The 98,322-nt window shown below is 73.6% G+C and carries 96 protein-coding genes and 1 riboswitch; of the genes, 31 read left to right on the top strand and 65 right to left on the bottom strand.

Annotation, left to right across the window (positions count from 1 at the left end; genetic code table 11):
• Positions 1-102: 102 nt before the first annotated feature.
• From dusB to EV374_RS29230, 4 genes are all read right to left on the bottom strand, one after another.
• Complete coding sequence (gene dusB / locus EV374_RS29215; RefSeq protein WP_132240382.1) at positions 103-1,275, bottom strand: tRNA dihydrouridine synthase DusB; 1,173 nt, start codon at positions 1,273-1,275, stop codon at positions 103-105.
• A 64-nt stretch (positions 1,276-1,339) separates the two neighbouring features.
• Entirely contained in the window at positions 1,340-2,719 is a 1,380-nt protein-coding gene (locus tag EV374_RS29220; RefSeq protein ID WP_132240383.1) for a glycine--tRNA ligase, read from the bottom strand.
• A gap of 114 nt (positions 2,720-2,833) precedes the next feature.
• On the bottom strand, positions 2,834-3,307 hold the full coding sequence (locus EV374_RS29225; RefSeq protein ID WP_132240457.1) for an Rv0361 family membrane protein: 474 nt from the start codon (positions 3,305-3,307) through the stop codon (positions 2,834-2,836).
• A gap of 126 nt (positions 3,308-3,433) precedes the next feature.
• Positions 3,434-3,775 (bottom strand): antibiotic biosynthesis monooxygenase family protein, encoded by a 342-nt coding sequence (locus EV374_RS29230; RefSeq protein WP_132240384.1) that lies wholly within the window; start codon positions 3,773-3,775, stop codon positions 3,434-3,436.
• Positions 3,776-3,802: 27 nt separating this feature from the next.
• Here EV374_RS29230 and EV374_RS29235 point away from each other — a divergent pair, with 27 nt between their 5' ends.
• The 7 genes from EV374_RS29235 (at position 3,803) to EV374_RS29265 (ending at position 8,342) form a co-directional block, all read left to right on the top strand.
• Positions 3,803-4,060, top strand: a complete 258-nt coding sequence (locus EV374_RS29235; protein WP_132240385.1) for a hypothetical protein — start codon at positions 3,803-3,805, stop codon at positions 4,058-4,060.
• Between the two features lie 54 nt (positions 4,061-4,114).
• Positions 4,115-5,101 (top strand): metal ABC transporter substrate-binding protein, encoded by a 987-nt coding sequence (locus EV374_RS29240; protein WP_132240386.1) that lies wholly within the window; start codon positions 4,115-4,117, stop codon positions 5,099-5,101.
• The gene (locus tag EV374_RS29245) at positions 5,098-5,859 is read left to right on the top strand and encodes a metal ABC transporter ATP-binding protein (protein WP_132240387.1); all 762 of its coding nucleotides are present in this window, start codon (positions 5,098-5,100) and stop codon (positions 5,857-5,859) included. Before EV374_RS29240 ends, EV374_RS29245 begins: the two co-directional genes overlap by 4 nt.
• Position 5,860: 1 nt before the next feature.
• Positions 5,861-6,727 (top strand): metal ABC transporter permease, encoded by an 867-nt coding sequence (locus tag EV374_RS29250; RefSeq protein ID WP_132240388.1) that lies wholly within the window; start codon positions 5,861-5,863, stop codon positions 6,725-6,727.
• 43 nt (positions 6,728-6,770) lie between these two features.
• Positions 6,771-7,070 carry an ArsR/SmtB family transcription factor gene (locus tag EV374_RS29255; protein ID WP_088998913.1) on the top strand — a complete coding sequence of 100 codons (300 nt, stop codon included), beginning with the start codon at positions 6,771-6,773 and terminating at the stop codon, positions 7,068-7,070.
• Between the two features lie 2 nt (positions 7,071-7,072).
• Positions 7,073-7,465 carry a Fur family transcriptional regulator gene (locus tag EV374_RS29260; protein ID WP_165947938.1) on the top strand — a complete coding sequence of 131 codons (393 nt, stop codon included), beginning with the start codon at positions 7,073-7,075 and terminating at the stop codon, positions 7,463-7,465.
• Between the two features lie 271 nt (positions 7,466-7,736).
• Positions 7,737-8,342: a hypothetical protein gene (locus EV374_RS29265; RefSeq protein WP_132240390.1), complete on the top strand. Its 606-nt coding sequence runs from the start codon at positions 7,737-7,739 to the stop codon at positions 8,340-8,342.
• Between the two features lie 187 nt (positions 8,343-8,529).
• Here the strand turns inward: EV374_RS29265 and EV374_RS29270 are convergent, their stop codons facing one another.
• The 6 genes from EV374_RS29270 to EV374_RS29295 all read right to left on the bottom strand — a co-directional run bounded on the left by EV374_RS29270 (position 8,530) and on the right by EV374_RS29295 (position 14,927).
• Positions 8,530-10,608 carry an acyl-CoA dehydrogenase family protein gene (locus EV374_RS29270; protein WP_486486026.1) on the bottom strand — a complete coding sequence of 693 codons (2,079 nt, stop codon included), beginning with the start codon at positions 10,606-10,608 and terminating at the stop codon, positions 8,530-8,532.
• Between the two features lie 115 nt (positions 10,609-10,723).
• Positions 10,724-11,230: a DUF6328 family protein gene (locus tag EV374_RS29275; protein ID WP_132240391.1), complete on the bottom strand. Its 507-nt coding sequence runs from the start codon at positions 11,228-11,230 to the stop codon at positions 10,724-10,726.
• A gap of 152 nt (positions 11,231-11,382) precedes the next feature.
• Positions 11,383-12,147, bottom strand: a complete 765-nt coding sequence (locus tag EV374_RS29280) for a sugar isomerase domain-containing protein (protein WP_132240392.1) — start codon at positions 12,145-12,147, stop codon at positions 11,383-11,385.
• A gap of 56 nt (positions 12,148-12,203) precedes the next feature.
• The gene (locus EV374_RS29285; RefSeq protein ID WP_132240393.1) at positions 12,204-13,034 is read right to left on the bottom strand and encodes an alpha/beta fold hydrolase; all 831 of its coding nucleotides are present in this window, start codon (positions 13,032-13,034) and stop codon (positions 12,204-12,206) included.
• A gap of 55 nt (positions 13,035-13,089) precedes the next feature.
• Positions 13,090-13,923: a TIGR03943 family putative permease subunit gene (locus EV374_RS29290; protein WP_132240394.1), complete on the bottom strand. Its 834-nt coding sequence runs from the start codon at positions 13,921-13,923 to the stop codon at positions 13,090-13,092.
• Positions 13,920-14,927: a permease gene (locus tag EV374_RS29295; protein WP_132240459.1), complete on the bottom strand. Its 1,008-nt coding sequence runs from the start codon at positions 14,925-14,927 to the stop codon at positions 13,920-13,922. The genes EV374_RS29290 and EV374_RS29295 overlap by 4 nt, the downstream gene beginning before the upstream one ends.
• 194 nt (positions 14,928-15,121) lie before the next feature.
• Positions 15,122-15,227, top strand: a riboswitch (TPP riboswitch).
• A gap of 72 nt (positions 15,228-15,299) precedes the next feature.
• On the opposite strand from EV374_RS29295, the gene EV374_RS29300 reads away from it, so the two are divergent.
• The 4 genes from EV374_RS29300 to EV374_RS29310 all read left to right on the top strand — a co-directional run bounded on the left by EV374_RS29300 (position 15,300) and on the right by EV374_RS29310 (position 18,385).
• Complete coding sequence (locus EV374_RS29300) at positions 15,300-15,893, top strand: ECF transporter S component (RefSeq protein WP_132240395.1); 594 nt, start codon at positions 15,300-15,302, stop codon at positions 15,891-15,893.
• Between the two features lie 151 nt (positions 15,894-16,044).
• Entirely contained in the window at positions 16,045-17,460 is a 1,416-nt protein-coding gene (locus EV374_RS29305; RefSeq protein WP_132240396.1) for an ABC transporter ATP-binding protein, read from the top strand.
• Positions 17,457-17,588 (top strand): hypothetical protein, encoded by a 132-nt coding sequence (locus tag EV374_RS33655; RefSeq protein ID WP_486486027.1) that lies wholly within the window; start codon positions 17,457-17,459, stop codon positions 17,586-17,588. The genes EV374_RS29305 and EV374_RS33655 overlap by 4 nt, the downstream gene beginning before the upstream one ends.
• The gene (locus tag EV374_RS29310) at positions 17,585-18,385 is read left to right on the top strand and encodes a CbiQ family ECF transporter T component (protein ID WP_132240397.1); all 801 of its coding nucleotides are present in this window, start codon (positions 17,585-17,587) and stop codon (positions 18,383-18,385) included. The genes EV374_RS33655 and EV374_RS29310 overlap by 4 nt, the downstream gene beginning before the upstream one ends.
• A 157-nt stretch (positions 18,386-18,542) precedes the next feature.
• Here EV374_RS29310 and EV374_RS29315 read toward each other — a convergent pair whose 3' ends face one another.
• Positions 18,543-18,788: a hypothetical protein gene (locus tag EV374_RS29315; protein WP_132240398.1), complete on the bottom strand. Its 246-nt coding sequence runs from the start codon at positions 18,786-18,788 to the stop codon at positions 18,543-18,545.
• Between the two features lie 464 nt (positions 18,789-19,252).
• Between EV374_RS29315 and gndA the strand changes: the two genes are divergently transcribed.
• A complete protein-coding gene (gene gndA, locus EV374_RS29320) occupies positions 19,253-20,695 on the top strand; it encodes an NADP-dependent phosphogluconate dehydrogenase (RefSeq protein WP_132240460.1) in 1,443 nt (480 codons plus the stop codon).
• A 148-nt stretch (positions 20,696-20,843) separates the two neighbouring features.
• On the opposite strand, the gene EV374_RS29325 is transcribed toward gndA, so the two are convergent.
• From EV374_RS29325 to recO, 3 genes are all read right to left on the bottom strand, one after another.
• Positions 20,844-21,029, bottom strand: a complete 186-nt coding sequence (locus EV374_RS29325; RefSeq protein WP_132240399.1) for a hypothetical protein — start codon at positions 21,027-21,029, stop codon at positions 20,844-20,846.
• 64 nt (positions 21,030-21,093) lie between these two features.
• Positions 21,094-21,897: an isoprenyl transferase gene (locus EV374_RS29330; RefSeq protein ID WP_132240461.1), complete on the bottom strand. Its 804-nt coding sequence runs from the start codon at positions 21,895-21,897 to the stop codon at positions 21,094-21,096.
• 8 nt (positions 21,898-21,905) lie between these two features.
• Positions 21,906-22,748 carry a DNA repair protein RecO gene (gene recO / locus EV374_RS29335; protein ID WP_132240400.1) on the bottom strand — a complete coding sequence of 281 codons (843 nt, stop codon included), beginning with the start codon at positions 22,746-22,748 and terminating at the stop codon, positions 21,906-21,908.
• A gap of 100 nt (positions 22,749-22,848) precedes the next feature.
• Here recO and EV374_RS29340 point away from each other — a divergent pair, with 100 nt between their 5' ends.
• Positions 22,849-23,679 (top strand): DUF4097 family beta strand repeat-containing protein, encoded by an 831-nt coding sequence (locus tag EV374_RS29340; RefSeq protein ID WP_132240401.1) that lies wholly within the window; start codon positions 22,849-22,851, stop codon positions 23,677-23,679.
• Here EV374_RS29340 and EV374_RS29345 read toward each other — a convergent pair.
• From EV374_RS29345 to EV374_RS29380, 8 genes are all read right to left on the bottom strand, one after another.
• Positions 23,666-24,919 carry an acyltransferase family protein gene (locus EV374_RS29345; RefSeq protein WP_132240402.1) on the bottom strand — a complete coding sequence of 418 codons (1,254 nt, stop codon included), beginning with the start codon at positions 24,917-24,919 and terminating at the stop codon, positions 23,666-23,668. The genes EV374_RS29340 and EV374_RS29345 overlap by 14 nt on opposite strands.
• Positions 24,920-25,094: 175 nt before the next feature.
• Complete coding sequence (era, locus tag EV374_RS29350) at positions 25,095-25,991, bottom strand: GTPase Era (protein WP_132240403.1); 897 nt, start codon at positions 25,989-25,991, stop codon at positions 25,095-25,097.
• On the bottom strand, positions 25,988-26,374 hold the full coding sequence (locus EV374_RS29355; RefSeq protein ID WP_132240404.1) for a cytidine deaminase: 387 nt from the start codon (positions 26,372-26,374) through the stop codon (positions 25,988-25,990). Before EV374_RS29355 ends, era begins: the two co-directional genes overlap by 4 nt.
• Positions 26,367-27,779: a hemolysin family protein gene (locus EV374_RS29360; RefSeq protein ID WP_132240462.1), complete on the bottom strand. Its 1,413-nt coding sequence runs from the start codon at positions 27,777-27,779 to the stop codon at positions 26,367-26,369. The genes EV374_RS29355 and EV374_RS29360 overlap by 8 nt, the downstream gene beginning before the upstream one ends.
• Positions 27,755-28,228 (bottom strand): rRNA maturation RNase YbeY, encoded by a 474-nt coding sequence (gene ybeY / locus EV374_RS29365; RefSeq protein WP_132240405.1) that lies wholly within the window; start codon positions 28,226-28,228, stop codon positions 27,755-27,757. The genes EV374_RS29360 and ybeY overlap by 25 nt, the downstream gene beginning before the upstream one ends.
• 14 nt (positions 28,229-28,242) lie before the next feature.
• Positions 28,243-29,298 (bottom strand): PhoH family protein, encoded by a 1,056-nt coding sequence (locus EV374_RS29370; RefSeq protein ID WP_132240406.1) that lies wholly within the window; start codon positions 29,296-29,298, stop codon positions 28,243-28,245.
• 207 nt (positions 29,299-29,505) lie between these two features.
• Positions 29,506-30,882 carry a serine hydrolase domain-containing protein gene (locus EV374_RS29375; protein WP_132240407.1) on the bottom strand — a complete coding sequence of 459 codons (1,377 nt, stop codon included), beginning with the start codon at positions 30,880-30,882 and terminating at the stop codon, positions 29,506-29,508.
• Positions 30,879-31,238, bottom strand: coding sequence for a histidine triad nucleotide-binding protein (locus EV374_RS29380; RefSeq protein ID WP_132240408.1), 360 nt, complete (start codon positions 31,236-31,238; stop codon positions 30,879-30,881). Before EV374_RS29380 ends, EV374_RS29375 begins: the two co-directional genes overlap by 4 nt.
• 93 nt (positions 31,239-31,331) lie before the next feature.
• Here EV374_RS29380 and EV374_RS29385 point away from each other — a divergent pair, with 93 nt between their 5' ends.
• Complete coding sequence (locus EV374_RS29385; RefSeq protein ID WP_121400873.1) at positions 31,332-32,093, top strand: SDR family NAD(P)-dependent oxidoreductase; 762 nt, start codon at positions 31,332-31,334, stop codon at positions 32,091-32,093.
• Between the two features lie 74 nt (positions 32,094-32,167).
• Positions 32,168-33,076, top strand: a complete 909-nt coding sequence (ppk2, locus tag EV374_RS29390) for a polyphosphate kinase 2 (RefSeq protein WP_132240409.1) — start codon at positions 32,168-32,170, stop codon at positions 33,074-33,076.
• 111 nt (positions 33,077-33,187) lie between these two features.
• Here the strand turns inward: ppk2 and EV374_RS29395 are convergent, their stop codons facing one another.
• From EV374_RS29395 to hrcA, 3 genes are all read right to left on the bottom strand, one after another.
• Positions 33,188-33,922, bottom strand: a complete 735-nt coding sequence (locus tag EV374_RS29395) for a 16S rRNA (uracil(1498)-N(3))-methyltransferase (protein ID WP_132240410.1) — start codon at positions 33,920-33,922, stop codon at positions 33,188-33,190.
• A gap of 47 nt (positions 33,923-33,969) precedes the next feature.
• Entirely contained in the window at positions 33,970-35,115 is a 1,146-nt protein-coding gene (gene dnaJ, locus EV374_RS29400; protein ID WP_192581261.1) for a molecular chaperone DnaJ, read from the bottom strand.
• Between the two features lie 73 nt (positions 35,116-35,188).
• Entirely contained in the window at positions 35,189-36,211 is a 1,023-nt protein-coding gene (gene hrcA, locus EV374_RS29405; protein WP_132240411.1) for a heat-inducible transcriptional repressor HrcA, read from the bottom strand.
• 244 nt (positions 36,212-36,455) lie between these two features.
• Here hrcA and EV374_RS29410 point away from each other — a divergent pair, with 244 nt between their 5' ends.
• Entirely contained in the window at positions 36,456-37,172 is a 717-nt protein-coding gene (locus tag EV374_RS29410) for a DUF4870 domain-containing protein (protein WP_132240412.1), read from the top strand.
• 40 nt (positions 37,173-37,212) lie between these two features.
• Here EV374_RS29410 and hemW read toward each other — a convergent pair whose 3' ends face one another.
• Positions 37,213-38,436: a radical SAM family heme chaperone HemW gene (gene hemW, locus EV374_RS29415; RefSeq protein ID WP_132240413.1), complete on the bottom strand. Its 1,224-nt coding sequence runs from the start codon at positions 38,434-38,436 to the stop codon at positions 37,213-37,215.
• Between the two features lie 20 nt (positions 38,437-38,456).
• Between hemW and EV374_RS29420 the strand changes: the two genes are divergently transcribed.
• The 3 genes from EV374_RS29420 to EV374_RS29430 all read left to right on the top strand — a co-directional run bounded on the left by EV374_RS29420 (position 38,457) and on the right by EV374_RS29430 (position 41,423).
• Positions 38,457-39,260, top strand: coding sequence for an enoyl-CoA hydratase-related protein (locus tag EV374_RS29420; RefSeq protein WP_132240414.1), 804 nt, complete (start codon positions 38,457-38,459; stop codon positions 39,258-39,260).
• A gap of 178 nt (positions 39,261-39,438) precedes the next feature.
• Complete coding sequence (locus tag EV374_RS29425; RefSeq protein ID WP_132240415.1) at positions 39,439-40,299, top strand: hypothetical protein; 861 nt, start codon at positions 39,439-39,441, stop codon at positions 40,297-40,299.
• A 188-nt stretch (positions 40,300-40,487) separates the two neighbouring features.
• Complete coding sequence (locus EV374_RS29430; RefSeq protein WP_132240463.1) at positions 40,488-41,423, top strand: phytanoyl-CoA dioxygenase family protein; 936 nt, start codon at positions 40,488-40,490, stop codon at positions 41,421-41,423.
• Positions 41,424-41,509: 86 nt separating this feature from the next.
• Here EV374_RS29430 and EV374_RS29435 read toward each other — a convergent pair whose 3' ends face one another.
• The 8 genes from EV374_RS29435 to EV374_RS29470 all read right to left on the bottom strand — a co-directional run bounded on the left by EV374_RS29435 (position 41,510) and on the right by EV374_RS29470 (position 49,265).
• Positions 41,510-42,151 carry an MOSC domain-containing protein gene (locus tag EV374_RS29435; RefSeq protein WP_132240416.1) on the bottom strand — a complete coding sequence of 214 codons (642 nt, stop codon included), beginning with the start codon at positions 42,149-42,151 and terminating at the stop codon, positions 41,510-41,512.
• Positions 42,152-42,199: 48 nt separating this feature from the next.
• Positions 42,200-43,057 (bottom strand): carbohydrate ABC transporter permease, encoded by an 858-nt coding sequence (locus EV374_RS29440; protein ID WP_132240417.1) that lies wholly within the window; start codon positions 43,055-43,057, stop codon positions 42,200-42,202.
• A complete protein-coding gene (locus EV374_RS29445) occupies positions 43,054-44,040 on the bottom strand; it encodes a carbohydrate ABC transporter permease (RefSeq protein WP_132240418.1) in 987 nt (328 codons plus the stop codon). The genes EV374_RS29440 and EV374_RS29445 overlap by 4 nt, the downstream gene beginning before the upstream one ends.
• The gene (locus tag EV374_RS29450) at positions 44,037-45,326 is read right to left on the bottom strand and encodes a sugar ABC transporter substrate-binding protein (protein WP_132240419.1); all 1,290 of its coding nucleotides are present in this window, start codon (positions 45,324-45,326) and stop codon (positions 44,037-44,039) included. The genes EV374_RS29445 and EV374_RS29450 overlap by 4 nt, the downstream gene beginning before the upstream one ends.
• Positions 45,327-45,554: 228 nt before the next feature.
• A complete protein-coding gene (locus tag EV374_RS29455; RefSeq protein ID WP_132240420.1) occupies positions 45,555-45,842 on the bottom strand; it encodes a GlsB/YeaQ/YmgE family stress response membrane protein in 288 nt (95 codons plus the stop codon).
• Between the two features lie 257 nt (positions 45,843-46,099).
• Positions 46,100-46,387, bottom strand: a complete 288-nt coding sequence (locus EV374_RS29460) for a GlsB/YeaQ/YmgE family stress response membrane protein (protein WP_121400214.1) — start codon at positions 46,385-46,387, stop codon at positions 46,100-46,102.
• Positions 46,388-46,722: 335 nt separating this feature from the next.
• Positions 46,723-48,600, bottom strand: a complete 1,878-nt coding sequence (gene lepA / locus EV374_RS29465; RefSeq protein ID WP_132240421.1) for a translation elongation factor 4 — start codon at positions 48,598-48,600, stop codon at positions 46,723-46,725.
• Between the two features lie 128 nt (positions 48,601-48,728).
• Positions 48,729-49,265, bottom strand: a complete 537-nt coding sequence (locus EV374_RS29470) for a DUF4240 domain-containing protein (RefSeq protein ID WP_132240422.1) — start codon at positions 49,263-49,265, stop codon at positions 48,729-48,731.
• A 132-nt stretch (positions 49,266-49,397) separates the two neighbouring features.
• Here EV374_RS29470 and EV374_RS29475 point away from each other — a divergent pair, with 132 nt between their 5' ends.
• Both EV374_RS29475 and rpsT read left to right on the top strand, forming a co-directional pair.
• Positions 49,398-50,447, top strand: a complete 1,050-nt coding sequence (locus EV374_RS29475) for a phosphotransferase (protein WP_132240423.1) — start codon at positions 49,398-49,400, stop codon at positions 50,445-50,447.
• Positions 50,448-50,958: 511 nt separating this feature from the next.
• On the top strand, positions 50,959-51,225 hold the full coding sequence (rpsT, locus tag EV374_RS29485; protein WP_132240425.1) for a 30S ribosomal protein S20: 267 nt from the start codon (positions 50,959-50,961) through the stop codon (positions 51,223-51,225).
• Positions 51,226-51,736: 511 nt separating this feature from the next.
• Here the strand turns inward: rpsT and EV374_RS29490 are convergent.
• From EV374_RS29490 to pepN, 10 genes are all read right to left on the bottom strand, one after another.
• Positions 51,737-52,258 (bottom strand): hypothetical protein, encoded by a 522-nt coding sequence (locus EV374_RS29490; protein WP_486486028.1) that lies wholly within the window; start codon positions 52,256-52,258, stop codon positions 51,737-51,739.
• Entirely contained in the window at positions 52,255-53,235 is a 981-nt protein-coding gene (gene holA, locus EV374_RS29495; RefSeq protein ID WP_132240426.1) for a DNA polymerase III subunit delta, read from the bottom strand. The genes EV374_RS29490 and holA overlap by 4 nt, the downstream gene beginning before the upstream one ends.
• Before the next feature lie 123 nt (positions 53,236-53,358).
• Positions 53,359-55,830, bottom strand: coding sequence for a ComEC/Rec2 family competence protein (locus EV374_RS29500; protein WP_486486029.1), 2,472 nt, complete (start codon positions 55,828-55,830; stop codon positions 53,359-53,361).
• A complete protein-coding gene (locus EV374_RS29505) occupies positions 55,827-56,657 on the bottom strand; it encodes a ComEA family DNA-binding protein (protein ID WP_486486032.1) in 831 nt (276 codons plus the stop codon). Before EV374_RS29505 ends, EV374_RS29500 begins: the two co-directional genes overlap by 4 nt.
• 319 nt (positions 56,658-56,976) lie before the next feature.
• Positions 56,977-57,546, bottom strand: a complete 570-nt coding sequence (locus EV374_RS29510) for a DinB family protein (RefSeq protein WP_132240427.1) — start codon at positions 57,544-57,546, stop codon at positions 56,977-56,979.
• Between the two features lie 56 nt (positions 57,547-57,602).
• A complete protein-coding gene (locus EV374_RS29515; RefSeq protein WP_132240428.1) occupies positions 57,603-58,484 on the bottom strand; it encodes a DegV family protein in 882 nt (293 codons plus the stop codon).
• 39 nt (positions 58,485-58,523) lie between these two features.
• Positions 58,524-59,150, bottom strand: coding sequence for a histidine phosphatase family protein (locus tag EV374_RS29520; protein WP_132240429.1), 627 nt, complete (start codon positions 59,148-59,150; stop codon positions 58,524-58,526).
• Complete coding sequence (rsfS, locus tag EV374_RS29525; protein ID WP_132240430.1) at positions 59,147-59,557, bottom strand: ribosome silencing factor; 411 nt, start codon at positions 59,555-59,557, stop codon at positions 59,147-59,149. Before rsfS ends, EV374_RS29520 begins: the two co-directional genes overlap by 4 nt.
• A 110-nt stretch (positions 59,558-59,667) precedes the next feature.
• Positions 59,668-60,264 carry a nicotinate-nucleotide adenylyltransferase gene (nadD, locus tag EV374_RS29530; RefSeq protein WP_132240431.1) on the bottom strand — a complete coding sequence of 199 codons (597 nt, stop codon included), beginning with the start codon at positions 60,262-60,264 and terminating at the stop codon, positions 59,668-59,670.
• 114 nt (positions 60,265-60,378) lie between these two features.
• On the bottom strand, positions 60,379-62,895 hold the full coding sequence (gene pepN / locus EV374_RS29535) for an aminopeptidase N (RefSeq protein WP_132240432.1): 2,517 nt from the start codon (positions 62,893-62,895) through the stop codon (positions 60,379-60,381).
• Positions 62,896-62,965: 70 nt separating this feature from the next.
• Here pepN and EV374_RS29540 point away from each other — a divergent pair, with 70 nt between their 5' ends.
• Positions 62,966-63,184 carry a DUF397 domain-containing protein gene (locus EV374_RS29540; protein ID WP_088992395.1) on the top strand — a complete coding sequence of 73 codons (219 nt, stop codon included), beginning with the start codon at positions 62,966-62,968 and terminating at the stop codon, positions 63,182-63,184.
• A gap of 70 nt (positions 63,185-63,254) precedes the next feature.
• Here the strand turns inward: EV374_RS29540 and EV374_RS29545 are convergent, their stop codons facing one another.
• On the bottom strand, positions 63,255-64,625 hold the full coding sequence (locus EV374_RS29545) for a cellulase family glycosylhydrolase (protein ID WP_132240433.1): 1,371 nt from the start codon (positions 64,623-64,625) through the stop codon (positions 63,255-63,257).
• A gap of 278 nt (positions 64,626-64,903) precedes the next feature.
• Positions 64,904-65,296 carry a hypothetical protein gene (locus EV374_RS29550; RefSeq protein ID WP_132240434.1) on the bottom strand — a complete coding sequence of 131 codons (393 nt, stop codon included), beginning with the start codon at positions 65,294-65,296 and terminating at the stop codon, positions 64,904-64,906.
• A 304-nt stretch (positions 65,297-65,600) separates the two neighbouring features.
• On the opposite strand from EV374_RS29550, the gene EV374_RS29555 reads away from it, so the two are divergent.
• Positions 65,601-66,848 carry a cytochrome P450 gene (locus tag EV374_RS29555; protein WP_132240435.1) on the top strand — a complete coding sequence of 416 codons (1,248 nt, stop codon included), beginning with the start codon at positions 65,601-65,603 and terminating at the stop codon, positions 66,846-66,848.
• Positions 66,849-66,906: 58 nt separating this feature from the next.
• Here the strand turns inward: EV374_RS29555 and EV374_RS29560 are convergent, their stop codons facing one another.
• Together EV374_RS29560 and EV374_RS29565 are read right to left on the bottom strand one after the other, a co-directional pair.
• Entirely contained in the window at positions 66,907-68,079 is a 1,173-nt protein-coding gene (locus EV374_RS29560; RefSeq protein ID WP_132240436.1) for a zinc-dependent alcohol dehydrogenase, read from the bottom strand.
• Positions 68,076-68,711, bottom strand: a complete 636-nt coding sequence (locus tag EV374_RS29565) for an SRPBCC family protein (protein ID WP_132240437.1) — start codon at positions 68,709-68,711, stop codon at positions 68,076-68,078. Before EV374_RS29565 ends, EV374_RS29560 begins: the two co-directional genes overlap by 4 nt.
• 144 nt (positions 68,712-68,855) lie before the next feature.
• On the opposite strand from EV374_RS29565, the gene EV374_RS29570 reads away from it, so the two are divergent.
• Together EV374_RS29570 and EV374_RS29575 are read left to right on the top strand one after the other, a co-directional pair.
• On the top strand, positions 68,856-69,593 hold the full coding sequence (locus EV374_RS29570) for a class I SAM-dependent methyltransferase (RefSeq protein WP_132240438.1): 738 nt from the start codon (positions 68,856-68,858) through the stop codon (positions 69,591-69,593).
• Positions 69,590-70,639: a glycosyltransferase family 2 protein gene (locus EV374_RS29575; protein WP_486486030.1), complete on the top strand. Its 1,050-nt coding sequence runs from the start codon at positions 69,590-69,592 to the stop codon at positions 70,637-70,639. Before EV374_RS29570 ends, EV374_RS29575 begins: the two co-directional genes overlap by 4 nt.
• 106 nt (positions 70,640-70,745) lie before the next feature.
• Here the strand turns inward: EV374_RS29575 and EV374_RS29580 are convergent, their stop codons facing one another.
• Genes EV374_RS29580 through EV374_RS29590 form a run of 3 tightly spaced genes read right to left on the bottom strand, consistent with a single transcriptional unit; the run spans position 70,746 to position 72,689 of the window.
• Positions 70,746-71,429, bottom strand: coding sequence for a DUF3618 domain-containing protein (locus tag EV374_RS29580; RefSeq protein WP_132240439.1), 684 nt, complete (start codon positions 71,427-71,429; stop codon positions 70,746-70,748).
• Entirely contained in the window at positions 71,426-71,878 is a 453-nt protein-coding gene (locus EV374_RS29585) for a phage holin family protein (RefSeq protein WP_132240440.1), read from the bottom strand. The genes EV374_RS29580 and EV374_RS29585 overlap by 4 nt, the downstream gene beginning before the upstream one ends.
• A gap of 31 nt (positions 71,879-71,909) precedes the next feature.
• Positions 71,910-72,689, bottom strand: a complete 780-nt coding sequence (locus tag EV374_RS29590) for a F0F1 ATP synthase subunit B family protein (RefSeq protein ID WP_132240441.1) — start codon at positions 72,687-72,689, stop codon at positions 71,910-71,912.
• Positions 72,690-72,949: 260 nt separating this feature from the next.
• Here EV374_RS29590 and EV374_RS29595 point away from each other — a divergent pair, with 260 nt between their 5' ends.
• Complete coding sequence (locus tag EV374_RS29595; protein WP_132240442.1) at positions 72,950-73,429, top strand: DUF4383 domain-containing protein; 480 nt, start codon at positions 72,950-72,952, stop codon at positions 73,427-73,429.
• Between the two features lie 77 nt (positions 73,430-73,506).
• Entirely contained in the window at positions 73,507-74,166 is a 660-nt protein-coding gene (locus tag EV374_RS29600) for a DUF6766 family protein (protein WP_132240443.1), read from the top strand.
• Positions 74,167-74,179: 13 nt separating this feature from the next.
• Here EV374_RS29600 and EV374_RS29605 read toward each other — a convergent pair whose 3' ends face one another.
• From EV374_RS29605 to EV374_RS29640, 8 genes are all read right to left on the bottom strand, one after another.
• Positions 74,180-74,629, bottom strand: coding sequence for a GNAT family N-acetyltransferase (locus EV374_RS29605; RefSeq protein ID WP_132240444.1), 450 nt, complete (start codon positions 74,627-74,629; stop codon positions 74,180-74,182).
• A gap of 97 nt (positions 74,630-74,726) precedes the next feature.
• Complete coding sequence (obgE, locus tag EV374_RS29610) at positions 74,727-76,295, bottom strand: GTPase Obg (RefSeq protein WP_486486031.1); 1,569 nt, start codon at positions 76,293-76,295, stop codon at positions 74,727-74,729.
• A 91-nt stretch (positions 76,296-76,386) separates the two neighbouring features.
• Entirely contained in the window at positions 76,387-76,641 is a 255-nt protein-coding gene (rpmA, locus tag EV374_RS29615) for a 50S ribosomal protein L27 (RefSeq protein WP_013288010.1), read from the bottom strand.
• 11 nt (positions 76,642-76,652) lie between these two features.
• Positions 76,653-76,967: a 50S ribosomal protein L21 gene (gene rplU / locus EV374_RS29620; RefSeq protein WP_088975625.1), complete on the bottom strand. Its 315-nt coding sequence runs from the start codon at positions 76,965-76,967 to the stop codon at positions 76,653-76,655.
• Between the two features lie 190 nt (positions 76,968-77,157).
• Positions 77,158-77,673 (bottom strand): hypothetical protein, encoded by a 516-nt coding sequence (locus EV374_RS29625; RefSeq protein WP_132240445.1) that lies wholly within the window; start codon positions 77,671-77,673, stop codon positions 77,158-77,160.
• Positions 77,674-77,790: 117 nt separating this feature from the next.
• The gene (locus EV374_RS29630; protein ID WP_132240446.1) at positions 77,791-80,928 is read right to left on the bottom strand and encodes an Rne/Rng family ribonuclease; all 3,138 of its coding nucleotides are present in this window, start codon (positions 80,926-80,928) and stop codon (positions 77,791-77,793) included.
• Between the two features lie 131 nt (positions 80,929-81,059).
• On the bottom strand, positions 81,060-81,794 hold the full coding sequence (locus EV374_RS29635; protein ID WP_207914652.1) for a TIGR03936 family radical SAM-associated protein: 735 nt from the start codon (positions 81,792-81,794) through the stop codon (positions 81,060-81,062).
• Between the two features lie 163 nt (positions 81,795-81,957).
• Positions 81,958-83,943 (bottom strand): TIGR03960 family B12-binding radical SAM protein, encoded by a 1,986-nt coding sequence (locus tag EV374_RS29640; RefSeq protein ID WP_132240447.1) that lies wholly within the window; start codon positions 83,941-83,943, stop codon positions 81,958-81,960.
• Between the two features lie 685 nt (positions 83,944-84,628).
• Here EV374_RS29640 and EV374_RS33660 point away from each other — a divergent pair.
• Positions 84,629-85,849 (top strand): hypothetical protein, encoded by a 1,221-nt coding sequence (locus EV374_RS33660; protein WP_486486033.1) that lies wholly within the window; start codon positions 84,629-84,631, stop codon positions 85,847-85,849.
• A 107-nt stretch (positions 85,850-85,956) separates the two neighbouring features.
• Here the strand turns inward: EV374_RS33660 and EV374_RS29650 are convergent, their stop codons facing one another.
• Together EV374_RS29650 and ileS are read right to left on the bottom strand one after the other, a co-directional pair.
• The gene (locus EV374_RS29650) at positions 85,957-86,652 is read right to left on the bottom strand and encodes a lysophospholipid acyltransferase family protein (protein ID WP_132240448.1); all 696 of its coding nucleotides are present in this window, start codon (positions 86,650-86,652) and stop codon (positions 85,957-85,959) included.
• A gap of 161 nt (positions 86,653-86,813) precedes the next feature.
• Complete coding sequence (ileS, locus tag EV374_RS29655; RefSeq protein ID WP_132240449.1) at positions 86,814-90,005, bottom strand: isoleucine--tRNA ligase; 3,192 nt, start codon at positions 90,003-90,005, stop codon at positions 86,814-86,816.
• A 457-nt stretch (positions 90,006-90,462) separates the two neighbouring features.
• On the opposite strand from ileS, the gene EV374_RS29660 reads away from it, so the two are divergent.
• Positions 90,463-90,903: a carboxymuconolactone decarboxylase family protein gene (locus tag EV374_RS29660; RefSeq protein WP_132240450.1), complete on the top strand. Its 441-nt coding sequence runs from the start codon at positions 90,463-90,465 to the stop codon at positions 90,901-90,903.
• A 66-nt stretch (positions 90,904-90,969) separates the two neighbouring features.
• Here EV374_RS29660 and ndk read toward each other — a convergent pair whose 3' ends face one another.
• Positions 90,970-91,395 carry a nucleoside-diphosphate kinase gene (ndk, locus tag EV374_RS29665; protein ID WP_132240451.1) on the bottom strand — a complete coding sequence of 142 codons (426 nt, stop codon included), beginning with the start codon at positions 91,393-91,395 and terminating at the stop codon, positions 90,970-90,972.
• 143 nt (positions 91,396-91,538) lie between these two features.
• On the opposite strand from ndk, the gene EV374_RS29670 reads away from it, so the two are divergent.
• Positions 91,539-92,927 (top strand): VOC family protein, encoded by a 1,389-nt coding sequence (locus tag EV374_RS29670; protein WP_132240452.1) that lies wholly within the window; start codon positions 91,539-91,541, stop codon positions 92,925-92,927.
• Positions 92,928-92,931: 4 nt separating this feature from the next.
• Here the strand turns inward: EV374_RS29670 and EV374_RS29675 are convergent, their stop codons facing one another.
• From EV374_RS29675 to EV374_RS29685, 3 genes are read right to left on the bottom strand one after another with little or no spacing between them, the layout of a single operon-like run.
• Entirely contained in the window at positions 92,932-93,411 is a 480-nt protein-coding gene (locus EV374_RS29675; protein WP_132240453.1) for a DUF4233 domain-containing protein, read from the bottom strand.
• Complete coding sequence (locus tag EV374_RS29680) at positions 93,408-94,742, bottom strand: bifunctional folylpolyglutamate synthase/dihydrofolate synthase (RefSeq protein WP_132240454.1); 1,335 nt, start codon at positions 94,740-94,742, stop codon at positions 93,408-93,410. The genes EV374_RS29675 and EV374_RS29680 overlap by 4 nt, the downstream gene beginning before the upstream one ends.
• Positions 94,739-97,357 (bottom strand): valine--tRNA ligase, encoded by a 2,619-nt coding sequence (locus tag EV374_RS29685; RefSeq protein WP_132240455.1) that lies wholly within the window; start codon positions 97,355-97,357, stop codon positions 94,739-94,741. The genes EV374_RS29680 and EV374_RS29685 overlap by 4 nt, the downstream gene beginning before the upstream one ends.
• 69 nt (positions 97,358-97,426) lie before the next feature.
• On the opposite strand from EV374_RS29685, the gene EV374_RS29690 reads away from it, so the two are divergent.
• Positions 97,427-98,110 carry a hypothetical protein gene (locus EV374_RS29690; protein WP_132240456.1) on the top strand — a complete coding sequence of 228 codons (684 nt, stop codon included), beginning with the start codon at positions 97,427-97,429 and terminating at the stop codon, positions 98,108-98,110.
• The last annotated feature ends 212 nt before the right edge of the window (positions 98,111-98,322 follow it).

Genomic DNA, 98,322 nt, shown 5'->3' on the forward strand with positions numbered 1-98,322 from the left:
GGGCCGGGGGCCGGGGGCCGGGGGCCGGGGGCCGGGGGCCGGGGGCCGGGGGCCGGGGGCCGGGGGCCGGGGGCCGGGGGCCGGGGGCCGGGGGCCGGGGGCTCAGCCACCCGAGTCGGCCAGCTCGGCGCCCTCCGGGACGGTGTCGTCGTCGCGGCTGGCCAGCCAGCCGTCCGGCAGGAAGACCTTACCGGGCGAGTTGGTGCGGCCGCGCGGCTGGCCCAACGTGGCCACGGGGAAGGGCTCGGTCGGGTCCAGCTTGGCGAGCAGGTCGTCGAGCTGGGCCAGGCTCTCGATCATCGCCAGCTCGCGGCGCAGCTCGCCGCCGACCGGGAAGCCCTTGAGGTACCAGGCGACGTGCTTGCGGAAGTCGGTGCAGCCGTCCCGCTCGCCCCGGGCAGGGCTACGGGAGCCGGCGGTGAACTGGTCGACCAGCAGTTCGGCGTGGCGGCGCATCGTCAGCGCCACCTCGCCGAGGGTGGGCAGGCGGCGCTCCGGGCGGCCGTCGAACGCGGCCTCCAAATCGGCGAAGAGCCACGGGCGGCCCAGGCAGCCCCGGCCGATCACCACCCCGTCGACGCCCGTGTGCGCCACCATCCGTAGCGCGTCGTCGGCCTCCCAGATGTCGCCGTTGCCGAGCACCGGCACGTCGAGGGCCTGCTTGAGCGTCGCGATGGCGTCCCAGTCCGCCGTGCCGGAGTAGCGCTGTGCGGCCGTACGCCCGTGCAGGGCGACCGACGCCACGCCCGCGTCCTGGGCGGCGAGGCCCGCTTCGACGTACGTCAGGTGGTCGTCGTCGATGCCCTTGCGCATCTTGACCGTGACCGGCACCCCGGCGGGTGACGCGGCGTCCACCGCGGCCCTGACCAGCCGCGCGAAGAGCCGGCGGCGCCACGGCAGCGCCGAGCCGCCGCCCTTGCGGGTGACCTTGGGGACCGGGCAACCGAAGTTGAGGTCGATGTGGTCGGCGAGGTCCTTCTCCACCACGATCCGCACGGCGGCGGCGGTGATCTCGGGGTCGGTGCCGTAGAGCTGGAGGCTGCGGGGCCGCTCGTCGTCGCCGAACGCGATCATGCGCAGCGTCTTGGGGTTCCGCTCGACCAGCGCGACGGTGGTGATCATCTCGCAGACGTAGATGCCGCCGCCCTGTTCCCGGCAGAGCTGCCGGAAGCCGACGTTGGTGATGCCGGCCATCGGCGCGAGCACCACCGGCGGCCACACCTCGTGCCGCCCGAGGGTCAGCGGGCGCAGTGCGGGAACGGTCGTCGCGGTCACCGGACAAGTGTACGGAGGTCTGGCCGGCGCGTTTCCCCGCCGGCCAGACCCCCGTAGTCGCCGCTCAGCAGCCGGGGAGGCGCTCGATCAGGTAGCGCTCGACCTGGTCCAGCGCGATGCGCTCCTGGGCCATGGTGTCCCGGTTCCGGACGGTCACCGCGTTGTCGTCCAGGGTGTCGAAGTCGACAGTCACGCAGAACGGGGTGCCGATCTCGTCCTGGCGGCGGTAGCGGCGGCCGATCGCCTGCGAGTCGTCGAACTCCACCACCCAGCGCTTGCGCAGGTCGGCGGCGAGGCCCTTCGCCTTTGGCGAGAGCGCCTCGTTGCGCGACAGCGGCAGCACGGCCACCTTGACCGGGGCCAGCCGCGGGTCGAAGCGCATCACCGTGCGCTTGTCCACGCCGCCCTTGGTGTTCGGCGCCTCGTCCTCGTCGTACGCCTCCAGCAGGAACGCGAGCACCGCGCGGGTGAGGCCGGCGGCCGGCTCGATGACGTACGGCATCCAGCGCTCGCCCTTGGCCTGGTCGAAGTAGGACAGGTCGACGCCGGAGTGCTTGCTGTGCGTGGAGAGGTCGAAGTCGGTGCGGTTGGCGATGCCCTCCAGCTCCGCGAACTCGGTCCCGCCGAACTGGAAGCGGTACTCGATGTCGACGGTGCGCTTCGAGTAGTGGGAGAGCTTCTCCTTCGGGTGCTCGTAGAAGCGCAGGTTGCTCTCCGACAGGCCCAGGTCGAGGTACCAGTTCCAGCGCTCGGAGAGCCAGTACTCGTGCCACTGCTCGTCCGAGCCCGGCTCGACGAAGAACTCCATCTCCATCTGCTCGAACTCGCGGGTGCGGAAGATGAAGTTGCCCGGGGTGATCTCGTTGCGGAACGACTTGCCGGTCTGGGCGATGCCGAACGGCGGCTTCTTGCGGGCGACCGTCTCGACGTTCTTGTAGTTGACGAAGATGCCCTGGGCGGTCTCGGGCCGCAGGTAGTGCATGCCCTCCTCGCTCTCGACCGGGCCGAGGAAGGTCTTCATCAGGCCGTTGAACATCTTCGGCTCGGTGAAGGTGCCCTTGTTGCCGCAGTTCGGGCAGTTCAGCTCGGTCAGCGAGGCCGGCGGCTTGCCGTGCTTGGCCTCGTACGCCTCCTCGAGGTGGTCGGCCCGGAACCGCTTGTGGCACGACTGGCACTCGGTCAGCGGGTCGACGAAGGCGTCCAGGTGGCCGGAGGCGGCCCAGACGTCGCGGGCCAGGATCACGGCGGAGTCGAGGCCGACCACGTCGTCGCGCTGCTGGACCATCGTCTTCCACCACTGCCGGCGGACGTTCTCCTTGAGCTCCACGCCGAGCGGACCGTAGTCCCACGCCGACCGGGTGCCTCCGTAGATCTCGCTGGAGGGGAAGACGAAGCCTCGGCGCTTGGCGAGGCTGACGACGGCGTCGATACGGTCGGCTGGCATGTTTCCTCCTACGCCGACTGGCGGTCGGCGGGGACGCGGTAAGGACGGAAGGAACAGTTCGGGACAACGGTACGACCCGTGCCGTCCCGGGCCCAGCAGAATACCGGGGGCGGGTCAGCTCACCCCGCACACCTCCATGCCGCCGGTCTGCTGGTCCTGCCCGAGGGTGACCTCCTGCCGGTCCTGCCGGCCGCCCGTGTAGGTGACGTCGACGGGCACGGTGAGGGAGACGGCGTCCACGTCGCCCACCCGGAAGGTCGCGATCTGCGGCTCGGCGGCCACCCGACGCTCGAACTCGCGGCGTGACTCGCGCCGCTGCGCGTCGTCGCAGAGCTGGTCGTAGGCCGCGCCGTACTTCCGCTCGACGAGCGCGCGGTAGTAGTCGGTGGAGACGGTGCGGCCCTGCTCGCGCACGGCCTGCACCCCGGTCACGGCCAGCCCCACCACGGCCGCGCCGCCACCGCCGCAGCAGAGCAGCACGGCGAGCGCCCCGGCGCCCAGCCCGAGCCAGAGCCGGGTGTTGCGCCCCTCGGTGGGCGGCGCCGCGAACGGCGGGGTGACCCCTGGCCCGGCTGGCGGGGCGGGCACACCCGGGTCCGCCGGCGGGCCGGGCACGGCGGGCGGCTGCGCCCCCTGCTGGCCGGGCGACGGAGGGTACGCCGGCGGGGTCGCCGGTCCGGGAGCGGTCATGCAAGCAATGTAGTGCCCACGGGCTCAGCGGTAAGGACCAGCGGCCCGATCGCTGGCGGCCGGGACGACGTCCCCGCCCGGGGCGGCGGCGGCGAGCGCCTCGTACGCCGACGGTTCGTCGAGCGACTCGGCGAGCAGCGGCACAGCGGTGATCTTGACGTCGAAGCCGCCCAGGGCCCGCCGGTAGGTGCCGACCGACTCCCACTCGGTGACCAGGCACCAGTGCCGGGGGTCGTCCAGCGCACGCACCAGTTGGCCGCGCAGGTAACCGGGGCGGGCCGCGAGCGCGGCGAGGGCGGCGTGCGCCCGCTCGGTGAACTCGTCGGCGACATCAACGTCCACCACGAACCGGTTCGTCACCAGCACGGGGTTCCTCCTCGTAGAGTCTGTGGGATGCAGCGTACGCAGAGCCGGATGCCGGCCCGGTTGGCCCGGGCGAACCCGACGACGGTGTTCCTGGTCACCCTCGTGCTGGTGCTTGTCGCGTTCTTCACCCCCGGCGTGGTCGGCGGGCTGTTGACCCTGCTGCTCGCCGCGGCCGTGGCCGCGCTGCTGGTCACCACCTGGTCGGTGCAGACGGTGCCGACCCGGGTGATCCGGCTGGTGGCGCTCACCCTGCTGGTCACCGCGGGCCTGGTGAAGCTGCTCTGACATGCAAGCATGCGTTTTTGACAATCATTATCGTTGTCGCGGACAGTTCACGACATGAACATCCGCTCCGCCCCGCGCACCCTGGCCGTCGCCACCACCGCCCTGCTCGCCCTGGGTGGCGTCACGGCCTGTTCCGACGACGGCACGTCCGGCGCCGACCCGCAGCGGGTCGACGTGGTGGCCGCCTTCTACCCGTTGCAGTTCCTCGCCGAGCGCATCGGCGGCGACGCGGTGAAGGTGAGCAACCTGGTCAAGCCCGGGGCGGAGCCGCACGACCTGGAGCTGAACCCGGGCCAGGTCGGCCAGGTCGCCGAGGCGGAGCTGGTCGTGCTCCTCAAGGGCTTCCAGCCGGCGCTGGACGAGGCCGTCGAGCAGAACGCCAGGGACCGCGCGTTCGACGTGTCGACCGTGCAGCCGCTGCTGGACGCCGCCGCGGGCGGCCACGACCACGAGCACGAGGGCGAGGAGCACGCCCACCCCGAGGAGTCGGGCAAGGCCGAGGAACCCGGCCACGACGAGGGCGGCACCAAGGACCCGCACCTCTGGCTGGACCCGACCCGCCTCGCCACGGTCGGCGACAAGCTCGCCGAGCGGCTCGGCCGGGCCGACCCGGACCGCGCCGCCGACTACACGGCCCGCGCCAAGACGCTGCGCGTCGAGCTGGAGAAGCTGGACGCCGAGTTCACGGCCGGGCTGAAGACCTGCCAGCGGCGGGAGATCGTGGTGAGCCACACCGCCTTCGGCTACCTGACCGGGCGCTACCAGCTGGAGCAGATCGGCATCACCGGGCTCAGCCCCGACAACGAGCCGTCCCCGCAGCGCCTGGCCGAGGTCGCCCAGGAGGCCCGGGAGCACAAGGCCACCACGATCTTCTTCGAGACGCTGGTCAGCCCGAAGGTGGCCGAGACCATCGCCGCCGAGGTCGGCGCGAAGACCGCGGTGCTGGACCCCCTGGAGGGGCTGTCCCCCGGCGGCGGCGACTACCTTTCGGTGATGCGTACCAACCTTGCGACCCTGAGGACGGCGTTGAGCTGCCAGTGACATCCCCAGTCATCACCGTCGCGCACGGGGTGGTCGGCTACGACGGCCGCCCCGTGCTGCGCGACGTCTCGCTGACCGTGACCGCCGGCGAGGTGGTCGCGGTGCTCGGCGCCAACGGCTCCGGCAAGTCCACCCTGATCCGCGCCGCGCTCGGCCTGGTGCCGCTCAGCTCCGGGTCGGTCACCCTCTTCGACCGCCCGTTGCGCCGCTTCCGGCAGTGGCACCGCATCGGGTACGTCCCGCAGCGCCTCGGCGCCGGCAGCGGCGTACCGGCCACCGTCCGCGAGGTGGTGGCCTCCGGCCGGCTCGCCCGGCGCGGGGTGCTGCGCCCGGCCGGCGCGGCGGACCGGGCGGCGGTGACCGCCGCGCTGGAGGCGGTCGGGCTCGCCGACCGGGCCCGCGATCCCGTGGCCACCCTCTCCGGCGGGCAGCAGCAGCGCACCCTGATCGCCCGGGCGCTGGCCGGTGAGCCGGAGCTGCTCGTCCTCGACGAGCCGACCGCCGGGGTCGACGCCGCCAGCCAGGAGGCGTTCGCCGAGGCGCTGCACGGCTTCGTGGCCGGCGGCGGCACGGTGCTGCTGGTGGCCCACGAACTCGGGCCGCTGCGGCCGCTGATCAGCCGGGCGGTCGTCGTACACCAGGGTGGGATCTGCCACGACGGCGCGGTGCCCGAGCCCGCCGGCCACCACGCGGAGCCCGACCACGACCACGTGCACCCGCACGGTCCCGACGAGCCCGCCGGGCTGTGGAGCAGCTGAGATGGAACTCTTCCAGTACCCCTACATGCAGCGGGCCCTGATCGGCGCGCTGATCATCGGCCTGGCCGCCCCGGCGCTCGGCATCTACCTGGTGCAGCGGAAGCTCGCCCTGATCGGCGACGGGGTCGGGCACGTGGCGCTCACCGGCGTCGGCGCGGGCCTGCTGCTCAACCGCTCCCCCGTGCTCGTCGCGGTGGCCGTGGCGACCGCCGGCGCGATCACCATCGAGCTGGTCCGCGCCCGCGGGCGCACCTCCGGCGACCTGGCTCTGGCCCTGCTCTTCTACGGCGGCATCGCCGGCGGCGTGACGCTGGTCGGGCTCTCCGACAGCACCAGCGCCAACCTCAACGCCTACCTGTTCGGGTCGCTGACCACGATCTCCCCGCAGGACCTGACCACCATCGCGGTGCTCGGCGTCGCGATCGGGGTGACCATGCTGGCGCTGCGCCCGGCCCTGTTCGCGGTCTGCCACGACGAGGAGTACGCCCGCGTCTCCGGCCTGCCGGTACGCACGCTCAACCTGCTGCTCGCCGTGGCCACCGCCGTCACGGTGACGATCGCCATGCGGGCCGTCGGGGTGCTGCTGATCAGCGCGCTGATGGTGGTGCCGGTGGCCACCGCGCAGCAGGTGACCCGGGGGTTCCGCAGCACGATGGCGGCGGCGATGGCGCTCGGGCTCTTCGCCGCCGGCTCCGGGGTCTGGGTGGCCGCGAACGCCGACACCGCCCCGGGCGCCTCGGTGGTGCTGATGGCGATCGCCTCGTTCGGGGTGGTCGCGGTCCTCGGCGCGGCGTGGCGGACGCTGCGCAGGCGGCGCACCCCCGCCGCCGCGCCCGCGCCGGAGCCGCACGAGGTCGTACTTCACTGATCCTGGTCAGCGCCGTGCCGGTGGGATTGGTTACCGTTACAGGGTGACCGACGGATCAGGCTACGACGCCTTCGAGGGCGCGAGCGAGCTGTTGCGTGCCCTCTCGGCACCGATCCGGCTGGCCATCGTCAGCGAGCTCGCCGAGGGCGAGCGCTGCGTGCACGAGCTGGTCGACAAGCTCGGCGCCGCCCAGCCGCTGGTCTCCCAGCACCTGCGGGTGCTGCGGGGCGCCGGCGTGGTGCGCGGCTCCCGGCGGGGTCGCGAGATCGCGTACGCGCTGGTCGACGAGCACGTCGCACACATCGTGGCCGACGCGGTGAGCCACGCCGGGGAGGGATCATGATCATGGCGGGTTCCACTGTCCGCAACACCCGGCAGCGCTCGGCGGTGAGCGCACTGCTCGGCGAGCTGGAGGGCTTCCACAGCGCGCAGGAGCTGCACGCGATGCTGCGCGAGCGCGGCGAGCGGGTCGGGCTGACCACCGTCTACCGCACGCTCCAGGGGCTCGCCGACACGGGCGATATCGACGTGATGCGCCCGCCGGGCGGCGAGCACCTCTACCGCCGGTGCAGCGAGGGCCACCACCACCACCTGGTCTGCCGGACCTGCGGCCGCACCGTGGAGGTGGCGGGGCCGACGGTGGAGAGCTGGGCCGAGCGGGTGGCGGCCAAGCACGGCTACGCCGACGTCAGCCACACCCTGGAGATCTTCGGCACCTGCCCGGCCTGCGCGAGCTGACCCCGCCCCTAGCGCCGTCCGCCGGGTCCCGTTGCGTCGGCGCCCCGCCGTCCGCCGGGTCCGCCCGTGGCGCTGGCCACCGCCCGCCCGCCTCGTCGGGCGCGGGTCCGCCCGTTGTGCCGTCCGCGTCCGCCGGCCACCGTTGCGTCCGGTGCCCGCCGTCCGTTGGACGGTGTGCAGCCGTCCGCCGGGTGGTGTGCCGTCGTTCGCCGGGCGGTGTGCCGTCGTTCGCGCCGTGCCAGGGGCCCTCGCACGTGGCACGCTGTCCGGCGTGAAGATCTACGCCGATCGTTTCCCGACCGCCGTCCGACAGTTGATCACCGACCTGCTCGTCGTCGCCTGGGTGTACGGCGCGATCCGTGGCGCGCTGTGGCTGCACGACCTGGTCCAGAAGCTCGCCGTACCCGGGCAGAAGCTGGAGGGCGCCGGCAGCGGCCTGGCCGACAACCTGGCCGACGCCGGCGGCAAGGTCGGCCGGGTGCCGCTGGTCGGCGACGAGCTGACCGCGCCGTTCGAGCGGGCCGCCACCGCCGCCCGCTCGCTGGCCGAGGCGGGGCGCGACCAGCAGGAGCTGGTCGACCAGCTCGCCCTCGCGCTGGCCGTCGCCGTGCTGATCTTCCCGCTCGGCCTGGTGCTCTTCGGTTGGCTGCCGCTGCGGGTGCGCTGGATGCGCCGGGCCGGCTCGGCCGCGAAGCTGGCCGCCGCGCCCGCCGGCCGGGACCTGCTCGCCCTGCGTGCGCTGGCCACCCAGCCGCTGGGGCGGCTGACCCGGATCGCCCCCGACGTGGCCGAGTCGTGGCGACGCGGCGACGACGCCACCGTCGACGCCCTCGCCGCCCTGGAACTACGCCACCTGGGCCTACGCGCCAACCGCTGACCCCACCCACCCGCCCGGCCCGTGCCCGCCCCGCCCCGGCCCGTGCCCGCGCCGCCCCGGCTCGGCTCGGCCCGGCGATCATGCAGTTGTGGTGCCCGGAACGGCCACTTTCGCGCCTTTCGTGGGACGCCACAACTGCATGATCGACGCCGAGGGCGGGGGGCGGGGGCGGGGCGGGGAGGAATGGTCAGGAGGAGGGTGGGGGCGGGGGTGGGATGCGGCGGCGGGTGTCGGCGGCGGTGGACGGGCCCGGCGACCAAGGGGCCACCCAGGGGAGGTCGTCGGCGGGGGTGATCACGCCGTCCTCCAGGGCGGCGTAGCGCCCGGCCAGGATCCGCTTCGCGGCGGTCGTGTCGACGGAGTCGGTGTTGTCCCACAGGGCGGCGAAGAGCGCGTCGACGCGTACCCGGGCCTGCCGGCAGAACAGGTCGGCCAGCTCGACGTTCTCGGGGCGGGTGTCCCGCTCGGCGTAGGCGCGTACGCAGACCGCAGACATCGCGAACAGCTCCGCGCCGATGTCCACCACCCGGCCGAGGAACGCCTGCTTGCGCTCCATCTTGCCCTGCCAGCGGGACATCGCGTAGAACGTCGAGCGGGCCAGCTTGCGCGAGGCGCGCTCCACCTGCCGCAGGTGCCCGGCGAGGGGACCGAACTCGGCGTACGCCGAGGGGCGCTGTCCCCGGCCGACGGCGAGGGTGGGCAGCCACTTCGCGTAGAAGGCGCCGGCCCGCGCACCGGCCTTCGCCTTGCGGCCGAGCCCGGCGTCCGGGTCGATGATGTCCCCGGCGACCGACAGGTGCGCGTCGACCGCCTCCCGGGCGATGAGCAGGTGCATGATCTCGGTGGAGCCCTCGAAGATGCGGTTGATCCGCAGGTCGCGCAGCAACTGCTCGACGGCGGCCGGTCGCTCGCCCCGCGCGGCGAGGGAGTCGGCCGTCTCGTAGCCGCGTCCGCCCCGGATCTGCACCAGCTCGTCGGCGATCTTCCAGGCCATCTCGCTGGCGTAGAGCTTGACCAGCGCCGCCTCGATCCGGATGTCGTTACGGTCGTCGTCGGCGAGCAGGCAGCAGAGGTCCAGCATGGTCTCCATGCCGTACGTCGTCGCGGCGATGAAGGACAGCTTCTGGGCCACCGCCTCGTGCTCGCCCACGGGCCGCCCCCACTGCACCCGGTCGACGGCCCACTCCCGGGCCACGTTCAACGCCCACTTGCCGGCGCCGACACACATCGCCGGCAGCGACAGTCGCCCGGTGTTCAGGGTGGTCAGCGCGATCTTCAGGCCCTTGCCCTCACCACCGATGACGTTCTCCTTCGGTACGAAGACGTCGTGGAAGCGGGTCAGGCTGTTCTCCAGGCCACGCAGGCCGATGAAGGCGTTGCGCCGTTCGACCGTGATGCCCTCGGTGTCGCCCTCGACGACGAAGGCGGTGATCCCGCCGCGCCGCCCCTCGGTGGCGGGCACCCGGGCCATCACCACGAGCAGGGAGGCGACGGTGCCGTTGGTGGCCCACAGCTTCACGCCGTTGAGGCGGTAGCCGGTGCCGTCGGGCGTGGGCTCGGCGGTGGTGGCCAGTCGGGCCGGGTCGGAGCCGACGTCCGGTTCGGTGAGCAGGAACGCGGAGACCTCACCGGCGGCGAGCCGGGGCAGGAAGCGCTGCTTCTGCTCGGCGGTGCCGAACATCTTCAGCGGCTGCGGCACCCCGATCGACTGATGCGCCGAGAGCAGCGCGCCGATCGCCGGGCTGACCGAGCCGGCCAGCATGAGCGCCCGGCAGTAGTGCAGGTTGCTGAGCCCGAGCCCGCCGTACGACCGGTCGATCTTCATGCCGAAGGCGCCGAGCCGGGCCAGGCCCTGGAACACCTCGTCCGGAATGGACGCGTCCCGCTCGATCGCGGCACCGTCCACCTCGGAGGCGAGGAACTCGCGGAACCGGCCGAGGAACTCGTCGGCGCGGGCGACGTCCGCCGGGTCGGAGCGCGGCCAGGGGTTGATCAGGTCGAGCCGGAACCGGCCGAGGAAGAGTTCCTTGCCGAAGCTGGGACGGTCCCAGGAGGACTCCCGGGCCGCCTCGGCGACCTGTCGGGCCTCCTTCTCGGAGACCTGGCCGGCCTCGGTCGGCAGGGGCCCGGCCGCGCCGGCCGGGGGCGGGTTGTCGGCGGCGGCAGGCGGTTTGTCGGCGGCGGCGGGCGGGGCGTCGGCCGACGGCGGCGGCTGGTCGGCGCCTGATCCGTCGGGCGCGGGTCGGCTGTTGTGTGTCGCGGTCACGGCGGCCCCCTCGAACCTCGGTCCGGATGCGTCAACGTGCTCGACGAACAGCACGCTACCCCCGGGTGTTACCCAGGGGTAGCGATTGGTAAATATCGAGTTGTGTCGACCTTCGTCAGTCGCTGAGGGACCGTGGCTCGTTCTCGTTCTCGTCGTCGTCGGTGTCGTCGTCGCCCCAGTTGCGGCGGGAGAACGGCAGGAACACCCAGAAGGTGAGGAACCAGAGGCCGGTGAGGCCGCTGAGCACCAGGGCCACGCTCCGGTCCAGCACGAAGTCGGTGATCAGCAGCACCGCGCTGACCATCGAGATCAGCATGAAGGCGAGCCCGCCGCTGGCCATCCGGTGGGCGAACCGGACCAGCTCCGGCTTGCGGCCCTGCCGGAACAGCGCGCGGTGGAACGCCACCGGGGAGATGATCATCGCGGTGGCCGCGGCCGCGGCCAGCAACGCGACGATGTAGACGTCCTTCTGGAAGCCACTCGTACGGGTGAAGCCGTTGCTGAACGGCAGGGTGAGCAGGAACGCGAAGAGGATCTGCACGCCGGTCTGGGCGACCCGAAGCTCCTGGAGCAGGTCGGCGAAGTTGCGCTGCCAGCGCTGCTTCTCGGTTTCCTTGGACACGCGCTACCTCCGGTCAGACGGTACTGCCGGCGGGGGCGGCCGGCGGCAGCATCGCTGATGCCCCACCCGCCGACGCGCGAAACCGACTCACGTCACTGTCTGACGCGCCGGTTCGGGTCGATCGTCATGCGGCCGCCCGCAGCCGCAAGGCGTCAGGAGCCGCGGCGGATCCGGCCCGCGTACCGGGCCTCAAGGGCGTTGTTGTGCTCGTCGCCCCCGGCGATGTTGGCCGACAGGTAGACGGGGGGCCGCTCCCCCGCCGCCAGCAGTCGCGCCACCACCTCGACCGTGATCTGCTGCGCCAGCAGCGCCGCGGTGATCGACGAGACCGCGCCGACCGCGCCCCCGCCGGGCAGTGGCAGCGTCGCGTCGCCGTACGGGGCGCCGTTGTCGAGCACCACGTCGGCGAAGTCGGCGAGCTTGCGTCCCGACGGGTGGCGCGAGGTCATCTGCCCGGAGTGCTGCGCCGAGGTGATCGCGACCAGCCCGTGGCCCTTCTCCCTGACCAGCGACGCGAACTCCACCATCGCGCCGTTCACGCCCGAGTTGGAGGCGAGCACGAAGACGTCCCGGGGGCCGACGGGGGCCAGTTCGTAGAGGCGGTGCGCCACCGCCGGGTCGCGCTCCAGCAGCGGCCCGAGCACGTCGACCGGGGCGCCGCCGAGCAGCACCAGGTCCCGCAGGGCGATGCGGTTCGTCGGGACCAGCCCGCCGGCCCGCCCGGCGATCTCCATGGCCAGCGCCTCGGAGTGGCCGGTGCCGAACGCGTGGACCACGCCGTCGGCGCGTACCGCCTCGGCGATCAGGTCGGCGGCCCGCCCCACCGCCTCGCGCTGGCTCTCGGCGACCCGGTGCATCGTGTCGGTCACCACGGCCAGGAAGTCCTCGGCCTTCACCGTCGTGTCTGCTCGGTCCATGTCGTACCTCCGTCAGGGGTGGGCCCGGCGTCCGCCGGCCGGTGTCGCGGGGAAGGTCAGACCGGGTCGTGCACCCGGGCCAGGATCGCCTCGGCCAGCGCGGCGGGCGCCTCGTCGGGGATCCAGTGGCTCACCCGGGGCAGCTCGACGAAGCGGTAGTCGGCGGTCACGTGCTCGGCGCACGCCTCGGCGGCGGTCCGGCCGATCGCGATGTCGCGACCGCTCCACACGTACGTGGTCGGCACCGCCACCGGCCCGGTGGCGGCCAGGTCCCGGCGGGACATCGCGCGGTACCAGTTCAGGGCGGCGGTGAGCGCGCCCGGCTCGCGCATCGGGTCCGCGTACGCGGCCACCCGCGCGTCGTCGCCGACCCCGTGCAGCATCCGGCGCAGCCCGGTCGCGCCCAGCACCAGCAGCGCCTTCTCCGCCGTGCCCGGCTTGCGGAACACCGTCATGTACGCCGAGCGCGCCTTCTGCCCCGCGTCCTCGGCCAGCGCCCACGCCATGGCGGCGGGGTGCGGCACGGAGACCGCGGTCAGCGTGCGGACCCGGTCGGGATGGTGGGCCGCGACGGCCCAGGCCACGGCCGCGCCCCAGTCGTGCCCCACCAGGTGCGCCGCGTCGACGCCCAGCGCGTCGAGTACGCCGAGCACGTCGGCGACCAGCTCCGGCAGCCGGTACGCCTCGACCGCCTCGGGCCGGGCGCCCGGCGAGTAGCCGCGCTGGTCCGGCGCGTACGTGCGCAGTCCCGCGGCGTGCAGCGCGGGCACCACGTCGTCGAACTCCCCGCCGTGCTGGGGGAAGCCGTGCAGCAGCAGGACGGGCGTGCCGCCCTCCGGTCCGCCGACGCGGACGTCGAACGTGAAACCCCGGGCCTCGATCCGCATGATCGTGAGCCTACCCAGCGCCGCACCTGGCCGCCCGGGACTGCCGGCCCACCTGTCACTCGTACTGTTGCCGGGGGACGGGTACCTGCCGCCAGGACTCCACGTCCAGGTAGGGAATCTCGGCGTCGTTGACCGGGTCGCGGGCGATACGGTCGCTGTAGCGGCCCGTCACCTCGATCCAGGTGTCGTCGGCGAGCCCGTCGGGGGCCGCGCCGGTCAGGCCCAGCTTGACCGGCCGCCCGTCAGCGGCGCAGCAGGAGAGCACCATCCGGGCCAGCAGCGGCCGGCCGTCGGGGCCGGTGGTGACGAAGCCGGTCAGCTGGACCCGGCGCTCGCCGATCGAGGTGCCCCGGTCGAACAGGGCCCGGGAGGCGTAGTCGAGCACGGTCACCCGCACCGGGTCGCCGGCGGGCAGCGGCGGGTAGTCGGACGGCTGCTGCCGGGTGGTGACGGCGGTGCCGGCCTGCCCGGCCGCGTACGAGCCCAGGGCCGGCGGGGCGACCAGCAGCAGGCCCAGCACGGGCAGGATCAGCAGCCAGCCGACCCGCGGCTCGCGGTGTCCGTGCCCGTCATGCCCGTCGTCGTCGCCGTGCCCGCCGTCGCCCTCGTGCCCGTCGTCGCCATCGCCGGGAGCGTCGGGGCCGGGTGTGCGCCGGGACCGCCACCCACCGGCCGGGTCGTCGGGGTGGCCGGCGGGCGTGCGCCGCAGGAGCGGGCGCAGCTCGTAGAAGAGGGTCATGACCGCGGCGGCCACCAGCAGCAGGCCGGCGGCGATCAGGAAGGGCCGCAGCCCCTCCTTGACGTAGCGCAGGTGCAGGTCGGTGAGGCTGGCCCGGACCACCGCGCCGCCGAGCAGCAGCAGGACGACCGCCTGCGCCTGCCGGTTCACAGCAGCACCGCCCCGGTCGCGGCGGCCACCGCGACGGCCACCGCGAAGGTGGTCGGGGCGAACCGCAGCGCGAACCGCCGGCCGAAGACTCCGGCCTGCATCGAGATGAGCTTGAGGTCGACCATCGGCCCCACCACCAGGAAGACCAGTCGGGAGGTCAGCGAGAACTGCGACAGCGAGGCGGCGACGAAGGCGTCCGCCTCGGAGCAGAGGGAGAGCAGCACGGCGAGCACGGCCAGCGCGAGCACCGACAGCACCGGCTCGTCGGCGAGGGTCTGCAACCAGCGCTCCGGCACCACGACGTTGATCGTGGCGGCGGCAGCCGCGCCGATGACCAGGAACCCGCCGGCGTGCGTGACGTCGTGCCGGACCGCACCCCAGAACGCCCGGCCGCGCGGGCCGCCGTCCAGCTCCGGCCGGCGCGGCAGCCGGATCCAGTCGGCCCGGCCGAGGCGCAGCCACAGCCAGCCCATGACCATCGCCACGAGCAGGCTCGCGACGGCCCGGCCGAGGACCATCGCCGGGTCGTCGGGGAAGGCCACGGCGGTGGCGGTCAGCACGATCGGGTTGATCGCCGGGGCGGCGAGCAGGAACGCCAGCGCGGCGGCCGGGGTGACCCCGCGCCGGATCAGCGACCCGGCGATCGGCACCGCCCCGCACTCGCACCCGGGCAGCACCACGCCGGCCGCGCTGGCCACCGGCACCGCGAGCGCGGGGTGCCGCGGCAGCGCCCGGGCCCAGAACGACCGGGGCACGAAGACGGCGATCACCGCGGAGAGCAGCACCCCGAAGACCAGGAACGGCACCGCCTGCACCATGACCGAGACGAAGACGGTGGTCCAGGTCTGCAACCGGGGCGCGGAGAGGGCCCGGGCGAGCGGCTCGCGGAGGACGACCAGCAGGATCAGCAGGCCGGCGAGGACCTCCACCGACCCGACCCGCCGGTCCGGGCCGCGGGGCGCCGCCGGCTTCTCCTCGCGTACGCCCGGAGGGGCCACACCCATCGCGCCCGGGTGCGACCCGTCCGGCGCGCGGCGGTCAGCCTCGGATGTCACGTACGTGTCCCTCTGCCGGATTTCCAGTGGCCGCCCGAGAGTACCGGGCCGGAACGGACGGCGTCGATCGACCGCGCTGATGAGCTGCGGAAAGATCACTTTGCCCGATGATCTTCAAAGGTGTTAGCGTCAGGCCACAACTTCACATCCGACAGGGGAGCGCACAGCGCTGAGAGTGCGGGCACCGCCCGCAGACCCTCGAACCTGATCTGGGTAATGCCAGCGCAGGGAGTTCGGTCGACCTCCAGCCGCGTCGACGTCCGGCATTTCCGGGCGCGGCGTGCGTCTTCTCCTGGTTCTCGTTCGGGACTGGGAGCAATCATGCGAGACAACAACACCGCCACCCGGTGGCGTACCGTCGACGTCGTCGTCGCGGCCGTGATCGCGGTGGCCTTCGGCGTCATCTTCTGGGCCTGGGGCCTGCTGTGGCGGGCCGTCGACCCGGCGTTCGCGTTCTTCCCCGCCAGCCAGGCGATCATGTACGGCGTGTGGCTGGTCCCGGCCGTCCTCGGCGGTCTGGTGATCCGCAAGCCCGGCGCGGCGCTCTTCTGCGAGGCGGTGGCGGCGACGGTCTCCGCGCTGCTCGGCTCGGAGTGGGGCGGCGTCACCATCGTCCAGGGCCTGATCCAGGGGCTCGGCGCCGAACTGGCCTTCGCCGCGTTCCGGTACCGCTCGTTCCGGCTGCCCACCGCGCTGATCGCGGGCGCGCTGACCGGCCTCGGCGCGGCCCTGTTCGACTTCTTCGTCTGGAACAGCGAGTACGCCCTGGGCAGCTACCGGATCCCCTACGCCCTGCTCACCATCGTCAGCGCCACGATCGTCGCGGGTGCCGGCGGCTGGGCCCTGACCCGCGCCCTGGCCACCACGGGCGCCCTGGACCGCTTCCCCGCCGCCCGAGACCGCACCCCAATCTGACCAACCCCCTCTCCCCCCTCTCCCCCTCCCCCACCCACCCACCCCCACGACCCGGCGCGTTGATCATGAAGTTGTTGCCACGACACGCCGTGCCGAACGACAACAACCTCATGATCAACGCCCACGGACGGGCAGGAAGGAAGGGGGCGGCGTGGGGGCGGTGACGTTGCGGGGGTTCGGGTGGCGGCATGCCGGGCGGCGGGCCTGGGCGGTGCGCGGGGTCGATCTGCGCGTCGAGGTTGGCGAGCGGATGCTGCTGCTGGGGCCCTCCGGGGCCGGCAAGAGCACGCTGCTCGCCGCGCTGGCCGGGCTGCTGCCCGAGGACTCGGGCGAGCAGGAGGGCACCGTCGAGATCGACGGGCTCGACCCCCGCAAGGGCCGGGAGCGGGTCGGCATCGTCTTCCAGGACCCGCAGACCCAGCTCGTCATGGCCCGCAGCGGCGACGACGTGGCGTTCGGGCTGGAGAACCGCGGCACCCCCGCCGGGGAGATCTGGCCCCGCGTCGACGAGGCGCTGGCCCGGGTCGGCTTCCCGTACCCTCGGGACCGCCCCACCGCCGCCCTCTCCGGTGGGGAGCAGCAGCGGCTTGCCCTGGCCGGCGTGCTGGCCCTGCGCCCCGGCCTGCTGCTGCTCGACGAGCCGACCGCCAACCTCGACCCGACCGGCGCGGCGCTGATCCGGGCGGCGGTGGCCGGCGCGCTCGACGCCGACACCACGCTGATCCTGGTCGAACACCGCGTCGCCGAGGCGTTGCCCCTGGTCGACCGGGTGGTCGTGCTCGAACCCGGCGGCGGCGTCCGCGCCGACGGCACGCCCGAGGCCGTCTTCGGTACGCACGGTGACGCGCTCGCCGACGAGGGCGTCTGGGTGCCCGGCCGCCCGGTACCGCCCCGCCACGCGACCGCGCCGCCCGGCGACGTGCTGCTCGCCGCCGACCGGCTCGGCCTGCCGCCCCGGCTGGCCCCCGTCGACCTGGCCGTACGCGCCGGCGAGGCGCTCGCCGTCGTCGGGCCCAACGGGGCCGGCAAGTCGACCCTCGCCCTGCTGCTGGGCGGTCTGCTCACGCCCGGGGCCGGCCGGATCGCGGCGACGACGGCACTGGCCGGTGGCGACGCCCGCACTCCCCCGCACCGCTGGCGCGCCCCGGCACTGGCCCGCCGGATCGGTTCGGTCTTCCAGGACCCGGAGCACCAGTTCGTCACCAACACCGTCTTCGACGAGCTGGCGCTCGGCCCGCGCCGCACCGGCCAGCCCGAGGCGGCGGTCCGGACCACCGTCGACACCCTGCTGTCCCGGCTGCGGTTGACGAAACTCGCCGCCGCCAACCCGTACACCCTCTCCGGCGGGGAGGCGCGGCGGCTGAGCGCGGCGACCGCCCTGGCCACCGCGCCCCGCCTGCTCGTCTGCGACGAACCGACCTTCGGCCAGGACCGGCGGACCTGGCTGGAGCTGGTGGACCTCTTCGCCGAGCTGCGCGACGCCGGGCACGGCCTGGTCGCCGTCACCCACGACCCGGAGTTCGTCGCCGCCCTGGCGGATCGCCGCCTCACCCTGGAGCGCCCGTGACCAGCCCGAACGCGGCACCGGTCACCCACCCGGACCGCCACCCCGCCCTGGGAGCGGACGTGACCAGCGACCGAACCGCCGCACCGGTCACCCACCCGGACCGCCGCCTCACCCTGGGGCGGGCGTGATCAGTTTCGAGCCGGTCGCCGCGCCGGAGGCGTTGCTGGCCCGGCGCAACCCGGTGGCCAAGCTCGCCGCGGCGCTGGTGTTCTCGTTCATCCTGATCGCCACCCTGGACCCGGTGGCGCCGGCCATCGCGATCGCCGTCGAGTTGGCCCTGCTGCCGCTGTTCGGGGTCCGTTTCCGGGTGTTGGCGCGGCGGGCCTGGCCGCTGCTGGTCGGCGCGGTCGGCGTGGTGGTGACGCTGGTGCTCTTCGCCGCCGAGCGATCCGGCCGGGTGCTGTTCGAGGCCGGCCCGGTGGTGGTCACCTCCGGGGTGCTGCTCACCGCGCTCGGCCTGGTGCTGCGGATGTTCGCGGTGGCGCTGCCCGGCGTGATCGTCTTCGCCACCACCGACCCGACCGACCTGGCGGACGCGCTGATCCAGAACGCGAAGGCGCCGGCCCGGTTCGCCATCGGGGCGCTTGCCGCGTTCCGGCTCGTGCCGCTGCTCGGGCAGGAGTGGCAGATGATCTCCATGGCGCGTCGCGCCCGGGGGGTCGAGGCCGGTCGCAACCCGCTGGCGAAGCTGCGGCTGTTCGGGTCGACGGCCTTCGCGCTGCTCGTCGGGGCGATCCGCCGGGGCACCCGGCTGGCCGTGGCGATGGACGCCCGGGGCTTCGACGCCGGGGTCCCGCGCACCGTCGCCCGGCGACAGCGCTTCGTCGCCGCCGACGGCCTGCTGATCGCCGGCGCGGCGGTGCTCGCCGGGGCCGCGCTGACCGTCAGCGTGCTGCTCGGCACCTTCCGCCCGCTGATCGGCTGACGCCGCCCGTTGGTCGGTCGACGGACCGGGCGAAGGCGCCGACCGGGCTGGGCAGACGGCGGGCGGGCCGGGTGCAGGCGCCTGCCCGGGTGGTCGGGCGACGGGCGGGCCGGGTGGAGTCGCCGGTGACGACGGCTCCACCCCGGCCCTGGCACCGTCAGCTGCGCCGGAAGGCGTACCGGCGGGCCTGCCCGGCCTTCTGGTCGCGCAGCGGGCCGGAGCGGCCGACGCCGGAGACCGGCGGACCGGCCTTCGGCGCGGCGGGCCGGTCGACCGGCAGTGCCGGCACGACCGGCGAGACCGACGCAACCGCCACCTCGTCGAGGTTGACGGGCGTCAGGTCCGCGACGGACGGCGTGGGGACGGTGGTACGGGACTTCTTCGGGTTGCGCCTGGCGGGCATCCGGTGCCTCCTCGGTCTGCGGGCCCTGTCACACCGGAGCAACGTCCGGTGACCGGGGCCCGTCTCGTTCGGCGACCGTCGCGCGACGGTCGGGCGGGATCGGGACAGCTGCCCGGGATCGACCACGAGGAGCACCGCCGTTCGACGGCCGGTGCGGGATGCGGACGCCCGGGAGCACGCGGACCCGCGGCGATGCGGCGGCGGGTCGGCTCGGCAGTGGGGCGTCAGTTGCGCATGCCCACACGCTAGCCGCCCCACCGGTCGCGCGCACCCGAATTACCGGCGGAGTCCGCGACCGGCCGGTCGCGTCCCGGGGAGGCCGCCCGGTGGAGGATCGTCGGCCGGCCCCCGCGCCCTTCGGGGCGACCGCCACGTGGCGGTGACGGAGTGGTCGACACGCCTCCGGGGCGCTCCGCCCGGCGGTACGGTCGCACCGGCGGGTGTCGACGGCGGAGGGCGGACGGATGGCCGGGCGGGCGACGGCACAGATCGGCGTGACCGGGCTGGCGGTGATGGGCCGGAACCTGGCCCGCAACCTGGCCCGCAACGGTTTCGCCGTGGCGGTGCACAACCGGTCGCCGGAGCGCACCCGCAGCCTCGTCGCGGAGCACGGGGACGAGGGGACGTTCCTGCCCGCCGAGTCGATGGCCGGCTTCGTCGCGTCGCTGGAGCGGCCCCGCGCGGTCATCGTGATGGTCAAGGCGGGCGGCCCCACCGACGCCGTGGTCGACGAGCTGGTCCCGCTGCTCGACGCGGGCGACATCGTCGTGGACTGCGGCAACGCGCACTTCGCCGACACCCGCCGGCGGGAGGAGGCGTTACGGGCCCACGGCCTGCACTTCGTCGGCACCGGCGTCTCGGGTGGCGAGGAGGGTGCCCTGCGCGGCCCGAGCATCATGCCGGGCGGATCCGCGGAGTCGTACCGCACGCTCGGGCCGATCTTCGAGCGCATCGCCGCCCAGGTGGACGGGGTGCCGTGCTGCCGGCACATCGGGCCGGACGGCGCCGGGCACTTCGTCAAGATGGTGCACAACGGCATCGAGTACGCCGACATGCAGCTCATCGCGGAGGCGTACGACCTGCTGCGGGCCGGACTGGGCGCGCAGCCTGCGCAGATCGCGGAGATCTTCCGTGGCTGGAACTCCGGCGAGCTGGAGTCCTTCCTGATCGAGATCACCGCCGACGTGCTGGCGCACACCGACGCGGCCACCGGGCGGGCGTTCGTGGACGTCGTGCTGGACCGCGCCGAGCAGAAGGGCACCGGCCGCTGGACGGTGCAGAGCGCGCTCGACCTGGGCATCCCCATCACCGGCATCGCCGAGGCGACCTTCGCCCGCTCGCTGTCCGGGCACGCCGACCAGCGCGAGGCGGCCCGCCGGGCGTTCCCGGACGCGGGCGCGACCTGGCGGGTCGAGGACCCCGACGCCTTCGTCGAGGACGTCCGCCGCGCCCTGCTCGCCTCGAAGATCGTCGCGTACGCGCAAGGCTTCGACCACATCCGCGCCGGCTCCCGCGAGTACGACTGGGGCATCGACCTGGGCGGCACCGCCACCATCTGGCGGGGCGGCTGCATCATCCGGGCGCGCTTCCTCGACCGCATCCGCCAGGCGTACGACGAGCGGCCCGACCTGCCGACGCTGCTGGTGGCGCCGTGGTTCGCGGACACCGTGAACGACGGCGTGCCGAGCTGGCGGCGGGTGGTGGCCGACGCGGCGCGGGCGGGCGTGCCGGCTCCGGCGTTCGCCTCGTCGCTGGCGTACTTCGACGCGCTGCGCGCCCAGCGGCTGCCGGCCGCCCTGATCCAGGCGCTGCGGGACAACTTCGGGGCGCACACCTACCAGCGCGTGGACCGCGAGGGCACCTTCCACACCCGCTGGCCCACCGACCGCACCGAAGCCAGAACCTGACCCCCGAACTCCGAAACCCCCGACCCGCGCGCCGATCATGCACTTCCGGTGGCCGGAACGCCCCGTTACGGGGCTTTCGCGGGGCACCACGACTGCATGATCGACGGACGGGTCGGGGGTGCGGGTGCGGGTTTGCGGGTGGGTGGGGTCAGAAGAAGCGGCGGCGCTTCGCCTTCTGGGGGCGGAGCATGTCGGCGCCCTTGTTGAGCAGGCGGCTCACCCCGGTCGGGCCGCGGCGGGCCTCCAGCGTGTGGCTGAGCCGGCGCGCGCCCGCCGCCGCCAACGGCACGGCGACGGCCATCATCGCCCACTGGGCAATACGCTTCTGGATCATGTGGGTTCACCTCCGTCGGTGGCTGCTGACCACCGTGGTACCCCGTACGACGGGGCGGTAAGCCTCAGGCGGGCGGCGGGGCGACCGGGTTGGGCAGCGCGCCGCCGAAGCGACGGTCCCGCTGCGCGTACAGCTCGCAGGCGTACCAGAGGTGGCGGCGGTCGAAGTCGGGCCAGAGCGTGTCGAGGAAGATCAGCTCGGCGTACGCGGTCTGCCAGAGCAGGAAGTTCGAGATCCGCTCCTCGCCGGAGGGCCGCAGGAACAGGTCCACCTCGGGGATCTCCGGGTGGTAGAGGTACTTCGCGACGGTCTTCTCGTTGACCTTCCCGGGGTCCAGCCGGCCCGCCGCCACGTCGCGGGCGATGGCGGCGGCGGCGTCGGCGATCTCGGCCTGACCGCCGTAGTTGACGCAGAACTGGAGGGTCAGCGTCGAGTTGCCCCGGGACATCTCCTCCGCCGTCTGCAACTCGGAGATGACGCTCTTCCAGAGCCGGCCGGCCCGGCCGGACCAGACCACCCGCACCCCCAGGTCGACCAGCTGGTCACGGCGGCGGCGGATGACGTCGCGGTTGAAGCCCATCAGGAACCGGACCTCGTCCGGCGAGCGCCGCCAGTTCTCCGTGGAGAAGGCGTACGCCGACAGGTAGGGGATGCCCATCTCGATGGCGCCCTCGACCGTGTCGAAGAGGGAGAACTCCCCCGCCTCGTGGCCCTTGGTGCGGGGCAGCCCGCGATCCTTGGCCCACCGGCCGTTGCCGTCCATCACCACGGCGACGTGCTTCGGCACCGCGTCGGCGGGCAGCGCCGGCGGTCGGGCGCCCGACGGGTGCGGAGTCGGCGGCACCGGCTCGCGACGCCCGGCCCTCATCGATCGGATCACTCGGTTCTCCCCCTGTTCACGCCGTCCGCACCGGACCCGACGCCGGGCGGCGGCGGGACCGGGCCGGCCCCCGGGGCGCCCCGGTCGACCAGCGGCAGCGAGCGTAGCGCGCGCTCCAGGTGCCACTGCAGGTGTGCCGCGACCAGGCCGCTGCACTCCCGGCGTACGCCGGTCTCGGTGGCGTCGGCGACCCGCCAGTCGCCGCTGGTCAGCGCGGACATCAGGTCGATGGTGGCCGGGGCCGGATGGGCCGCGCCCGGCGGCCGGCAGTCCGGGCAGACCGCGCCCCCGGCCGGTACGGAGAACGCCCGGTGCCGCCCCGGCGTGCCGCAGACGGCGCAGGCGGTCAGCGCCGGCGCCCAGCCGGCGAGCGTCATGCCCCGCAGCAGGTACGCGTCGAGCACCAGGGTGGTGGCGTGGTTGCCCTCGGCGAGCGCCCGCAGCGCGCCCAGGGTGAGCTGGAACAGCCGCAGCGACGGCTCCCGTTCGACGGGGGTGAGCCGCTCGGCGGTCTCGGCGATCGCGCTGGCCGCCGTGTAGCGGGGATAGTCGCCGAGGAACCGCTTGCCGTAGAGGTCGATGCCCTCGACCTGGCTGACCGTGTGCAGGGAGCTGCCGTGGTTGCCCTTCGGGTCGCCGGCGAGCTGGAGGTCGACGTGACCGAACGGCTCCAGCCGGGCGCCGAACTTGCTGGTGGTGCGGCGGATCCCCCGGGCCACCGCGCGGAGCCGGCCGTGCCGGCGGGTGAGCAGGGTGATGATCCGGTCGGACTCGCCGAGCTTCTGCACGCGCAGGACCACCGCGTCGTCGCGGTAGAGCTGTCGGCGGTACCCGGCCATCGGACCATTCTCTCTCGGGGTGCGGAATCAGGGTCAGCTCGGGGTGTCCGCGCGCGGAACCCCGATGCGCGGGGGCCGTCACGCCTCGTAGCGTGCTCGCATGGCTCTGCACCGCACCGCCGCCGCGCTCGCTGCGGCCACCACCCTGATCGTCGCCGCCGGGTGCGACAACCTGTCCTTCCGCCGGCTCGACTACGACAACACCGAGGCGGTCCGGATCAGCAGCATCCGGGTGCTCCCGGGGGCCGGCGACGTGACCGTCCGCGCCATCGGCGCGCAGGACGAGGTGCGGATCAAGCGGGTGGTGCGCTACCAGGGCGGTCAGCCCGACGCGACGTACGAGGTCAAGGGCGGCGAGCTGGTGCTGGACACCGACTGCGGTTCCCGGTGCAGCATCTCCTACGAGGTCACCGCCCCGGACGGGGTGAGCGTGAAGGGCGAGACCGGCTCCGGTGACGTCGACCTGAGCAGGGTGGGCCCGGTGGAGATGCGGCTCGGCTCGGGCAACATCCGGGTGACCGCCTCCAGCGGCCCCGTACGCGCGGAGACCGGTTCCGGCAACATCCAGGTGGCCGGCGCCGGCGGGCCCGTACGCGCCCAGACCGGCTCCGGCAACGTCGAGGTCGACGAGGTCGCCGCCGCGGTCACGCTGCGTACCTCGTCGGGCGACATCACCGGGCACCGCCTCGGCGGCGGGGTGGACGCGGAGACGGGCTCCGGGGACATCCTCGTCGACCTCACGACGCCGGCCTCGGCGCGGGTGCACGCCTCCAGCGGGAGCGTCGAGCTGGTCGTGCCGGCGGGCCGCTACCGGGTCCGCTCCAACACCGACGGCGGCGACGCCGACCTGGGCGTCACCGACGACCCGTCCGCCACGCTGGTGCTCGACCTCTCCACCGGCAGCGGCGACATCACGGTCACCCAGCGTTGATATCGACGGTCTCCGGCTCCCGCGCGGCCCGGGGCGCCGGCACCACCGCCCGCCCGCTGACCGGCCCGCCGGCCCTACCGTCGACCCCGTGCCGGGTGGCCGGTCCGCCGGCCCGGTTGTTGTCGACCCCGTGCCGGGTGGCGGCTCCGCCGGTCCTGCCGTCGGCGGCCACGCCGACGGGGGCCGGGCCGGGGCGGGCCGGGCCGGGGCGGGCCGGGCCGGGGCGGGCCGGGCCGGGGCGGGCCCGGCCGGGGACCAGCTCCGGCGGCCTGCGGGCGGCCACGTCCTCCACCCAGCCGACGAGGGCGGTCACCGCCGCGACCAGCGCGAAGACCAGCGCCACCCGGATCGCCAGGCCGAGCGGGTCCTGGTGCGACCAGCCCACCACGTCGACCAGCGGGGTGAGCGCCACAACGAACGGCATGTGCCACAGGTAGACGGTGAGCGCCCGCCGGTTGAAGATGGTCACCACCCGGCCGAACGCGGCGCTGCGGTCCACCCAGGGTGCGCTCGCCGGCCCCCGACCGAGCAGCACGAGGACGAAGGCCGCCGACCAGAGGGCGTTGCCCAGGGGGTTGTCGTTCAGGTCGTACCCGCGCGGTCCGGGGTGGGTGACGATCCAGGCGGCCCCGGCGGCGGCGAGGGCCAGCGCGACCGGGACCAGCACCCGGTTGGCCAGGCGGCGCAGCATGCCGGCCTGGTGGGCGAAGCCGAGCAGCCAGGCCCCGAAGTAGAGCCCGAACTGGTGCAGCGCCACCGGCAGCGCCGGGAGCAGGCCCAGTTCGGCCGCCGCGAGCAGGGCGTACGGGGCGACCAGGGTGGGCACCGGAGCGCGCCGGAACAGCCAGAGGGCCACCGGCGAGGCGAGCACGAACCAGAGGTAGTCGCGCAGGTACCAGATCACGCTGAGCGCGATCGCGCCCCAGCCGTTGGCCGGCGGGTCGGCGATGGGGAAGAGCCAGAGCAGCACCTTCGGGCTCAGCGGCAACCCGGTGAGCAGCATGGCCGGCACGAAGACGGCGGCGAGCACCCACAGCGACGGCAGTAGGCGCCGCAGCCGACGCACGACCGCCCCCGGCCCCCACCGGTGCAGTGAGGCCGCCATCAGCGAGCCGGCCAGCGCGAACATCACCGACATGGCCGGGAAGACGAGGGTCAGCGTGGCCCAACCGGTGACGTGGTAGACGACGACTCGAACGATGGCCAGGAAACGGAGCAGGTCCAGGTATCGGTTTCGCATCAGCCTGCATCTATGTCCGGGGATACGGGGGGTGTCCTACCCCCTACCCTCCGGGCCGAGCATGCCAAACAGAAGGGAACCCACCAGAAGGTGACATCTTCCATACATCCGACCGATACCGATCACGTGTCGGACGGGCTCCGGGCCGGGACGCGGCGCGTCCCGGCCCATGTCGTCAGAAGCCCAACTTGCGCAGCTGCTTCGGATCCCGCTGCCAGTCCTTCGCCACCCGGACGTGCAGGTCGAGGTAGACCCGGGTGCCGAGCAGCTCCTCGATCTGCCGGCGCGCGGTGGTGCCCACATGCTTGAGCCGGCTCGCCCGGTGGCCGATCACGATCGCCTTCTGGCTGGGTCGCTCGACGTAGACGTCGGCATAGATCTTCATGAGCCGGCCCTCGGGGACCATCTCCTCGACGACCACCGCGATGGAGTGCGGCAGCTCGTCGCGGACGCCCTCCAGGGCGGCCTCCCGGATCAGCTCGGCGACCAGCACCTGCTCCGGGTCGTCGGTGAGCATGTCGTCGGGATAGAGCTGCGGCGACTCGGGCAGGTAGCCGGTCATCACGTCGACCAGGGTGTCCACCTGGTGCCCGGAGACCGCGCTGACCGGCACCACCTCGGCGAACTCGCCCAGCTCGCTGACCGCGATCAGTTGCTCGGCCAGCCGCTTGCGGTCCACCAGGTCGGTCTTCGTGACCACCGCCAGCACGGTGGCCTTCAACTCGGCCAGCTCGCCGGTGATGAACCGGTCGCCCCGCCCGATCGGCTCGTCCGCCGGGATGCAGAGGCCGATCACGTCGACCTCGCTCCAGGTCTGCCGGACCAGGTCGTTGAGGCGCTCGCCGAGCAGCGTACGGGGGCGGTGCAGGCCCGGGGTGTCGACCAGCACGAGCTGGGACTCCGGGCGGTGCAGGACGGCCCGGATGATGTGCCTGGTCGTCTGCGGCTTGTTCGAGGTGATGGCGATCTTCTGCCCGACGATCGCGTTGGTCAGCGTCGACTTGCCGGCGTTCGGCCGGCCGACGAAACAGGCGAACCCGGCCCGGTAGGGGCGCGGCTGGAGATCGCTCACTCGACCACCGTGCCGAGGACGGACCCGTCCGGGGCGGCCACGTGGACCGGCGCGTCCGCGGCGAGGTCGCGTACCGCCGCGTGCCCCGCGCCGTCCAGCGTCGACGCCTCGGTGACCACCACGGCGGCCTCCAGCCGGGTCGCGCCGGCCGCCACCGCGGACGCCACCGCGAGCTGGAGCGCGGTGATCGTCAACGAGGGCAGCGACACGCTGGCCGCGGCGTACGTCCGACCGTCCTGGTCGCGGACCGCCGCGCCCTCCACGGCGCCCACCCGGCCACGCGCGCCACGCGCCAGGACGACCAGCTTGCCGTCCTCGGCGCTCAGCTCGACCGGGTCGGACGGGGTGGGCCGGGCGGCCGGTACGGCGGGTGACTCAGGCATCGGCGGGTTGCCTCTCCTCGGATCGGTTCGTGTCGTCCCGGGGCTCGGCGTGCTCGCCACGCCCCGGGCCGTTCTGCGTGTCGGTCGACTCCGCCCGGCTCACCAGCACGGTGTCGATCCGGTTGCGTCGGCCGGTGGTGCCCTCGGCGACCAACTGGAGCCCGGCGACCTCGACCTGCGCCCCGGGGATCGGGACCCGGCCCAGGGACTGGGCCAGCAGGCCGCCGACGGTCTCCACCTCGTCGGTGGGGAGGTCGGTGTCGAACAGCTCGCCCAGATCCTCCACCGGGAGCCGCGCGGTGACCCGCACCGCCCCGTCGTCGAGGTGCTCGACCGGCGGGCGCTCGACATCGTACTCGTCGGTGATCTCACCGACGATCTCCTCCAGGATGTCCTCGATGGTGACCAGCCCGCCGGTGCCGCCGTACTCGTCGACGACGATGACCAGGTGGTTGCGGGCGGCCTGCATCTCCGAGAGCAGGTCGTCGACCGGCTTGGACTCGGGCACGAAGGTGGCGGGGCGCATCAGCTCGGCGACCGGGAGCTGCCGGTCCTCCGGGGCACCGCCCTGGGTCCGCCGGATCAGGTCCTTGAGGTAGAGCACGCCGAGCACGTCGTCGACGCTCTCGCCGATCACCGGGATGCGGGAGAAACCGGAGCGCAGAAAGAGCGCCAACGCCTGGGAGAGCGTCTTGCGTTCCTCTATCCACACCATCTCGGTACGCGGCACCATCACCTCCCGGGCGATGGTGTCGCCGAGCGCGAAGACCGAGTGGATCATCTGCCGCTCGCCGTGCTCCACGACACCGCGCTGCTCGGCCAGGTCGACCAGCTCGCGCAGCTCCACCTGGGTGGCGAACGGCCCCTCCCGGAAGCCCCGGCCCGGCGTGACCGCGTTGCCGATCAGGATCAGCAGCGAGGCGAGCGGGTTGAGCGCCCGGCCCAGCCAGCGGACCAACGGCGCCACGGACCGCCCGACCACGTACGCGTGCTGCCGACCGATGGTCCGGGGGCCGACCCCGACCACCACGAAGCTGATCACGGTCATCGCGCCGGCGGTGACCAGCGCCGCGCGCCAGCCCGCGCCGAAGGTGTCGACCGCGACCAGCGCCACCAGGGTGGTGGCGGTCAGCTCGGCGAGCAGCCGCAGCAGGAGCAGGAGGTTGAGGTGGCGGACCACGTCCCCGGCGACGGCCTGGAGCGTCCGTGCGCCCCGCGCGCCGTCGCGGGCCAGCTCGGCGGCGCGGGCGGGCGAGACCGCGGCGAGGGCCGCTTCGGTCATGGCGATGAGGCCGGCCAGCACCACCAGGCCGGCCGCGAAGACCAACAGTTGCAGGTCGGGCAGGCCGGTGGCGGCGGCCGCCAGTGTCGGGGTGGCCATCACCGGGACCGGGTCGACCGCCAGCTCGCCAGCAGCCGGGCCTGGAGGGCGAACATCTCCCGTTCCTCCTCCGGCTCGGCGTGGTCGTAGCCGAGCAGGTGCAGCACCCCGTGCACGGTGAGCAGGTGCAGCTCGTCGGCGGCGGCGTGCCCGGCGGTGGCCGCCTGCTTGGCCGCCACCTCCGGGCAGAGCACGATGTCGCCGAGCAGCGCGGGCTCGCCGCCGGCGGCGGACGTCTCGCCGGGCCCGTGGTCGACGCTGCCCTCGTCCATGGGGAAGGCGAGCACGTCGGTCGGGCCGTCGCCGCCCATCCACCGGTGGTTGAGCTCGGTCATGTAGTCGATGTCGACCAGCAGCACGGACAGCTCGGCGAGGGGGTTGACCCCCATCTCGTCGAGGGCGTGCCGGGCCACGGCGAGCACGGCGTCGGTGTCGACGTCGACACCCGACTCGTTGGCGATCTCGATGGACACAGTCTTCCCTCGGTCTAGCGGCGCCGGCCGGCCCGGCCGCCCTGGGCGGACCGCCCCGGCACGGCGTGCACGCTCTGCGCCTGCTGGTTCTCCCGCTCGTCCCAGCGGGCGTACGCGTCGACGATCTCCCCGACCAGCCGGTGGCGGACCACGTCGGAGCTGGAGAGCTCGGCGAAGTGCACGTCCTCCACGTTCTCCAGGATCTCCCGGACCACCCGCAGGCCGCTGGTCGTGCCGCCGGGGAGGTCCACCTGGGTGACGTCACCGGTGACGACGATCTTGGAATTGAAGCCGAGCCGGGTGAGGAACATCTTCATCTGCTCGGGCGTGGTGTTCTGCGCCTCGTCGAGGATGATGAAGGCGTCGTTGAGGGTCCTGCCCCGCATGTACGCCAGCGGCGCGACCTCGATCGTGCCCGCCGCCATCAGCTTGGGGATGGAATCCGGGTCGAGCATGTCATGCAGCGCGTCGTAGAGCGGGCGCAGGTAGGGGTCGATCTTCTCGTTGAGCGTGCCGGGCAGGAACCCGAGCCGCTCCCCCGCCTCGACCGCCGGCCGGGTCAGGATGATCCGGTTGACCTGCTTGGCCTGCAACGCCTGGACGGCCTTCGCCATCGCCAGATAGGTCTTGCCGGTGCCGGCGGGGCCGATGCCGAAGACGATGGTGTGCGCGTCGATCGCGTCGACGTAGCGCTTCTGCCCCAGCGTCTTGGGACGGATGGTGCGGCCGCGCCGGGAGAGGATGTTGAGCGTCAGGACCTCGGCGGGCCGCTCGGCGCCGCCCTGCTCGAGCATGCCGACGGTACGCCGGACGGCGTCAGTGGTCAGGGTCTCGCCTTTCTCGATGAGTTCCAGCAGCTCGCTGAAGATCCGCTCGGCGAGGGCGTTGTCGGCGGGGGCGCCGGTGATGGTGATCTCGTTGCCCCGGACGTGCACGTCGCTGTTGACCGAGCGCTCGACCAGTCGCAGGATCTCGTCACCCGCGCCGAGCAGGTTGACCATGATCTTGGAATCCGGGACGGTGATCCTGGTCTGCACCCGGGGCGGGCCGGGAGGTGGGGTGCCGGTCATAGGTCGGGCCGAGGGGCCCTGCGCACCTGCTCTCGATCTCGGCGCCGGCCTGCTGGCGCGGCGCGCTGACGTTCCTGCCATCTTATCTTTCCAACAGCGGTGGCACCCTGCCCATTTCCGCGCGTGAAGCACGGGCGGACCGGTCACCTCGTCCGCGGCCGGGGCGGACCGGACGGGGCGGGTCCTCGGCCCGTCCGGTCGCGCGCGTCAGGAGCCGGCCCGGAAGTCGTACCGCTCGAAGGTCTCCTGGTGCCGGGTGAACCGGTAGGTCGCCCAGTGCATCCGGACCACCGTGCCGTGCTCGTCCCGGGTCAGCCGGAGCAGCTCCCCCGCCTCCCGGCCGGAGACCGTGCGGAACACGTCCGGCCGGTCCGGCAGCGCGACGAAGACCGACGGCGGCTTGCCCGCCGGATCGTCGGCGCCCCGGGCCCGCAGCTCGCCGTCGTGCCAGGAGAAGACGTACTCGAAACCCTCCCCCCACCAGCGGCCGAGCAGCCCGCGTACGCCCTCGGGGGCGGGCGGGCCCGGCTGCCACGGCGTGACGTCGGCGGGGTCGTGCTCGACCGCGGCGGCGAGCAGCCGGTGCGGCAGGTCGAGGACCTCGCCGGCGGTGCCGGAGGAGCCCAGCACCGCGACGCCCATCGCGCCGGGGGTGCCCTTCCCGCCCCGCCGTCCGTAGACGCTGGCCAGGAAGCCGGGCATCGCGCCGTAGTGCCCGACGTGCATGATCCGTTCGCCCTGCGGCACCAGGATCAGGCCGAGCCCGAAGCCGTCGGCCCAGAGCGTCTCGTCGGTGACCGTCGCCGGCCAGCACATCTCGTCGAGCGTGGCCGGGGCCAGCACGGCGCCGGCCGGGTCCAGCGCCGCCGGGTCGGCGAGGAAGGCCGCCCAGCGGGCCATGTCGGAGGCGGTGCTCCAGAGCTGCGCCGCCGGACCGAGCGCCCCGAAGTCGGTCGGCGGCTCGGGGCGCGCCTCGTCGGAGTAGGCGTCGACCAGGAACCCCGTCGCGGCGTGCGGTCCGGGTTCCGTCGAGGTCCCGGCCAACCCCAGCGGGGTCAGCACCCGCTCGGCGAGCGCCTCCGCCCAGGTGCCGCCCCGCAGGTGGCCGACGAGCCGGCCGAGCAGCGCCATGCCGAGGTTCGAGTAGTGGTAGCGGCGGCCCGGGGGCAGCACCCGCTCGGCCCGGGCCAGGTCGGCGACCAGCCCGTCGGCGTCCGGCGTGCGCAGGGTGTCCCAGACGTCGCCGTACGGCTCGCGTTGCAGGCCGGCGGTGTGCGACAGCAGCCGGCGCACCGTCAGCTCGCCGTGGGCCGGCAGGTCCAGGTGCCGGTCCAGCGGGTCGTCCAGGTCGAGCAGGCCGTCGTCGCGGCACTGGAGGGTCAGCACGGCGGTGAACGTCTTCGTGACCGACCCGATCCGGAACCGGGTGCCCGGCCCCAGCTCGGTGTCGTTGCCGGTCCCGCCGACGGCGCACGTCCAGAGCGGGCGGTCCGCCCGGTGCAGGGCCGCCGACACCGCCGGCACCCGGGCCTGCGCCTGGACCGTCCGGACCATCCGCGACAGGCGGTCGTCGACCACCGTCACGCGAGGTTCCGGGCCAGCATCGGGCCCAGCGGCGCCCCGCCGAGCACGTGCGCGTGCACGTGGAAGACCTCCTGGCCGCCGTACGCGCCGGTGTTGAACATCAGCCGGAAGCCGTCGCCGAGCAGTCCCTCGTCCTCGGCCACGGTGGCGGCCGTGGCGAGCACCTCCCCGGCCAGCGCCGGATCGCCCTGGGCGAGCGCCGCCACGTCGGCGTAGTGCTCCTTCGGAATGACCAGCACGTGCACCGGCGCCTTCGGGTCGATGTCGCGGAAGGCGAGCGTGGTGGCGGTTTCCCGGACGATCGTGGCCGGAATCTCACCGGCGACGATGCGGCAGAAGAGGCAGTCGGTTCCCATGCGGGGCAGTGTAAGGAAGGGCACCTTGTCAACGCCTTCGGTAGAGGAAGGGCCCCTTCCTTGCACCCGGGGTGGGCAGGCATGATGGCCGGCGTGACTTCACGGGCGGTACTGGTGACGGGGGCCTCGCGCGGCATCGGGCGGGCGGTGGCGACCGCGTTCGCGGCGGGCGGCGACCGGGTGGCGATCCACCACCGGGACTCGGCGGAGCTGGCCGAGCGGCTACGCGCCGAACTGCCCGGTGAGGGGCACGTCGTGGTCCGCGCCGACCTCACCGACCCGGACGCAGTACGGGCCATGGTCGACGAGGCGGCCGGCCTGCTCGGCGGGCTCGACGTGCTGGTCAACAACGCCGGGGTGTACGGCGAGCGGGACGCCCCGCACCCGGTCTTCGGCGCCTCCTACGAGCAGTGGCGCGCGCAGTGGCGGCAGGTGCTGGAGACCAACCTGACCGGCGCGGGCAACGTCATCTGGTGCGCCGCGCAGCACATGCGCGACCGGGGCGGCCGGATCGTCAACGTCTCCTCCCGCGGGGCGTTCCGGGGCGAGCCGGAGCAGCCGGCGTACGGGGCGAGCAAGGCGGGGCTGAACGCGCTGGGGCAGTCGTTGGCGGTGGCCCTCGCCCCGTACGGCATCACGATCGCGACGGTCGCCCCTGGCTTCGTGGAGACCGACATGACCACCGGACACCTGAGCGGGGAACGGGGCGCCGCGATCCGGGCGCAGAGCCCGTTCAACCGGGTGGCCCGTCCCGAGGAGATCGCCGCCGCCGTGCACTGGCTCGCCTCCCCGCAGGCGGAGTGGGCCTCCGGCACCATCGTCGACCTCAACGGCGCCTCCTACCTGCGCAGCTGACCGGCTTCGTTCCTCAGCGAACTCCCAGCGTGGCGGGGGTGACGGTGGGTACTGCCGGGGTAAGGGTTGCCGGCATGACGGACAGCGTGCTGGACCTCACCGACGACTACCAGGTGGTCGACGGTCACGACGACGATCCCGTACTGCTGCGCCCGGACGGCAGCCCGGTGGACACCTGGCGGGAGGACTACCCGCACGACGAGCGCATGGAGCGCACGGAGTACGACCACCACAAGCGGCTGCTCCAGATCGAGCTGCTGAAGCTCCAGGACTGGATCCGGGAGTCCGGCGAGCGTCTCGTGATCCTCTTCGAGGGGCGCGACGCGGCCGGCAAGGGCGGAACGATCAAGCGCTTCATGGAACACCTCAATCCGCGCGGCGCGTCCGTGGTTGCCCTGGCCAAGCCGAACGAGCGGGAGTCCACCCAGTGGTACTTCCAGCGGTGGCTCGGGCACCTGCCGGCGGCCGGCGAGATCGTGCTGTTCGACCGGTCCTGGTACAACCGCGCCGGGGTGGAGCGGGTGATGGGCTTCTGCACCCGCAAGGAGTACCTCGAGTTCCTCCGCCAGGCCCCCGAACTGGAGAGGATGCTGGTGCGCTCGGGCATCCGCCTGGTCAAGTTCTGGTTCTCGGTGTCCCAGAACGAACAACGCACCCGGTTCGCCGTCCGCCAGGTCGACCCGGTGCGGCAGTGGAAGCTCTCCGACATGGACATCGCCTCGCTCGACAAGTGGGACGAGTACACCGAGGCCAAGGAGGCGATGTTCTTCTACACGGACACCGCCGACGCACCGTGGACGGTGTTGAAGAGCAACGACAAGAAGCGGGCCCGGATCGAGGCGATGCGCCACGTGCTGAGCCGCTTCGACTACACCGACAAGGACCACGAGGTGGTCGGCGTACCGGACCCGCTGATCATCGGCCCGGCCGGGCTGGACCTGGACCCGGAGGAGCAGACGGTGCACGTCTTTCCCAGGCTCTGACCTCCGCCGGACGCGCGCCCCGACCAGGCGGGACGCGACACGCCGGCGACGGTCGCCGACCAGGCTGGTACCGCTCGTGACCGACCCCGTCGGGTCGGGTGCCGCCGGCGGTCACCAGTGGCCGAGGCGGGCGGCCAGGACACTGAGGGCAGCCACCCCGGCGGTCGACGTACGCAGCACCGAGGGCCCCAGCCGCACCGGCCGGGCGCCGGCCTCGGTGAAGGCGGTCAGCTCGGCCGGGGCGATGCCGCCCTCCGGGCCGACGACCAGCACGATCTCACCGGCGGCGGGCAGCTCGACGGTGGTCAGCCGCTCCCGCGCCTCCTCGTGCAGGACGAACGTCGCGGCGGCGCCCGCGATCCGGCGGGCCACCGTCGCGGTGGACTCGTCGGGGGCGCCGGCCACCACCGGCAGCCACGACCGGCGGGCCTGCTTCGCCGCCTCCCGGGCCGTCGCCACCCACTTCTCCCGGGCCCGGGCGCCCCGGTCGCCGCGCCACTGCGCCACCGAGCGGGACGCCGCCCAGGGCACGATCTCGTCCACCCCGACCTCGGTCATCGCCTGCACGGCCAGCTCGCCCCGGTCGCCCTTGGCGATGCCCTGCACCACGACGAGCCGGGGGACGGCCGCGTCGACGTACCCCCGGGAGACGACGTCGAGTTCGAGGCTGCCCCGGCCGACGGCCGTGACCACCGCGGACGCGGTGCCGCCCCGGCCGTCGGCGAGCAGGAGTTCCTCGCCGACGCGCAGCCGTTGCACCGTGGCGGCGTGGTGCCCCTCGGGGCCGCCCAGGGTGAGCTGGTCGGCGGTGGGCAGCGACTCGACCAGGAACAGCGGCGCGGACACGACGATCAGGCTAGCCGCCCCGGCGGACGCCGGGGCGGTCAGGCCGCTCAGGCGTGGCCGTTGAAGGCGTCGCGCATCCGGGAGAAGAAGCCGCCCTGCTTGGTCAGCTCGGCGACCTCCTCGCCCCGGGTCTTGGCGAAGTCGCGCAGCATCTTCTCCTGGTCGGCGTCGAGCTTGGTGGGGGTGCGCACGTCGAGATGGACGTAGAGGTCACCCCGGCCGGTGCCACGCAGGTGCGGCACGCCCCGGGCGCGCAGCCGCAGCGTGCTGCCCGGCTGGGTGCCGGCCTTGACGTCGACCGTCTCCTCGCTGTCCAGCGTCTTGATGGTCAGCCGGGTGCCGAGGGCCGCCGCGGTCATCGGCACCGTGACGCGGCAGTGCAGGTCGTCGCCCTTGCGGGAGTAGACGTCGTGGGGCCGCTCGTGGATCTCCACGTAGAGGTCGCCGGCCGTGCCGCCGCCCGGACCGACCTCACCCTGCTGGGCGAGGCGGATGCGCATGCCGTCCTCGACGCCGGCCGGGATCTTGACGGTCAGCGAACGCCGGGTGCGGACGCGGCCGTCGCCGGCGCAGGTCGGGCACGGGTGCGGGATGGTGGTGCCGTATCCCTGGCAGACCGTGCACGGCCGGGCGGAGACCACCTGGCCGAGGAAGGTGCGCTGCACGGACTGCACCTCGCCCCGGCCGGCGCACGCCTCACAGGTGGCCAGGTGGGTGCCGGCCGCCGTGCCGGCGCCGGAGCAGGTGGTGCAGAGCACAGCGGTGTCGACGGTGATCGGCGCCTCGACGCCGAACGCGGTCTCGTGCAGGTCCAACTCCAGCCGCAGGATCGCGTCGGCGCCGGGCCGGGTCCGCGGTCGCGGACCCCGCGAACCGCCGGCCGCGCCGCCGAAGAACGCGTCCATGATGTCCTGGAAACCGACGAACGGGCCGGCGCCGCCCGGGCCGCCCGGGCCGCCCGCTCCCCCGCCGCCGGGGGCGAGCGGGTCACCGCCCAGGTCGACGATCTGCCGTTTCCGGTCGTCCGAGAGGACCTCGTACGCGGCGTTGATGTCCTTGAACTTCTCCTGGGCCTCCGGATCCGGATTCACGTCCGGGTGGAACTGCCGCGCCAACTTGCGGTAGGCGCGCTTGATCTCGTCGTCGGAGGCTTCCCGGCTCACGCCGAGAATGCCGTAGTAGTCCCTGGCCACTGCGTTCCGTGTCCTCATGTTCGTCTCGCGTTGCGCCGGTCGGCGGCCGGAGCCGGCCGTCGGCCCTGACTGGTCAGTTCTGGGCCAGCAGCTCGCCCACGTAGCGTGCCACGGCCCGCACCGTGGCGATGGTGCCGGGGTAGTCCATCCGGGTCGGCCCCAGCACGCCGAGGCCGCCGACGCTGGTCGCGCCCGGCCCGTAGCCGGTGCTGACCACCGAGGCGGCGCGCAGGTTGTCGATCTCGTTCTCGTCGCCGATCAGCACCCGCGTCGTGCTCGGCTCCGCCTCGCCGATGAGCTTGAGCATGACGACCTCCTCCTCCAGCGCCTCCAGGATGGGGCGCAGGGAGCCCTGGAAGTCGAGCAGCCCGCCGCGGGTGAGGTTGGCCGTCCCGGCCAGCGCGATCCGCTCCTCGTGCCGCTCGATCAGCGTCTCCAGCAGCACGGTGGAGAGGGTGGTCATGGCCGGGCGCAGGTGCGGCACCGACTCCTCGACGAGCGCCTGCACCAGCGGCGGGGTCTCCGACAGCCGGGTGCCGACCAGCTTCTCGTTGACCAGCCGGCGCAGGTCCGTGACGTCGTCGGCGCGGATCGGCGCGGGCAGCTCGACCAGCCGCTGCTCGACCCGGCCGGTGTCGGCGATCATGACCAGCATCAGCCGGGTGGTGGAGATCGGCACCAGCTCCAGGTGGCGCACCGAGGAACGGGCCAGGCTCGGGTACTGCACGACGGCGACCTGCCGGGTGAGTTGCGCCAGCAGCCGGACGGTGCGGTGCACCACGTCGTCGAGGTCGACGGCGCCGACCAGGAAACGCTCGATCGCCCGCCTTTCGGCCGGGCTGAGCGGCTTCACCCGAGACAGCCGGTCCACGAAGAGCCGGTAGCCCCGGTCGGTGGGCACCCGGCCGGCGCTGGTGTGCGGCTGGCGGATGTAGCCCTCCTCCTCCAGCACGGCCATGTCGTTGCGGACGGTCGCCGGTGAGACCCCCAGCTGGTGCCGCTCGACCAGCGCCTTGCTGCCGACGGGCTCCTGCGTGGCGACGTAGTCCTCGACGATCGCGCGCAGCACGGCGAGCTTGCGGTCGTCGAGACCCATCCTCCCCACCTCCTGTCGCACGTCGGCCCCGGCACGCGGGGGGCCGGGGCGGGCTGCTGGCACTCGACTGTAGCGAGTGCCAGTCTACGTCGGCGGGGCCGCCGACGCGATGATCGACCTGGGGTGATCAGTCCGATCGGCGACCGCGCGGGCCCGCCCGGCGCCCCCGTGGGGCCGGTGTTCCGGGCGTCCCGGCCGGTGTCGCGCTGGTGCCGCCTTGCCGGCTGCCCCTACCGTGACCTTCATGACTGAACCACCTCGCCCTCCCGGCGCGGGGGACCCCGGCTTCCCGCCGGACCCGACCGCCCCGTCGGGGGTTCCCGGCCCCGCCGGCTCCGGCGACCCCACCGCACCACTGTCCGGGGCACCGGGCCCGGGCAGCCATCCTCCACCCGGTGGCTATCCGCCGCCCACCGGTGACCAGCCGCCGTCGGGCGGCTACGGACCGCCCGGCGACTACCCGCCGCCCGGCGGCTACGGACCGCCCGGCGACCACCCACCGTCCGGCGGCTACGGACCGCCCGGAGGCTTCCCCCCGCCCGGCGGCTACGGAGCGCCGGGGGCCGGCTATCCGGCCGGTGGCGGCTACGGACCGCCGACGGGCGGCTACGCCAGCAACGAGGACAAGACCTGGGCCCTGATCGCCCACTTCGGCGGGCCGGTCGGCGTGATCGTCGGCGGCGGCATGCTCGGCTGGCTGGCACCGCTCATCGCGCTGATGGTCCGGGGGCAGCAGTCGCCGACCGCCCGGGCGCACGCCGCCGCGGCGCTGAACTTCCAGCTCACCTGGACGATCGTCGGGGTGCTGAGCTGGGTGGTCACGCTGATCACCTGCGGGGTGCTGTTCTTCGTCCCCATGCTCGTCTGGCTGGTGCCGCTGATCTTCGGCGTCATCGGCGGGCTCAAGGCCAACGAGGGCGTGCTCTACCGCTACCCGCTGACCTACACCTTCACCAAGTGACCCGGGTCGGCCGCTCCCCCGGCCGGCCCCGGCACGCGGTTCAGGGCAGCAGGTCACGCACGACCGCGTCGGCGAGCAGCCGGCCGCGCAGGGTCAGCACGGCCCGCCCGGCCGCGTGCTCGTCGGCGGCCAGCAGCCCGGCGCCGAGGGCCCGCGCGGCACCGGCCCGACCGGCGTCGTCGAGGGCGTCCAGGGGCAGCCCGGAGGCGAGGCGCAGCCGGAGCATGACGTCCTCCATGTGCGCCTCGTCGGCCGTGAGCACCTCGCGGGCCAGGCCGGGCGAGCCGCCCGCCGCCAGCCGCTTCGCGTACGTCGTGGGGTGCTTGACGTTCCACCAGCGCACGCCGCCGACGTGGCTGTGCGCCCCCGGGCCGAGGCCCCACCAGTCGGCCCCGGTCCAGTAGAGCAGGTTGTGCCGGCACCGGGCCGCCTCGTCGCGGGCCCAGTTCGACACCTCGTACCAGGAGAGGCCGGCCGCGCCGAGGGCGGCGTCCGCGGCGAGGTAGCGGTCCGCGGCGACGTCGTCGGAGGGGTACGGCAGCTCGCCGCGCCGCATCCGGGCGGCCAGCCGGGTGCCGTCCTCCACGATCAGGGCGTACGCGCTGACATGGTCCACCCCGGCGGCGACGACCTGGTCGAGGGAGGCGGCGAAGTCGGCCTCGGTCTCTCCCGGCGTGCCGTAGATCAGGTCCAGGTTGACGTGGTCGAACCCGGCGTCGCGGGCTTCGCGGGCGGCAGCGACGGCCCGGCCGGCGCTGTGGGTGCGGTCGAGGATCGCCAGCACCCCCGGCGCGGCGGACTGCATGCCCAGTGAGATCCGGGTGTAGCCGGCGGCCCGCAGCGTCTTCAGCGACTCGGGGGTGACCGACTCCGGATTGGCCTCGGTGGTTACCTCGGCGCCGGGCGCGAGCCCCCAGGTGCGGTCGATGCCGTCGAGGATCCGGGCCAGGTCGTCGGCGGGGAGCAGGGTCGGGGTGCCGCCGCCGACGAAGACCGTGTCCACCCGGGGCGGCGGTGCGTCGCCCAGCACCCGGCGGGCGAGCGCCAGCTCGGCCAGCACGGTGTCGGCGTAGTCCTCCCGGCTGGCCCCGCCGCCCAGTTCGGCGGCCGTGTACGTGTTGAAGTCGCAGTAGCCGCAGCGGCTGGCGCAGAACGGCACGTGCACGTACACGCCGAAGCCACGCTCACCGACGGCGCGGGTGGCGGTGGCGGGCAGCGAGCCGTCGACGGGGACGGTTTCGCCTTCTGGAAGGACGCCGGGCATGGCCACTAGTGTGCCCTTCCATGACCTCTCCCGACGCGCTCGTACGGGTCGCCACGGCCCGTGGGGTGACCACGCTCACCCTGGACAGCCCGCACAACCGCAACGCGCTCTCCACGCCGCTGATGACCCAGCTGCTGGCCGGGCTCGCCGAGGCGGTCGCCGACGACGCCGTACGCGTGATCGTGCTCGACCACACGGGCCCCGTCTTCTGCTCCGGCGCCGACCTGAAGGAGACGGCCGCCGCGTACGCCAGCGGGACCGTGCCCGCCGGGATGCTCGGCGACGTGCTCGCGGCGGTCTGGGAGTGCCCGAAGCCGGTGGTGGCGAAGGTGGCCGGCCCGGCCCGGGCGGGCGGCCTCGGTCTCATCGCGGCGGCCGACCTGGCGGTGTGCGCGCGGGAGGCGACGTTCGCCTTCACCGAGGTGCGGATCGGCGTGGTGCCGGCGGTCATCTCCGCGACCGTGCTGCCCCGCCTGCACCCCCGCGCGGCGGCCGAGCTCTACCTGACCGGCGACACCTTCGACGGCCGGCGGGCGGCCGAGATCGGCCTGGTCACCGCCGCCGTGCCGGCGGACGGACTGGACGCGGCGGTTGCGGGGTACTGCGACTCTCTGGTGCGGGGGGCACCGGGCGCGCTGGCCGGGGCGAAGCAGTTGCTGCGCCGGCCGCCCGCCGGGGACCTGCGGGCGGAGATCGCCGAGCTGTCCACCCTCTCGACCGGGTACTTCCTGTCGGAGGAGGGACGCGAGGGCGTCCTGGCGTTCCGGGAGAAGCGGCCGGCGCGCTGGGTGCCCGCCGACGGCGACGCGGGCGCCGAGGGGTGACACCGGGTGGCGCCGGGGGTGTGGCCGCGCGGGAAGCGGGGACTGCGGGTTGCGTCCCGGCGACCCGCCGGGGGTCCGCCCGGCGGGCCGGTGCCACACCCGGCGCTCGTGGAGAACCGGTCGGACGACCCGGAAGGCACCACGAGGGACGTACGCTTGTCGGACTGTCGATCAGGGGGTGTGGGTGCGTACTCGGGCAGTCGTGGCGGGCGGTGTCGTCCTCGTCGTCCTCGCCGCGGTCGGGATCTGGATCGTCATCCGGCAGATGGGCGGGCAGCTGCGCCTCCCCCTGGCCAGCCGGACCTGCACGGTGCAGGCGGACGGCCGGGTGGCGCTGGACCCCGACCAGATGGCCAACGCGGCGACGATCGCGGCCATCGGCATCCAGCGGAAGATGCCCGAGCGGGCCGTCGTCGTGGCGCTGGCCACCGCCTACCAGGAATCCGGCCTGCGCAACCTCGCGGGCGGCGACCGCGACTCGGTCGGGCTCTTCCAGCAGCGCCCCAGCCAGGGGTGGGGCACCCCGGAGCAGATCCGCGACCCCCGCTACGCGGCTGGCAAGTTCTACGCCGGGCTCAAGAAGGTGCGCGGCTGGGAGCGGATGCGGGTCACCGACGCGGCGCAGAAGGTGCAGCGCTCGGCCTTCCCGGAGGCGTACGAGAAGTGGGCCGACGAGTCCGAGGTGCTGACCCGGGCCCTGGTCGGGCACGCCACCGGCGCGGTCGCCTGCACGGTGGGCCGCGACCCGGCGATGCGCGGCGAGGCCGCGGCGACCGCGCTGACCCGCGGCCTGTCGTTGGACTGGGGCCTGGCCGGCGCGACCACCGCGGCGGACCTGACGGGCCTGACGGTCCCGGCCGCCGACGAGCTGCGGGGCTGGCGGTACGCGCACTGGCTGGTCTCGCACGCCCAGGACCACGGCGTGAAGCGGGTGCGCTTCGGCGACCTGGAGTGGACGGCCCGCGACGGCACCTGGAACCGGACCGACGACACGCCGGCCGCCGGGCGGGTCGTCGCGGAGGTCTTCGCCGAGGCGTAGTGGCCCCGATCTCCTTACCGGCAGTCACCGTGTAAACCGGCATACCCGGCGATAGCTCCCGTCCCGCCACCCGGCTCTGACGGATCGTCACGGCGTCGCTCCCCACAGTCCGGACAACGGTCGCATATCGTGCTGGGCAGTGTCCCGTCCCGGGACCAGCGGGTTACGATCGGCGGCCTGTGCCAGCAATGGTTTCGCCTCATGGGGAGGGGTACGTCGAAGTGTTCGACTACGGCGACCGGACCGGTTACGAACCGATCAGTGACACCGACCGCAAGGAATTCCACGAGCAGGGCTTCCTCCTGCTGCGCAACGTCCTGACGGAGGACCACCGGGCGGCGCTGGAGGCGGCGGTGGACCGCGTCTACGCCGAGGAGAAGGCGAAGGGCACCACCACCAAGGACGGCACCCTGCACCTGCTGGGCTTCCTGGAGCGCGACGAGCTCTTCGGCGACCTGCTGACCCACCCGATCGCCTTCCCGTACATGTGGGGCCTGGCCGGCTGGAACATCTACACCCACCACAACCACCTGGACGTCACCCCGCCGGCGGCGGAGCCGGAGAAGCCCTACTGGGGATGGCACCAGGACGGCTACCGGCAGAACTCCGACCCGGAGACGATGGACCCGAACCTGCCCCGGCCGATGTTCTCGCTCAAGGTGGCCTACGTCCTCTCCGACCTGTCGGAGAACGGCCGGGGCGCCACCAAGGTGATCCCGGGCAGCCACCTGTGGAACTCGCTGCCCCGCCCGGAGGACACCTCCGTGCACAACCCGGACCCGGAGGGCACGGTGGAGATCACCGCCAACCCCGGTGACGCCTTCATCTTCGACCGCCGCCAGTGGCACTCGCGGTCCACCAACCTGTCGACCATCACCCGCAAGATGCTCTTCGTCGGCTACACCTACCGGTGGATCCGGCCGCTGGACGAGCTGCACATCGACAAGGACGGCGAGTGGTGGGCCAACCGCACGCCGGTGCAGCGCCAGCTCTGCGGTGAGGGCACCCACACCGCCAACTACTGGGGCATCAACTGGGACGGCTACATCGACGACGAGATCCCGCTGCGCAAGGAGCTCAAGCAGCGCGGCCTGCTCGACCGCAGCGTGCCCTGGCTGCGCTGAGCCGGTCACCCGGCGCGCGCCGAGCCGACGTCGGACGGGCCCCCTCCCCCACGGGACGGGGCCCGTTCCCGTTCAGCCGCCCGCCGTCAGCTTCGGCCGGCGAGCCGGCGGCGCACCTTCTCCCGGACCCCGTCCGGCAGGTCGGGCGCGTCGAGCAGCCGGGGCAGCAGCTCGGGCTCCAGGCTCAGGGCCCGGAACACCTCGCCGATCGTCACCCCGTGCGCGGGCCGGTCCACCACCTCGACCGGGTCCCCCGCGCCAACCTCCCCCTCGCGCAGCACCCGCAGGTACGCCCCCGGCGTCGCCCGTACCGTGAACCGCTTGATCAGGTCGGGTACGCCCCAGAAGCCGGCGAAGGTGGTGCACGGCGTGCGCGGCTTGGTCACCTGGAGCAGGGCGGACCCGACCGCCCACTGCTCACCGATGACGGCGCCCGTCACGTCCACCGCGTACGTGGTCAGGTTCTCCCCGAAGCCGCCGGGGCGGATGCTGCGGCCCATCTCCCCCGCCCACCAGGACGCGTCCTCCTCGGCGTACGCGTAGACCGCCTGCTCCGGACCGCCGTGGTGGGCGCGTTCGCCGATGAAGTCGCCGGCCACCCCGTCCACGCACAGCAGCACCGGGCCGCCGACCGGCCGCTTGTCGATGCCGCTGCGACCGCTCGCGTCGCCCGCCCATTCCGCCTCGGTCACGCCGCCGAGGTTCACCGAAGCCAGCCTGCCCGTCATGGCGGCCAGCCTAGCCCGCCCCGCAGACCGCCCCGACGCGTGTAAGGGTCAGCCCTTGACGGCGCCGGCCACCAGCCCGGAGACCATCCGCCGCTGCACCAGCAGGAAGAAGATGATCACCGGCAGGGTGAACAGCGTGGACGCGGCCATCACGGGGCCCCAGGCGGTGTCGTCGCGGCCGAAGAAGAACGTCATCGCGACCGGCAGGGTGTAGCTCTCCTGGTCGTTGATGAAGGTCAGCGCGAAGATCAGCTCGTTCCAGGCGGTGATGAACGAGAAGATGCTCGTGGCCACCAGCCCGGGCGCCACCAGCGGGAAGAGGACCTTGCGGAAGGTCTGCGCCCGGGTGGCCCCGTCGATTGCGGCGGCTTCCTCCAGTTCCTTGGGCACCGCGGCGACGAAGCCACGCAGCATCCACACCGCGAACGGCAGCGAGAAGCCGAGGTAGGTGAGGATCAGGCTCGGCAGGGTGTTGTAGAGCCCGAGCCGCTGGATCATCAGGAACAGCGGGATGACCAGCGCCTCCAGCGGGATCATCTGCACTATCAGCAGCATGATCAGGAAGGTGGTCCGCAGCTTGAACCGGAACCGGGCCACGGCGGTGGCGGCCAGCAGTGCCACCAGACCGCTGAGCACCACGGTGGCGACCGCCACCAGCGCGCTGTTGAGGAAGAAGTCGGCGAAGCTGACGCCCGGGATCAGGTTGCCGGTGAGGATCTGCCGGTAGTGCTCCAGGGTCGGCTCGGTGGGCACCGGTCGGGGGGTGGACGAGAAGATCTCCGAACTCGGCTTCAGCGAGGTCGAGATCATCCAGTAGACCGGGAACGCGGCGAAGAGCGCCACCAGCAGCCCCGCGCCGTTGAGCGCGAGTCGCTTCGCGCCCCCGCCGCCTCCGCGTCGCGTCACGCGTCCTCCTCCTGCTTGAGCACCATGCGGACGTAGAGGCCGGTCACCACCAGCAGGATCAGGGTGAGGATCACCGCGATCGCGGCGCCGAGACCGTACTTCGGCGGGGGTGAGAACGCCTCCGCGTACGAGTAGATGGAGAGCATGAACGTCGGCCGGTCCTGCGTGCCGCCGGCCAGCACGAACTGCTGGGTGAAGACCTTGAAGTCCCAGATCGTGGAGAGCACGATCAGGATCCCGAAGACCGGCCGCAGCAGCGGAAAGGTGATCTTCCAGAACACCTTCCACGGTCCGGCCCCGTCGACCCGGGCCGCCTCGTGCAGCTCGCTCGGCACGCTCTTCAGGCCGGCGAGCACGCTGACCGCGATGAACGGGAACGAGTGCCAGACCACCACCAGCGTCAGGATCGAGAAGAACAGCAGCGGCGAGTTGAACCAGCCGTAGCCCGTCCAGTCGCTGCGCCCGAAGAGGCTCTGCGACAGCCCGTCGGGCAACGCGTTGAACAACCAGGTGACCAGGCCGCTGGTGTCGTCGAAGATCCACTTCCAGACGATCGTGCCGGTCAGCGCCGGGGTGGCCCAGGCGAGCATCACGCAACTGGCCACGAAGGCGGCCATCTTCTTGCCGAGCCGGTTGAGCAGCAGCCCGACCAGGGTGCCCAGGACCATCGTGAGCACGACGTTGGCCACCGCGAAGAGCACGGTGTTGCGCAGCACCGTCAGGAAGAACGGATCGCTGAGGATCTCGGCGTAGTTGCCGAAGCCCACCCACGGCCACTCACGGTCGCCGCGCAACTGTCGGACGTTGTTGAGCTGGTGGAAGGACATCACCACCACCTGGCCGAGCGGCCAGAGCAGCAGCACGCCGATGATCACCAGGCAGGGCAGGAGCAGCAGGTAGGGCAGGCGGTCCACCCGGCGACGCCGCCGCGCGGGGGTCTCCCGCGCGGCGGCCGTCTCCGGCGCCTCGGTCAGCGTGGTCACTTGGCGTTGAGGATGCTTTCCATCTCCGCGGCCGCGTCGGCGGTAGCCTTCTCGACCGTCTTCTGACCCTTCATGACCGAGCTGTTCATCGCCTGGGTCACCGTCTTGGTCCGGCTGACCTCCACCCACTTCGGGGTGAGCGGCGTGAGCTTGGTGTTCTGCATCGTGGTGGCGAACGCCGACATGATCTTGTCGTTGGTGTACTTGTCGCCGCCGACCAGGTCCTTGTAGACCGGGAAGAAGCCGAGGCTGTCGGCGAAGGCCTGGTCGTTCTTCTTGTTCACCAGCACGGTCAGGTAGTCCCAGGCGAGGTCCTGCCGCTCGCTGTCCTTCCAGATCGCGACGTCGGAGCCGCCGGCGAAGCCGGGTGCCGCCTTGCCGTCGGGGCCGGGGATCGGGAACGTACCCCAGACCTTCTCGATCTCCGGGTTGTCCTTCTTGATGGCGCCCTGCTGCCAGCTGCCGCCGAAGGCCATCGCCGCCTTGCCGGTGGCGAACTGGGTCCGGGCGTCGATCTCGTTCCAGCCCGCGGCGGCCGGCGGGGCCACCTTGTGCACGGTCACCAGGTCGGTCCAGAACTTGACGGCCTTCTGCGCCTCGGGCGTGTTGTAGCCGGACTTCCAGGAGTCGCCCTGCTGGGTGGCGATCTCCGCGCCGGCGCCCCACAGGAACGAGTAGAAGGGCAGCTCGGAGTTGCCCGGCAGCGCGATGCCGTAGGTGCCCGGCTTCTTGGCCTGCACGGTCTTGGCGGCGGCGACCAGTTCGTCCCAGTTGGTCGGCGGCTTCACGCCCGCCTCGGCGAACCAGTCGGTGCGGTAGTACATCCCCCGGACACCGGCGTACCACGGGACGCCGTACTGCTTGCCGTCGAGCTGGGCGTTCTTGACCAGGTCGGGGAGGAGGTCCTTGCCCTCGGTCCAGCCGTTCATCCGGTCGGTCACGTCGGCCAGCGCCTCCTGTGCCGCCCAGCCCTGGGTCTCGGTGTTGCCCAGCTCGGTGATGTCCGGCCCCTCGCCACCGGCGAGCGCGGCCTGGAACTTCTTCGGCGCCTCGAGCCAGGGGATGTACTGGACCACCACGTCCGTGTCCGGGTGCTTCTGCCGGAACTCGGTCTCGACGCCGTCGAGGAACTTGGTCTGCGCCTCGCTGCCCTCGCCCATCATCCAGACCGTCAGCTTGCTGTTGTCGGCGGCCTTGTCGTCATCGGAGCCACCGCAACCGGCCAGGACCATCGCGGCCGAGGCCACGACGGCAGTGACCGGGGCCAGCCGCTTCCACCTGTTCACGCCACATCTCCCTCGCGCCGCTTGGCACTAACCTTCTCCGCCGCACCTTAGTAGGAAAAATTCCTTTACGACAGTGGGCGGTTGGCGAAAGAGAGGCGACGGTACCGCAGCGGGTCGATCACGCGCGGCCGGGCGCGGGGGCGAAACCGGGCGCACCAAGACGATCTGGGCGTACGCGAAACGGGCGCCCGACCTGTGTGGTCGGACGCCCGTCGAGCGGTACGGGGATTACCGGTGGGTGACGCTGCGGCGACGACCCACACCGGCGACCAGCGCCACGGCGATCGCGGCCAGCACCACCTGGACCAGCAGCTCGCCCCAGTCGATACCGGCGGTCTCCGTGGCGATACCCATCGCCCGGGCCAGCACGGTACCCAGCAGCGCGGCACCGACACCGATCAGCATGTGCAGCCACATCGGCATGTTCTGGCGGCCCGGCACGAGCAGGCGACCCAGAGCGCCGACAATGAGACCGACGATGAGCGCAGTGACGATGCCCCAAACGGTGAGCTCCATGTCGCCCTCCTCCTTGAGAAAGTCAGTTCCACGATCTGTGGTGTTCCTGTCGTGACCGCTAAGTTCCCGACCCGCCGAAATTCCAAACCGCTTTTCTGGGGCACCGGTTCGGCACGCTCCAGAGCGGACTTCCGGCATCGCCGTAGGGCTGCGGGTCCGGCCGGACGGATGCCCCGGAGCGCCCGCGAAGGGCCCGGGGCGTACGCGAAACGGGCGCCCGACCTGTGTGGTCGGACGCCCGTCGAGCGGTACGGGGATTACCGGTGGGTGACGCTGCGGCGACGACCCACACCGGCGACCAGCGCCACGGCGATCGCGGCCAGCACCACCTGGACCAGCAGCTCGCCCCAGTCGATACCGGCGGTCTCCGTGGCGATACCCATCGCCCGGGCCAGCACGGTGCCCAGCAGCGCGGCACCGACACCGATCAGCATGTGCAGCCACATCGGCATGTTCTGGCGGCCCGGCACGAGCAGGCGACCCAGAGCGCCGATGATAAGACCAACGATGAGCGCAGTGACGATGCCCCAAACGGTGAGCTCCACGTCGCCCTCCTCCTTCAAAAAGAATCAGTTCCACGATCTGTGGTGTTCCTGTCGTGACCGCTAAGTTCCCGACCCGCAGAAAACCCAAACCGGTTCGACCGACGAGGACGACGTCGTACATCAATGGCACACGGGCCGGCGACCGCACCCGCGCGATCATTCGCGCAGGTGGCGCCCTTCCCGCCGGCGGGCGGAGCGCGGGGCCACCGGGCTGAAAAATTCCTCCGACGCGAACGGCCGGCGCCCCGGGGCGGGCGGGACCACCGAGGGGTCCGCAGCCCGGCCGGGGCGCCGGCCGTCGTACGTCGTCATCCGCCGGACGCACCGGCGGCGGGTCACTTCTTGCCGGGGGCCTTGGCGTCGCCGGAGTCGGAGGAGAGCGCGGCGATGAAGGCCTCCTGGGGGACCTCCACCCGGCCCACCATCTTCATCCGCTTCTTGCCCTCCTTCTGCTTCTCCAGCAGCTTGCGCTTGCGGCTGATGTCACCGCCGTAGCACTTGGCGAGCACGTCCTTGCGGATCGCCCGGATGGTCTCCCGGGCGATCACCCGGCTGCCGATCGCCGCCTGGATCGGCACCTCGAACTGCTGGCGCGGGATCAGGTTGCGCAGCTTCGCCGCGATCGTGACGCCGTAGTTGTACGCCTTGTCCTTGTGCACGATCGCGCTGAACGCGTCCACCGGCTCGCCGTGCAGCAGGATGTCGACCTTCACCAGGTCGGACGCCTGCTCGGTGGAGGGCTCGTAGTCCAGCGAGGCGTAGCCCTTGGTGCGGCTCTTCAACTGGTCGAAGAAGTCGAAGATGATCTCCGCTAGGGGCAGCGTGTACCGCAGTTCCACCCGGTCGGCGGAGAGGTAGTCCATGCCGAGCAGGCTGCCCCGCCGGCCCTGGCAGAGCTCCATCACCGCGCCGACGTAGTCGTTCGGGGTGAGCACCGTGGCGCGCACGACCGGCTCGTACACCTCGGCGATCTTGCCCGTGGGGTACTCGCTCGGGTTCGTCACGACGATCTCCTGGCCGTCCTCGGTGATGGCCCGGTAGACCACGTTCGGGGCGGTGGAGATGAGGTCGAGGTTGTACTCCCGCTCCAGCCGCTCCCGGATGATCTCCAGGTGCAGCAGGCCCAGGAAGCCGCACCGGAAGCCGAAGCCGAGCGCGCCCGACGTCTCGGGCTCGTAGTCGAGCGCGGCGTCGTTGAGCTTGAGCTTGTCCAGCGCCTCGCGCAGGTTGGGGTAGTCGGAGCCGTCGATCGGATAGAGGCCCGAGTAGACCATCGGCTTCGGATCCTTGTAGCCGCCGAGTGCCTCCTTCGCCGGTCGGGAGTTGATGGTGATCGTGTCACCGACCCGGGACTGGCGGACGTCCTTCACGCCGGTGATCAGGTAACCCACCTCGCCGACGCCGAGCGCGTCGCCCTTCACCATCTCGGGCGAGATGACGCCGATCTCCAGCAGCTCGTGCACGGCGGCGGTGGACATCATCTTGATCCGGTCGCGGGCGCTGATCCGCCCGTCGATGACCCGGACGTAGGTGACCACGCCCCGGTAGACGTCGTAGACCGAGTCGAAGATCATGGCGCGGGCGGGCGCCTCCGCGTCGCCGACCGGGGGCTTGAACTGTCGGACGATCTCGTCGAGCAGGTACGGCACGCCCTCGCCGGTCTTGCCGGAGACCCGGATGCAGTCCGCCGGGTCTCCGCCGATGAGGTGCGCCAGCTCCTCGGCGTACTTCTCCGGCTGGGCGGCCGGCAGGTCGATCTTGTTGAGCACCGGGATGACGTGCAGGTCGTTCTCGAGCGCCAGGTAGAGGTTCGCCAGGGTCTGCGCCTCGATGCCCTGCGCGGCGTCGACCAGCAGGATCGCGCCCTCGCAGGCGGCCAGCGACCGGGACACCTCGTAGGTGAAGTCGACGTGGCCCGGGGTGTCGATCATGTTGAGCACGGCGGTCTCGCCGGCCCGGTCGCCCTCCCGGATGGTCCAGGGCATCCGGACGGCCTGGCTCTTGATCGTGATGCCGCGCTCGCGCTCGATGTCCATCCGGTCGAGGTACTGCGCACGCATCTGCCGGGGGTCGACCACGCCGGTGAGCTGCAACATCCGGTCGGCCAGGGTCGACTTCCCGTGGTCGATGTGGGCGATGATGCAGAAGTTCCGGATGCGCGCCGGGTCGGTGGCACCAGGAGCGTTCGCGCCGGAATCGAGCGTCGGTGGCACAGCGGTCCGTTCTGATCGGCTGACGTGAGCGGGCCGGCACGACGCCGGCTCCCCCTATGCTCCCACGTCGCCGCCGCGCGTCCGCTGCGCGGGCGATCCCCGCCGCCGGGACCACCCCCCGAGTGGGGTCACTCGGCGGGGGGTTCGACGAAGAGGGCGGCGAGCCTGGGCAGCCGCCGCTTCGCCTCCTCCTCGTCGTCGAAGTCCCAGAAGTCGTTGAGGTCGGGCACCGGCGCCGGCTCCGGATCCGCCGGCAACTCGGCGGCGGTGACCCGGCGGTACGCGTCCCACGGCGCCGCCAGCATCTCGGCGGCCGAGAACTCCTCACCGCTGAGCGAGGCCGCCCGCACCTGGGCCAGCCCGGCCAGCGAGTCCGGGTCGGCGACGGCACGTGCGAACACCTCGCGCCCCTGGGTCATCAACCAGCCCCGGAAGTGGTGGAAGCCCTCGTCGGACACGCCACCGTTGATCAGGTAGGCGGCGCCCCAGAGGTCGACCTTGTGCGAGGCGGACAGCACCCGCGCCTGGTGGCGGGCGTACCCGACGATGTCCTCCGGGTCGCGCTCGGCGAGCAGGGCGACGGCCCGCGCGGCGACCGCGCGCGGCTCTCCCCCACCGCCGGCCCGGGCCCGGTCGATCAACTGCCAGAAGTCGTCGGTCCTCATGGCCTGGCAGTCTGGCAGACCGCGCGCCGCCCCCGCCCCGCCCACGGAGACCCCGGCGGGTCGCGGGCGCCAGACGGAGGGGCGGCACGACGCAGTGGATCTGTGTGAGCCCGGGTCAGCGCCTGGCCCGACATGCCGCCCAGGCAGCATGGTGGCGTGACCCCGACGTCCCCACCGCCCAGACAGCATCGTGGCGTGAGCCCGACGTCCCCGCCGCCCGTGCCGTACCACGCGACCGCCCGCCGGCCCGAGTGGGCGACGCTGCCGGCGGCGCTGCGTACCGCCATCGGCGACCGCCTCGGCGCGCCCGTGGTCGCGGCCCGGGTCGCCGGCGCCGGCTTCACCCGCGGCTTCGCCGCCGTGCTCCGCACCGCCGCCGGGGGCCGCGCCTTCGTCAAGGCCGCGGCCACCGCCGAGCAACCGCGACTGGTCGACTGGTACGCCCGGGAGGCCGCGATCCTCGACCGGCTCCCGGCCGGGCTGCCGGCGCCCCGCCCCCGGTGGGCGCTGCACGAGGCCGGCTGGTTCGCGCTCTGCCTCGACGCCGTCGACGGGCACACGCCCCGGCTGCCCTGGGACCCCGCCGAGCTGACCGCGACCCTGACCGGGTACGCGGACGTCGCCGCCGCGCTGGCCGACGCGCCGGCCGGGCTGCGCGAACTCGGGCTGCCCCACCTCGCCGACCTGGCCCGCGACGACATCCTCTGGTGGGGCGAGGTGGCCGCCGGCCGGGAGCCGCCACCGCCGCTGCCCGCGCTGCTGAGGGACCGCCTGCCCGAACTGGTCGCGCTGGAGTCCCGCCTTCCCGCGTACGCCGCCGGCGCGACCGGCCTGATCCACGGCGACCTGCGGCTGGACAACGTGCTGATCGACGGGTCGGGGCGGGCCTGGTTCTGCGACTGGACGTGGCTCTGCCAGGGACCGCCCTGGTTCGACCTGGTGACCCTGCTGCTCACCGCGTACGCCGACGGCCTGGACGCCGACGCGCTCTTCGCCCGGCACCCGGCATCGGCGGGCGCGCCTCCCGACGCGCTGGACGCCAGCCTCGCCGCCCTCTCCGGCTACTTCCTCACCACCGCCGCCTCGACGCCCGGGACCGCGTCGCCGCACCTCCCGGCGCACCAGCGGTGGAGCGGCGAGCAGTCACTCGGCTGGCTCGCCCGCCGCCAGGACTGGACCTGACCGACCCCCGCTCTCGCGCCCTCGCTCCCGCGCTCCCGCGCTCCCGGCGTCGCTCCCGGCCTCCCGGCGCCGATCATGCACTTGTGGTGGGCAGTAAGTCCCTGTGCGCCCCATTCGCGAGGCACCACAACTGCATGATCGGCGCTGTCAGGGATCGGTGCTGCCAGGGATCGGTGCTGTCAGGGATCGGCGCTGTCAGGGGTTGCGCAAGCAGAACGCCCGGGCGGCCGGTACGGCCGGTGTGTGGGGTGCCGCGGCAGGTTTGCGGGGCGCCCTCGGTTGTGGTGTGGGGCGTGCCCGCGGCCGGTCGCCGCGCCCGGCGGGACGTGGCCACGTGGGGTACCCGGACCGGGCGCCACGGGCGCGGGGCTACGGCGCCCACCAGGGCGGGGAGCGAGCCGTTTTGGCTCGTCCCGGGCGACCTGGTAACCTGGCTCTTCGCGCAGCGATGACGCATGCTCGTCGCGCGCGGAATGCAGACCAACCCGAGCTATCAAGACGAGGCTGTCGCGTGGCGAACATCAAGTCCCAGATCAAGCGCAACCGGCAGAACGAGAAGCGCCGGCTGCGTAACAAGTCGGTCAAGTCGTCGCTGAAGACCGCCGTCCGGAAGTTCAACGAGGCCGCTGAGGCCGGTGACGTCGAGAAGGCCACCATCCTCATGCGGGACGCGTCGCGCAAGCTGGACAAGGCGGTCAGCAAGGGCGTGATCCACTCGAACCAGGCCGCGAACCGCAAGTCCGCGATCGCCCGGCGCGTGGTGTCGCTCTCCGCCTGACGAGGCGACCTCAGACCTGACCGGAAGCCCCGGGCACGACCCGGGGCTTCCGGCTGTCTGCGTTTTACGCGCTGCACGGCGGACGCCCCGTCGTCCGCCGTGGCCGGCGTCGTCCGCCGTGGCCGGGCGGTTCTCCGCGATGGTGTAGGCCCGTCGTGGGCCGTGGCCAAGGTCGTTCGCCATCGCCTGGTGTCGGCCCGCCACCGTGCCCCTCGGCACCACCCGCAGGCCGGCCCGATCGAGCGCCGTTCGCCGTGATCGGGCGCCGTCCGCCGTGACCGGGCGCCGTTCGCCCTGACCGGGCGCCGTCCGCTGCGGCTCTTCGTGGCCCGCCGTCGGTCGCACAGCAGATCTTGGCGGGAACGGGCCCCCACCGGGGCCGTTTCCTTCCAAGGTCTCAAGCGGGGCGACTTCGGGTGGGCCACGGCCTGTTGGGCACCGATCGGTCGCCGGGTCGCCGTCGGATCAGTCGTCGGGTCGCCGTGATCGGCCTCCGGCCGGCTGCGGATCGTCAGCCCAGCGGATCGGGGTGGGCACGCTGCGGGCCGAACTCGGCGTCCGCGCGGCCACCGTCGCGCTCCCCCGTGCCGTGCTGCGCGTCCAGGTACGCCTGCCGGTCGCGTACGGCCCGCGCGGCGTGCGGCACCGGCGACGCCGTGACGACGACGCCCGACACGGTGTGCGCGACCCAGTCGACCCTGGCCCGCCCGACCACCGGCTCCATCTGCTGGCGGAACCGGTCCCGTTCCTGCTCGGGCACGAGGGCGGCGGTGCGGACCACCATCGCGGCCACCATGTCGTTGAGCTTCACCATCGCTGCCACCGTGGCAGGCAGGACGAGCACCGACCACCAGGTGACAAGCTCGGCGAGGGCGAGCAGCGCGGCGAGCGCGACGGCGCCCTCGAAGAAGAGGAAGCAGAGCACCCCGCCCGGGTTGACGAAGCGCAGCCGGAGCAGGCGCGCGTAGAGCGGACGGTACCGCTCCTCGTCGGCGGGGATCGTGGCCCACGAGCCGCGGGGTGCTCCGCTCACCGGGCGCCACCCTGCCGGGCGGCGGCGACCGAGAACACGGCCCGCTCCAGCGCGTACGCACGGTCGTCCGAGCCGCCCTTGACGGCCGCGTTGCACTCGGCTGCGGCGCGCATCGCCTCGACCAGCCCCTCGGGCGTCCAGCCACGGGCCCGCTGCTGAGCGGACCTGATCTTCCACGCCGGCATGCCGAGGCTGCTCGCCAACTGGAAGGGGTCGCCCCGACCGGCGGCGGCCACCCGGGCCACGGTGCGTACGCCGTCGGCGATCGCGTCGGCGATCGGCACCGGGTCGACCCCCACGTGCAGCGCCCAGCGCAGTGCCTCCAGCGCCGCCGGCACGTCGCCCACCATGGCGGCGTCGGCGACGGTGAAGCCGGTCACCTCGACCCGCCCCCTGTAGTAACGGGAGACCGTGTCGGCGCCGATGCGGCCGTCGGTGTCGGCCATCAGCTGGGAGCAGGCGGCGGCCAGCTCGCGCAGGTCGTTGCCGACCGCCGCGATGAGCGTCTCGGCCGCGTCGTCGGTGCACTTCCCGCCGGCCCGGCGGATCTCGTCCCGGACGAAGGCCACCCGGTCGCGGTGCCCCTTGAGCTTTGCCGCCGGCACCACCGTCGCGCCGGCCGCCTTCAGCCCGTCGGCGAACGCCTTGCCCTTGGCCCCGCCGAGGTGCAGCACGATCAGCTGCACGTCCGGGTCGGGATTCTTCGCGTACGCCAGCAGGGCCGCCACCAGGTCCTTGCGGGCGTCCTGGCCGGCGCGCAGCACCAGCACCCGTCGCCCGCCGAAGAGGGACGGGCTGAGCATCTCGGCGATCTCGCCGACGACGAGGGCACCGGCCTGGTATTCGCGGACGTCCACGTCGGGGTCGACGCTGCGGGCCTTCGCGACGGCTTCGGTGACCGCGCGCGTGGCGAGCAGCTCCTCGTCGCCGAGGACGAGCAGAATAGGAGCGAGGCTGGCGGCGGTCACGCCGCCCATATTCGCACGGCCGGCGGCCAGATCCAGTCTGCTCGTCGGCACTCCGGTTGCGGAGCCCGCACTCAGCGCAAATCTAGACATTTACCTCAGTGCACCGCTAAAGCCGATAATCGGCGTCGATTCCTATCGTTGTCGGCCCGGCGGCGTCCCTCGTGTCGCCACCCCCAGGCCCGCCCGGCCGAGCACCGCCGCCACGTCCCCCTCCGTGTCGGTACGCAGCACCCGCGCCCCGCCCCGGGCAAGCCGCCCGAGCACCGCCGGATTGGGATGCCCGTAGGTGTTGCCGGTCCCCACCGGCACCAGGGCCACCACGGGACGCACCGCGTCCAGGAAGGCCGGGTCCTGATAGGCCGACCCGTGGTGCGCGACCTTCAGCACCTCGGCCCGCAGGCCGCCCGGCGAGGTGTCGTCCAGCAGCGCCCGCTGCTCCTCGGTCTCGGCGTCCCCGGCGAGCAGGATCCGTACGCCGGAGACGGTGGCGAGCAGCATCAGCGAGTTGTTGTTCGGGTCCGACCTGGTGCCGCGCATCGGGCGGGGCGGGCCGATGACGGTGAACTCGACGCCGCCCTCCCGGTACCGCCACCCGGCCGCGCCCGCCACCACGTCGACGGAGTGCGCCGCGGCCTCGGCGAGGACCAGCTCCCGCCCGGCGGCGGGCTCGGACCACTGCGGGGTGAGCACGGCACCCACCGGTCGCCCCCGGAACACGCCCGCCACGCCGCCGGTGTGGTCGACGTGGAAGTGGCTGACCACCAGCAGCGCGACCTCCCGTACGCCCAGCCGACGCAGGCAGCCGTCCGCCGCCCCCGGGTCCGGCCCGGCGTCGACCACCACCGCCCGGCCGGCCGCCACCGGCAGCACGACCGTGTCGCCCTGGCCGACCGCGCAGGCGGCGACCACCCAGCCCGCCGGGGGCCAGCCGGGGGCGGCCAGCCGTACGGGCAGCGTGCCGGCCACGACGGCGACGACGACCACCGCCACCAGCCGGCGGACGACCGGGTGCCGGGTGACCACCAGCAGTGCGACGGTCAGCCCGGCCAGCAGCAGGGCCCCCGGCACCCCGCCCGGCCACGGCAGCGTGCCCGCCGGCAGCCGCGCGCCGTGCCGCGCCACCATGACCAGCCACCAGGCCGGCCAGCTGGCCAGCCACGCGACGAACTCCGCCCCGGCCGGCCAGACGGGCGACACCGCCGCCGCCAGCACCCCGAGCACCGTGGCGGGCGCGATGGCCGGCACCGCCAGCAGGTTGGCCGGCACGGCGACCAGGCTCACCGTGCCCGAGATCCCGGCCACCACCGGGGCGCAGGCGAGCTGCGCGGCCGCCGGGACGGCCAACGCCTCGGCGAGCCCGGCCGGCACCCCGCGCCGACGCAGCCCGTCGCGCCACCTCGGGGCGAGCAGCAGCAGGCCCCCGGTGGCCAGCACGGAGAGCGCGAAGCCGGCGTCGCCGGCCAGCTCCGGGTCGACCAGCACCAGCACGGCCACCCCGGCGGAGAGGGCGGGCAGCGCCGCCCGGGGGCGCCCGGCCGCCAACGCCGCCAGCCCGATGGCGCCCATGGTGGCGGCGCGTACCACGCTGGGCGAGGGACGGACCAGGATGACGAAGCCCACCAGCGCCAGCCCGCAGAGCCCGGCGGCCAGCCACGGCCCGGCCCGCGCCCACCGGGCCAGCAGCAGCACCGCCCCGACGACGATGGCCACGTTGGAACCGGAGACCGCGTTCAGGTGGGTCATGCCGGTGGCGAGGAAGTCCTCCTCGACGGTGGGCGGCAGCCGGCTCGTGTCGCCGACCACCAGGCCGGGCAGCAGCCCGCCCTGCTCGTCGGGGAGCGGCAGGCAGGCGCGTTGCAGGCCGGCCCGCAACGATCCGGCGGCGCGCTGCGGCGACGGGGCGGCCCCGTGCCGCACCGGCGGTCCGGCCGCGCTCAGCACCGCCGCCGTCAGGTCGCCGCCGCGCGGGGCGGCGAGCCGTCCTTCGGCGGTCAGCCGCTGACCGGGCAGCAGCCCCCGCCAGGCGGGATCGGTGGCGAGGACCAGCACGCGGGCCGGCGTCGCGACCCGCCGTCCGTCCGGCCCGGTGAACCAGGTCAGCTCGGCCGGCACGAGCAGGGTGGCCGGGCGCCCGGCGACGCCGCGTACGGGGCGGGGGTCGTCGCGGACGACCAGTTCGGCGGTGACGACCGCCCGCTCCTCGACCAGGGCGCGGACGAGACCGGAGTCGCGGACGGACAGCCGCGCGGCGGTGGCCGTCGCGCCGCAGACCACGCCGAGCAGCACGGCGAGGACGATCCAGCCGTACCGCCGGACGGGTTCGGCCGGCCGCCCGAGGACGCCGGCCAGGTGCAGGCCGCCCAGCCCTGCCGCCCCGGCAGCCACCGCTGCCAGCAGGACGGCCCGGCCGACGGTCAGGTGCAGCCCGGCCAGCGCGGCGAGCCAGGTGGCCACCGCCAGGCCGGCCAGCCGCAGGTCGATGGCCGCCGCGACCCGCTCGCCCCCGGCATCGGCGCCGGACGTCCCGGGGACGGCCGGGCCGGAGCCGGACGAGCCGGGGCCAGGGCCAGGGCCGGGCGAGCCCAGCGCGCCGCCGGTCGTCACACCGTCACCAGGTCCTTGAGCTGCTCGTAGCGGGCGTCGCCGATGCCGTCGACCTGGCGCAGGTCGCCGACCGAGCGGAAGCCGCCCTGCTGGTCGCGGTGGGTGAGGATGCGCTGGGCGAGCACCGGCCCGACGCCCGGCAGCGCGTCGAGCTGCGCGAGCGTCGCGGTGTTCAGGTTGAGCCGGCCCCCCGCGCCGGGCGCTCCGGGCGCGCCGCCGGGAGCCGCCCCGGGCGGGGGCGCCGCCCCCGGCGGTGCCGTGACGCCGACCAGGATCAGTTCCCCGTCGGTGACCTTCCGGGCGGGGTTGAGCAGGGCCACGTCCACCCCCGGCAGCGCCCCGCCGGCCGCCTCCACGGCGTCGCCGACCCGCGCGCCGGCCGGCACCCGGACCAGCCCGGGACGGCGTACCTTGCCGGCGACCGCGACCACCAGCTCGCCGGCCGACGTGGCGGCCGGTTCCGCGAGGCCGGTCACCGTCGCGTCAGGTGCCTCGGCGGTGGCGACCGGGCGGACCGGCTCGGTCTGCGGCCGGGACCGCCAGGCCCAGAAGCCGGCCCCGAGCACCACCAGCACGGCGACGGCGGCCAGCGCCCGCACGCCGCGCCGCCCGGGGTCGAACGCCCCGGGCCCCGGCAACCGGGACGCCACGCCGGCCTCGGGGGCCCGGGTCGGCGGGTCGGGCTCCGGCGGCCCCGCCGCGCCAGCCGGCGGCGCCGCTGTGCGGGACGGCAGCGCCGCTCTGCGGGGCGGCGATGCCGGTGTACGGGACGGCAGCGCCACGACCGGCTCCGGCACCCCGACCGGGCCCGGACGGTCGACGGACAGCCCGGCGCGCCTCCAATGATCGCCGGACGGCCCGGCCGGCCCCTGACGGTCGTCGAACGGCCCGGCGGGTTCGCCGGTCCGGTCCAGGGGATCGGCGGACCCGCCGGGGTGCGCCGGTGCGGCGCTCGACGGCCAGCCCGCCACCAGCTGGCGCAGTCGTTCCCGGACCACCGTCTCCTCGTCTTCTGACACGACGCGAAGCTAGATCCGCGAGCCCGGGGCGCGCGGCCGGCCGGGGTACGGCTGTGGATGACGGCACCGCCTGTGGACAACCGCCTGATCATGCGGGTGGTGTGCTAGGGCGGCGAAGAACGGCAGCTCAGCGGTTGCCGGCGTCGAGGGCAGCCTGCTCCACCCGCTGGCGGTGGTCCCGCCACCACGGCTCGTCAGCGGGTGGCAGGTTGTCGTTACCGGGTAGCAGCCCGGCCGCGCCGTCGACCAGCTCGCGCACGATGTCCGCGTGGCCGGCGTGCCGTTGTGTCTCCGCGACGACGTGGACCAGGACGCGGTGCAGCGTGACCGTGGCATCGCCCCACCACGGCACCCGGCCGACGTCGTCGAGCGCGAGGGCTTCGATGGTGGTGTCGGCGTGGAGGCTGGCGCGACGGTACAACGCGACGATCTCTTCGCGGCTCTCGTCGGCGGTCGCCCACATGTCGGCATTGGTCTCGGCGCCGTCGCCGACGTACGGCAGCTCCTGCGCGAACGGCCGGCCGAACACGACGCCGAAGTAGAGGATCTCCATGGCCGCCGCGTGCTTCACCAGGCCGAGCAGGTTGGTCGCGGTCGGGGTCAGCGGGCGCCGGGCGTCGTACTCGCTGAGGCCGTCGAGCTTCCACAGCAGGGCGTCACGGCCGCCCTTGAGGTAACTGTGCAGGTCTTCCTTCATCGGGTCACGATGGCATCCGGACGGGTGCCGGCGCTGCCCCGCGTGATCGACAGCGATCACGGACGAGAGGACACACCCTGGCTGGCGGCCGGCGGCCGGCGGTGCACGACGACGCAGGCCAGGCCGGGCCCGGCGTGCGCGGCGACGACGGCGCCGGCCTCCGAGACGTACGAGTCGTGCAGGCGGTCGCCCAGCCGGGCCGTCAGCGCCTCCAGCAGCGCCTCCGCCCGCTGCGGCGCGGCGAGGTGGTGCACGGCCAGGTCGACGTCGGCGTCCCCGGCGGCCTCGACGGCCAGATCGGCCAGCCGCGCCACGCCCCGGCTGGCCGTACGCACCTTGTCCCTGAGGACGATCGCGCCGTCCGGCATGTGCATGATCGGCTTGACCGACAGGGCGGTGCCGAGCAGCGCCTCGGCGGCGCCGATCCGGCCGCCCCGGCGGAGGAACTCCAGCGTGTCGACGTAGAACCAGATGCTGGTACGGGCGATGGCGTCGACGGCGGCGTCGCGTACCGCCGACAGGTCCCCGCCCCGCTCGGCGGCCGTGGCGGCGGCGACGGCGGGGAAGCCGAGGCCCATGCCGGTCGAGCGGCTGTCGACCACGGCGACCCGGTCGTCGAACCCGGCGGCGGCCAGCCGGGCGGCCTCCACCGTGCCGGAGAGCTCGGCCGACAGGTGCACCGAGACGATCCCGTCGGCGCCCGCGTCGAACAGCTCCCGGTACGTCTGGGCGAACTGCTCCGGCGCGGGGCGGGAGGTGCTCACCGAGACGCGCCGGCCGCCGAGCGCCCGGGTGGCGTCGGCGGGGGTGGTCTCCACCCCCTCCAGCCCTTCGGCGCCGTTGAGCACGACGGCCAGCGGCACCACCGTCAGCCGGTGCATGCGCAGCAGCTCGGGCGGGAGGTAGGCGGTGGAGTCGGTGACGACCGCGACGGGCATGCCCGGCACGCTAGCCGATGTCGTCGGGGAACGCCCGGGTCAGACGGCCTCGGTGGCCGGGACGGTGATCAGGCCGACGTTGTGGGCGCGCAGGTGCCAGCCCCGGGTTGCGTCGTGGCGCAGCTCGGTCCAGTGGCAGTTCTGCAGCGAGCCGATGGTGCGCAGGACGGCGTGCTCCCAGCCGAGCAGGTGGCCGCACCCCTGCCGGGCCGCGCCGCCGTGGGTGGCGACCACCACGGTGCCGCCGGGCACGGCGTCGGCGGCGTCGGCCAGGGCCGCGCCCATCCGTTTGCCGAGGTCGTCCAGGGTCTCGATGCCGGCGCCCGGGTCCGGGTCGCCGGCCCGCCAGCGGGCGAACTCGGCGGGGTGGCGCTCGGCGGCCTCGGTGAGGGCCAGCCCCTGCCAGGAACCGAAGTGCCGCTCCCGCAGCCGTGGGTCGGTGCGCACCGGCAGCCCGGTCAGCGCGGCCAGCGCGCCGGCGGTGTCCGCCGCGCGGCTCAGGTCGCTGGCCACGATGGCGTCGGGCCGCAGCCCGGCCAGCAGGGGCGCCGCAGTGCGGGCCTGCTCGCGGCCGAGGTCGTTGAGCGGTACGTCGGTCTGCCCCTGGACCCGGCTGGCGGCGTTCCAGTCGGTGTTGCCGTGCCGCCAGATGATCAGGCGGGTCATTCCGCGGTGGTGGAGCCGGTGCCGGACTCGGCGTCGACGAGGTCGCGGTCGACGAACGGGATCGTCGGGCAGTCCTTCCAGAGCCGGTCGAGGGCGTAGAACTCGCGCTCCTCGGTGTGCTGGACGTGCACCACGATGTCGACGTAGTCGAGCAGCACCCACCGGCCGCCCCGCTCGCCCTCGCGCCGGATCGGCTTGGCCTTCTCCGGCAGCTCCAGCAGCCGCTCCTCGATGGCATCGACGATGGCGAGCACCTGACGCTCGTTGGGAGCCGCGGCGAGCAGGAACGCGTCGGTGATGGCGAGCTGGTCGCCCACGTCGATGATGACGATGTCCTGCGCCTTCTTGTCGGCCGCGGCCTGGGCGGCGGCGATGGCCAACTCGTGGGCGCGTTCGGAAATTGTCACCGTTCTCCTTCGATCAACCGTGCGATCCTCCAAGCGTCTCACACCCGGTGGAATCCCGACTCGTCAGTTCTGGCGCGTTACCCGCCCGAACCGGCCCATACGGGGCCGAATCACGGCTGATAGAGGCGTCGCTTGGCGATGTACTGCACCACACCGTCCGGCACCAGATACCAGACCGGCTCCCCCCGGGCGACCCGGGCCCGGCAGTCCGTGGACGAGATGGCCATGGCCGGGACCTGCACCAGGCTCACCGTGTCGGCCGGCAGGTGCGCGGCGGTCAACTCGAAGCCCGGCCGGGTCACCCCGATGAAGTGGGCCAGTTCGAAGATCTCGTCCAGGTCCTTCCAGGAGAGGATCCGCTCCAACGCGTCCGCCCCGGTGATGAAGAACAGCTGCACCTTCGGGCCGTACTCGGCGTGCAGGTCACGCAGGGTGTCGACGGTGTAGGTGGGCCCGCCCCGGTCGATGTCCACCCGGCTGACCTGGAAGCGCGGGTTGGAGGCGGTGGCGATGACCGTCATCAGGTAGCGGTCCTCCGCCGGGCTGACCGGCTCGTCCGCCTTCTGCCACGGCTGGCCGGTGGGGACGAAGACCACCTCGTCCAGCCCGAACCGGTCCGCCACCTCGCTGGCCGCGACGAGGTGCCCGTGGTGGATCGGGTCGAAGGTGCCGCCCATGATCCCGACCCGCCGGATGTCTTCCTCCACCCCGCGATCCTAGGCCGGGCGGAACCGGCGACCCCGGGGGGCCGCCGGACCGTCCCGTCCGGCGACCCGGCCTCGGCGCTCTCGCGGTGGCGCCGGCGACCACCCCGTCGGCCGTCAGGCCGCCGCCGCGGCGACCGCCGTCCGGGCGACCAGGGCACGGCGCAGGTCGTCGTCGGCGTCGGTCACCACGCGGCGCAGGCCGGGGGTGACGTCGTCGCGGGCCAGCAGCGCCGCGGCCGCCTCCCGGGTGGGCTGCGCCACGGCGTGCCGGGGGAAGGCCAGTCTCGCGACGTGGTCGGCCACCCAGGGCGTACGCGCCCGCGCGGCGGCCGGCATGTCGGCGAAGTAGCGCGCCACGTAGCCGGCGGTCAGCTCGGCCTGCTCCGGCTGCCAGAACCCCTCCGCGGTCGCCTCGACGATGCGGTTCGACAGGTCGGTGTTCGACACGACGATCTCCCACGCGGCTTGCTTGGCGGCCGGATCGGGCAGCGCCGCGCGGCAGCGGGCGGCCCGCTCGGCGCCGGCGGCGCTCGGGTCGGCCGCGGCCTCGGCGGCGATCTCCGCCGCGCCGGCCGCGCCGAGCACCACCAGCCGCAGCAGCAGCGCCCAGCGCAGCTCGGCGTCGACCGCCAGCCCCGGCGGGACGTCCCGGCCGACGAGCCAGCCGGCCAGCCGGTCCGCGTCGGTGCTGGCGGCGATCCAGCCCCGGGCCGCCGCGAGCTGGAGCGAACCGCCCGCCGGGGCGCCGTCGAGCAGTTTCCGGCAGGCGGCGGCGACCTGCGCCAGGGCGGCCTCGCGGGCGGGCGGGTCGAGGTAGCGGTCGACCAGCGAGCGGCTGAGCGTGAGCACGTCCTCGGCGATGATCACCTCGGTCTCGGCGGGGAGGGCGGCGGCGATCAGGGCCACCAGGCCGGCGACCGGGCGTTCCCCGTCGGTGGCGGCGTCCAGCGCCTCGCCCCAGAGCAGCGCCCGGGCCAGCGGGTCGGCCAGGCCGGGCAGCACCAGCGGCACGGCGTCCGCCGACGCGGGGTCGAGCCGGATCTTGGCGAACGTCAGGTCGCCGTCGTTGGGCAGCAGCAGCCGGGCCGCCGGCTCGCCGACCAGCGCGGTCAGCACCGTACGGCCGCCGTCGGCGTCCGGGTCGAGGTCGACCTCCGTCCGGACGACCGTCCCGTCGGCGGCGTACCGGCCGACGCCGATGCGGTGCGGGCGCAGCACCGGGTACGCGTCGGGGGCGCTCTGCCGGATCGCCACCTGGGCGTAGCGGCCGTCCGCGTCGACGCCGACCTCGGCGCGCAGCGTGTCGACCTGCGCCGAACGCAGCCAGCGTCGCGCCCAGCCGGACAGGTCCCGCCCGGCGGCCGCAGCGAGGCTGCCGAGCAGGTCGGACAGGGTGGCGTTGCCGAACCGGTGCTTCGCGAAGTGGGCGTTGAGGCCGGCGAGGAAGGCGTCGTCGCCGAGCCAGGCGACCAGTTGCCGCAGCACGCTGGCGCCCTTGGCGTACGAGATGCCGTCGAAGTTGAGCAGGCCCTCGGCGGCGTCGGCGACCTCCTCGGGCGCCACCGGGTGGGTGGAGGGGCGCTGGTCGGCCGCGTAGCCCCAGGCCTTGCGCCGCAGGGCGAAGGTCGTCCAGGCCTGGTCGAAGCGGGTCGCCTCGGCTGTCACCCGGGTGCCGAGGTACTCCGCGAAGGACTCGTTGAGCCACAGGTCGTCCCACCAGCGCATGGTGACCAGGTCGCCGAACCACATGTGCGCCATCTCGTGGGCGATGGTGGTGGCGCGCTGCTCCCGCTCGGTGTCGGTGACCGCGGAGCGGAAGACGTAGTCGTCGCGGAAGGTCACGAGGCCCGGGTTCTCCATCGCGCCGGCGTTGAACTCCGGCACGAACGCCTGGTCGTACTTGCCGAACGGGTAGCGCTCGGCGAAGAGCTGGTGGAACCGGTCGAGGCACTGCCCGGTGACCGTGAGGATCTCCTCGGCGTCGGCGTCCAGGTGTGCCGCCAGGGAGCGCCGGCAGTAGACGCCGAGCGGGATGCCGTCGTGCTCGCCGCGCCGGACGTGCCAGGGGCCGGCGATCAGCGAGACGAAGTACGTGGCGAGCGGCGCCGTCGGGGCGAACTCCCAGCGCCCGGGGCGCGGCCTGGCGGCGAGCTGGCCGTTGGCCGCGACGGTCCACTCCGGCGGGGCGGTGACCGACATGGTGACCGGGGCCTTCAGGTCGGGCTGGTCGAAGGCGGCGAAGATGCGCTGCGCGTTGTCCAGGAAGGACATCGCGTAGAGGTAGGTCTCGCCGTCGGCGGGGTCGACGAAGCGGTGCATCCCCTCCCCGGTGTTCGAGTACGCCATCTCGGCGGCGACGGTGAGCGTGTTGGCCTCGGCCAGCCCGGTCAGCGGCAGTCGGTTGTCGGCCAGCGTGGCCGGGTCGACGTCGCGGTCGTTGAGTCGTACCGCCAGCAGTTTCGCGGGTTGGACCTCGACGAAGGTCTCCGCGCCGGGGGTCGCCCGGAAGCGGATGGTGACGTCGGAGCGGAACCGCTCGCCGTCGCCGGTCAGGTCGAGGTCCACCTGATAGGACTCGACGGTGATCGCCGCGCCACGCGCGGTCGCCTCTACACGGGTCAGGCTCGGCATCCGCTTATCCTGCCCGATGGGGAACCGTACGTGTCTCCCTCATGACCCCGTGGCACTGGAGGACTTGACGATGGCTTCGCACCCCAAGGGTGACTTCGACCTCTCCCGGGCGGTCTGGCAGCGGGCCGAGGGCGACACCTCCGAGAGCGCCGTCGAGGTCGCCTTCGTCGACGACCTGATCGGCATGCGCAACTCCGCCGAGCCGGACGGCCCGGTCCTGGTCTTCACCCAGGCCGAGTGGGACGCCTTCGTCGCCGGCGCCCAGGACGGCGAGTTCGACCTGGACTGAGGTCGGGCTGACCGCTGCCTGCCCGACCGGGCGGGCCGGGCCGACCGCGCCCGGCCCGCCCGGTCGGCCGTCAGGTGGCGGTGCAGGTCAGCGGCGGAACGGGGTTGGTGCCGCTCCACGAGCCGAGGAAGCCGATGACCGTGTCGGCACCCGGGCCGAGGCTGCCGTTGTAGCTCACGTTGCGCGCGGCGACGGCGGATCCGCTGGTGGTGACCGTCGCGTTCCAGGCCTGGTTGACGGCCTGGCCGGAGCCGAGGGTCCACGCCACGGTCCAGCCGCTGATGGCCGCGCTCCCGGCGGTGATCCGGATCTCCCCCTGGAAGCCGCCCGGCCACTGGCCCACGATCCGGTAGGCGGCGGTGCAGGACCTGACACCGCTGGTCGGGGTGGGGGTGGGCGGGTCCGTCGGGGTCGGCGAGACCGTCGGGCTGACCGTGGGCGTCACCGTCGCGGTGGGGCTCGGCCCACCGCCGAAGATCGTAGCCTCCCTGGCGGTGGCCCTGATGCCGTTGGCGCCGTTGAAGATCCGCTCGCCCCAGGTGGTGAGCCGCGCGGGGTCGAAGGTGGTGGCCATGTCCAGGATCGGGTCGGTGTTGCCGCTCCAGGACCAGCCGAGGTAGCCCAGGCCGCGGGCCTGCGACTCGGCCAGGATCGTCTCGTGGTCGACCTCGTTGGCGTTGAACCGCCAGCCGAACTCACCGATGACCAACGGCCAGCCGTTGTCCTCGAACCGGTCGAGGTAGTCGGTGATGGCCGTGGCCGTGTTGAACACCGCGTACATGTGGATGGAGAGCACGGTGTTGTGCCGGCTGTCGGCGTCCAGGATCGCCTGCGCGTTGTCCCGCATGACGTACTGCCAGTCCTGGCCCCAGTTCGGCCCGTCGACCATGAGCAGGTGCTCGAAGCCGTTGGCCCGCATCTTCGTGATCGCGGCGGTGGTCGCGGCGGTCCACTGGCCGGCGTTGACGTTGCCGATCGGCTCGTTGCCGATGTTGATGACGACGTAGTTCTCCTGGCCGACGAGCGCGCTCTTCTGGCTGATCCAGTAGTCGACCGCCTCGTCGAGCGACGCGGCGGCGCCCTCCTCGCCGTAGCCGGTGGTGTCGTGGACCTCCAGTACGCAGATCAGCCGGTTCTGCTTGCACAGTGAGATCACGTCGGCGACGTCGGTGGACGGACCCCAACGCTTGCCGCTGCCCAGCACCACCCGGACGGTGTTGGCGCCGAGCGCCTTGACGTCGGCGAACGAGTCGGTCTCGCCCGTGTACCAGACGTGGGGGTGGTTGACACCTCGCATGACGAACGGCTGGCCGTTCGCCTCGACGATGTTGCGTCCGTCGACGTGCAGTCCCACGGCCGCGTCCGCCGGCTTGACGAACAGCAGGACGGACGCGGCGACGGCGAGCACCGCGGCGCCGACGGAGAGAAGTCTTCTCTTCATGGCCTACCTCAGGGTGAGGCCCCGACAGATCGGGGCACAGGCACGCCTGCCCAGGCGCACGCGAATGGCGGTGCGCGGCGCGCTCGTGACGAGTGCGACGTACGGGTGCGAGGCCGGCTCGGCTCTGCAACGGTGCCAAGCTACTCGTGGTCACGCAGGCTTCGCAATAGGAGATCGTCGATGGGGTGACTGTTCCCCCCGGCCGACGGCGGTACGGGACCGGGCGCTCCGCGTACCGTTGCAATGCCTCCACCACGGCGGCGATCCCGAATCGCGGGCTAGTCGCCGTCGCCCCAGCCGAGCCCGCCCGGCCCCGGTGCGTGATGGAAGCCGGGATGGCCGGCGACGTCGGCGCAGCGCTCGCCGTCCGGGCCGGACGCGCCGCAGAACAACCGCTCGGCCTGCTGCCACGCCTCGGCCGGCGACAGCGCCGACGCGCCCAGGGCCACCTCGGGCCGCAGCAGACTCAGCGCCTCCGCGTATCCGACGGCCAGCTCCCGGGCCGACGCCAGATCGGCGGCGGTGAAGCCGAGGTGCACCGTGAAGAACCGGCCCGGCCGGGCCGAGCGGCGGGGCGGCGCGATCAACGACGCGCCGGCGACCTCCCCGGCCGCGCCGAGCCTCTCCCGCGCCTGCCGTTGCCGCCAGTACGCCGGCCTGTTGTCACGCATGTGTCCTCCCCGTGGCGATCGTGGGCGGCCTCGTCCCGCGGTGGACCGCCCGCGTTCCGTCTTGGCCACCGCCGGAGTCGTGCCGGCGGTGGACCGGCGCGGACCGCTCCCCCAAGACAACCAGTTCGCCGCGTCCCTGGGAGGGGCCAGCAGACGCGTCGTCCGCTGGCCCCTTCCCGGCATCCGCCCGCCCCGCGCCGCGGCCGACCCGGCGGCGGGGTTCAGGCACGCCGGCCCGGGTAGACGCAGGGGTACGGACAGGACCCGGCCGGCAACGGCCGCCACCCTTCGGTCAGGAGGCCCGATGGCGACCATCCCGACGGAGCGCAGCCCGGACAGCTCGGTGGCCTTCCTGCGCGACGGCTACCGCTTCGTCGGCCGGCGCTGCGACCGTCACGGCACCGACATCTTCCAGGCCCGGCTGCTGCTGGAGCCCACCATCTGCCTGCGCGGCCGGGCGGCGGCGGAACTCTTCTACGACACCGAGCGCTTCGTCCGGGCGGGTGCCATGCCGAAGCGGGCGCAGCGCACCCTCACCGGCCGCGGCGGTGTGCAGGGCCTCGACGGGGCGGACCACGCCGACCGCAAGGCCATGTTCATGTCGATCATGACGCCGGCCGCGGTCCGGCAGCTCGCGCAGCTCTTCGACGACGAGTGGCGGGCCCGCGTCCCGTCCTGGGAGTCGGACGGGCCGGTGGTGCTCTACGACGAGGTCGGCCGGATGCTGACCCGCGCGGTCTGCGCCTGGGCCGGCGTGCCGCTCGCGAACTCCGAGGTGGACCGGCGTACCGCCGAGCTGCACGCCATGATCGAAGGACCAGCGGCGCTCGGCCCCCAGCACTGGCGTGGCCTGTGGGCCCGCCGCCGGGGCGAACGCTGGATCGGCCAGGTCGTCGACCGGCAGCGCGCCGGCACGCTTCCCGCCCCCGACGGCAGCGCGTTGCGGGTGTTCGCCGAGCACCGCGACGCCCACGGGCGGCTGCTTCCCCGCCGGATCGCGGCCGTCGAGCTGCTCAACGTGCTACGGCCCACGGTCGCCGTCGACCGCTTCATCGTCTTCGCCGCGCTGGCCCTGCACGACCACCCGGCCTGGCGGGAACGCGTCCGGGAGAGCGACGAGGCGGCCGAGAGCTTCGTGCAGGAGGTACGCCGCTACTACCCCTTCTTCCCCGTGGCCGCCGCCCGGGTCCGGCGCTCGTTCGACTGGCAGGGCTACCACTTCCCGCGCGGCCGGCGGGTGCTGCTCGACCTGTACGGCACCAACCACCACCGGGCGCTCTGGCCGGAACCGGAGCGGTTCCGGCCGGAGCGCTTCACCGGCTGGCGGGGCGACCCGTTCGCCCTCGTGCCGCAGGGCGGCGGCGAGCACCTGACCGGTCACCGCTGCGCCGGGGAGTGGATCACGATCGAGCTGATGAAGCGGGCGGTGGCGAACCTGACCACGACGATGCGGTACGACGTGCCACCGCAGGACCTGGCGTTGAGCCTGCACCGGATGCCGGCGCTGCCGCCGAGCGGGTTCCTGGTCACCAACGTCCGCCGCACGGCCTGAACACGACACCGCCCCGGGGGACCTCGACGGCCCCGGGGCGGTGCGGTCGCGATCGCGCTCAGGCCGGGTGCAGGACGCTGCGCAGGCAGCCGTCCTCCTTCTTCTCGAACATCTCGTAGCCCCGCGCGCCCTGCTCCAGCGACATCGGGTGGGTGGCCAGGTAGCCGGGATCGATCTCGCCGGCCGCGATCCGGTCCAGCAGCATCGGGATGTAGCGCTGGGCGTGCATCTGCCCCATCCGCAGCACCAGCGCCTTGTTCATCGCCGCGCCGAGCGGGAACTTGTCCACCAGACCGGCGTAGACACCGACGATGCTCACCGTGCCGCCCTTGCGGCAGGCCATGATCGCCTGTCGGACCGACGTGGGGCGGTCGGTCTGCAGCCGGGCCGTCTGCTTCGCCTTGTCGTACGCGTACACCGGCCCGACGTCGTGCGACTCCATGCCGACGGCCTCGATGCACGCGTCCGGCCCCCGGCCGGCGGTCATTTCCCGCAGTGCCTCCAGCACGTCGGTCTCGGCGTAGTTGACCGTCTCCACGCCGAGCCGGTCGGCGGCGGTGGCGAGCCGCTCCCGCAGCCTGTCGATCACGATCACCCGCTCGGCGCCGAGGAGCTGGGCGGACCGGGCCGCCATCTGGCCGACCCCGCCGGCGCCCCAGACGGCGACCACCTCGCCGCCCTTCAGCGCGCAGAAGTCGGCGGCCATCCAGCCGGTGGGCATCGCGTCGGAGGCGAACACCACCGAGTCGTCGGGCACCCCGTCGGGCACCTGGAACGCCCCGATGTCGCCGAAGGGCACCCGGACGTACTCGGCGTGGCTGCCGGAGTAGCCACCGGCGGCGTGCGAGTAGCCGAGGATGCCGGCCGGCGAGTGGCCCCAGAGCTTCTCGGTGAAGACCGGCTGCGGGTTGGAGTTGTCGCAGAGCGAGTACTGCTCGGTGCGGCAGTACCAGCAGCCGCCGCAGGCCACCACCGAGCCGACCACGACGCGGTCGCCGACGCGCAGCCGCCGTACGCCGGGGCCGGTCTCCACGACCTCGCCCATGAACTCGTGGCCGAGGACGTCGCCCTCCCGCATCGCCGGCAGGAAGCCGTTGATCAGGTGCAGGTCGGAGCCGCACACGCTGCTGGCGCCGACCTTGACGATGATGTCGCCCTCGGCGCGGATCCGCGGCTCCGGCACGTCGCGTACGGCCAGCTTGCCGACGCCTTCCCAGCAGAGCGCCCTCATGCCCGCCCTCCCGTCCGCAGCCTCTCCCGCACCTTGTCGGTCGCCTTCTCCTGGGCCGGGCCGCGCCCGGACGGGTCCCGCCGGGTGTCGATGACCTGGCCGCACTCCACCAGCGCCTTCACCCGGCGCAGCGCGTCCCGCAGGGCCTGGTCCGGGTCGTCGCCGCCGAGGAGTCCGAACGCCCGGCGCAGCGGCCCGGAGCGCCACCGCAGCTCGGCGCGGACCTCCGTGCCCCGGTCCTGGGGCGCCGGCGTCAGGTGGACCGTGCCCTCCTGCTCCGGCCCGTCGGTGACCCGCCAGCGCAGCCGCCCGGGTCCCTCGACGGTGATCTCCGCCCGCCACTCGGTGCCCCCGCCGGCCGGGTCCCGCGCCACGCAGCGCCACCGGTCGTCGTCGAGCCGCTCCAGGGTCGCCCACCCGGCCAGCGCCCGGTCCATCCGTTCCCGGTCCGTCCAGAAGCCGATCACGGCCGCCGCCGGCCGGTCGATCGTCACCCCGCGCCGCACCACGTACCAGCCGTCGCGGCGCTCGGGCTGGTGCCGGCGTCGTCGACGGGCCACCGCCCTGCCGACGCCGACCACGGTCACGGTGGTGGCGCCGAGCAGCGCCCACCTCGTTCCGTTGCTGGTCATCTCGTCTCCTCCATGCGGGTGCCCGGGGATCGACCACCCGCACCAGTTGCGCTACCCGGGACCGCCCGGCCGAAACGACGCGCCGGTTTGCCCGGTCGATAACCGGGCACCTGCTGCGGGCACCCACCGTCACCGGGAGGCACCGTGTCCTTCGACGCCAGCGAGTACGGCCGGCACGCCGCGGACGTCTACGACGAGACGTACGCGCACCTGACACCGGACGCGGCGGTGGAGCGGCTCGCCGCGCTCGCCGACGGCGGCCCGGTGTGCGAGTTCGGCATCGGCACCGGCCGGCTCGCCCTGCCGCTGGTCGCCCGGGGACTGACCGTCGCCGGTGTCGAGGGCTCCCCGGAGATGGCCGCCGGGCTGCGCGCCAAGCCCGGCGGGGACAAGATCGAGGTGGCCGTCGGCGACTTCGCCGAGACCCAGGTGCCCGGCGAGTTCGCCCTGGTGGTGCTCGCGTTCAACACGATCTTCGCGCTGCCGGACCAGGCCGCCCAGGTGGCCTGCTTCCGCAACGCCGCCGCCCACCTGCGTCCCGGCGGCCGGTTCGTCGTCGAGGCGTGGGTGCCCGACCCGGGTGCCTTCCGCGCCGGCGGCTCGCTGCGGCCGGTGCGGGTGGCGGAGGACGTGGTGCTGCTGGAGGCGGCCCTGCTGCACCCCGCCGAGCAGCGGATGACCACCACAAAGGTCCGGATCGGCAACGACGGGGTGCGCCTGCTGCCCGCCAACCACCGCTACGCCTGGCCGGCGGAGCTGGACCTGATGGCCGAGCTGGCCGGGCTGCGCCGCGAGCACCGGTGGGAGGACTGGTCCGGCCGGCCGTTCACCGACCACAGCCGCGAGCACGTCTCCGTCTACCGCCGCCCGGAGCAGGCGTGAGCGCCCCGGCCCGCCCGGCCGCTGCCGCTCCCGGGGGCGACGGCCGGGGCACCGGCGCGCCGACGGCCGGGGGCGCCGACGAGCGTCGGCTTCCCATGGCGTACGTGCTGCCGCTGCGCTGGACCGACGACGCCGACCTGACCGAACTGACCGCCTACCTGCGGCGGCTGAGCGCCCTGGTCGACGTGACCGTGGTCGACGGGTCGCCGCCGGAGGTGTTCGCCCGGCACGCGGGGGCCTGGCGCGGCCTCGTCCGGCACCTGCGGCCGGATCCCGCCCTGCGCGGCGTCAACGGCAAGGTGACCGGGGTGCTCACCGGCGTCGGCGCGGCCCGGCACGAGCACGTGGTGATCGCCGACGACGACGTCCGGTACGACGAGGCGGGGCTGCTCGCCGTGCACCGGCTGCTCGACCGGGTGGACCTGGTCCGGCCGCAGAACTACTTCGATCCGCTGCCCTGGCACGCGTGGTGGGACACCGGGCGCACCCTGCTCAACCGGGCGCTCGGCGCCGACTACCCCGGCACCCTGGCGGTACGCCGGAGCACCTTCCTCGCCATGGGCGGGTACGACCCGGACGTGCTCTTCGAGAACCTGGAGCTGATCCGCACCGTGCGCGCGTACGGGGGCACCGAGGCGGCACCCGCCTGGCTGCACGTACGCCGGCTGCCGCCCGACGCCGCCCACTTCCTGGGCCAACGGGTCCGCCAGGCGTACGACGACCTGGCCCAGCCGGCCCGCCTGATGGCCTCGCTCGCGGTCCTGCCGGCGCTGGCGGCGGCGGTCGCGACCCGGCGGCCGAGGCTGCTGCTCGGGGCGGCCGTGACCACCGTGGCGCTCGCCGAGGTGGGCCGGCGCTGGGGCGGGGGCGCCGCGGTCTTCCCGCCGGCCACCGCCCTGGCGGCCCCGCTCTGGGTGCTGGAGCGCGGCGTGTGCGGCTGGCTCGCCGTCGGCCGGCGCCTGCTCCTCGGCGGGGTCCGCTACGCGGGCGGCCGGGTGCGCCGCGCCGCCCACTTCGAACGCACCCTCCGCCGCCACCTGCGCTGACTCTGGGCACCGCCACCCGCCCGGGACGCACACGACAGCTCGCGGCCACTCCCCGGACGGTGCTCCGGGAGTGGCCGCGAGCTGCGGCGTACGGTGGTCGGGCTGGTCAGTACCGCACCTGTTCGCGGGACTGCTGCGCCTGGTCCTTCACGTCGTGCGCGGCCGAACGGGTGTCGTCCTTGACGGCGTGCACCGCGTCCTGGGCGGTGGAGCGGACCGACTCGGTGGCGTGCTGCGCCGGCTCGCGCAGCTCCTCCTTCAGCTCGTTGGCGACCTCGCCGAGCTTCTCCTTCACCACCCCGGCGTGCTCGCCGGCCTTCTCCTTGACCTGCGACGCCACCTGCTGCTCGCGGCGGGTCGCCGGGATCAGCGAGGAGGCGAGCCAGCCGACGCCGAAGGCGATCAGGCCGGCGGCAAGCGGGTTGCCCTCGGACTTCTCTCGGATCACGTGCGGCGCCCGCTGCGCGGCGTCGCTGACGGTCGAGGCCGCCGAGTGCGCCTTGTCGCTGACCGTCGAGGCGGCCGAGTGCGCCTTGTCGCTCACGGTGGACGCCGCCGAGGAGGCGTGGTCGCCCACCGCGTGGGCGCTGTGCTTGGTGCTGTGACCCAGGTCGGAAGCGGTTCCCATCACCTTGTCCCTCACATTCTGCAGTGCGTTGCGGGCCCGCTGCTTGCGGTCGTCGACGATGCGGGCGGGGCTGACCTTGTACGCCAGCGCGTCCACGTCGGAACTCAGGTTGTTCCGGGTGGCTTCGATCTCCCGGCGGATCTGGTCCGGGTCGGTGCTCATCGGGTGACCTCCTGCGGGTGGGGCTTGAGCGCGTCGGGGATCCGCTGCACGCTGTCGTTGGTCTGCTTGAGGCCGCGGATGTGCTCGGCGCTCTTCTTGGCCTTGGTGTAGAGGACCGCGGCGATCGCGCCCCAGATGACGGCCACGATCAGGGCCGCCCAGCCGGCGTCCATCACGTTGGACAGCCCGGCCCAGAGGGCCAGCGACAGGAAGAGGGCCACCATGTAGCCGCCGAAGCCGGCACCGCCGAAGAAGCCGGCGGTCTTGCCCGCCTTCTTGCCCTCCTGGCGGATCTCGGCCTTGGCCAGCTCGACCTCCTGCCGCATCAGGGTCGACAGGTCGCTGGTGACCTGGCGCATCAGCTCACCGATCGAGCTGCCCCTGACCTCGTCCGCGTCGTGGGGGTGGTAGCCGGAGTCCAGCCCCGCCCCCTGCGTCGGCATGCTCATGCCGCCGCCTCCCTTCGGGTGATTCGTGGGCTCACGGACGGGTGGTTCCGGTCGACGGCACGCCCGGCAGCGGGTCGGTCTGGCTCACCGGCGGCAGCGGCTGGCCGACGCCACCGGCGGGGTCGGCGTAGCTGGTGGTGGTCTGCGGGTCGGCGTACGCGCCCGGGGTCGGGTCGAGGTAGCCGCCCGGCGGTACGGCGTCCGGCACCGCACGCGGGGCCGGCGGGGTCGGGATGACCGCGGTCCGCTCCGGGTCGTAGCCGGCGCCCGAGCCGTACGCGGGGTAGCCGTTGCCACCCTGGCCGTCGCCGCCAGCCGAGATGTTCTTGGTCAGCCGGCCGGCGAGCACACCCAGCACGGCGGCGCCGACCAGGAAGGTACCCGGGTTGCGACGCGCGTAGTCGCGCACCTCGGCGATGAGGTCGCCGGGCTCGCGCTGCTCCAGCCAGCCGGCCACCCCGTGCACCCGGTCGGCGGCCTGGCGGGCGATCTCGCTCACCGGGCCGGCCTGGCCGCCCTGCTCGGCCATCGAGCGCATCTCATCGGCCAGCGAACGGAGCCCGCCGGCGGCGCGCCGCTGCTGGTCGCCGGCCTGGCTGGCGAGCTGGCTGCGGGCCTCGCCGTAGAGGTTGCGCGCCTGGAGCTTCGCCTCGCCGACGACCTCCCGGCCCTGCTCCTTGGCCGTCTCGGCGACGGCGCCGCCGGCGTGCCTGGCCTCCGAGCCGACCTGACGGGCCTGCTCGCGGACGCCGCTGCCGTTGCTCGAATCCTGGCCGTACGTGGAAGTCGTGGGTGACAGATCGTAGGTCATGATTTCCCTTCCGCTCGGAAAGTCTTCGCGGGTGTGTGCTGGGGGGATGCGCCGGCCGGTTCCTGCCGCCGCATCTCTTGACCTACCCTGCGTCGCCGGTTCCATACCTCCTTCGTGACTTTCCCTGCGGGCCGCCGCCGGCCCGCTACAAAATGGAGGATCGCCGGACCGCGTATCGACCCCGCCACGCACAGTGGTGGACACTCCCCCGCTGCCGGCGCCGCGGGCAGGGCGTTCCGCGGGTCCACGGAGGTGAATCGATGGCACGACACGCACTCGGCGGCCCGGGGGGCCCGAAGCCGAAGGTGCAGCTCGCCGCCGTGGCCGCGGCCGGGGTCTTCACCCTGATCGGAGTGCTCGGGTTCGTCCCCGGCATCACCATCAACTACGCCGACATGACGTTCGCCGGCCACCACTCCGAGGCCCGGCTGCTCGGCCTGTTCCAGGTGTCGATCCTGCACAACGCGCTGCACCTGGGCTTCGGACTGGCCGGCCTGCTGCTGGCCCGCAGCGTCGCCGGGGCCCGGGTCTTCCTCGCCGGCGGCGGCGCCCTCTACCTCGGCCTGTGGCTGTACGGCTTCGCGATCGACCGGGAGAGCGCGGCGAACTTCATCCCGGTCAACGACGCCGACAACTGGCTGCACCTGGTCCTCGGCTTCGGCATGCTCGCCTTCGGGCTGCTGCTCTCCAACCAGGTGGGCACCGGCACCCGGGCCGACGACCCCTTCGACCGCCCCTGACCCGGGCCGTGTGGCGGCGTTTGCCCGCCGCGCCCTTCGGGCACGGAGGTCGGAGGTCCGTCGACGAGGAGGTCGTCATGCCGAGGTGGTTGCGTGACAACGCGCTGACCGTGGCGATGTTCGGCGCCTTCCTCGTCTTCCTGGTCCTGCAGAGCGTGTTCGGTTGGCAGACGTACAACCAGGAGCTGGCCGAGTTCGGGGCCGCGCCGACCGGCTGGCCGGCGTACCTGGTCACCGGGCACTTCATGGAGTCGGTCTTCGAGAACTGGGAGTCGGAGTTCCTCCAGATGGGCGGCTACGTCCTGCTCACCGCCTACCTGGTGCAGCGCGGGTCGGCGGAGTCGAAGCCGGTGGGGCAGACCGACCGGCCCGAGGACGACGAGCGGCGGGCCACCCCGGACTCCCCCTGGCCCGTACGCGCCGGCGGGCTGCCGCTGGTGGTCTACCGCAACAGCCTCTCCATCGCGCTGCTGCTGATCTTCGCCGGCTCGTTCGTCGGCCACCTGCTCGGCGGGACCGCCGACTACAACCAGCAGCAGGCGTTGCAGAGCGGAGCGCCGCCGATCGGCGCGTGGGAGTTCCTCAGCACGAGCGACTTCTGGTTCCAGTCGATGCAGAACTGGCAGAGCGAGTTCCTCGCCGTCGGCACGCTGATCGTGCTGAGCATCTTCCTGCGTCAGCACGCGTCGCCGGAGTCGAAGCCGGTCACCGCCGAACACGCGCACACCGGCGACTGACCGCCCGGCCCCGTCAGGCCGGCACGCGCAGCCGCTTGGCGAAGCACACGCTGTACGGGTTGCCGACGTACTCGCCGTAGACCGGGATCGGCTCGTATCCGCTGGAGGTGTAGAGCCCGATCGCGGCCGGCAGGTACGTGCCCGTCTCCAGGCGGAGAACCGCGTACCCCTGTTGGAAGGCCAACTCCTCCAGCGCGGTCAGCAACTGCCGGGCGATGCCCCGCCCCCGGTGGGCCGGGCGGACGTACATCCGCTTCACCTCGCCGGTGCCGGCGTCGAGCGCCTGGATCCCGCCGCAGGCGACCGCCCGCCCGTCGGCGACCACCACCAGGTAGCGGATGTCGTCGTGGGTGACGGTCGCCTGGCCGTCCAGCCCGCCGTCGGCCGCCCGCAGCTCGCGCTGCTGGGCGGTGACGAGGGCGTCGATCTCCGCGTCGGTGGCGGGGCGGGACTCGATCAGCATCAGGCCACGCTAGGCGGCGGGGATTTCGGGCAGGTTTCTGGCAGTCGACCCGCGCACGGAGCGCGACGAGCCATTCGGCGTCGCCCGCCGGGGCGGGCTATTCGGCGTCGTCCGCCGCCGCGATGCGGGACGGGCCGGGCTCCTGGGAAGGACCGGGCCCGTCGGACGGGTCGGCCTCCCGGACCGGCCCGGCGTCGCCGAAGCCGTCCGCCGGGTCGACGTCGTCGGAGACGTCGGCGTCGGTGCCCTCGACGTCGTCCTCCGGGCGCTGCCGGCGGGCCTTGCGGGCCGCCAGCCGCTCCGCGGCGGACGCCCGGGTGGACTTCTCCTCCAGCCGGACGTCGGTGCCCCGGTTGCCGGGGATGAAGTCGGCCCCGGCGTAGAGGGTCGGCTGCCAGTCGAACTCCCGCTCGCCGATCCGGACCAGGTCGCCCGGTTCCGCGCCGGCCTTGCCCAGCTTCTCCTCGACACCCAGGCGGGCCAGTCGGTCGGCCAGGTAGCCGACGGCCTCGTCGTTGTCGAAGTTCGTCTGCCGCACCCACCGCTCGGGGCGGACGCCGTGCACGACCCAGGCGCCGTCCGCCGCGGCCTCGATGGTGAAGCCGGCGTCGTCGACCGCCCGGGGGCGGATCACGATCCGCGTCGCCTCGGCGGGCGGCGCGGCCTTGCGCCCCTGCTCCACCAGCTCCGCCATGGCGTACATGAGCTCCTTGAGCCCCTCCCGGGTCGCCGCGGAGACCTCGAACACGCGGAAGCCGCGCTCCTCCAGGTCGGGGCGGACGATCTCGGCAAGGTCCCGGCCGTCGGGCACGTCGACCTTGTTGAGCGCCACCAGCCGGGGACGGTCGGCCAGGCCGCCGTACTCGGTCAGCTCGGCCTCGATGGTGTCGATGTCGGCGACCGGGTCCCGGCCGGGCTCCAGGGTGGCGGTGTCGATGACGTGCACCAGCACCGCGCAGCGCTCGATGTGCCGCAGGAACTCCAGGCCGAGGCCCTTGCCGGTGGCCGCGCCGGGGATCAGGCCGGGCACGTCGGCGACGGTGAAGGTGTGGTTGTCCAGCCGGACCACGCCCAGGTTGGGCACGAGGGTGGTGAAGGGGTAGTCGGCGATCTTCGGCTTGGCGGCGGAGATCACCGAGATCAGCGACGACTTGCCGGCCGACGGGAAGCCGACCAGCCCCACGTCGGCGACGCTCTTGAGCTCCAGCACCACGTCGAGCTGCTCGCCGGGCTCGCCCAGCTCGGCGAAGCCGGGGGCCTTGCGCCGGGCGTTGGCCAGCGACGCGTTGCCCCGGCCGCCGCGCCCGCCCCGGGCCACCTCGAAGGTCGTGCCGGCGCCGACCATGTCGGCCAGGACCGTGCCGTCGGGGGCCTGCACCACGGTGCCGTTCGGCACCTTGAGCACGAGGTTGCGGCCGTTCGCGCCGTCCCGGTTCGACCCGGCGCCACCCTTGCCGTTCTCGGCCTTCACGTGCGGGCGGAAGTGGAAGTCCAGCAGCGTCGTCACCTGCGGGTCGACCACCAGGGACACGCTGCCGCCGTGCCCGCCGTTGCCGCCGTCGGGGCCACCGAACGGCTTGAACTTCTCCCGGTGGATCGAGACACAACCGTGCCCACCATCGCCGGCCTGCAGGTGCAGGACGACCCGGTCAACGAACGTCGCCACGGGCGTCAATCCTTCCAGCGAGGGTCACGCCCCGCACGAAAAAAGCGAAGCGGGCCGGGACACGAGGTCCGCGGCCCGCAACGCCTTCGAACTACTGCTGCGGCACGATGCTGACGGTCTTGCGACCGCGCTTGGTGCCGAACTGGACCGAACCGGCGGCCAGCGCGAAGAGCGTGTCGTCTCCGCCGCGGCCGACCAGGTCACCGGGGTGGAACTTGGTGCCACGCTGACGGATGAGGATCTCACCCGCGCTGACGACCTGACCACCGAAGCGCTTCACGCCGAGCCGCTGCGCCGCGGAGTCACGGCCGTTACGCGAGCTGGACGCACCCTTTTTGTGAGCCATCTGAGGACGACCTACTTCCCGCTGGAGATGCCGGTCACCTTGACCTGGGTCAACGGCTGGCGGTGACCCTGGCGCTTGTGGTAGCCGGTCTTGTTCTTGAACTTGTGGATCCGGATCTTCGGGCCCTTGGTGTGCGCGGCGATCTCGCCGGACACCGCGACCTTGGCAAGCTTCGCCGCGTCGGTCACCAGGTCGTCACCGTCGACGAGGAGCACCGCGGTGAGCTTCACCGCGTCGCCGGGGGCACCGACGAGCTTCTCGACCTCGATCACGTCGCCCTCGGCGACCTTGTACTGCTTGCCGCCGGTCTTGACGATCGCGTACATCGGAGGCGGACTCCCTGTCGTTGAGGCTGCTGGCGTCTTTTCCCCACCGTTGCCGGTCGGGTGTTCCCGCGGCGGCTCGCCGGGTAGCAGAGGCACGGCGGCGCGGGCACGCGAGAACTCGGTACACCAAAGTGCACCGCCGGCCAGCGTACGCCATCGGAGGGCCGACGCCCAAACCGGGCCCCGCCGGTCAGCGGGCGCAGAGCTGGTCGAGGCGTTGCCGGAGCCGGTCGAGCCCGGTCTCGTCGATCGAGTCGACGTCGGTGCCCAGCGTGCCGACCTCCGCCGCCATGTCCGCGAGGAGGGTCTTGAGCTGCGCGTCCTCGGCCCGGGTCGACTCGCGCCGCAGCGTGCTGCGCCAGTCGGTCAGCGCGGTGGAGATCCGGTCCCGGGCGGTCCGGGCCGCCGCGGCGTCGTCCGCCCCGACCGCCGCGACCATCTTGCCGAGTTCCTCGACGTACGTCCGCACGGCCGTCTCGCCGGCCCGCTGTGCCGCGGCACACACCTCGGGCGCGTTGCCGCCGGCCGCCCCGCTGCCGGCCCCCGGTCCGGTGCCCGGTGCCCCGCCGCCAACGGATCCGCCCGGCGTGACGCCACCGCCCGGTGCGCCGCCGGGTGGGCCGGCCCGCTCCGGGCGCTCGGCCGCGCACCCGGCGCCGGAGAGCAGGACGGCGGTGAGCGCGGTGACGGCGAGCATACGGCGCATCGTTCTTCTCCTGACCGCAGGCGGCCGATCGTGGCCGGGGATCGACCATACGACAGGGCCCCTCCCGCCGGACATCACCGGGAAGGGGCCCTGTCACACGTCGGGTCGGTCAGCCGGTCACGGCCGGGTACGCCGCCGCGCGCCGCTGCGGCGGGACCGGCGCCGGCCGGAGCCCCCCTCCGACTCGTCGCCGTCGGCGTCGGAGAGCGCGTCCGGGTCGTCCGGGGCTGCCAGCCGCGCCGACTCGCCCGTCTGGCTGTCGGCGACCTCCCCGGCGGCGGCGGTGTCCGCCTCGTAGCGGGACAGGTCGTAGCCCATGGTGTCGTGGTACTCGGCGTTCGGAGCGGCGTCGGCGTCGGTCTCGGTGACCTCGGCCACGGTGCGCTCGGCCGGCGCGCTCTTACGCGCCCGCCGCCGGGAAGTGCCGGCGCCCTGCTCCGCCGCCGCCGGGGTGGCCACGGCCGAGGCGACCGCCTTGACCTTCTCCCCCGCGCCGCCGCCGGAGCGCGGCTTGTCCGGCACCGGCTCGGTGTGGATGATCAGGCCCCGGCCCTTGCAGCACTCGCAGGTCTCGCTGAACGCCTCCAGCAGGCCCGCGCCGATCCGCTTGCGGGTCATCTGCACCAGCCCGAGCGAGGTGATCTCGGTGACCTGGTGCTTGGTCCGGTCCCGGCCCAGGCACTCGGTCAGCCGGCGCAGCACCAGCTCACGGTTGGACTCCAGCACCATGTCGATGAAGTCGATCACCACGATGCCGCCGAGGTCGCGCAGCCGGAGCTGGCGGACGATCTCCTCCGCCGCCTCCAGGTTGTTCCGGGTCACCGTCTCCTCCAGGTTGCCCCCGGAGCCGGTGTACTTGCCGGTGTTGACGTCGATGACCGTCATCGCCTCGGTGCGGTCGATCACCAGCGACCCGCCCGAGGGGAGGAAGACCTTGCGGTCCAGCCCCTTGATGATCTGCTCGTCGATCCGGTACTCGGCGAAGACGTCGGCCGCGCCGACGTGCCGGCGCAGCCGGGCGACCAGGTCCGGCGAGACGTGCGACAGGTACGACTCGACGATGTCGTACGACTGCTCGCCCTCGATCACCAGCTCGCGGAAGTCCTCGTTGAACAGGTCCCGGACGACCCGGATGACCAGGTCCGGCTCCTCGTAGAGGAGCACCGGGGCGCCGCCCTCGGCCGCCTTGGCCTGGATGTCCTCCCACTGCGCCTGGAGCCGCTTGACGTCGCGCGCCAGCTCGTCCTCGCTGGCGCCCTCGGCGGCGGTCCGGACGATCACGCCCGCGCCGTCCGGCACCAGCTTCTTCAGCACGTCCCGCAGCCGCTTGCGCTCGGTGTCGGGCAGCTTGCGGCTGATGCCGGACGCGTTGCCGTGGGGCACGTAGACCAGGTGCCGGCCGGAGAGCGCGATGTGGCTGGTCAGCCGGGCGCCCTTGTGGCCGATCGGGTCCTTGGTGACCTGCACCAGCACCGAGTCGCCGGAGCGCAGCGCCTGCTCGATGGAGCGGGCCCGCCCCTCCAGGCCGGTGGTGTCCCAGTTGACCTCGCCGGCGTAGAGGACGGCGTTGCGGCCGCGCCCGATGTCGACGAACGCCGCCTCCATGCTGGGCAGGACGTTCTGCACCTTGCCGAGGTAGACGTTGCCGGCCATGGTGCCGGAGGAGTTGCGGGTGACGTAGTGCTCGACGAGCACCCCGTCCTCCAGGACGGCGATCTGGGTCCGGTCGCCGCGCTGGCGTACCGCCATCACCCGGTCGACGGCCTCCCGGCGGGCGAGGAACTCCGACTCGCTGAGGATCGGCGGCCGGGTCCGGCGCTGCTCGCGGCCGTCGCGGCGGCGCTGCCGCTTGGCCTCCAGCCGGGTGGAGCCGGAGACGCCCTGCACCTCGTCGACGGTCTTGCGCGGCTCGCGGATCTTGACGACGGTCGGCACGCCGTCGTCGGCGCCCGCCTCGACGTCACCGGCGCCCCGGCGGCGGCGACGACGACGGCGACGGGTCAGGGCGTCGCCGCCCTCGGCCTCCTCGTCCTCGTCACCCTCGGGCTCCTCCGCCTCGGCCTGCGCGCCCTCCTCGGACTCTTCGTCCTCGGCGTCCTCCGCACCGCCCTTGCCCCGGCCGCGTCCGCGGCGGCCACGGCGGCGCCGGCGGCGGGCCGCGGCGCTCTCGTCCTCGTCCTCGTCTTCGTCCTCGGCGGCTTCCTCGGCCTCCTCGGTCGGCTCCTCGGGCTCGACGACCTCGACCGCCTCGACGTCGCGGCGGCCACGCCGGCGGCGGCGCGCCGGCTCGGCCGGCTCCTCGGCGGCGGGCTCCTCCGGCTCCGGTTCCGGAGCGGGAGCCACGACCCGGGCGACCGGGACGTCCTCCGGCTGCGGGGCCATGAACAGCACGGTGGGCGCGGAGAGCGCGGCCCGCCGGCGGCGGGTGCGCGGCTCGGGCTCGACGACCGGCTCCGGCTCGACGACCGGCTCGGGCTCGACGACCGGCTCGGGCTCGACGACCGGCTCGACGGCCTCGGTCGGCTCCTCCTCGGCGGGCGGGGTGACCGCCACGCCGGGCGGGACCTCGCCGGAACGGCTCTGCGCGCCGCTGACGGCGGCGGGCGGGGCGGCGGCGCCGAACCCGGTGCCGGCCTCCGGCTCGATGCCGGCGGCGGCCGTCGGCTGCTCCGCGGGCGCGGTGCCGGTCCGGTCGGCGTCGGTCGGGGTCTCCGCGGCCGGCTCGGCCGCGGCGGGGGCGGCCTTCTTCCGGCGGGTACGCGTCGCCTTCGCCGGCGGCGCGGCCGGCTCGGCGGGTGCCTGGTCCGCCGCGACCGGCGCCTCCGCGGCGGGCGGCGCGGCGGCCTCGGGGGCCTGCCCGGCGGCCTCGGTGGGCGGCGCGGTGGTGTCCTCGGCGGCCTTCGCGGTGGTGGCCTTGCGGCGGCGGCGCGTCGCCTTCGGGGCGGCGTCGAGATCGCCGGAGACGGGGGCGAACACCTCGGCCTGGAGCGCCTCACCGCTGCCCGGCACGGGCGCCGTCGACGCCTCGACCGGCACCTCGGTCTGCTCCGACTGGTTCAGCGGCGTGGCCCGCCGCCGGGTCGTACGCCGTCGGACCGGCGCGGCCGGGGCCTGCTCGGCCCCGCCGGTTCCGGCGTCGGCGGCGCCGGCAGCGTTCTCCGCCCCGGCGGCGTTCTCGACGGTGCTGTTGTCAGCGGTCTCGTCGGCCGGCTGTGAACCGGTCCGTTCGCCGCCCTCGGGCTCGTTCTCGAGCATGGACGTTCTCCAGTTCTGGCTGCCCCGGGCGCGGGTGAGCGCTGCCACGCAGGGTCGCCGCAAAAGTGTTTCCGCCGGGCGCGCACGGTGCGCGACCGCCGAAGTCTGCCTACCTGAACGTCGACCGACGGTCAGCGTTCACCGATGGTTGCCCCGTCGCGGTCCGCTTCCAACGGATCCGCGATCGCATCCTGCGCGGTCAGCGTGCCCTGTGCCAGCCGGATCACCCTCGGCGAGACCGGCGGCTCCAGGTCGGCCACCACGCGGAGGCCGGAAAGGACGTCATCGGGCCGCACGGAGGGGGTGACCTGCCGCACGACCAGTTCGAGTATCGCACACGGTACGGCCGGTGCCCCGGAAGGCGTCTCCGGCGACGCGATCACATCGATGCGGATCACCGCCGCCCGCGCGTCGAAGGTGCGCCGGCCCTGCTTGGTCATCCGCTCGACCAGCACTTCCTCGGCGGCCGTGAAGGCGGAAACCGCCCGTTGCAGGACGGCCGGGTCGACCTCGGGCAGCTCGATGCGCCAGTGCGACGCCTCGATCCGGTCGGCAAGACTCCCGCCGGCGGCCACGACGGCGTCGAGCACGTCGAGACCGGGCGAGAGGGCGGCGTCCAGCGCGGCGCGCAACTGCGCCGGGTCGACCTGCTCGCGGAGGCCGATCTCCAGGTATTCCGCCTCGCTCGCCACGCCCGTCGGGGCCGCGCTGGCGTACGAGATCTTGGGGTGCGGGGTGAAGCCCTGGGAGAAGGCGATCGGCACGCCCGCCCGGCGCAGCGCCCGCTCGAACGCCCGGGCGAAGTCCCGGTGCGAGGTGAAGCGCAGCGGGCCGCGCTTGGCGTACCGGATCCGGACCCGCTGCACGACGGGTGCCTGGCCGCCCTCTGGCTGTGGTTTCCTACTGATCGTCGTGCTCCTCGTGTCGGAACCGGTTGATCGTGACGGCACTGCTCGCGACTCGCGTGCCGCTGACGATAACCACATGATCAACCCGGCGCACGGCGGGCGTGCCCGCCGTGCGCCGGGGCTACTGCTGGGAGCCGGTGGGGAGCTTCAGACCATTGATCGGGGTGAGCGGGAGGAGCTTCTTCCCGGTCGGGCCGATCTGGATCTCGGTGTCCATCGACGGGCAGACGCCGCAGTCGAAGCACGGGGTCCACCGGCAGTCGTCCTGCTCGTACTCGCTGAGCGCGTCCTGCCAGTCCTGCCAGAGCCAGTCCTTGTCCAGGCCCGAGTCCAGGTGGTCCCAGGGCAGGACCTCCAGCTCGTCGCGCTGGCGGGTGGTGTACCAGTCGAGGTCGACGCCGAAGGCCGGCAGCACCTCGGTCGCCGCCTGCACCCAGCGCTGGTAGGAGAAGTGCTCGCTCCAGCCGTCGAACCGGCCGCCGTTCTCCCACACCCGGCGGATCACCGCGCCGACCCGCCGGTCACCCCGGCTGAGCAGGCCCTCGATCAGCGACGGCTCGCCATCGTGGTAGCGGAAGCCGATCGCCCGGCCGAGCGACCGGTCCGCGTTGATCGCCTGCTTGAGCATCTTGAGCCGGCCGTCGATGACCTCCGGCGTCTCCATCGGCGCCCACTGGAACGGGGTGTGCGGCTTCGGCACGAACCCGCCGATGGAGACCGTGCAGCGGATGTCCTTCGAGCCGGTGGCGGCCCGGCCGGCCCGGATCACCTCGTGGGCCATGTCCGCGATCTCGAGGACGTCCTCGTCGGTCTCGGTGGGCAGCCCGCACATGAAGTACAGCTTCACCTGCCGCCAGCCGTTCGTGTACGCGGTGACGACGGTGCGGATCAGGTCTTCCTTCGACACCATCTTGTTGATGACCTTGCGGATCCGCTCCGACCCGCCCTCGGGGGCGAAGGTCAGGCCGGTGCGCCGCCCGTTGCGGGACAGCTCCTGCGCGAGGTCGATGTTGAACGCGTCCACCCGGGTCGACGGCAGCGAGAGCGAGACGTTGGTGCCCTCGTACTGCTGGGCCAGGCCGGAGCACATGTCGCCGATCTCGGAGTGGTCGGCCGACGACAGCGACAGCAGCCCCACCTCGTGGAAGCCGGAGAACTCCAGCCCCTCCCGCACCATCTGCCCGACGGTGGTGATGGAGCGCTCGCGCACCGGCCGGGTGATCATCCCGGCCTGGCAGAACCGGCAGCCCCGGGTGCAGCCCCGGAAGATCTCCACGGCGTACCGCTCGTGCACGGTCTCCGCGAGCGGTACCAGGGGCTTCTTCGGGTACGGCCAGGCGTCCAGGTCCATGGTCGTGCGCTTGTGCACCCGGAACGGCACGTCCGCCCGGTTCGGCACGACCCGCTGGATGCGGCCGTCGGGCAGGTAGTCCACGTCGTAGAAACGCGGCACGTAGACGCTCTCGGTGCGGGCCAGGCGCAGCAGCAGCTCGTCGCGCCCGCCCGGGGAGCCCTCGGCCTTCCACTCCCGCACGATCCCGGTGATCTCCAGGACCGCCTCCTCGCCGTCGCCCAGCACGGCGGCGTCGACGAAGTCGGCGATCGGCTCCGGGTTGAACGCGGCGTGGCCGCCGGCCACGATCACCGGGTCGGCGTCGGTGCGGTCGGCGGCGAGCAGCGGGATGCCGGCCAGGTCGATCGCGGTGAGCAGGTTGGTGTAGCCCAGCTCGGTGGAGAAGGAGACGCCGAAGACGTCGAAGTCGCGCACGGAGCGGTGCGCGTCGACGGTGAACTGCGGCACGCCGTGGGCGCGCATCAGCTTCTCCAGGTCCGGCCAGACCGCGTAGGTCCGCTCGGCGAGCACGTCGGGCAGCTCGTTGAGCACCTCGTAGAGGATCTGCACGCCCTGGTTGGGCAGGCCGACCTCGTAGGCGTCGGGGTACATCAGCGCCCAGCGCACGGCCGCCGCGTCCCAGTCCTTGACCACCGCGCCCAGCTCGCCACCGACGTATTGGATGGGCTTGGTCACCTGGGGCAGCAGCGGCTCCAGCCGGGGCCAGACCGAATTGGCCGCGGCGGGGCGCGGCGTGGTGGACGGGACGCTCATGATGCCCAAGGGTACGCGGCCCGGCGGCGGCCACCGCGCGCACGCCGGTCGCCACGCCCTCGGGGCGCCGGTCGCCGCGCCCTCGGCACGTCGGGGCGCCCGTCCGACCTTGCGGTACCGGCGACGGCGGTGGCCGGAATCGCCCCGCTGGCGCGTCGGTACTAACCTCGGACCGGCGCGAGAGGAGATTGCCGCGATGCCGCAGCCGCAGCCGGGCACGGACCGGCCGGCCGACGGGAGCCCTCCGGGTCAGGACCAGGGTCCGGATCCGGCGGTCACCGAGGAGCCCCCGACCTCCCCCGCAACGCCCGCCCCTGCCGGCGGCACGGGCCCGGAGGGCACCCGTGAGCTGCCCACCGACGTCCCCGGGCCGACCGCGACGTCCGACGTCGGGCAGGACCCGGACGACGCCGGGGCGCGCGGCGCCGGGGCCGACGCCGCGCTGCCGGACACGGGCGACGCCACGGCGCCGCACGGCTCGGGCGACGCCACGGCGCCGCACCGCTCGCGTGACGCCGCCGACCGGCCGGACCCGGGCGACGCCACCGCGTTGCAGGACGCCGACGACGCCGGGGCCGAGGGCACCCGGGCCGCCGGGCCCGGGCGGGTGGCCGGCACCGGCCCGGAGGGCACCCGCCTGCTGCCCGACGACGGCCCGCCGGCCGCGGGACCGCAGGGCACCCGGATGTTCCCCGGCGACGAGCGACCGGCCGTCGGGCCGCAGGGCACCCGGATGTTCTCCCCCGACGAGCTACCGGCCGAACCGCCCGCGCCCCGGTGGAGCGGTTCGGCGGCGGTACCCCCGCCGAAGCCGCGCAAGCGGGCCTGGGGCGAGTCGGCCGAGATCCCCCCGGTGCCGGCGCCTCCGCCGGCGCCCCCGCCCCCGCCCGAGCAGCCCGCCGAGCACCGCACGCCGGTCGACCCGTGGGCGGGCGCGGACACCGGAGGGTGGGACCTGCCGCCGCCCCCGCCGCCCTCGCCGACGCTGCCCTACCCCGCCGCGCCGCCGCCCAGGCCGTACTCCGGGCCGCCGGCGCCACCCGTGCACTCCGCGCCACCCGTGCACTCCGCGCCACCCGTGCACTCCCCCGCGCCGCCGCAGCCACCGCGGCCCGCGCCGCCGCGGGCCGCGTACCCGGCCGCCCCACCGCCGTCGGCGTACCCCGTCTCCCCGCCGCCCGCGGCCTACCCGGTCTCCCCGCCGCCGGTCTCCCGGGCGCCCGGCCCGGCCCGCCCGGCGCCACCCCCGCCTCCGCCACCCGCGCCGCCGAGGCAACGGCGGGCGACGGCGCCGCCGGCCGGGCCACCACCCGGCCAGCAGGCCCCCAGGGGGTACGCCCCGAGGCCCGCCCGCAAGCGTCGCCGCTGGCCGTGGTTCCTGCTGCTCATGCTGGCCTGCTGCTGCGGCTGCCCGGCCTACTACGGGGTGCCGATGGCGTCGCAGTACCCGGCCGAGGCCAGCCTGCCGGCCGAGGTGGCCGACCTGCGGCTGCGCGACGACAACACCAGCAAGGCGACCACCAAGCAGCTGGAGGCGGACGTGCGCAAGGCGCACTGGCTGGCCGAGAAGACCTTCGCCGGCGTCTACGCCACGCCCGCCGGCAAGCGGGTGACGGTCTTCGGCGGCACCGGCTTCCGGTTCACCCCCGAGTCCGACGCGGAGGACGAGATCACCCGGCTCACCGGGCAGTACTCCCTCGGCGAGGCCCAGGTGATCGACACCGGCGTACGCGGCCGGCACCAGCGTTGTGCGGTGGGACGCGCCGACGGCCAGGACGTGGTGGTGTGCACCTCGGTCGACCACGGCAGCATCGCCACCGCGGTCTTCACCCGGCTCTCCCTCGACGACAGCGCCACCCTGCTCGGCACCCTGCGGGAGCAGATGGTCACGACCAACCAGAAGTAGCGGCTCCACCGGCCCGACGCCGTCGGGTCGGCCCGGTCGACGGTCCGCTGCGGTCCCACGCCCCGCGACGGCGCGGCGGCGCGGCTCCGGTCGCCCCGCGCCCGGGCTCAGGCCGGGGCGTCGCCGGGGGTGGCGGAGTGCCCGCGCGGCGGGGCGTAGCGGGGCACGTACTCCTGGCCGGTGAGCTTCTGGATCTCGGCCATGACCTCGTCGGTCATCTCGCGCAACGACGTGCGGTCGTCCGACCGGCCGGTGAAGTCGAGCGGCTTGCCGAACCGGATGATGATCTTGGCACGGCCGGGGCGGGGCACTCGGGTGCCGATGGGCTGGGCCTTGTCGGTGCCGGTCATGCCGACCGGGATGACCGGCACGCCGGCCGCCACGGCCAGCCGGACCGCCCCGGTGCGCCCCCGGTAGAGCCGGCCGTCCGGCGACCGCGTCCCCTCCGGATAGACCGCGACCAGGTCGCCGGCCTTGAGCACCGGGATGGCGGCGTCGAACGCGGACAGCGCCGCCCGACCGCCGGCCCGCTCGACCGGGATGGCGCCCAGGCCGGTGAGCACGTGCTTGGAGAGGGCGCCCTTCGGTCCGGTGCCGTTGAAGTACTCCGACTTGGCCCAGAACGCGAGGTGCCGGGGGACCACGGTGCCGAGGAACAGCTCGTCGGCGACCGAGAGGTGGTTGCCCGCGAAGATCGCACCCCCTGTGTCCGGAATGTGCTCCAACCCCTCCACGGTCGGACGGAAGGCCAGCCGGAGCGCGGGCGCCACGGTGAGCTTGCCGATGGTGTAGAGCAGGGGCACTGGTCCTCCGGCGGAGTGTGTGCGAACAGGCGGTGTCACCGTAACCGACGGGTCCACGCGTCGTCGCCCGGGTGGCGGGTCGACCGCCTGGTGAGCGGGCCTGTCGGGGCCGGCGGGGGCGGTCCGGCGACACTCCGCCGGACCGCCCCCGTCTCACCGACTCATACCCTGCGCACGGCCACGGTCACCCGCTCGCCCTCGCCGACCTCCCCGGTGAAGCCGTCCACCCCGTCGGCGAAGTCGACAGAGTCGGCCAGCACCTCGCGGGCCACGAAGTCGGTGTACGCGGCCACCGCCGCCCGCACCTCCTCGCCGGCCGACAACGCCACCACGATCCGGTCCGAGACGTCCAGGTCGGCGTCGCGGCGGGCCTGCTGCACCACCCGGACGACGTCCCGGGCCAGCCCCTCGGCGGCCAGCTCGGGGGTGACCTCGGTGTCCAGCACGACCACGCCCTCGCCGCCGGGCAGCGGCGCGGAGTGCTCGGCGTCGGCGGCGACCAGGCGCAGCTCGTACTCGCCCTCGGCGAGGGTGACGCCGGCGGCGACCGGGGCGCCGTCGACCAGCTCCCACTCCCCCGCCTTGACGGCCCTGATGACCTGCTGCACCTGCTTGCCGACCCGGGGGCCGAGCGCGCGCGGCACCACCGTCAGCACCTGCTGGCAGTACGCCGACACCTCGTCGGTGAACTCCACCGCCTTCACGTTGACCTCGTCGGCGACCAGGTCGCCGAAGGGCCGCAGCTGCGCCGCCACCGGCGAGGCGACGGTGAGCTTCGCCAGCGGCAGCCGCACCCGCAGGCCCTTGGCCTTGCGCAGCGACAGCGCCGCCGAGCAGACCTCCCGGGTGGCGTCCATCGCGGCCACCAGCTCGTGGTCGGCCGGGAACTCCCCGGCGGACGGCCAGTCGGTCAGGTGCACCGACCGCTCCCCGGTGAGGCCGCGCCAGATCTCCTCGGCGGTCAGCGGCGCGAGCGGCGCCACCACCCGGCACAGCGTCTCCAGCACCGTCCACAGGGTGTCGAAGGCGTCGGCGTCGCCCGACCAGAACCGGTCCCGGGAGCGGCGCACGTACCAGTTGGTCAGCGCGTCCAGGTAGGACCGCACGGTCACGCAGGCACCCGAGATGTCGTACGCGTCCATCTGCTCCTGGACCGTCGACACCAGCTCGTTCGTCTTCGCCAGCACGTACCGGTCGAGCAGGTGGGTGCTTGTCGTGTTCCGCTTCGCGGTGTACCCGTCGGCGTTGGCGTAGAGCGAGAAGAAGTACCAGACGTTCCACAGCGGCAGCAGCACCTGCCGGACGGCGTCGCGGATGCCCGGCTCGGTCACGGCCATGTCGCCGCCGCGCAGCACCGGCGAGGACATCAGCATCCAGCGCATCGCGTCCGAGCCGTACGAGTCGAACACGTGGTAGACGTCCGGGTAGTTGCGCAGGCTCTTGGACATCTTGCGCCCGTCGGAGCCGAGCAGGATGCCGTGGCTGAGGCAGTTGCGGAACGCCGGCCGGTCGAACAGCGCGGTGGCCAGCACGTGCATGGTGTAGAACCAGCCGCGGGTCTGCCCGATGTACTCGACGATGAAGTCGCCCGGGTAGTGGTGCTCGAACCAGTCGCGGTTCTCGAACGGGTAGTGCACCTGGGCGAACGGCATCGAGCCGGACTCGAACCAGCAGTCCAGCACCTCCGGCACCCGGCGCATCGTCGAGCGCCCCGTGGGGTCGTCCGGGTTGGGGCGGACCAGGTCGTCCACCGCCGGCCGGTGCAGGTCGCTCAGGCGTACGCCGAAGTCGCGCTCGATCTCCTCTAGCGAACCGTAGACGTCGACCCGGGGATGGTTCGGGTCGTCGGACTTCCACACCGGGATCGGCGAGCCCCAGAACCGGTTCCGGCTGATCGACCAGTCGCGGGCGTTGGCCAGCCACTTGCCGAACGAGCCGTCCTTGATGTGCCCCGGCGTCCAGTTGATCTGCTGGTTCAGCTCGACCATCCGGTCCTTGAACCGCGTCACCGCGACGAACCACGACGACACCGCCTTGTAGACCAGCGGGGTGTCGCAGCGCCAGCAGTGCGGGTACGAGTGGGTGTAGGTGTCCTGCTTGAGGACGACCCCCCGCTCCTTGAGCTCCCGGATCACCGGCTTGTTGACGTCGAAGACCTGCTCGCCCTCGTACGGCGGCACCAGCGCGGTGAACCGGGTGTGGTCGTCGACCGTGACGATGGTGGGGATGCCGGCCGCGTTGCAGACGTTCTGGTCGTCCTCGCCGAAGGCCGGGGCCAGGTGGACGATCCCGGTGCCGTCCTCGGTGGTGACGAACTCCGCGCCGAGCACCTGGTAGGCGTTCGGGCCGGCCTGCTCGACGAGGAAGTCGAACAGCGGGGTGTAGCGCCGGCCGGCCAGGTCGCGGCCGGAGACGGTGCCGACCTGCTCGTAGCCCTCCAGCTCCTTGGCGTACGCGGCCAGCCGCGCCGCCCCGACGACGTACCGCTGCCCGTCGCGCTCCAGCACGGCGTACTCGATGTCGGGGCCGACGGCGAGCGCCAGGTTGGACGGCAGGGTCCACGGCGTGGTGGTCCAGACGCCGAGGCGCACCGGCCCGCGCACCAGTTCCGGCGCGTTCTCGTCGGGGGTCAGCGCGAACCAGACCGACAGCGTCGGGTCGTGCCGGTCCCGGTAGACGTCGTCCATCCGGGTCTCGGTGTTCGACAGCGGCGTCTCGCAACGCCAGCAGTACGCCAGCACCCGGAAGCCCTCGTAGACCAGGCCCTTGTCGTGCAGGGTCTTGAAGGCCCACATGACGCTTTCCATGTAGTCCAGGTCGAGGGTCTTGTAGTCGTTGGCGAAGTCGACCCAGCGGGCCTGCCGGGTGACGTAGCGCTCCCAGTCGTGGGTGAACTCCAGCACCGAGGTGCGGCACGCCTCGTTGAACCGGGCCACGCCGAGGTCGAGGATCTCCGCCTTGCTGGTGATGCCGAGCTGCTTCTCGGCGACCACCTCGGCGGGCAGGCCGTGGCAGTCCCAGCCGAAGCGCCGCTCCACCCGCCGACCGCGCATCGTCTGGTAGCGCGGCACCACGTCCTTCACGTAGCCGGTGAAGAGGTGGCCGTAGTGCGGCAGGCCGTTGGCGAACGGCGGGCCGTCGTAGAAGACGTACTCGTTGTCCGCGTCGCCCGCGACGCCGCCTCCGGCCGCGTCCGTGCTCTCCGGTCGCCGGCCGGAGGCCGGCCGGGCCTCGACGGAGGCCTCGAAGGTCTTGTCGGCCGTCCAGTGCTCCAGCACGCGGCGCTCGACCGCGGGCAGGTCCGGGCTGGCCGGGACGCCGGCGGCGGTCGGTTCGTGCAACGGATAGACCATCGGGGGTCGCTCTCCTCGCGCAGCTCACTGTCGTGTGGGTCTGCGAGGACGAGCCTTCTCGGGTACGCCTCGACGGCGCCCCCGGGCAGGCCCGCGGTACCACCCCGCTTGGCGGCCAGGATCGACCGCCCGCTCGTTGGCCGGCTGTGACGGGCCGGACCCGTCCGGTTCTACTGGGCCGGGGTGAACCGGCTGTTCTTCCGGAGGCTCACCGGTGATGGCCGGGTCATCGCCTTACGACCGCCAAGGCTACCCGACCACCCACGAAGATCGCCGCCGAGTAAACCCGCCCGGTGACCGACTGCCCGGGGTGCCGGGATGATCCGGATCAGGTGGGACGAGGCAGGGCCGCCCCGGCGTCGAGCGGCGTGACCGGGCTCACGTCCGTCGGCGTCACGCCGCGCCTGCGCGCGTCGTCGGATGGGTGACGACACAGACCGGATCGAGGAGGGCCGTCATGCAACGGATCAACGTGGCCGAGGTGGCACCGCAGGCGTACCAGGCCGTGCTGGGGCTGGAGAAGTACGTCCGGGCGAACGTCGGACACACCGTGCTGGAGCTGGTGAAGCTGCGGGCGTCGATGCTGAACGGCTGCGCGTTCTGCGTCGACATGCACAGCCGGGACGCGCTGGCGTCGGGCGAGTCGGACCGGCGGCTCTTCGCCGTCGCCGCCTGGCGGGAGGCGCCCTTCTTCGACGAGCGGGAGCGGACCGCGCTGGCGCTCACCGACGCGGTGACCCGGCTCGGCGAGCACGGCGTGCCCGACGACGTCTGGGACGCGGCGGCGAAGGTGTGGTCCGAGAAGGAACTCGCCGACCTGCTGATGGCGATCGCCACCATCAACGTGTGGAACCGGATCGCCGTGACCTGCCGCACCGACCTCCCCACGGAGGTGTGACGGTCCGCGACGCGACGCAGGCGGCCGGTGCGCGCGACGCGCACCGGCCCCGCGACGGCGGGTGTCTCAGACCAGCTCGGGGAACCAGAGCGCGATCTCGCGCTTCGCGCTGTCCGGCGAGTCGGAGGCGTGCACCAGGTTCTCGCGGTTGGACAGGGAGAGGTCGCCGCGGATCGTGCCGGCCGCCGCCCGACGCCCGTCGGTCGCGCCGACGAGCCCGCGCACCACGTCGATGACCTGGTCGCCGGAGAGCACCAGCGCCACCAGCGGGCCGCCGGTCATGAAGTCCTTCAGCGGCGGGTAGAACGGCTTGTCGACGTGCTCGGCGTAGTGCTCGTCGGCCAGCGCGGCGTCCATCGTCCGGGACACCATCGCGTCGATCCGCAGCCCCTTGCGCTCGAAGCGGGAGATCACCTCGCCGACCAGCCCGCGGCGGACCGCGTCGGGCTTGATCAGTACGAGGGTGCGCTCATCGGGGCTGCTGCTGGACACGCTGGGTTCCTCCTGTGCGCGGAAGACGGTCGGGCTGGGTACGGTCAGCCTAGCGACCCGGTCCCGGCACCGGCGCGGCGGCCGGTCCTTCCTCCGGCGGCCGATCCGGCCTAGCCTGGCCCTTGACCCTCGGGAGGTCCACTGTGGCGAATGGCGGGAACCGGCCCATCGCACCGGTACGCAAGCTGATCGCCGCGGTGCTGGGCACCGTGGCGACCTTCGTCGTCCTCTTCGGCCTGGGCATGACGAGCTGGGCGATCGTGGCGCTCGGCGTCGCCCTGCTGGTGCTGGCCATCGCGCTGGCCACGGTGCGCGGGGGCGGTCGCACCTGGGTGATCGGCGAAGGGCACGTGCACAGCGCCTCCGAGCCGTCCACCCAGTACGCCTTCGGCCGCTGCGAACTCCAGCTGGTGATCGACGCCCCGGGGCTGCCGCCCCGGTCCAAGAAGATCATCGAGCCGCGGGTGCCGGTGGCGAAGTGGCCGTCGCTGGGCCAGACGCTGCCGATCCGGGTGGCCCTGGACGACCAGCGCCACGTCCGGGTGCTCTGGGACGACGTGCCCACCCACGCGGAGACCGCCGCCGCCGTCGCGGCCGACCTGCCGCCCGAGTACGCGGGCACCGAGCCGCTGGACGACGTGCTGATCCAGCAGGAGGCCCCGCCGTGGGCGGACCGGGCGCCGGACGACGACTTCCGGGACGACTACCGCGACGACTTCCGGGACGACTTCCGGGCGCCGGTGGGCGATCCGCTGGGCGATCCCGTCGGGGATCCGCTGGGCGATCCGCTCGGTGGGGACCGGGTCGGGCGGCCCGAGGAGCGCGAGCCCGTCGTGATGCACCAGCGTCCGGGTGGGCCGGTCGTGCTGGAGGGCACGCTCGTCGAGCAGCCCACCACCGGCACCCTGCCGCGCCGGGCCACCCCGACGCCCCGCCCGCCCGCCGAGGAGCGGTTCGACGCCCCCGGCGAGCGCCCCGACCCGGCCGCGCCGGCGGATCCGCTCGACCTGCCCCTGGACGATCCCGCCCCGCCACGCGACCGGGTCCGCGACGAGCGGATCAGCCCGGAGGAACTGGACGAGGCGATCTTCGGTCCGGGCCCGGCGACGCCCGACGCCGACGACGAGGAGACCGCGGCGGCCGGCGACGAGTTCGGGGCGCCGATCGCCGGCGTGGGGCTGACCCTGCTGGTCACCGACCTGCCCCGCTCGCTGGACTTCTACCGCGACCTGGGCTTCACCGAGGTCGACCGGGGCTCCGGCAACGCGGTCCTCTCCTCCGGGACGACCCGCCTGGTGCTGCGCGAGGTGACCGAGGCGGCGCCGATCAGCCGCCGGCTGGTGCACGTCAACCTCGAGGTCGACGACATCGGCTCCGCCTACGAGCGGCTGCGCGGCACGGGCGTCCGGTTCACGTATGCCCCCCGGGTGGTCAACCGGGGCACGAAGCTGGAGGTGTGGGCGGCGGCGTTCCGCGACCCGGACGGCCACGGCATCGCCCTCACCCAGTGGCGGGAACGCGCCGAGGCCTGACCCGTCAGCCCAGGATGACCCGGCGCACGTGCAGGGCGTAGCCCCACACCAGGGCGAAGACGACGCCCAGCACCAGCAGCGACCAGTGCAGCAGGCCGGCCAGCATGAGCAGTCCCTGCAAGGCGGTGCCGGCGTGCCAGGCCCACGGCCGGCGCATCATGCCGGCGAGCAGCACCGCCACCACGGCCAGCGCCACCACGGCCCCGATCGCGGCGCCGCCCAGGTCGCCGCCGACCACCCGGATCGGCTGGATGGCCAGCACCAGCACCAGCGCCTCCAGGCTGAGCGTGCCGGCGCCGAGGCCCCGTACCGCCCGCTCCGGGTTGCGCAGCCCGGAACGGCGCGGCGCCCGCCCTGCGGGGTGGCCGTCGGGCGCCCGGACCGCGCCGTCGTCAGGGGTGCCGTCCGACGTGCCGCCGGGGAGCCCGTCGGGTGCCCCGGTCGGGCGGTCGTCGCCCGCGGTGGCCCGCTCCGGCCCGGTCATCGCTTCAGCAGCCGACGGGCGTCGGCCACCGTCACCACCGACCCGGTGACCAGCACCCCGACCCCGCTCAGCTCCCCCGGTACGTCCTCCTCGGCCATCGCCACCGCCGCCTCGATCGCGTCCGGCATCTCCTCGGCCACCTCCACCCGCTCGGGCCCGAAGACCTCCGCCGCCAGCGCGGCCAGCTCCCGGGCGGGCAGCGCCCGGGGCGAGCTGTTGCGGGTCACCACGACCTGGTCGACCACCGGCTCCAGCAGCTCCAGCAGGCTGGCCGCGTCCTTGTCCGCGAGGACGCCGACGACCGCGACCAGCTTGCTGAAGGCGAACTCCTCCTGGAGCGCGGCCACCGTGGCCGCCATGCCGTGCGGATTGTGCGCCCCGTCGAGCAGGATGGTGGGCGCGCTGCGTACGCGCTCCAGCCGGCCGGGCGAGCTGGCGGTGGCGAAGCCCTCCCGGACCGCCTCGACGTCGAGCTGCCGCTTCGCCCCGGCGCCGAGGAACGCCTCGACCGCCGCCAACGCCACCGCCGCGTTCTGCGCCTGGTGGGCGCCGTGCAGCGGGATGAACACCTCCTCGTAGACGCCACCGAGGCCCTGGAGGGTGAGCACCTGCCCGCCGACGGCGACCGCCCGCCGCAGCACCCCGAACTCGGCGCCCTCCCGGGCGATGGTCGCGCCGACCTCGGCACAGCGCTCCAGGATCGGCCCGGCGGCCTCCTCCTCCTGCGCCGCGGAGATCACCGTCGCGCCCTTGTGGATGATTCCCGCCTTGGCCAGCGCGATGTCCTGGATGGTGTCGCCGAGCCACTCGGTGTGGTCCAGCCCGACCGGGGTGAGCACGCACACCCCGGCCTGGATCACGTTGGTGGCGTCCTCGGCGCCGCCGAGACCCACCTCGACCACCGCCACGTCCACCGGGGCGTCGGCGAAGGTGGCGAAGGCCAGCGCGGTCGTCATGTCGAAGTACGTCAGCGGCTCCGCCGAGCGCTCGTCGACCAGCCGGGCGAGCGGCTCGATCTCCCGGTACGTGGCGACGAACCGTCCCTCGTCCACCGGCTCGCCGTCCAGGCTGATCCGCTCCCGGACGCTCTCCAGGTGCGGGCTGGTGTAGCGGCCGGTGTGCAGCCCGAACGCCCGCAGCAGCGAGTCGATCATCCGGGCCGTCGAGGTCTTGCCGTTGGTGCCGGTCAGGTGGATCGACGGGTACGCCCGCTGCGGGCTGCCGAGCAGGTCCAGCAGCGACTCGATCTTGTCCAGCTCGAAGGCCATGCGGGTGAACCCGCGTTCGGCCAGCTCGGCCTCGACGGCGGCGAAATCGGTGCGGTCGGTCACGAGGGCAGCGCCTCCAGAGCGGCGTCGATGCGGACGAGGTCGGCCTCGGCGACGGCGAGCCGGTCGCGGATCTTGGCGACCACCGGCTCCGGCGCCTTGCCGACGAACGCCGGGTTGCCGAGCTTCGCCCGGGCCTGCGCGGCCTCCTTCTCGGCGGCGGCCCGGTCCTTGGTCAGGCGGGCCCGCTCGGCGGCCACGTCGATCGACCCCCGGGTGTCCAGGGCCACGCTCACGTCGCCGGGCATGGCGAGCGTGGCGCTGGCCTGGAAGCCGTCGCCGGCCGCGTCGAGGCGCACCAGCGACCGGATCAGCGGCTCGTGCGCGGCGATGCCGGCGGCGGCCAGGCCGTCGAGCCGCGCGGCGACCCGCTGCGTCGGGCGCAGCCCCTGGTCCGAGCGGAACCGCCGGATCTCGGTCACCACCCGCTGGAGGGTGCCGACCTCGACCTCCGCGGCGTCGTCGACTCCGGTACGGTCGGCGACCGGCCAGGCGGCCGTCATGACCGTCTCGCCGCCGGTGAGCGCGGTCCACAGCTCCTCGGTGACGAACGGGATCACCGGGTGCAGCAGCCGCAGCAGCTGGTCCAGCACGTGCCCGAGCACCCGGCGGCTGGCCTCGGCGGCCGGGCCGTCCTCGGCGAGCACCGGCTTGGTCAGCTCCACATACCAGTCGCAGACGTCGTCCCAGGCGAAGTGGTAGAGCAGGTCACAGACCTTCGCGAACTCGTACGCCTCGAACTGCTCGTCCACGGCGGCGGTGACGTGCGCCAGCCGGGACAGTATCCACCGGTCGACCGTCGACAGCGTGTCGGCCGCCGGCAGCGGGCCCTCGGTGTGCGCGCCGTTGAGCAGCGCGAAGCGGGTGGCGTTCCACAGCTTGTTGCAGAAGTTGCGGGAGCCCTGGCACCAGTCCTCGCTGACCGGCACGTCCCCGCCCGGGTTGGCGCCCCGGGCGAGGGTGAACCGGGTGGCGTCGGCGCCGTACCGCTCGATCCAGTCCAGCGGGTCGACCACGTTGCCGAACGACTTCGACATCTTCTTGCCGTGCTGGTCGCGGACCATGCCGTGCAGGGCAACCGTGTGGAACGGCGGCCGGCCGTCCATCGCGTACAGGCCGAACATCATCATCCGGGCGACCCAGAAGAAGAGGATGTCGTAGCCGGTGACCAGCACGCTGGTCGGGTAGAACTTCGCCAGGTCGGGAGTCTGCTCCGGCCAGCCGAGCGTGGAGAACGGCCACAGGCCGCTGGAGAACCAGGTGTCCAGGACGTCCTCGTCCTGGTGCCAGCCCTCGCCGCCCGGCGGCTCCTCGTCCGGGCCGACGCAGACGATCTCGCCGTCCGGGCCGTACCAGACGGGGATCCGGTGGCCCCACCAGAGCTGGCGGGAGATGCACCAGTCGTGCATGTTGTCGACCCAGGCGAAGTACCGCTTGGCCAACTCCGCCGGCTCGATCTTCACCCGGCCGTCGCGCACCGCGTCGCCGGCGGCCTCGGCCAGCGGGGTGGTGTTGACGAACCACTGGAGCGACAGCCGCGGCTCGACGGTCGTCCGGCACCGGGAGCAGTGCCCCACCGCGTGCACGTACGGCCGCTTCTCCGCGACGATCCGGCCCTGCTCCCGCAGCGCAGCGACGATCGCGGGGCGGGCCTCGTAGCGGTCCAGGCCCTGGAACGGGCCGTGCGCGGTGATGACGCCCCGCTCGTCCATGATCGTCAGCGACGGCAGGTCGTGCCGCTGGCCGATCTCGAAGTCGTTCGGGTCGTGCGCGGGGGTCACCTTGACCATGCCGGTGCCGAAGCTCGGGTCGACGTGCTCGTCGGCCACGATCGGGATCCGCCGGTCGGTCAACGGCACGGCCACCTCGGTGCCGATCAGGTGCCGGTAGCGCTCGTCGTCCGGGTGCACGGCGACGGCGGTGTCACCGAGCATCGTCTCGGCCCGGGTGGTGGCGACCACGACGTCGTCGCTGTACCGGATCGAAATCAGCTCGCCGTCGTCGTCGGTGTGCTCCACCTCGATGTCCGACAGCGCGGTCAGGCAGCGCGGACACCAGTTGATGATCCGGTTGGCCCGGTAGATCAGCCCGTCGTCGTAGAGCTTCTTGAACATGGTCTGGACGGCCCGCGACAGGCCCTCGTCCATGGTGAAGCGCTCACGGTCCCAGTCGACGGAGTCACCGAGGCGGCGCATCTGGCCGAGGATCGCGCCGCCGGACTCGGCCTTCCACTGCCACACCCGCTCGACAAACTCCTTCCGGCCCAGGTCGTGCCGGGACAGGCCCTGGCCGGCGAGCTGCCGCTCGACCACGTTTTGGGTGGCGATCCCGGCGTGGTCCATGCCCGGCAGCCACAGCGCCTCGTGGCCCTGCATCCTCTTGCGCCGCACCAACGCGTCCTGGACGGTGTGGTCCAGCGCGTGGCCCATGTGCAGGGAGCCGGTGACGTTGGGCGGCGGGATGACGATGGTGAAGGGGGGCTTGTCGCTGTCCGCCGACGCCCGGAAGTGGCCGGCGGCTACCCACTGCTCGTACCGTCGCTGCTCCACCTCGCCGGGCTGGTACTGGCCGGCAAGGGTCGGGGCGTCGGGGCGTCGGGCATCCAGTCTCTCGGTCACCCTGAAAGTCTACGGAGCGCTTCCCGGGACCCGACGTGCGCCACCTGCCGTTCGCGTACGGTGTCGGCTATGTCCGACGCACATCTCACCGATCGCCCGGTCGCCGACGGGCCCGAACCGATCGACCTGACCGACGAGCCCATCCAGCTCAGCAACCGGGACCCGGAGAGCGCCCCGGAACGGCGGGGGACGTGGTCGGGGCGCCGGCGGGTGGTGTGGGCCGTGGCGGCGGTGGTCGGGATCGCGGGGGCCGCGGTGCTCGGCACGGCCGGCTGGCGGGTCGCCCAGCAGAAGGACGCAGATCTGGCCACCCCGGACCGGGTGGCGGGCCTCGTACGCGACGACAGCGACCGGGCCCGCAGCACCTCCGACTACCTGCGCAGCGGGTTCGCCGCCGACATCGACCTGGACAGCAGCTTCGGCACCGTCTACCGGGATCCCGCCGACGACAAGCGCTCGGTGCTCGTCTTCGGCGGCACGACCCTGCTCTGGCAGCCGGAGCGGGACCTGGACAGCCTCTTCGGCCTGCTGACCGACGAGACCGGCAAGGTGACGGGGCTGCGCGAGGTGCCCGCCGGACGCCTAGGCGGCGTGATGAAGTGCGGCACCACCAGCGGTGACGGCGGCGACTTCGCGGTCTGCGGGTGGGCCGACCACGGCAGCGTGGTGATGGCGATGTTCCCGGGCCGCTCGATCGACGACGCCGGCGGGCTGTTCCGCGCTATGCGCGAGGAGATCCAGACCCGCGGCTGAGGCCTTGGCCGCCCGGCCCCGAGTCCAGGGAGTGCGGGCGGAGTGTCCTGGCGCCGGCCCGGAGGGCGTCGGCTCTTGGCCGCGCGAAAAGGGCCGTAACGCAGTTCAGGGCCACCTCGAAGGGTGGCCCTGAACTGAAAGATTGTCCGGCGGTGTCCTACTCTCCCACACCCTCCCGAGTGCAGTACCATCGGCGCTGGAGGGCTTAGCTT

The sequence above is a fragment of the Micromonospora sp. CNZ303 genome, from assembly GCF_004345505.1.

Coding starts and splice junctions, on each gene's coding strand:
- EV374_RS29220 (WP_132240383.1), bottom strand. CDS start 2,719: ATGCCAGCCGACCGTATCGACGCCGTCGTCAGCCTCGCCAAGCGCCGA.
- EV374_RS29235 (WP_132240385.1), top strand. CDS start 3,803: ATGCAGCGTACGCAGAGCCGGATGCCGGCCCGGTTGGCCCGGGCGAAC.
- EV374_RS29240 (WP_132240386.1), top strand. CDS start 4,115: ATGAACATCCGCTCCGCCCCGCGCACCCTGGCCGTCGCCACCACCGCC.
- EV374_RS29250 (WP_132240388.1), top strand. CDS start 5,861: ATGGAACTCTTCCAGTACCCCTACATGCAGCGGGCCCTGATCGGCGCG.
- EV374_RS29260 (WP_165947938.1), top strand. CDS start 7,073: ATGGCGGGTTCCACTGTCCGCAACACCCGGCAGCGCTCGGCGGTGAGC.
- EV374_RS29280 (WP_132240392.1), bottom strand. CDS start 12,147: ATGGACCGAGCAGACACGACGGTGAAGGCCGAGGACTTCCTGGCCGTG.
- EV374_RS29285 (WP_132240393.1), bottom strand. CDS start 13,034: ATGCGGATCGAGGCCCGGGGTTTCACGTTCGACGTCCGCGTCGGCGGA.
- EV374_RS29295 (WP_132240459.1), bottom strand. CDS start 14,927: ATGGGTGTGGCCCCTCCGGGCGTACGCGAGGAGAAGCCGGCGGCGCCC.
- EV374_RS29300 (WP_132240395.1), top strand. CDS start 15,300: ATGCGAGACAACAACACCGCCACCCGGTGGCGTACCGTCGACGTCGTC.
- EV374_RS29315 (WP_132240398.1), bottom strand. CDS start 18,788: ATGCCCGCCAGGCGCAACCCGAAGAAGTCCCGTACCACCGTCCCCACG.
- gndA (WP_132240460.1), top strand. CDS start 19,253: ATGGCCGGGCGGGCGACGGCACAGATCGGCGTGACCGGGCTGGCGGTG.
- EV374_RS29325 (WP_132240399.1), bottom strand. CDS start 21,029: ATGATCCAGAAGCGTATTGCCCAGTGGGCGATGATGGCCGTCGCCGTG.
- EV374_RS29330 (WP_132240461.1), bottom strand. CDS start 21,897: ATGAGGGCCGGGCGTCGCGAGCCGGTGCCGCCGACTCCGCACCCGTCG.
- recO (WP_132240400.1), bottom strand. CDS start 22,748: ATGGCCGGGTACCGCCGACAGCTCTACCGCGACGACGCGGTGGTCCTG.
- EV374_RS29340 (WP_132240401.1), top strand. CDS start 22,849: ATGGCTCTGCACCGCACCGCCGCCGCGCTCGCTGCGGCCACCACCCTG.
- EV374_RS29345 (WP_132240402.1), bottom strand. CDS start 24,919: ATGCGAAACCGATACCTGGACCTGCTCCGTTTCCTGGCCATCGTTCGA.
- EV374_RS29355 (WP_132240404.1), bottom strand. CDS start 26,374: ATGCCTGAGTCACCCGCCGTACCGGCCGCCCGGCCCACCCCGTCCGAC.
- EV374_RS29370 (WP_132240406.1), bottom strand. CDS start 29,298: ATGACCGGCACCCCACCTCCCGGCCCGCCCCGGGTGCAGACCAGGATC.
- EV374_RS29380 (WP_132240408.1), bottom strand. CDS start 31,238: ATGGGAACCGACTGCCTCTTCTGCCGCATCGTCGCCGGTGAGATTCCG.
- ppk2 (WP_132240409.1), top strand. CDS start 32,168: ATGACGGACAGCGTGCTGGACCTCACCGACGACTACCAGGTGGTCGAC.
- hrcA (WP_132240411.1), bottom strand. CDS start 36,211: ATGGGTCTCGACGACCGCAAGCTCGCCGTGCTGCGCGCGATCGTCGAG.
- EV374_RS29410 (WP_132240412.1), top strand. CDS start 36,456: ATGACTGAACCACCTCGCCCTCCCGGCGCGGGGGACCCCGGCTTCCCG.
- hemW (WP_132240413.1), bottom strand. CDS start 38,436: ATGCCCGGCGTCCTTCCAGAAGGCGAAACCGTCCCCGTCGACGGCTCG.
- EV374_RS29420 (WP_132240414.1), top strand. CDS start 38,457: ATGACCTCTCCCGACGCGCTCGTACGGGTCGCCACGGCCCGTGGGGTG.
- EV374_RS29430 (WP_132240463.1), top strand. CDS start 40,488: ATGGTTTCGCCTCATGGGGAGGGGTACGTCGAAGTGTTCGACTACGGC.
- EV374_RS29435 (WP_132240416.1), bottom strand. CDS start 42,151: ATGACGGGCAGGCTGGCTTCGGTGAACCTCGGCGGCGTGACCGAGGCG.
- EV374_RS29455 (WP_132240420.1), bottom strand. CDS start 45,842: ATGGAGCTCACCGTTTGGGGCATCGTCACTGCGCTCATCGTCGGTCTC.
- EV374_RS29470 (WP_132240422.1), bottom strand. CDS start 49,265: ATGAGGACCGACGACTTCTGGCAGTTGATCGACCGGGCCCGGGCCGGC.
- EV374_RS29475 (WP_132240423.1), top strand. CDS start 49,398: ATGCCGCCCAGGCAGCATGGTGGCGTGACCCCGACGTCCCCACCGCCC.
- holA (WP_132240426.1), bottom strand. CDS start 53,235: ATGGGCGGCGTGACCGCCGCCAGCCTCGCTCCTATTCTGCTCGTCCTC.
- EV374_RS29510 (WP_132240427.1), bottom strand. CDS start 57,546: ATGAAGGAAGACCTGCACAGTTACCTCAAGGGCGGCCGTGACGCCCTG.
- EV374_RS29515 (WP_132240428.1), bottom strand. CDS start 58,484: ATGCCCGTCGCGGTCGTCACCGACTCCACCGCCTACCTCCCGCCCGAG.
- EV374_RS29520 (WP_132240429.1), bottom strand. CDS start 59,150: ATGACCCGCCTGATCATCTGGCGGCACGGCAACACCGACTGGAACGCC.
- pepN (WP_132240432.1), bottom strand. CDS start 62,895: ATGCCGAGCCTGACCCGTGTAGAGGCGACCGCGCGTGGCGCGGCGATC.
- EV374_RS29540 (WP_088992395.1), top strand. CDS start 62,966: ATGGCTTCGCACCCCAAGGGTGACTTCGACCTCTCCCGGGCGGTCTGG.
- EV374_RS29545 (WP_132240433.1), bottom strand. CDS start 64,625: ATGAAGAGAAGACTTCTCTCCGTCGGCGCCGCGGTGCTCGCCGTCGCC.
- EV374_RS29550 (WP_132240434.1), bottom strand. CDS start 65,296: ATGCGTGACAACAGGCCGGCGTACTGGCGGCAACGGCAGGCGCGGGAG.
- EV374_RS29555 (WP_132240435.1), top strand. CDS start 65,601: ATGGCGACCATCCCGACGGAGCGCAGCCCGGACAGCTCGGTGGCCTTC.
- EV374_RS29560 (WP_132240436.1), bottom strand. CDS start 68,079: ATGAGGGCGCTCTGCTGGGAAGGCGTCGGCAAGCTGGCCGTACGCGAC.
- EV374_RS29565 (WP_132240437.1), bottom strand. CDS start 68,711: ATGACCAGCAACGGAACGAGGTGGGCGCTGCTCGGCGCCACCACCGTG.
- EV374_RS29580 (WP_132240439.1), bottom strand. CDS start 71,429: ATGAGCACCGACCCGGACCAGATCCGCCGGGAGATCGAAGCCACCCGG.
- EV374_RS29585 (WP_132240440.1), bottom strand. CDS start 71,878: ATGAGCATGCCGACGCAGGGGGCGGGGCTGGACTCCGGCTACCACCCC.
- EV374_RS29590 (WP_132240441.1), bottom strand. CDS start 72,689: ATGACCTACGATCTGTCACCCACGACTTCCACGTACGGCCAGGATTCG.
- EV374_RS29595 (WP_132240442.1), top strand. CDS start 72,950: ATGGCACGACACGCACTCGGCGGCCCGGGGGGCCCGAAGCCGAAGGTG.
- EV374_RS29600 (WP_132240443.1), top strand. CDS start 73,507: ATGCCGAGGTGGTTGCGTGACAACGCGCTGACCGTGGCGATGTTCGGC.
- EV374_RS29605 (WP_132240444.1), bottom strand. CDS start 74,629: ATGCTGATCGAGTCCCGCCCCGCCACCGACGCGGAGATCGACGCCCTC.
- rpmA (WP_013288010.1), bottom strand. CDS start 76,641: ATGGCTCACAAAAAGGGTGCGTCCAGCTCGCGTAACGGCCGTGACTCC.
- rplU (WP_088975625.1), bottom strand. CDS start 76,967: ATGTACGCGATCGTCAAGACCGGCGGCAAGCAGTACAAGGTCGCCGAG.
- EV374_RS29625 (WP_132240445.1), bottom strand. CDS start 77,673: ATGCGCCGTATGCTCGCCGTCACCGCGCTCACCGCCGTCCTGCTCTCC.
- EV374_RS29630 (WP_132240446.1), bottom strand. CDS start 80,928: ATGCTCGAGAACGAGCCCGAGGGCGGCGAACGGACCGGTTCACAGCCG.
- EV374_RS29640 (WP_132240447.1), bottom strand. CDS start 83,943: ATGAGCGTCCCGTCCACCACGCCGCGCCCCGCCGCGGCCAATTCGGTC.
- EV374_RS33660 (WP_486486033.1), top strand. CDS start 84,629: ATGTTCCCCGGCGACGAGCGACCGGCCGTCGGGCCGCAGGGCACCCGG.
- ileS (WP_132240449.1), bottom strand. CDS start 90,005: ATGGTCTATCCGTTGCACGAACCGACCGCCGCCGGCGTCCCGGCCAGC.
- EV374_RS29660 (WP_132240450.1), top strand. CDS start 90,463: ATGCAACGGATCAACGTGGCCGAGGTGGCACCGCAGGCGTACCAGGCC.
- EV374_RS29675 (WP_132240453.1), bottom strand. CDS start 93,411: ATGACCGGGCCGGAGCGGGCCACCGCGGGCGACGACCGCCCGACCGGG.
- EV374_RS29690 (WP_132240456.1), top strand. CDS start 97,427: ATGTCCGACGCACATCTCACCGATCGCCCGGTCGCCGACGGGCCCGAA.